Raw genomic sequence first — 115,343 nt, forward strand, 5'->3', positions numbered from 1 at the left:
GCCAACACTAGCCTTGATTTGAACCAGACTATTGACCAAGCCTTTCCCAACTGGCAAACAGATAAAAATGAAGCCATCGTCCGAGATGCCCTACTTAAGGCGGACTATCCGGAGCAGTATGCGGGGCAAATCAAGAGCACCAGTACCTTGGAGGACGTACAAAAATGCGTTCCCCGTGTCATCATCACCGAACCAATGAAGGATTATGCGCCACTCATTAAAGTGGTCAACCTCGCTCACTCATTATGCCTAGCCAATCAGTCACAGTTGTCTGAAGATAATCTTTACGCCATCGCACAAAGCTTCATGATTAATCATGCTGACATTGACTCCCTTGAATTTCCCAATGATGACTTAACTGATACAGATTTAGAGATGCTTATAGACCTCGCAAAAGAATACACGCCCAATCAACAAAGTAATTATCTTAATCTGCTTGACCTAAGTCGTAACAAAATTAGTAATTTTACTTCCTGGTTAGCTTTCAAAAATTCAGACGACAAGAACGCCATCAGCTCATTCAACGCGCCCATGCAAGATTCTGAAACTACGACTATCCTACCTGCACAGAACTTAACTGGCACCAGCATTAAGATTCCCTTCACAGATCTGCCGGAACTGACGACCAATTTTTCCGACTTTTATTATAAAGATTACACATTGGTTCGGGCATCGCTCACCTCTAATGAAGACTTTTTTGACACGACTGATCATTTCGATAATCAAGATAGAATTCTTACTAAATTGGTACCTGATCAGCTTCCTCGTGGTGATACGAGCCTCCCCATAATCAATGATTCCCTTGACACAGACTACTCAGATATGTACACCATCGGTTTAAGCCCAGATACCTACACACCAACTCTAAGCATGTCAGCTTTCCACGATAAGCTACTTGATTATGGCATGCATGAATACACTTCCCCAACCGATACGACCCACCTCACAATCAATAATATTCCCGCAGGCAGCCATCAACTCACCCTTAAGATTGCAAGACTTGTTCGGCTAGACTCCCCCCAGATGTGGACCACCTACGTCCAGAATTACACCATCCCATTGAAATCACCTACGACAAGTAATACTGCCACCAGTGTCGAGTCCAGTGAATCCACAACTGTCGACACGCCGAACCAAGTGGCTGACCAGGCCAAGCCAGAAAGCAAAATCGTTTACGCCACCAAGAAAATTGGCCTCTACAAGTCTCCCACCTTCACCAATAAGGCTCGCATTCGCTGGTACACCAAGGCTAAACGAACCAACCGGCCGATGTTCAAAGTCACTGGTTACGCTCGCTCCAAGAACGGTGTGCTTCGGTACAAGGTCAAGGACATCGCCCCTAATGCCAAGACGAACGGTCAAACCGGCTATATCACAGCCAAGAACAGTTTTGTCAGCCACGCTTACTACCAAACCCAGGCAAAGAAGATCAAGGTTCTCCGCGGCCTAAACAGCTATAAGACTAAGGCCCTCACCGGCAAGAAAGTCCACTACCGCAAGCACCAAGTCATCCGGGTGAAGAAGCTCGTCACCCATAACCTGACCACGCGGTACCAGTTGCCCAATGGTTGCTACGTTTCAGCTAACAAGCGCCTGGTTATGCAGGTGAAATAGTTTTTACTGAGTCAGCCCACAGACCGTGAGCTGGCTTTTTTGGCGACTAGTTATTCAGATTAATCAATTGATCTTTTAACCATCCACTAGGGTAAAACGAAAATCGGCCTCACTTAAGACCTAGCAGTATCGATAACGCCGGCTGCCATGCTATGATATCTCCTAGATAAAACGTTTACACAATTAATTAGAAAGGCGGCGTTCCGCATGCCAAATTCCTTCCGTTCCCTCCTCTTGATTCTCACCGGCTGTTTGCTCGGCACCGCCACAGTCGCGCTGCCACCCGTCCACGCCCAATCAACCTCCAGTGCGACGCAGACTCGCGAGATTTCCGCGGCTGACACCCTGACCATCCGGGAGGCCTTCAGCCACGACGCCTACCTCCAAGCAGATATCATTCGCACCCTCCAGCGCTACGGCTACGAGGTCACGGCCGACTCACCCGTGAGCGTGACCCAAGCCTTTGGCGGCGCCACCCCCCTGATTCTCAGTGATCCCCGCATCCGTGACTACCAAGACCTCCGCCACCTTGCCGCCTATCCCCGGTCCGTGCGAATTTCTAACCAAAAACACCTATCTGGCGTTGGCTTTCGGCAAGTGATTGCGGCCCTTAACCAGTTGCCAGCTGAGGCCGATGGCTCGTTTTTACTTTATCACGATCAGCTAACCGACGCGGATCTCGCTGTACTCGTTGACTATTTGAAAACACTCCCGGCAGACGGCGATACCCTGCCTGTTCACAGACTTAACCTGAGTGAAAATCAAATCGACGACCTGACCCCCGTAGCCGACCTCGCCGACAGCACGCGCCCCGGTGGTCGGGTCATCCGGACGTTGGTCGCCTGGGGCCAGTCCCGCCACTTGAACCCACTCCCGGCACAACGCGTTGTTCACAACCAAATCACACTAAAAACCGACGACCTGTTACCGCTGCGACTGTACCACCACACCCCGTCGGAGCCTTTCGACGATCCCGCATTCCAAATGGCCGTGTTCCGCGTCCACCCGGAGCTGAACGAAGACGGTCTCCACGCGCTAACGACGGACCCGTTTGTGCCCAATGCGCTGACGGCCCAGGAGATGGGCCAGCCTGTCCTACAGTATAACGACATCTCCATCACCCAACCGGAGCCCAAGCTGACGATTGATGAAGGGGCGAAAACGGTGAGTGGCTTAGCTAATTTTGGCGTGCTCGACTATCAAAACCCGAGCCCCTTAGCTTACCGCCGCTGGCTGTCCCCGGCCGAACAAGCCAGCAGTCTCAGTAGCCTGGTGGCGGATGGCTACTCGACCACCGACAGTTTTCGCGCCGACCCACAGATTACCAACATCCCCTCTGGCACGCCGTCCGTCCAGATCCGCGCGGCCTTTCGTTACATGTACAGCGAAACGTTCCGCGGCTTCACGCAGGATTACACCATCCCCCTGACCTGGCCCGACACCTCGACGTCCAGTAGTTCGAGTGGAAGTTCCAGTGGCAGCGGCAGTACGAGTTCCAGTCGCCCATCCCTCAGTTCGGGCGGCGCTGGCGACGGCGGGGTGCCTGAAGGAACGGTGGTCACGGCCATCCGGAAAATTGGGCTTTACACGGATACAAATTTCAAACGAACCACCCGCCAACACTACTATCGCCGCCAGCCCCGCGTTTACCGGCCGATGTTCAAAGTCACCGGCTACGCGCGCTCGGTCCACGGCACGCCGCGGTACTTGGTCAAGGACGTCAACCACCACTCGAAAACGGCGGGCAAGACCGGTTACATCACGGCCAATCGCAAATTTGTGACGCCGACCTACTACCGACAGGCGGCTAAGCGGGTGACGGTGATCAATCCTAAAGGCGTGAATGCTTACCGGAATAAGTCGTTGACGGGTAAGGCGACCCACTACCGCCAGGGTCAGACACTGCGGGTGAAGAAGCTGGTCAAACACAACCTGACCACCCGATACGTGCTCACGAATGGCCGCTATATCACGGCGAACAAGAAACTGGTTCAAAATGGCCGAGTTGCCATGCCGAAGAAACTCAAAGCTAATACCGCTATCAACCGGTATCGTGATGTGAACTTTCAGCACCGGCAGAAGCATTATCGCAAGGGCACCACGCTCACCGTTAAGGGCTGGGACTTCAGTACTCACGGGACGAAACGTTACCGCGTGGCGCATGGGTATGTGACTGCTAATTCAAATTATGTGACCCTGCTCAAATAGCCGCGAACCCCGTTTAGCTGAACTCCTAGCTAAGTGGGGCTTTACTGTCTGATCCGTGTATGCTTCCATTTTTTAAGCAGCAAATGAATTAGATTGTAAACAATATGCATGATAAAATAGGGGTACAACTGGTTTAATCCCTTAAGGAGGTGGCCCCATGCTCATTCAACACCGTTTATTATTCACTGCTCTAGTACTTAGTTTGTGTGGCACAGTTGGCTTTTTTAGTGCGCCGACCCCGGCCAACGCCGCGACTAACAACACGTCCGCTGCGGCCCAGGTAGCTGAGGTGACCGACCCCGGCGAGTTGACGGCTGCAGAAGCTTTCGGTAATGACCAAGCTCTGTTGCAAGATGTGCTGAAGCCGGTTGGTAATCCTGACGGCCAGCCCTACCCTGCCAACACTCTCATGAAAACCATTCTAGCTAACAACCGAAATTCCCTCGATATTTCTAATCCTGATATTCAAGACTTCCAAGACCTGATTAAACTCAAAGGTATGCTAAATGTTCTAGTTATTAGAAATCAAACCAATTTGAAACAGAACAACGGCCTCAGTAAGGTTTTACAGATTATCGATTCCGAAAATCCGCTTAAATTGGGGTTAATTAACGACGAACTGACCACGCAAGACTTCAATCAAATTTGCCAGACGATTATCACGACTCCCGGTGCAATCGACACCTTAAATGTTTCTCAAAACAAGATTACTGACTTCTCACAGCTCTCAAAAATTTATAACTTCAAAAATCCTGAAACCAATCTATTAAACTACTTTATTGCTTGGGGTCAAAAAGTAACGACTCCCTTGCCAGCTGCAACCGTCAAGAACAATACCATCACGTTAACGCCCGCTACGCTATTTGCCTACCAGCTCAATTCACTGAACCAGGGGGCCACACACGGCGGCACTACTCAGCCAGATGCCTTCTTCTATCGCGCTCGTAATCACAATGAACCCGATGGGACTGATGACTTAACGGATACCACTCCCACGTCACTCGTTAATGGCACAAACCACTATAACGAAGGTTTATTATCTCCCCCGGAACAAAACAATCTCTTTCCTGACGAAAATAATCAAACACACTATATTGGTGGAGACTATTTTAATTCTTTAAATTATGATCAATCCCCCTACCAAATAGTCGCAACCCAGCAGTACGCAAGCTCAGTGGCCGCCGAATACTCCAACTACAGTTTTACCCTCGATACACCACTTTCAACCGACACCAAAATGTATAATATTCCTTCAACCACAAAATCAGTTCAACTCCGAGTTATGTATTCTGAGGCGGTTGGTGCCAGTATCACCACCACTCCTGGTTTTACCCAAGACTACGAAATCCCTCTGAATTGGTCCAGTACCGGTAATACCGCAACGTCTTCTAGTGCCAATACCACTACTACCACCAGCAACAGCTCACCCAACACGGCCGACACCGTCAGTCCCAAGGGCACCGTCGTCTACGCCACCAAGAAAATCGGCCTCTACAATGGCACCAACTTCACCAAGAAGGGCCGCCAACACTGGTACCGCAAGCAACCACGTATCAACCGGCCTATGTTTAAGGTCACCGGCTATGCTAACTCGACCGCTGGCCGGCCACGGTACTTGGTCAAAGACGTTAACCATCGGTCCAAGACTGCTGGAGATGAAGGCTATATCACGACTCAGGCAGCTTACGTGACGCCTGTTTATTACCGCAAAGCGGCGAAGAAGATTACCGTCATCAATCCTAATGGTGTGAATGCTTACCGGAATAAGTCGTTGACCGGTAAGGCGACTCACTACCGTCAGGGTCAAACACTGCGGGTGAAGAAACTGGTTAAGCACAACCTGACCACCCGGTACGTGCTCACGAACGGTCGCTATATCACCGCCAACAAGAAACTGGTGCAAAATGGACGAGTTGCCATGCCGAAGAGACTCAAAGCTAAGACCGCTATCAACCGGTATCGTGATGTGAATTTTAAACATCGGCAGAAGTATTACCGTAAAGGCACCACGCTCACCGTGAAGGGCTGGGACTTCAGCGCCAATGGGACTAAGCGTTATCGCGTGGCACATGGGTATGTGACCGCTAATCGTCACTTCATCAAAACCATTCATTAACTAAAAACGAGATGACCGGTCGCTTCAGACCAATCATCTCGTTTTTGAATACACTTATTTTTTAACGACTAACGTTTTATTTGCCGTCACATAACGTCCGTCGGTTAAGACCAACCGCGTCGTCAAATGATAATGCCGAATGGCTTTTACCCTCAGTACCATTCCCCGTTTGAAATGTTGAAGGCGCCGACCTCTCAAATTGGCTTGGCGATACGCGTTGACTCCCAACGGATTCAGCACCCGAACGTGTCGCGGATTAATGCGGAAATAGGTATTCGTTACATCATTATCGCTTGCCGTCACGTAACCTGTCAGACCGTCCGTCTTGGACTGGTGATTCACATCGCGGACCCGATACCGCAAGACACCAGCAGCATTCCGCCGGTACCCCGTTACCACAAACTGTGGCCACTGATTCCGTGGGCGTTTGGCATACCAGTGCAGGCGGGTTTGCCGATTAAAGTTGACCGTGCGATAAAGGCCAATCCTCTTAAGCGCCGATACCGCCTGACCCTTAGGCACGACTTTGACCGGATCAGTCGGCTCCGGGGTCGTTGGCGTTGGTATGACTGTCGTTGGTGGCGTGGTGACCGCCGTTCCACCAACGTTTTCCGCTGGCGCCTTCTTCTGATAGATGTAGGTGAACTCGCCAGGCTTGGTGGCATCCGTTCGGGCTAAGTCGTAATCAGTAATGGGCAAGACTGCCTTTTTCAGCTCAGAAGTAAAGTCGAAGGCCACCATCACGTTCTCTGGTGCCCGTAAGACATTCCCAGTGGTATCCACAAAATTAATGGTCAACTTCTGCGTAACTCGTGTAGAGTCCGTGGGAAAATGAAATTTCACATCACTATTCTTAACCCAACTATGCGCACTAACTCGCCAGCTTTGGGAACCATCCATGAGATTCAGTTTTTCTGAATTCACGAACCAATCCGTTCCCTGCGCCAAAGCTCGTCCCGCAATCAATTCATCTTCATCATTATAAAGATGAGTCACGCATGCCGTATTTCCCATCTCAATTACTGGCGTCGTGACGTATCCGCCAGTCGCATCCTCAATGACCACCTGACTGCCGGATGTCGTTTCTTGGGGCTGATCCGATGGGTCCTCCCCAGTGACGGCTTCGCCCAGTGCGACAACTGGTTTCCCCACTACCATCAACAAAGCGACTCCCACTAAAACACTAACCAGAATTCCCTTAATTCCAGTCTTCACGACTCCCACTTCCTATGCCAAATTGATTGGGCCAAGTCATAACGTCTTATAAAAATAATTATCACTAATGACTGTATACCCTTAGAATAATTATCCCCAGTATAACGCAAAAAGGACCACCCCAGCCAAATATTTCAGCCAACATGGTCCCAATCACATTCACTCTGCCAACAAGGTCACGCGCTTCCCAACAATCTCCAACAGGCCGTCCGCCACCAACTGGCCCAGCTGGCGACTCAACGTTTCTGGCGTGATACCCAGGAAACTGGCGAATTCTTTTTTCTTCACGGGTAAATCGAACTCGGTGGCCTGTTGTGCCTGGCCAATCTGCTGGAGGTAGGCCAGCACCCGGTTCTTCGCCGTCAGATTGCCCGTTAGCGCGCTCACCGACTCCAGTTCGGTCAAGCGGTCACCCAGAATATTTAGAAAATTAAACGCCACATCTGGCTCCCGGCGCAGGAGGTCCTGGAAGTCCGCACGGCCAATCGAACAAATTCGCGTATCCTCCACGGCCTCGGCGTAGTTGAAGTGCTGGCGCTTGGCAAACAGCGCGGCCTCACTGTCGATGGTCCCGGCCCGCAGCATGTACAGCACCTTCTCCTTGCCGTTTTCGTTGAGCTGATACACCTTGACCCGCCCGGAATCGACAATCATCATCCGGTCCAGCTGACTGGTCGGGTCGTAGAGCACCGTGCCCTTCTTGAATAGCTGCTGGTGCACGGAAATCTTGGCAAGCTCCGCAATGGCGGCGTCATCCAACCCTTTGAAAATGGGGGCACTCCGCACACATTTAACTGGCGAATGGGTCATCTTTTCTCGCTCCTTTTGACGTTTTCTTGACATTTATCAATTTATATTTGGTAAAGCCATTATATACTAAATCCATCACTTCGAGGAGGTCATTTCACATGAAAATCTATCAAGCAACCATCGTGCCACTCAACGAACAGGTCATCGGGACCGCGGCCCACGGGGCGGCGCTGTTCACCATCAACGGGGACACACTGACCATTAACATTGAAATGTTTGACACCCCGGCCAACCTGCAGCACTGGGAACATTTCCACGGCTTCCCGGATGGCAAGGCCGCTGACATCGCCACGAGCGCGCAGGACGTGAACCACGATGGCTTCGTGGACCTCCCCGAGACGGGCGCGGTTTCCGGGACCACCATGGTGCCGTTCAACGACGCGCCCCACGAGATGGACATCCCCAACGACGCCTACCCTGTGGCGGACGCGAACGGCTACTTCGCCTACACCAAGGTCGTGCCGCTGGCCAAGCTGGATGAAAAATTCAAGGCCACGTTTAACGATAACGAGTTGGCGCTCGACAAACGGGTCATCTACATCCACGGTGTGACGGACGATGTCGTCCTGCCAGACACGGTTGCCGGTGCGGTCGGGCATTACTCCACGCACGTTACCCTGCCGATTGCGGTTGGGAAGATTGTGGCGCTGTGATGGCTGGTAAGAAAACTGGTGCCATCGTGGCGACCGGCTACTACGCGGTAATCCTGTTGCTGGTAGCGTTTCACTTGGACATGTTGGCAATGTGGGGCATGGCTGTGGGGATGCTGGTTGGTGCGGGACTGCGGTTGGTGCGGCGGTAAAAAGTGACAATGATTACTCTGGTCCAATTGATGAATAGCCTAAAACACAAAACGTACACCGGCAAGACCATTCTATGGTCCTACTGATGTACGTTTTTAAATTCCAAACTTTTTATGACAATTATAGTACTAGCTTACTGAATTGGTGAGAGTCCATGAAAGTATGCCGACATAGCTAGAACCGGTAGTCGCAGATGTCGCATAAATATTAGGCTGTGCATCCAAGTAGATTCCTGGTGTCACACTAGTATCAGCAGCGCCACCAGCAAATTTACTGGCATCAACTGTTTGCCCTGATTTAGCCCAACCTGAAGCTACTTCAACACTATTCTGCCCACTTTGACGGGTGCCAGAACCGACTTGAACAGGAGATGTTCCCGTTAAATCATTCAAGTTACCGCTGGCATCAACGTAAACAAGCTTTCCGTTCAAATAAGTGTTATCCGCCTTATCGTGCATTCTTGTCGAACTGGCTGTAACACGCCACCCCTTACCAACAGTTTGTGTATCCTGAATGGGTACAGATGGTTCATTCGTTGGTGCAAATAGGGTCTCGCGCGAAGGCACTGGTAAAGTCCCAAAGTAATAATCGGACAATAAACCAAATTTAAAAATACCATTGGTTGGATAAACATTAATTGCTGTCGTGCTACTCGTCTTGTCTCCGCTTGCATCACTAGCACCCACACTAATAGTAGCTGGATTTGATTCTGTAGCTGATGAGATTTCACTTAATAGTCCTGTCTCGGTTGTATTGTAAGTCAGACTAGAGGGATCAATAACTGACGTCGGGTCTGACTCTTTAGTTACAACTAATCCAGCCGCTTCAGAACCTGCTAACCACTTCAAAATCTCATCATCGGATTTACCTGCCAAACTGGCTAACTGATCTGGAGAAACACCAACGCTCGGTGTTGTTGCCGTAATTGAGAGTGGATACGTATCTTTAACATCCGCTTCTGCTGACTTAGAATCCCCATATATGTTACTTTCTGTAACCTTTATTGATGATGGGCTCCCCGAATTTTTCAACGTATCATCAAGATCAAACTCGTAGGTGCCGTCATTCCCAATTGTACTTGTGTAATCTTTAGAAGCCCCCGACAAAGTCACTGTCATTCCAGGCTCACCAGTACCTTTAACTATCTTATCAGATGAAGATAAATCTTTTCCATCATTAATGGTAACATCCTTCAGTTTTGAAATAGCTGTTGAATCGCCATTAATCGTTATTTCGTAATAATAGTTTGTAATTGGCGTTCCGGAACCTGCCGCCGCACTATATACAAACCCAATGTAAATTGGGAACGGAGGGTTTGCTCCTAGGTGTGAAAAGTCAACTGGAATTGTAAGCACACCGTAGGGTGGAGTAGCACTTTTATTACTATTCGATAACTTCCATAGTTGGGGAGCTTTGGAACTAAGGGAAGTAGGTTTAATACTTCCTTTCGGATAGGTCATAACATCAGCATAAAACTGTGTATAAGCACCATACTTAATTGTTGGAAGTACCGTAGTATCATACGAGATGTAAATATTCCTAGTTCCTGTTGTTACCCGACCATTCTGGACACCATCTGCAGAAATTTCAGTTACTGCAGGATAACTTGTAGTAAACCCCTTACTATCTCCGTCTACAAAACTTGGCGACCGACCGATAATTCCCGCTTTAAGTGCTGCGTCAGATTGAAGATCCGTCCCTGCTTGAGCGTAAGCCGATTTATATCCAATCATCCCCACACCAACAAAAGCCAGCAGCAAGCCAAGCTGTAGCAAAATTTTCTTCAACTTCATCTTAGCTCACTCCCTCTCCTTTAATAGGCGTGCTTGACGGTAAATCAATGCTAACAAAGCCATGACGATCAGTAGCAGTAAACCCAATAACGTCACCAATAATGCTTGTGCTTCATTCGTCTGTGGTAAGCGGCCAGCAATTACGTCCGCAGCGGCCATTTTGACCAAGACACCCGGACTAGCCTTGGCAGGCGTCCGCGTCACGGTTGCTTTATCTGCAGTTGGAATCTGTTGATCGGCAATCGCTGCAGCTCTTCCAGTTTCAGCACCATTGTCTCCCCCTGTGCCTGCTTTCTTCTTGGCATTGGGGTTCGCGACAAATGTAATTCCAGCATTCGTTTGGCCAATGTTAAAAACATGTTCAGCGAACGCCGGTGTGCTCGCACTAAATCCTAGCACTAACGTAAGCACTAAAACTATTCTTATGAGTGTTCTTTTCACAACCAACGCCCTCCTTCGTTGTCCTTATTCAGCTTCGTCCTCGTCATCATCACGACGTCGTCTCCGAATCAAGTAGATAATCAAGAGAATCAACAAGATTAAAATCAGCATCGCCAGTGCACCCAGCCCAATTAATAACCAGATATTTAATCCTTGATTATCAACCGTGTCATGGTTGTACTTATTTGCTTGTGCCGCAGTAATCGTAAAGTCCCGATCAAAGACCCAAGTCCGCTCAGTGTTCTTAACCACCATGTGTAAGTGATATTTACCCGCTTTCAGGGGACTATCATTTAACACTAAGGGATATTTGAAATCAGAGTTTGGTGCCATCTGCACTTTACTCTTCTTCATATTCTTGACAGTTGTATTGCTATCTCGATTGGTAATCGTGCTGTGCATCTTTAAATTGGGGATAATCACTGCCGACGTGTTACGTAAATTAGCAATGACAGCACGGTGACCATTACTCAAGCCAGCACCGACCTTGCCCAAACTCATAACAGCTACAGGAGCCTTCCCCAATGAATACTTCATACCAATAACGTACGAGTATTCACTGTGGACATTAGTTGCACCCTTAACATTGCCAGTGACTTTGTCGTCTACCTTCTTAAAATACCAACCGCCTAAAATAACCCCATTGCGGGACGTTTTAGGAACTTTGACAATAGCTGAGACTACTCTGGCTTTTCCAGCCGGAATCGTTAACGTCTTTTTACCTTGAATCTGACTAATATCGCTCATCTTATACTTCAATGACGGATCAAACGACTTAGCGGGATTAACATAGTCAATATTACCCGTTGAATTCGTCCAAGCTGTCCGAATGGCCGTCTTAACCGTCACATCCTGATTAGAAATATTGTTGATCCGGACCTTTAAGGTTTCCGTTTGACCAGACTTCATATTCAAATCAAAGAATGAATTTTGCTTATTGATTTGATTCTTAGGAATCACCGCGGATACATTATAACCAATGTTATTTTGCGTCCCAGCCGCATGTGCATTTTCTAGCCCAAATCCACCGATTACGAAGCCAACCAGTAACAACAAGCCTAACTGAATCTTCTTTAAACCTTGCATCGTTACACCTCTGCATACCCATCATTTTGTCGTACTATATAGGTTCATAGTACCACTTTATGTATTGAAAAAAGGTGCTCATATATTAATCAATGGACACCTTTCCTCGAAAATGAAAATTATGATTCAGGAAGCGCAGCTAATGTCCAGTTCAAAGTACCAGAGTAAGTTGTTGAGTCCCCGGTAACAGTCACGTTTGCAGGAATGGCGCTTAATGAAATATTGTTAGGATCAAGCTGGAAGGCAGTTGACCCAGCACCACTACCCTTAGCGGCAGTGTAAACAGGTTGTGCTTCGGCACTACCAAGCTTGGCACTAGCCTTCTGTTGTGAAATACCAGTAGCACTAGAATCAGAAGAGTTGGTAATAGCCTTCCCTTGGTCAGCATTAAAGTCTAGGCTAGCTCCAGTCAAATTGTGAGTACCATCGGTGAAGTCACTAGCGGTCAAAGATACTTGCCAACCAGCGTTAGACCCACGGGTATCGCCAACTTCAGTAACGAAGTTAGGGTTTGCTGTGTCTCCAGAGAAAGTAGTTTCACTGATTTTCCCAGCCTTGCTGTCAGTTGCTTCGTTCGTACCAGCGGTAAAGGTTTGCTTGGCACCAGTAGAAGTAGCATGTGTCCCAAAGTCAAGCGTCTTAGTCACGTACAAGAAAGTTAAATCGCCGGATGGCTTGGCACCACCATTATCACCAGGTGTTACTGAAGTTGTACCTGGATCGTTAGGATCAACTGGCGTTGTTACAGCAGCTGGCTTGGTAAATGTTACAGAACCGGCAGTGGTTGCTGGAGCTGGATCAGTAGTTGTGTCCGCATTGGCAGCAACTGGCGCAACAGTACCTAACAACAATGCACTTGCTAATACGATTGTACTTAATGTCTTCTTCATAAATAAAGCACCCCTTAGATTTATCTTTTATGGATTCCCAAAACACTGTGACGGACAACACATCTTATGGGCCGTCATGATTTCGGTAAAAATGATGAGCTCCTCAATCATTAAGACCAGTTGTGGAAAAGCAACTCCCCCTAGAAGGATGTTACGCTTCACTAACTATGTAACAAAGCTATTATAAGGCCAAAAGATTTGCTTGTAAACCATTTTTGGGGATATATTTGCAATTAATTTAATCAAGTGATAAAAAAGCTATATTTACCGCCATTTAGGCGTTTATAGTCATTCGTAAAATGACAGTTTTAGCTATCTACGGTTTATATCGGCTAGACACTTTAGCCCTTTTGGACAGCGCTTTCGGAACCGTAACATGACCTCAATCGTACATCGGAGTAAGTTTCTTCTGACTTTTTGTCAGTAAATAAGGTTACCTGCCATACTAGCTAAATGCGGGATTAATATCATGGGTTGTCGACTATGTCCAGCTTTTTTCAAAGCTAATTCTGTTTGGCAACTTTCCTAATTAACCTCAGCTGAGTTCTCTATTTCTTGATCCAAGCAAAAAAGCCAGTTCAACGGCATCTCCCGTCAACACTGGCTTTCAAGCTAGTCATCTAGTAATTTCCGAACCAACGATTGTGTAACACTTTCGCGTTTTTCGCGCGCATCGTCCCGCCGCAGGGCAACCTGCTGGAGCGCCGACAACGTGGCCGCTTCCGCCCCGGCTGGCAAGGCATACAGGCGATGATAGGCCCGTTTGATCTGGTCAAAGTCGGCATTCTCGTGAACGAGTCCCCGCAGTTGGGTGGTTGTCACGTGGTTTTTCTTGGCTGGCACCCAGTCATTTGCCGGTTGAACCGCCAGCCGCTGCGTGAACGCCTGCCGCAATTCCGCCGGCCAAGTAGCTGGCAACGCCTCCCCCGCCGTTAAGTGGTTCCGCAAGGTTTCACAGTCCCGGTAAACGCTCACCGGCACCTGTTGACCCTCCCAGGGTTGTTGGAGCTTGACCAAGCTAGCCGTCCGTTCCGCCGGCGTCAGGTCAAAGCCAATCGCCGCATTAAACAGATCATCCCACCAATCACGTTGACGCTGGTTAGCGCGCTGGCGACTGGCCCGGTTCAAGTCCGCTACCAGGTACCGTGGCACGATTTGGAGCCGCGCTGCCTGAATCTGACCGGTCCGAGCAAATTCCGTAGCCATCACCCCTAGTTGATAGGAGTTGACCAGCTTCTTCAAACTTGCTGGCATGGTCAGTGCCGCGACGTTTTCCTTAAACGAACCCAGCGGCAAGTGACGCGTAATCAAGTCAGCCACCCGCTGTAAGTAGCTTCGATATGGTGCCGACGCCCGCAACTCCTGGACCGCCGTGCTTTCTTGGTGCTCGGCGTGTTGCCAAGCCGCCTGGGCCTCTTCCTCGGCTAGCCGTTTCTCCCGTTCAGCCCGCCGCTGAGCCGCCTGTTGCGCAGCCGTGGCTGCTTTCTGGTCAATCCCCGTCAGGACATCATACTCCGTCAGGTACGGTTTTAACTGCGTTTCCGGCAAGGTCGTTTGCGGGCGTTTCAAATACCCCGTCACCGTATCCTTGGTCCCGTGCCGCACCCAATGCTGGCGCCGTTGATGGGTTTGGGGCAAGTTAGGCAAAGCTTCCGGGTCCCACAAAATTTCTGGCACCTGGGGGTAGTGGGCGGTCAAATCGTCGTATTGGGCGACCGCGTGGATGTTGTCCTCGGTGGTGATGGTCATCAGGTATTGCATTTCATCACTCATGAACTTCTTCACGCACTCGGAACCGACAATGATCTTGTGGCCGTCCTTGCGCAACACCACGTGGTATTCGTAGCGCACCGGCTTGTGGCAGAGCGCACAGTGCCGCCAATCCAGCCGATTATTGCTGGGATTGATCACGTACGGCGAGTCCGCCAATAATTTCCACGCCTCGCTGCTCTGAACTAGCCAGTCGACCCGCTGCTCCAACAAGGCTTCTCGCGCCGAGCGGGGGAGGAAATCACTGCTGTCCTTAATCGTGGGGTGGTCGCGCAGCAGTGGCATCAGTCGGGTCAATCCCGGCAACGCCAGTGCGCGCTGACTCAGTTGTAGGAACCGGTTCTCGGCCGGCGTCAAAATGGTGGTTGCCATACGTAACGTCCTTTCGTCTCAAATTCGCGTTCTTTCAGTCTACCATAACTCGCCGCAAAATAGGGAACATATGTTTAAATTCTGATGTTTCTACCGCCTCCAGGATGGTGAAAACTGAGCCGGAACGCGGTGGTGCTGGCCGTTCCCGCCGGCGGGCTCAAAGCGCCCTGCTGTGGGGCCGGTTCCAGCCTAAGGAACAGGCTTCCACCTCAACTTTGTGCCTGAGAGGCGGTCACAAAGGTTGTCCCATGCCCATGGGCTAAGCTGAGAAAATCACTCAGCTAAGGCCATCGACACAGCTGGTCACTTTGGCCCGCCTCTGGTCACTCACATCGACCCGGTTAGCTCATTTTCACCATCCCTGCGGCTGACACAGGTTTAACCCGCAGTCATCTTTCTCATTTGCGTACGGCTTATTGCCTGCTAGGAGTCTGATTAGTCCTATTTGAAGCGACTACCATTACGAATATATCCCTCAACAACCACTCTAATTATGTAGAATAGACCGTTCATTTCACAACTACCTAATGAGATGAACGGTCTACCTAACACACGTATTCACTTATAAAGTCGGTCGCAAAACAATTTCATTAATATCCACGTTCGCCGGCTGCTCGATGGCAAAGACCACCGAGGCTGCGATATCCTCAGGCCGCAACTTCGGGACCGATTCCAAGTTAGCATTGCGCTGGTCCGCAAAGAACCCCGTCTTCACAAATGCTGGGGAAACCATCATGGACCTGATGTGTGCCCCAGCTTCCTCCGCACGGACGCCATCCATGATGGCCCGGACGCTAAATTTGGTGCTGGCGTAAACCGTATTATTTTGCCCGACCTGATGCCCAGCCGTTGAATCGGTCGCAACGATCTGACCGCCCCGCTGTTTTTCCATGACCGGAATCGCCGCAGCCAGGCCGTACAAGACACCCTTCACGTTGATGTCGATCATTCTTTCCCATTCAGCGACCCGCCCCTCATTCATTGGCGCAAAGCTCATCACGCCAGCGTTCAGGTCTAAAACATCGATCCGGCCATATTCAGCTAAGGCAAAATCAATCAATGCCTGAACCTCGGTCCGGTTACTGACATCGGCCACCTTGAAAATCGCCTGACCACCCGCCTGGTGAATGGCCTCCGCCGTCGCCTGCAGGTCCGCTTCCTTACGCGCGGCCAACACGACGCGATGCCCATGACTCGCGGCTAATAACGCCGTTGCTTTGCCGATGCCACTAGTTGCGCCCGTAATAATAATCGTCTTTGCTGGTGCCAAACCCATTCGCCTCATTCATTAAATTAAGTACATTTCGATTGATTGTCTATTTACTGGCCACCCTGAATCTTACCACGGGTGGTTTCGATAACTGGTTTGCACGACTCACGCCGTCTCATCCAACACGACACGCAAACAACAGAACTTAGTTTACTGCGAAACACTGTCCAATAACTTGATAATTGTCAATTTCAGGCTATTTCTGCCACTTTAAAAAAATCCGCCGTCCCAACACTCCCGGACAGCGGATTCCCACAAATTTTAATTTTCGGCGATCCAGCGTTTCAACGCCACCCCAGTGCGCGAATCGGCCACATTGATGGACTCGCGCGGCGTGCCGCTGTACTGGATGTGACCGCCGTAACGCCCGGCATCCGGGCCGACGTCGATCAACCAGTCGGCCTGGCCAATCACGGCGAGGTTGTGCTCGATGATGATCAGCGAGTTGCCGGCTGCAACCAGCTCATTGAACAGCTTCAACAGGCGCGCGGTGTCCTGCAAATGCAGACCGGCCGTGGGTTCGTCCAGCAGGTAAATCGTTCCCCGCTTACCCAACTCGACCGCTAATTTCAACCGCTGAAGTTCCCCACCGGACAAGGTCGTCAGGGGTTGTGCCAACGTCAGGTAGCCCAGACCCACGCGGTCCAGGTTGGCCAGTTGGCTGGCGAGCTTCGGCGTGTCCTGGAAGAAGGTTGTCGCCGCCTTGACCGACAGCTGCAGCACCGCCGCGATGTTCTTGCCCTGATAGGTATACTGCAGGGCTTCCTCGCTGTAGCGTTGGCCATGACACAGCTCACAGGTCTGCACGACCGGGTCCATGAACGCCATGTTGGTAATCGTGACGCCCTTCCCCTTACACCGCGGGCAGGCGCCCTTACCGTTATAACTGAACAGGCTGGTGCCGACCCGATTGTTGGCATCGCTAAAGAGTTTGCGAATCTCATCCAAAATACCCAGATAGGTGGCCGGCGTCGAGCGGATATTGATGCCCACGGGCGCTTGGGCCAGGTCGATATAGTCCTCCGTGAGCTGCGACTTCAACGCCGTCACTAGTGAAGACTTCCCGGACCCGGCGACTCCCGAGATGACAGTCATCACGCCCAGTGGGACATCCACGTCCACATTTTGTAAGTTATTCTGTGTGACATGTCGTAAGGCTAAATGCCCGGTCTGTTGCCGTTCCGTGCCCCAGTGATGGGCCTGGCGCAACCAGTTGCCGGTCAGCGAGTCCGAGGCCAGCAGCTCCGGATAGGTCCCGGTAAACGTGACGGTCCCGCCGCCCTTGCCGGCTAACGGCCCCATCTCAACCACATAATCCGCGAAGTCGATCATTGCTGGGTTATGTTCGACGACTAAAATGGTGTTGCCTTTATCCTTCAACCGGGTCAACGCCTGCTTGACCAACTGAATGTCGTGCGGATGTAACCCGACGCTGGGTTCATCCAAAATGTAGACCATGTCGACCAGGGCACTGGTCAGGTATTTGGCAATCTTGATCCGTTGGGCTTCCCCACCGGACAGCGAACTGGTGCCGCGGTCCAGCGTCAGGTAGCCCAGGCCGATGTCGACCAACGACTGAATCTTGGTGCTAAGCTCCCGGACCACGTCGGCGGCCAGCGGTTCGGTGATGCCCTGCAAAAACGCCAGCACGTGGCGCAGGTCCATGGCCGTGACCTCGGCAATGTTGTGGCCGTTGAGATGGTTGGTCAGAACTTCCGGCTTCAGCCGCGTGCCCTGGCAAACGGGACACGGCTTGCGCGTCACAATTTCCGCAATGGCCTCACGGTGGTGTTCGGCTTCCTTCTTGCCAATCACGGAACGGCGAATCCGCGGTACAACACCCTCATACAGCGCCGTGCGGGGAAAGCCCTCGCCAGGATGGTCCAGCTTCTGTTGCGGCGCGTGCATCAACAGCTCGTATTCTGCGGCCGTGTAATCCTTGATGGGCTTGTCGTCGTCAAACAGCCCACTGGTCGCGTATCGCCGCCAACGCCAGGTGTCCGGCCCGAAGCTGACAAACGTGATGGCACCCTGATTCAACGATTTTTCGGGGTCAATCAGCTTGCTTTCATCAATGTCGTCCACGTAACCCAGGCCCTGGCAGGCCGGACACATCCCCTGTGGCAGGTTGAACGAGAAGCTGTCGGAATAGCCGATGAAGGGCTTGCCGATTCGCGAAAATAACAGCCGCATCAGTGAATAGATCCCGGTGTACGTCGCCAGCGTCGACCGGGCATTCTTCCCCAGCCGCTGTTGGGCAATGACGATGGCGACCGGTAGATGCTCAATGTCACCGACGTGCGGTTGGCCATATTTGGGCAAATACTGTTGCGTGAAACTGGGGAACGTCTCGTTCAGTTCCCGTCGCGAGGCCGCCGCAATCGTATCAAACACCAGCGAGGACTTGCCGGACCCCGATAGCCCGACAAACACCGTCGTCTGGTACTTGGGCACCCGCAGGTTTACGTGCTGCAGGTTGTTTTGCGTGGCATCCTTGATGTCAATGAAGCCTTGCTTGAAAGTTGGTTGCATCTTCTCTTCCCCTCTCATGGTTTTGGGCTAACGCTGTGTCATGGCCACTAAATGGTGAAAGCTGCCGTCGATACGTGGTCGAGTCCGTTCCCGGCGGCGGGCTCAAAGTGCCCTGCTGTGGGGCCGGTTCCAGCCTGAGGTACGGGCTTCCACCTCGACTTTGAGCCAAAGGTCGGTCTCAAAGGTCGTCCCGTGGGCTAAACTGAGAAAATCACTCAGTTAAGACCACCGACACAGCTGGTCACTTTGGCCCGCCTCTGGTCACTTACATCGACCGCGTTGGCTTATTTTCAGCATTTCCGCGGCTGGCGTGGCGTTAGCCTGTACTTAATTCATGGATAACCCTTTAACTGATTTGATGACAGATTGTCTTGTATTGTTAGTCAGATAATCACTTTCCCTGACATCAGTTCGCTACCGTTTCACCTTACCATATTCTAAAATTTTGTGCGGGAATGGCGACGTTAGATTTTCTTTCACCGCTCCGCTTCAAAATCCACAAACAAATCAGCCACAATCCTATCCCCGAAAGGCTATAATTTAGGTCGTAGCAACTATTCCGAAGGAGGAATCTTCCATGTCTCTTTTTAAACGTCATCCATTGAATCTCCGCGCAGCCGTCATCGCTGGTGGTGCGGCCGGGATTGTTTCCGGCTTAGTTAAGCTCGGCTGGGAAAACGTCCTGCCACCCCGTACCGAGGAGCGCAACGCCACCAACCCACCCCAGCGTTTGCTGGAACAATTTGGTATCCCCGCTAAGGTGACGCACGCCACCTACACCTACTCCGGCCAACAATTGCCGTGGGTCAGCTACGTGATTCACTTCGGCTTCTCGACCACGTTTGCCGTGCTTTACCAAATCATCGGTGAGAAGATTCCGGCCGTGAAAAAGGACGCTGGCACCTGGTTTGGCCTCGCCATCTGGGTTGCTTTCCACCTCGGTATCATGCCAGCCATGGGCACCGTGCCCGCCGCTGAGGACCAACCAACGGAAGAGCACGTGTCCGAATCGTTGGGCCACATCGTGTGGATGGTCACGAATGATCTGGTGGGGGCGGAGGTCTACCGCCGTCTAACCCGTGAGAGCCAACGCCATAAATAAACGTCAGCTATGCCGGGGATTCCGGCTGCGGCTGTCAGGTACTTCCCAACGGTGGGGCAGACCTGAAGCCTGAGGGGCGGTCTTCAGGGCAACTTCCAGCCGGTAAATCACGTCTGGAAGATTGGCCCGTGTTCTAAGGTTGCGCCCAACCCGCGCAATCTAAGAACACCGACACCGTTACTCGTACCTGACCTCCTCCGCCTCCATCCCCTACACTGGCGTTTATTTACACTGTGATTTCTGTTATGTTATGTATTAAAACTGTCATACTGGTTCAGTTAGCACTTACCTTGCCTTTGATCCCAATGATCAATTCCGCTGACTGAACCTTTTTCGTCACAAACATTTATAAAGAACTCTAATTTCGACAACAAAAAACGGTGTGCCCAAGAATTTCTCAAGGTCACACCGTTTTTAATTTTACGTAATCGAAAGGACGTGGAACGCCCACGCCATTTCGAGAGTTTACTTATTTACTAGTGGTTCGTGTGGCTCCGGTTGGAGTTCCGGCGCTTGTCGTGCAGGCTGTCGAAACCGACGAAGCCGGCAGCGACGGCCCGTTCGTTGGCTTGGTGAAGCACGCGAATGAAGCGTTCGGCTTCGTCCTTGCCACCGAAAAATTCTAACCAACGGTGGAACCGTTCGTCAGTGGCTTGGGAGAGGTTCCGTTGAACCCGGCTCCCGGCAGCCGTCAAGGTAATGTACTTCACCCGACGGTCGTTAGGATCAACCTTTTGCATCACGTAGTTTTCTTTCAACAAAACGTTGACCTGGCGAGCAATGGCACTCTTGGAGACGCCTTCTAATTTAGCGAGTTCAACCAAAGTCTGGCCGTTCTTGCTTCGGGCGACATTGTCCATGACCATAAACGCTTCGAAGGTGAGGTTATACTTCTGCGTAGGGATGGAGACAAAGTCACCAATATATTTGAAAATGTGCATGTAAAGATCGTCAAATTCTTTTTTCAGTTCAGCTTCGGTTACAGCCTCATTAGTCGATTCTGTCATTATCAGTCCATTACTCCTTCTAGTCCAGCGCCAGGCGCTGTCATTTATGTCCTTTGATTGCGCACAGCTACGGGTCTTAATTCTAGCTGATGAAATTCCGCCCGTCACCGGTCAGCTTTTCCCAAATGGACAACCCTCCGTACATTTTACCATGAAATTAAGTTATCCAGTAATATTTAAAAATCGGGTTTCAAAAAGCGAACGGATGTTTTATAATGAAATTAATCTTATTTCATCAAGGACGTGATGATTATCATGCAACGTGTTAGCCAGCCAATTAAGCACCTACTCCAACTAGCCTATCAAAACAATCAAGTGACCACGCTAATATTCAATAACGTTACGTATACGGGAACCGTCGACTACGTTTCAGCTTCCACCGTTTACCTCGGTTTAGCTGCGGGCCATTCGCGGGAAATCCCCCTGACCGGAATCAGCCAAGTGCGATTACACCAATTACAATCTTGGTGGCATCTCTACGAGGGCTCTCGTCAGTAACTTCTTCTAGTATCGCCTCTCCCCAGCAAAAAATAAACCCCTTTTTGCTAAATTGTTGGCTTTTTCTTTACAATTTAAAGAAAACGCTGTCTTCATTTAATCCGTCTGGCTTTTTCGGCAATCCGCAAATTCCGAAAAAACCCCTTTTAAGTTAGTCCTAGTCTACCTAGATTATAAACCCTCACGGCCTAAAAGAATGACCACAGTTTAGGTGAACTGGTAACAATTAGAAAGTTACATAGATTGATTAATTGAGTGGCCTAAACCAATTGCCCTAAAAAATCCGTGCACAGTCAATTAGATTGACTATCCACGGATTTTTTTAAGGCATTCTAACTTAAGCGAATACTACCAGAGCTGGCCTGAATGGTCACGCTGTGTTCGGCGTTCTCCCCCACAGTCCCAATCTTGTGGTGGTCGTCATTGAGGCTTAATTGGGCTTCCATTGGTACCTTCACACTGGCGTTCAAATTTTTCGCGTCAAATTGATAGTCCGTCAGTAACGGCATCTGCACGGTGGCACTGCCGCTGCCACTCTCAACGGACACATCGCTGGTCAGGCCCGTCAGCTGCAAATTCACGCTACCGTTGCCGGTACTGAAAATGCCCCCACCGTTTACGTTCCGACCGCGAATGGCGCCGTTGGCCGTAGCCGCGTGCACTTGCCCGGTGACGCCATCCAGCTTGATGGCCCCGTTGTGGTTACGCAGGTCGGCATTCCCAACATGATCGGAGAGCCGGACCGCGCCGTTGCTGGATTCAATCCGCACGTCCCCGGCACCCTCACGCACCGTGACGCTCCCGTTCTTGCTAAATAAATCGGTGGCGGCCGTCACCTGATCGAGCCGCACGGAACCGTTGGTCGAATGCATTTTCAACTGCTTCAGGTGGTCATCGAAGGCCCGCACACTGCCGTTCGTGGCGTGCGCATCGACGGCTAAGTCGGCCCGCAAGTCGCTGATTTCCAAGCTACCGTTCCCGGCGTGAACCGTGACCTTGCCCGCTAAACTAGCCGGCAGGAAGATCTCAGTACGGGCGTGCAGCGGCCACAACCGCGGCCGGTCACCCTGCTTGATGGCCAACAGCTTACCGTGCCGGGCTGCCCGTAGGTAGTAGCGGCTGTTGTCGCGGCTCATGTACTCGTTGACCACAATTTTGTCAGCGCTGGCCGGTCCCAACTTAATGGCGGCATCGCGGTAGTTAATGTCAAGTTCATTGATGTCCTCAATGGCAAATGACTGTGTGTTGACCAGCCGCAGGGATTCGACATAGGTTCGCCGGGGCCGCTCGCCGTTGATCTTGACGTCGTCACCGTTCACGTCGACCAAGCCATCGGCCACCGTGACGTGGTCGCCATCGACCTGCACCAATTTGCCGAAATCAACCTTGTCGTTGTCCCCGTCGACCAGCACGTGGTCGCCCCAGGTCACCTTGTCGCCGTGAATCTGGAGCTTACCAATTTGGACGCGGGATTCATCACCGGTGTTGTCGATGTGAATGGTTTCATCGTCACTGTCTTGGTCAGAACCGGATGCGGTCGTGTCGTCACGTTCCGTTGTGTCGGCATTTTCAGTGGCGCCTTCATCGCCAGCCACTTCCTTGAGCAGCGTGTCGATGTCGCCCAGTTGATCCATGGCCTCGTCGATGGCGCTGGTGGTGTCCTGGCCCTGATTGACTTTGTCCGTGACAGCCTCGGTCAGGTCGCCGACCAATTCTTCTTTCAACTCGGTCAGTGCGCGTGATGGTTGGTATTGGCTGAATAGTTGGTCCAGCCGGGTGCGAATTTCCATTGTGATATCGTCCATGCTTAGTCTTCCTCCTCAGTAATCTTGCCCGTGATCAGATCATCAATAATTGGCTTGGCCACGCGCCAGGCCGCCGTGTTCGCCTGCAACAATTCCGTGCCGACCGCCGTGATGTGGTAGTACTTGCGCCGCGACCCCTGTGACTCATCGCCCCAGTAATCCGTCAGCGCCCCGTTCTTTTTTAACCGCCGAAAGACCGTGTACAGCGTGGCTTCGTTCAACTCGTAATGGCCATCGCTAAGCGCCTTCACCTGCTTAGCCACCTGATAGCCGTAACTATCCCCCTGTTGCAGGATGTTTAAAATAATCGTATCCGTATGGCCCCGGATTAAATCTTTGGAAATAACCTCAGCCATGCTGCCACTTCCTTTTCTGTTTTGATGAGACTACTGTATCACGTACTACTGTGTGTGTCAAAGTAATTTATCTGAAATAGTAAAATTGGTTTCGGATTGTGTGGGAGTGGCCGCCTGCGGCTTCCAGGACTACGCCTGCTGTGGGGCCCGGTTCCGGCCTGAGGAGCGGGCCTCCACCTCGCTTTGAAACCTCGCTGAAGTTCGCGAGTTTCCAAAGTCGTCCCAGGCTGTAAGCCGGCTGAGAAACGCCGACTAACATCCTCGACACAGCTGGCTCCGTCCTGGCTTCCTCCGGCTCAGGTTGTGCGTTGAATTTTACGATTTCAGCTAATTCGCTTTGGGTTTGATTTTCTGAGGTTAATTTCGCCTCCGGGATGGTGAAAATGAACCGGAACGCGGTGGGCGCCCGTCTGGAGCCAAAGAGCGGTCTCCAGACTTACTTTGAGCCTCACAACCCGAGTCTCAAAGATAGCAGTTGCCTAAGTGGCCAAGCCCGCCGCTAAGGCAACTCCCACGGCTAAGCTCATTTTCACCATCCCTGCGGCTAACACTGGTTTAACCCGCACCAAATCCATAACCGTCTCCCCACTCCACGACAAAAAACGCCCAGTAAGTTTCTACTGAGCGTCACATTCTAAGTATTCAAAAATTTAACTAACCTAACAATCCGTGGCCAGCCACTAACACTCCAGTAACCAAGCTCCTTGAACTAAGCGTAAATGCCCACATCCGTGTTAGCGACCAGGGGCGGGTACGGTAATCGCCCGGCTGTGTCGATGGTCTAAGCTGAGGTTTCTCACTCAGCTTAGAGCATGGGACAACCTTTGAGACCGCCTTTCGGCTCAAAGTTGAGGTGGAAGCCCGCTTCACAGGCTGGAACCGACCCCATAGCAGGGCACCTTGAGCCCGCCGTCGGGAGCGATTTGCTTAGACATTATCATCGACTAGAGCCGCAAGCAACCGCGATTGAACATCAACCGTAAATGGGCGATGCCAGTATCAGCCGCAGGGAGAGGGAAAATAGGTCCAGCCGTGGGAATGTCCTTAGTAGCGCACTTGGCTACTTAGGACATTGCTATCTTTGAGACGTGTTTTTCGGCTCAAAGTAAGCGCGGAGACCGCCCTTTGGCTCCGGGCGTGCGCCCACAGCGTTCCGGTCCTATTTTCACTCTCCCGGAGGCACTGGTCAACGACCAGTTTAGGGTTAGTTCAAGTCGACGAAGGCGCCGGGGAGGATGCCCTCAACCGTGGTCTCCGTGAAAGCACCCTTCTGGTTGGTCAGGTAGATTGGCGCATCGGCATCAAAGAATTCAGAAATGACCTGGCGGCAAATTCCACAAGGGGCAATTGGACCATCCGTGTTCCCAGTCACCAGCAAAGCCGTGAAGTGTTTTTCGCCCGCAGCGATACCGGAGAAGATTGCCGTCCGTTCGGCACAGTTGGTGGCACCGTACGAAGCGTTTTCGATGTTACAGCCACCGTAGATCTTGCCGCTGGCACCGACCGCTGCTGCCCCGACGTGGAAATGAGAGTATGGGGTGTACGCCTTGTCGAGCATATCAGTTGCGACTTTTAACAATTCTTGTTTATCAGCCATGATGAATCCTCCTTCGTTAATAAAACGGTTTACGTCCTTATTGTTACATATTTTCACTGGAAACGCTACCATTTGAACGAAGTTTCTTGGGGTTTACTTAATTTTTTCCTAAACGGCCGCCTAAACGGGCTAACGCGGGGGTCCACTATGCTAGAATTGACCACAGATATCCGTAACTTGAATTTAGCGGTCGCCGTGGGTGGTGGTCATCCTGCCTGCCCCAAAATCACCGGTAACTGGCGATTGGCCCCTAATCCTAATTAACCAAGGAGAAATAACTTCATGAAAGTGTTACGCAGTGTTTTTAGTTGGATCATCCCCATTTTAGTGGCGCTCGTCTTAGTGGTGCTGGTACGGACCTTCCTGTTTGAGGTCGTCAAAGTTTCGGGGGACTCCATGGAGCCCAACCTCGTCGACCAAGAGCGGATGGTCGTGGTCAAGCCGCTTAAGCTAAAACGCCTCAGCGTGATTGTCTTCGACGCTTACGGCGAGGACCCCGCTGCGGCCAAGAATACCAACTACGTCAAACGCGTGATTGGCCTGCCCGGCGACAAGGTCGTCAGCCAAAACGGCTACATTTACGTCAATAATAAAAAAATCAATCAGTCCTTCATCAACCAGAATGAACGGACCACGGGCACCGGCGATTGGACGCTGAGTTCCCTGGCACAAAAGGGCAACTGGGCCTACAAGGGGAACCGGGTACCTAAGGGCCACTACTTCGTCTTGGGTGACCACCGCAGCGTCTCCGAAGACGGTCGGGCCTGGGGCTACGTCAGCGCCAACAAGGTCATGGGCGTGGTCAAAGTGCCGTTCTGGCAAGGAACCGAGAGCCATCGAACCAATGTGAATAGCTTGGCGAGTTAACCCTGCTGACAAAAAATGACAGCCACAATCAGAGATGATTGGGCTGTCATTTTTATTTGGCCTGCTACTCTTCAAGGTGATTCAAATAAGCAAAAAATTCATCGGCACTACTAAATGTCGTGACGCGTCCTGCCTTCACATCAGCGAGTGCTTCTTCTAACTCTGTCATTTTCTCGTGTTCCTGATCAGTCGTCTCTGGTTGGTGATGATCATTTTGTGCGTCTAACTCTGTCACGATGGGCCTCCTCGATTACTGTATTGGGGATAGTCTAACAGCCTTCCCATGACAATACTAGTCAGGCCCCTCCAAACTTCCAACAAAAAGGAGCCAACCCAAGCAGGTCGGTTCCTTCATTTTCAGGGTAAGGGCGTCGTGCCCACAGCATAAGTGACGGCCGTCGCAAGGAGGACTGCCCCACTTAACCGGCCCTTACCCGTGAGTGTTTTAGCTAAACATTCTTCTCGTCGCCTTCAGCAACGTCTTCGGATCCTTGTCATACCGTGGCGTGTCGACTAAGTTATCCATCGAGATGCCCGTGAAGTGGTATGCGGCAATTTCACCCGAACGGACGGCGCTTTGTTCCGTGAAGATCATTTGGTAAGGCTGTTCCGCAAATTCACCCGTGAAGGCCAAGTTCGTGGAGTGTGCCGGAATGACTTCTGGCCGGTCAGTCTTCGCCCGGTTGTTGAATAGGGCTGAGGCGTATGGCATGTAGACTGGAATGTTGTTGATGATGCTGTCCATGATTTCTGGTTCCTTACTCTTGATGTTAACGGGACCAGGGTCGACCTTGGACAATTGCCCAATCAATTCTTGCGCCATTTCCTTACCCGTCATCTTGATGTACTGCTTGTGGACGAATTCACCCGTCCGACGTGGGTACAGGAAGTAGCCCCAGATAACGGATTCGTTTGGCTTCTGGGTCGTAAAGTGCGGCTGGTGGTGAACCACGATGGACATGTTAATATCCTTTTGGCCCAGTGGCGTGATTGGCGTCGTGGACAGGAAGGAGTTCAGCGCGTTCCCAGGCACTTGCGTGGTGATCCGAGTAATTTCATTCAACAGCAGGTGGTTCTTCGTGGTCAACGTGAAGCTGACCCATTCAGAATTCTTCCGGTCGTTAAAGAACTTGTCTGGCGTCCCCAAGTTGTAGAAGCGTTCCGTGGCTTTCTTCCAGAGAGCGGCACTGATGCCGTATTCCATGTTTTCCCGGGCTGGCGTGTCGTAGTCCCCCATGGTAGCGGAGTCAGTGATGGAGCCGTTGGTAAAGATCACGGCGGTGTCATCATCGATGTCGACTAAGTCTTCGCTGTCCGTTTCCAAATTCTTGATGTGTAACCCGGTAACCGTGATTTCGTCTTGTAAGGCACTGTCCGCAAACTCCCAGTCCGTGACGATGCGGTTATCAATAAAGGTTACGCCTTGATCTTTCAAGTAGTTGATCAATGGTAGCATAATACTTTCAAATTGGTTGTAACGGGTCCGGTTGACCCCAACCAAGTGTTCAATTTGTGTGAATTCATAAATCATTTGGTGCATGTAACGCCGTAATTCCTGAACGGAACTTTCAATTCTAAAGGCGAAAGTCGTTTCCCACATGTACCAGAAATTGGTTTGGAACATATGTGGATCATCCTTAAAGTATTCGGCAATCGTAATATTGTCTAATTTAGTTTCTTCTTCATCTGGCATTAAGACTAACTTGGAGAGCAAGACGCGGTCCTTGTTGTTCAGACCCAGCTTGCCACCGTCGATGATGCCCTTGCCACCCTGCAACAGACGGGCCTTGTCGTAGGTCTGGTGATGGGAATCAAAGTCGTGGGTATCTTCAGCGGCCGTCATCCCATCCTCAGTAGCAGAAGGAATCCGGTCCAGTAAGTCCATCAAATCAACGTAAGTCCGGTAATTCAGCATCCGGCCACCACGGGCAACGTACCCCGTTTGGTTGTCTAGAGGATGGTTTTTGTTCCAGTATTCATCATTGAATTCACCGGTCGTGCCGCCATCGTTGGCCCCATGCATATCGACCCCGTAGAACGTAATTTGCTTACCGCTCCAATGGGCCTCTTGAATCAGGTAAACCGCTGCGGCCATGTTCCCTAAACCTGCACCGATCATTACTGCTTTTGTCTTTACCATCAAAAACACCTCCGTAGATTCATGTGCCTTTTACGACTCCATTATGCTTGCTTTGTCATGCATTGTAAAGCGTTTACTTTGAAAATTAGCCATTTCTAAGAAACGCTAGGAAAGCTTAATCTAACGGCAATTGCAACAGGTCGTGTTACAATTTTTTGATGAAATTGGACGGTCCAATCTTGATTGCCGGCTTATCTAAATAATTAGCTGTGGGTTAAAAGTTCCGCCTCCGGGGCGGTGAAAATGAGCCTGGCCAGATTCTGTTCCCGGCGGTGGCCTCAAGGTGCCCTGCTGTGGGGCCCGGTTCCAGCCTGTGGAGCGGTCTTCCACCTCGCCTTGAAGCCTCGCCAAAACCGCGAGTTTCCAAGGTCGTCCCGTGCTCTAAACTGAGAAAAGGCACTCAGTTAAGACCACCGACACAGCTGGCCACCTTGGTCCACCTCTGGTCACGCACACTTGCGGTCACCTTTTCACCGTTCCTGCGCCTCACACTGGTTTAAACCACAACTACCCCGCAGCAGTCAAATTGGGCGCCGTTTGCTCAACAGTTTTTTGTCTGATTTCAGGCAGACTAACCGTGATGATTAGCTGGATGTAATCGCTCTGGCTACCTTTAATCTAACAGTAACCGTTAATTTTCTACGGAATTTTCCGCAAAAAAAATAACCTTCCCAAACATTTAGCCATGCGGCGGAAGGTTATCTTTATCATTTGTCGCTAGCCACTGTTTTGCAACCGAAGCCAGGGAGGGTGGTCGTGCTGATACGCGGCGGCCCTTTTTGATTGGCTTAAGTCTACCATGATACTGGCCAAATAGCACGGCGGACCCTTTACAAATTTTGTTATACTGGCTGGCCACACAAAAATGGCGTGGGACCGCATTCCCGCGCCATTTTAAAACCTACTGAGGTCTTTCCTTAGTCAGCCGCCATGAACTTGCCAGCAGTCAACGCAGAAGCCTTAACCCAGCCTTCCTTGGTGATGTACAGGTAGGCCACGTTCTTCTTGTTTTGCTTGATGGTGATCTTCTTCGTTGCGTAGAAGGTCTTGCTGTTTGGTAAAACGCCCTTCTTAGCTAAAGTCACTTTAGGCTTGTCAGCAGCGAATTTGCCGCTAAAGACAACCGGGTCACCTGACTTGAAGTGATAAGCGGCCTTCTTCAGGTTCGTCGCCTTCACCAGCGTGTAGGTCTTGCCTGCAATCTTGTCAGCAGCCTTGGCCACCTTCTTACCATCTGCGGCCATAAACTTGCCCGCGGTCAGTTTAGAAAGGGCCACCCAACCTTTGACCTTACCATTAGCGCTCTTGATGTAAGCGTAAGTGACATTCTTGGCCTTGGCTGTCTTAGTTGCCTTGGTTTTTACCACGATCTTCTTGGTTGCGTAGTAAGTGGTGCTGCCAGCTAAGGTCCCCTTCTTAGCCATGGTGACCTTGGCTTTGTCGGCCGCAAACGCCGCGCTATACAGTGCTGGCTTGCCACTCTTCACGTGGAAGGCCGCCTTCTTGATGGCCTTGCTACTTACTAACGTCAACGTCGTCTTCTTCGCAGCTGCCTTAGTAGCCGCAAAGGCCGTCGTTTCAGCTTGGGCGGGTGCGATGGCGCCTAACCCTAAAGGTAATACCATCGCAGCTGCCGCAGCAATCATTGCAACTTTCTTCATCATAACAATTCCCCCCGTAGATTATATGGTGAATCCATCCCTGAATTCACTTGGTATCATATCACGCACGGCAAAATGTGACCGGGATAATCTCCCAAAAACGACTGAAAAACTGTAAAAATCTGACCCCAACGGTAAATTAAACCAACTAACGTTAAGGGGCTAAAAAGTGGCGGAAATTAAATGCACCAAATCCTTGTTAGATCGGCATTCAGCAATCAGTGAAGGCCCCTCATCGCCCAGTGACTTCACTGTTTTTTAGCCGTACAGTTTTCCTGAAAACGAATCCATTTTGCCTCACACACTGCACAAAATTTCACTAAAAGCTGACCAAAGCAAAACAGGACGTTCACCCGAAAAGATGGGTAAAACGTCCTGTTGTAAAGATCATTTATATTTCTAAATCAGGACCAATGTCCAGTTCAAGCCCACTAAACCCAAACCAGTCTCAGCCGCGAGGGCGGTAAAAATGAGCCCAGCCGTGGGATTTACGATGCGCTAGCAGCGTAAATGGTGTCTTTGAGACTCGCTTCTTGAGGCTCAAAGCAAGCTCAGAGACCGCCCTTTGGCTCTGGGCGTCCTGCCCACCGCGTTCCGGTCTCATTTTTACCGCCCGGTAAGGCGCCGCCAGAGACTATTTGGCGTTAGTGACCTTGGTGATGGTCTTGGCGATGAGGGAGGTGTAGTAGCGATTCCCATGGTCGTTCGGGTGTACGTGGTCGCTAACGAACCAACTACTGTGGTTCTGCGCCGTCGTGTACCAGTCGATCACGTGAACGTTCTTGTACTTGTCCGCCGTCTTGTTGATTCGGTTGTTCACGGAATTTTGCCATTCACGCGTTGGCACGTGGGCCGTGACCCAGAAAATCTGCCGGCTGGGTCCGATGGCGTGCACGATTTGGTCAGCCTGAGCTGGCGTCACGTACCCGTTCGTCCCGATGTTGACCAGCACGTTCTTGGCGAGCTGGCCCCGTTGCGATAAGCTGCTAAGAATACCTGGCATGGCATCGGCTTGACGACCCACGGCCCCGTCAACGATGGCGCCTGGGAAGACCTTTTGCAGGTCACCGGAGTCATCCAGTAACACGGAGTCCCCGACCGCCGTCAATGGCGTTTGCTTACTGGTCATCAACTCATCGGCCGTTAAGAAGTAGTACTTCGCCGTCTTCTGGTTGGCCTTGGACATCTTGGAGAATGCCACGGCCTTTTCGTGCTTACGTTTGGAAGCAGCCTTGGCTAAGGCCTTCTGCTTCTTGGCGGCCGCTTCGTTCTTCTTCTTAGCGGCGGCAGACCGTTGCGTAATCGTCTGTTGCAGGGCCGTTGGCTTGGCTGCGGCGGGCTGTTGGACAAAGCCGACCGCCGTTAACCCAAATAACAAGGCCGCGACAACGCCCAAACTGTTGACCAGCCGGTGCGCGCGGGGTTGTTGCAGGTAAGTCGCCACGTCATTGGTGATTTGCCCGTAGTGGTAGTGCCGCATAGGATTTTCGATCCAGCGGTAACTGAGCTCGGTGACCAGCATGATCAGGGCCACTTCGATCAGTGAGTTTAACAACGGATGATTGCCAATGTTGATGCGTGATTCGTAGAAAATCATCACGGGGAATTGGTACAGGTAAATGCCGTAGCTTCGTTGGCCAATGTAGCTAAAGGCGCGGTTGGTCAGTACCCGGTTTAAATCACTCCCGGGATGGGCGACCGTGCCGACCAGAATGCCGGACAGCACCGTGAACCAGAACATGCCGCCCCGGTACGTGCTGGCTGCTTGACCATTCATGGTAAAGAACATGTAAATTAAAGTCAGTAAGGACAGGCCCCCGGCCACATCTAAAATGACCCGATGGGCGGTCGTCACATTTTCATTGAGCTTGTGCGCTGGCCATAGGAAGGCCATGGCGGTCCCGACCAGAATCGCAAACATCCGCGTGTCCGTCCCGTAGTATACCCGGTTGGTGTTGGCGGGATCGTACAGCACAGCCATCGCGATTGCCGAACAGATGGCGATGCCAAACAGAATGGCGGCTGCCCGTGCCCGTTTACGCAAGAACCAAAGGAGTCCCAGCACAACGAACGGCCAGATTAAATAGAACTGCCCTTCAATGGACAGCGACCACAGATGGGTGAACGGCGACTCGCCACTAAACCGGTCAAAGTAGGACTGACCGTGTTTAATTTCAAACCAGTTATACCCGTAGATCATGTTGGTCAGCACGGTTCCCCGAATGTTGGCCAACAGGCTCCGCTGGAACAACGTGATATACGCCGTGGTTCCCAGTAACATCGTGACCAACGCGGGATACAGCCGTTTTAGCCGGCGCCCGTAAAAGCCTAAAATATCGATGCTGTGGGTTGAATCCCATTCTTGAATCAGTAAATAAGTAATTAAATAGCCAGAAACTACGAAGAAGATAGGAACCCCTAAGTAGCCCCCTTGTAGCGTCGATGGCGCCAGGTGATAGATGATGACCCCCAAAACGGCTAGTGTCCGAATCCCATCAAATCCGGTTATGTAACGCCGCTTGCCCGCGCGCCGGTTGCGGATAAGCTCCCGCGTAAGCCGCGTGTAAGATTGATCCATTTTAATTGCTCCTTCTCTTTTGAAACCAGTAACTGCCAAGACTGGTCATACTCCCCCGAATGGTGGTACGCCAAGTTGTTTAAGTTGCTAATGTTATTTATGATATTGATTTGTTTTGCGGTGATTCACTTGCCAACCAAACTAATAGCTGTCCATGACGGCCTAATCAGCGGCCAAAATCGCGCCAAATTAGCCTTTTTAATTAAACTAATCATATAATGTTTGCCCCGCGGAAACAATGGTTTTGCGCCATTTAAAAAAAATGTAAAATTTGACATCTTAATCGACATTTTCACGGGTAAAGTTGCTTGCATAAATCCTGTCAACTAACCTGCAAGAATCGCAAACCAAGAGTTCTTAAAACAGTTGGGTAAGCCTAAATATTAGCACGAAACCCGACAAATAGCACCCCTTAATCGTTCAACGGGGAAATCAGCTCAGCCCCCAAGCCAACGGTCACGGGAACCCTAGCCACCGCCCACTCGCAAAAAACATTTTGGCTGATGCAAGCCTTAATTAGGTCAGCGAAGCAACTGCCTCGGGGCGCACACAAGCTACCGCCAAATACTGACGATTTTCTGAGACAAAAACCCATTCTCCACTGCGAACCAGTCAAAACCAGTCCAATTCACACTGATAGTTAAACGCTTACATGGTATACTGGAAGGAAGCTATTGGCTGAAATTTTATTTGATAATGACTAAAACCATCAGCCACACACCATCGGGGCTAAACCAGTGTTAGCCGTGAGGGCGAAAAAAATGAGTCCAGCCGTGGGATTTACGGTGCGCTAGCAGCGTAAATGGCGACTTTGAAACGCGGTCTTGGCGTTTCAAAGCGAGTCCAGAGACCGCCCTTTGGCTCTGGGCGTCCTGCCCACAGCGTTCCGATCTCATTTTTTCCGCCCGGTAAGGCGCAACCCAACGCCAAAGTTTAGCCCAGAATGGCGTAGCACGCTACATATTGAAGGAGGAGTTCAGCAATGTCCCACGTCAAACCTTTTACTAAAGAAAATGTCCAACAGTACCCCAAGGTTGAATTGCACTGCCACCTCGATGGCTCACTCTCTCTGGCCGCCCTGCGGAAGATGGCCGCCGTCACCGGGGCCGAACTGCCCGCTGACGATGCCGCGCTTTACGATTTAACCACGGCACCCTTAGAAACGGACAGCCTCATCCAATACCTGAAACGATTCCAAATCGTGACCGACCTGATGCAGACGCCGGAACAACTGAAAATTGCCGGCTATGACATGGTCGAAACGGCGGCTAAAGATGGTCTCATCTACTTAGAAGCCCGGTTCGCCCCACAAATCTGTACGGCCAAGGGCCTCTCCGTTGAGGAAGTCATCGCGGCCTTGCTGGACGGCTTACATGCCGGCACCACTCATTTTGGCATCCCCGTCAACGCCATCGTCTGCGCCATGCGTGATCGCCCACTGGACGAATGCATCGACGTGTTCCAGACGGCGGCAAAATTCAAGGACCAGGGGGTGGTTGGCCTAGACTTTGCTGGCGATGAATTCAATCACCCAGCTTTGGAAATTGCGCCCGCAGTCGAGGCCGGTCTCAAAACAGGTTTGCCATTCACGCTCCACGCTGGTGAAGCCGGTCCTGTCGACAACGTGGCGGTCTCCCTGACGTTAGGTGCCAAGCGTATCGGCCACGGCGTGCACATGAGCGGCTTCCCTGCCACCATCGAACAGGCCAAGCGCGCGGGCGCCACGATTGAAATGTGCCCATCCAGCAACGTACAGACCAAGGCCATCGACGGCTACGAAAACTTTCCACTGGCAGAGTTCCTCAGTGCCGGTCTGAAGGTCACGCTAAACACCGACGACCGCACTGTTTCTGACGTCACACTGACTAGCGAAATCATGAAGATGCACGACCAATTCGGCCTGAACTGGTCCCTACTGGAACGGCTCACGCTAAACGCCATCGACGGCGCCTTCATCCCCGAAGACCAAAAGGAACAGCTCCGCGCCAAGGTCCGGGCGGCAGAAACTGTTACGGCCTAGAGATTATAATTGCATAAAATGATTAGGGCACGCTGATTAATTCTAGCGTGCCCTTTCTATTGGCCCAAAAGCGCCCAATTACAGGTATTCCGCCGCTAAATGGTATACTCAAGTTAACGTAATTATTTTTTAGCGAACTTACAGTAATTTCTTAGCTAGAGTAAGGATTTTAACCACTCCACCGCCAACACGCTTGCCACCCACGACCACATCTTCAAAAATTAACACAACGTGAGTGACCAGAGGCGGATCAAGTTGCCCAGCTGTGTCGGTGGTCTTGGCTGGCGTTCTGTGCCAGCCTAGCCCACGGGGCAACCTTTGAGACCGCTCCTCAGGCTCAAAGTTGAGGCGGAAGCCCGCCCTTCGGCTGGAGCCGACCCCATAGCAGGGCAACTTGAATCCGCCGCCGGGAACGCAGTGAAACTGGTAAAGTCAATTTTTAAAGAAAGTGAGGCGGTTGGATGCCGCAAGAATACCCCTACCAAGATGCCTTCAACCGGTTACTAACCGACCGGGCCATGGCCGAAGCCACGCGCGACGAATACACGACCACGTTGAAGGACTTCTTCCATTACTTAGAGAATTTCAACCCAACTTATCAGAAGACCCACCGCGTGAGTGATCTCCAAACGCAGGACGTCGAGCAGTACCTCAGCATGTTACTCACCGCGCGCCAGATTCAGAACCAGACCTACAACAAGGTGTTGTCGCACCTGAACATCTATTTCAAATTTTTGTTCTCACACCGCTGGACCCCCTATCTGCCGACGCTCGACCTTAAAAGCAAGCCCAAGCAGGCGCCGCAGCCGGTCAATTACCGCTGGGTCGACGACCTGACCGACTACCTCGCCGATGAGCGGCTCCACATTTATACGCGCCTGACCCTCCTGCTGGTGTCGCAGGGCTATCCCGTGCAAAGTTTTCTCAAGCCCGGTGTGACGGAAAAAATCGATACCCACGACTGGCCAGCTACCGTCCAGCCCTTTCTCAAAACCTTCCGGGACTTCATCGACCCGCTCCAGCAGCGGTTTCTTTGTGACGACTGGTTTCTCAAACAACGGGCCGCGGCCGACCCCCATTTGACGTTGCCCGGCCTCCACAAGTATTTAAAACCGGACGAAGCGGTCATTGGCTTTGCCCTCAGCCCCACCGTCCTCTATCAAGGTTACTTAGTTAACTATCTCCGGCGCCACCCGCAAAAGACCGACAGAGAAGTCACCGCGGCGTTGAACCTGCCACCGGATTCCATCGATTATTACCGGCGATTGAGCCAACGGGCCGATTAGCCCAAGATTTTTTCATTAAACTATTTATAATAGAGGTAAGACTAGATTTTTGGGGGAATCACAAATGAAAAAGAAATGGTGGCTATTGGCGAGCTGTCTGGCGTTAGTGGCCGTAATTTTGGGGACGGTCACGCTCACCCAGTTTCGCAAGACAAACATTCAAACGGCACCGGCGACGCACAACCGAGTGCCCCAGGAAGATGTTACCGCAACCGAGGTCACGGTAAAAAAGCCCGAGCCATGGATCAAACTCAAGCATCCTTTAAAATTGCCAATCCTGATGTACCATAGCGTGGCGACCGGCAATCAATTGCGGGTGCCCAAGAAACAGGTCGTGGCGGAGCTGACCTATTTGGAAAAGCACCACTATGAAACGCTGACCACGGCCCAGGCCATTCGCGCGTTGACCACGAATACCGTGCCACAGAAAAAAGTCGTCTGGATCACGCTGGACGACGCCTACAAAGACAATCAGAAAATTTTACCGACGCTGAAAAAGTATCACCAGCACGTGACCATCAACGCCATCACGGGCTTCACCCACAAGGCCAACCACCTGTCCCTGGCGCAAATGAAGGCGCTCAAGGCAACCGGTCGCGTGGACTTTGCTAGTCACACGGTCCAACACCTGAACCTGAATAGTTTATCAGCCGCGCAACAACGTCAAGAACTGGTAAATTCCAAACGCTGGCTCGACCACGAGCTCAATCAGGATACGCAAATGCTGTGCTACCCGGCTGGTCGCGCCAACAAGACGACACATCGCTTGGCTAAACAGGCCGGCTATAAGCTCGCGCTGACCACTCAGGAGGGATTCGCCCAGCTGTCCGAGGGCCGTTACAACCTGTCGCGGCTGCGGATTGCGCCGGGCATGACGACGGCCACGTTTGCCGACCTGATTCAGGTCACGAACTCTTAAGGCAAACGGATGACTCATTTCGTTCCCGGCGGTGGGCTCAAAGTTCGTCCCATGGGCTAAGCTGAGAAAAACACTCAGCTAAGACCATCGACACAGCTGGTCACTTACAGGGATCACCCATTTTCCTAAGCGTTACGTTTCTTCCGAACGGATTTCGACTGTCCGCTCGAATGTTTGATAAAATGTAAGCGTACCCATTGTTAGTTCTCCTGCTTCGGCGTACAATGAAGTTAGTTAAAACGTGCACAAGGAGGTCAACATTATGGGGAGCTTAGCCACATTATTAACCTGGTCCGCAATGATTGTTTTGATTGGTGCCGAAATTGTTCGGGGAATTTTCATGTTTAAAGGATAAATTAAACTACTGTTAAGTCAAAAGGAAGAAGCCAAGTCGGCCTCTTCCTTTTTTGTGATCAACGCTAACTAACGTCAATCCTTATGGCTTGCACTTTCGGCAGCAACTCTCCAGTTTTAACTATCTGTAGAATACCGAACCAGCGTGGCAAAGTAAAACACCCCGACTCCTTACTACACTTGTCCCATCAGCCATTCAACTCAAAAATAGTTGGCAACCTTTTTAATTTGTCGCGTTGACAGGTCTGTTATCTCCTAATAGAATGATAATGTATTCTACAAGGAGGAATTCCATTTGAAACGTGCAAAAATCATCATCACGACCCTCTTGGCCATCGTTAGTCTGCTGGGTGGTGTTGGAGCCAACGCGGTTACCGCCACGGCTAGCACCACTCCCAGCTGGAAACAGCCATCCGAGAGCAAGGCGTACCCGAATTTGAAGAAATATAAGCACGCCTATCTCAAGGTCTCCATCGCCAAGCAACGCGTCTACGTGAAGACCAGCAAGCACCGGGTGCTCTACACCATGGTCTGCTCGACCGGGAAGAAATCCTCCCCGACCCCGACTGGCACCTTTCACATCCAGAACCGCGGCAAACACTTCTACAACGCCAGCTCTAAGGAAGGCGCCAACTACTGGACGTCCTTCAAGGACTGGGGGACCTACCTGTTCCACTCCGTTCCCGTCAACGTGCACGGCAAGTACGTCGTCAGTGAGGCCCACAAGCTGGGCAAACGTGCCAGTCACGGCTGCGTACGCCTGAGCGTTGCTGACGCCCACTGGATCTATAGCCATGTGCCTGCTGGGATGAAGGTTGTCATTCGCTAATAACCAAATCAAAAGAGTTTAACCCACTTCACACTGGCTAAACTCTTTTATTTTCGAATCCTGTTTTGAAACGACGGACGCACCTTTAACTGCATTATAATATGGTATACTGAACTTATTCCAGTCTAAAATGTACTGATAGGACACGCTTGCGTCCCGTGATTTTGCCACCATAAATAGGAGTGTCCTAACAGGCATGTTGAACTACTGTGTCGCCAGACACGTGAGCGACAAGCCTCTGAATTTATTCAGGGGAAATTGATTTACCCTGATTTGTCCAATACCGCCCAGTATCTGAAGGATTCTCGTTTACATGACAGTTTAAATTAAGAATTTCAGCAATCTGAGAATCGTAATTTTCAGATAATAGACATTATCGCTAAATACATCTATTAAATTAGCTAATCTTCCTTAATTTTTGCTCTCAGAAGACGAATATCTTGATCCTGTGCTTAACTAAAATCAATCTGTTTTTTACAATCGTCCAATGTGAGCAATTGACCTTAATGATCTCCCGATTACCACGGTCAATCCAATCTACACCCACCGAAAGAACCTAGTCCAAATCAAGTTTGACCCAACGACACAAACGGTGAACGAGTTAGTCACCACCCTCTTTGGGCATGACCCAAATCATAATCGTAAGCGTCTTCTGTTGAACCTCTTGGGACATGACAATGACTTCAACTTAACGGTCGAAGACCTAACAGATTCATTTGCGACAAACGAGCGAGAAGAGTTAACTGACGATAACGACCCACAATCCGATGTCGAACTAAAGAATGACGAGTTAGCAATCGACGAAACCGACAGTTTGCAAGTGAAAGATGTCGTCATCTAACGTCCCTGACAAACCACAGGGGTATTACACCCGACACCTTCGTGTCATTTCTTCAATCATCACCCTATGCACTGCGTCACCCACTCCAAATTAGTCACATGTAAGATTCTCACGAACAACATCACGTTCATGACTATCTTTACTACATAAATAATCAACAATGGGTTTGCAACAGAACCAACACGCGGTATGATAACTTTGTTGCTAAATAAGAACCACATCAAACGGAGCAACGAACCAATGAATCAACAAAACTGAATCAAAAATATCAAATCAAACACCAAAACAAAATTTGATAATAATGAAACAAAAATCGAAAGGATGATTTAAAATGTTTAAGAGTAAATCAATGAAGCACAAGTTAATTATGTCAGTTATGGTAGCGTCAGCAACGTTAGGCTTAGCACTAGTTACCACGTCAGCAAATAACGGAGTAACAGCGTCAGCATCAGCAAAAAACGGTTTTGTTGAAATTTCACAAAAAGAATCGGATGCGTTAGATAAAAAAACTTGGAACTCGATGTCAGCGGAACAGAAAAAATTAGCTGTTGAAGATGCTAAAACAGATGACCCCGTTCAATTAAAAGATAAAAACTCGAATCTTTATAAGTATAACCAAGTATTGAAGAAGCAAGCTGCTGCAAAAAAGTCTTCTGCTAAGAAAGCTGCAGCTAAGAAGGCCGCTGCCAAGAAAGCAGCTGCTAAGAATAAAGCAAAATCATATGCATATAAAGTTTCTAAGTTGACCTCAAAGAAAACTAAGTCTAACAAGTACGTCAAGGTCAACGGTAAGATTAAGGTCAATAATAAAGTAAATGCTAAGAAGCACCATGCTAAGTGGGCTCGCATCACTACCTACAAGGGCTACAAGTTCGTACGCTTGAGTAAGAATGGTAACTTCAAGGCTACTATCAAGGCACCAAAGGCCAAGAATACTTGGGCTAAAGCAGGGTATTACACCAAGAACATGAAGCACGGTAAGGTCGTTAAGAAGCATGGTAAGATTGTCTACACGTTCCACTTACTCTCAGCTTCCAAGAAGGTAAGCGTTAAAGCTTACAAGTAATCAACGATTTTAATTGATTAAACAATATTTTAAATAGCAAACACTAAAAGGACTCTTTACGAGTCCTTTTTATTTTGCTCTCATGAATAGATTATTCATTGTAACTGTGGAGCCTACTTCAACATTACAGTATGTTCCTGTAAATAAATTTCAGAGGGGGTATTAAATATTGCTACATAGCAATGATAAAACAAACATGACCGGTTGTTTTATCAATAAACGAACGTTAATTTCTACAATAATTAAGAATGAGGTGAGTAAATATGAAGCCAACGAAACATAACAAATTAATTCGCAAGATTGGCTTAACCACTGCACTAACAGCACTAACAACTGTTGGTATTGTTGGAGTATCTTCAACACAAGCTTCAGCTAAGATTAAACAAAATAGTAATTGGTTGACTTATTATTCTGAATTAGCTAAAGGTGGTTACGCGGATAAAAGTGGTAAGGATTTAAACTTTAACCGTAAACTTGAACCCTATTTTGTTCCGCAGTTTACTAAGAACACTAAATTCAGTGTTAAGAATGGCCACAAAGTGCCAAGAAGTGACTATGATACAAATTCTTATAATAACTTTGATGGTAACAAGTTCAAATGGTACTACGCCAAATATAATCCTATTGCTAAATATACTAATGTTGGTAAATTTGAAGGTAAACAGGTTGATATGACAATTAAAATTGGTGCAGCTGGTGAAAAAGTTAAATCGGATGATATGACTGGTTCACAATACTCAAACGCTAAGAAGAAAATAGCATACTCTTCTAACATGCTTGGTGTTATGCCAATGAAAGGACCTAAGACCGTAGAGTACTCAAAGGCCGATTATAATAATAAAGTGTATAAGGTTAACTGGGTATCACGAAACGCATCCGGTACTAAACTTACCATATCCTTCTATTATCATAAGAGTGGTAAAAAAGTAGTATTCGATGATGAGCATACAGTTGGGTTAGGTTACATGGAAATGGAACCAGCATGGTTCTATTCAGGTAGTAAGAGGTTTAGTAACCTACGCTTTAGTTTCGCTCAACGTGTCGTAACCTACACTTCTCCGGTTGCAGTTGGTAACTATAATGGTAAATCTGGTAAGAGTAGTTCATTAGCAATTAATGATGCCAAGATGGGGGTATTACGTGTACGTCAAGGTACAGTATTCCCTTCTAAGAATGTTAACCAAACAAACAACTTGAACGGGGCACTTCCAACATCATCAGCAATGGCTGAATACAAGAAGAATGATATTTATATCAGTTGGCGCGGACATGGTCCTTATGATGATTTGCTAGATTTCAACTCAAAACCATATAAAGGTACTAAGCCAAAACCTCAACCCGCTCCCAAGAAGTACGTCGGTCCTCAATCTTCAAAACCATCAACTTACAAAGCAACCTCGTCAGCTCTAGCTGATTATACGAAGACTTTCTCATGGAAGATTGTACAGAAGACTAAAAAGGCTAAATTCTCTGGTAAAGGGTATACCATCACCGATACTTTACCAAGTGGAACTTCAATTTCATCAGTAACCTCACCTTCTGGTTGGTCCAAATCAGTTTCAGGTAATAAAGTAACATTTAAGGCAACCAAGAATGTTTATAAGACAACACATACGTATAACTTCTACGTTGCGTCATCAACCACAAAGTCCCAAGCTATGCGTCACACTAGTTTCAACAACCATGTCACATCACGACGTAAAATCACAAAAACTAAGTGGCAGACAAAAAACTCAAACACAGCAAAATGGAAACTGAAGAATGAAGAAATCAAGGGGTATTTCATTGATTTTGACCATCACGACCATGCTGTTGCTAAGGGTTATGACATCTTCACACCTAAACAAATTTATAACTCAGGTGTAACGTCAGGTCAAAAGACGATTACGCCAGCAGCAGAAGTAGTAGCACCAGATAATGGTAAGTTATACAAGCTTGTTCATGGTCCTAAGGATGGTACATATGCAACGCCATCCGAAATGAAGTGGACTTCAGCTAGAATCAAGATTGTTAATCATTATAAAACTGCTACTAGAACTGTCGGGTATACCAAAAAAGGTAAACCAATTACAGAGTCTTATCAATATTTAGCATATCAGACGTTCCCTAATGGTGACGACAAGCAAATCCACTACTGGTACTACAGAACTAAGTGGTACCACCAAGTTGGTCACGCTAAGCAAGGGACTGACCCTAACCCTTACACCGATTCAACCGACCCCGATGGTGATTTAATCAAGGCCGATGGTAATAAGGGTGAGTTCTACCAAATCAACAATTCTTCAGGATCAACACGGAAATTATGTTTGACTTGAGTTTGGGGTATTCACAGCGCCTTGCTCCGCTTCAATGATCCCTCCATCCCCACAATCCAACCCGTTCCCCTATCCCCCACCCCCTAACTACGGTAAACTAGAGGTAATTGCCCCACCTCACAGTCACTCACAAAGGAGTTTATCTATGCTTTTAGTTGCATTATTTGGCACCCTGACCGCACTGGGCATGACCATTCTGGCCTGCATTCAGCGGCCCAGTCGCTGGCAGTTACTGGTCAGCACCTACGTGATCTTTTACCTGGTCGCGCTAGGCATCGTCTTCAGCTTGCTGCCCAGCAAGACGCCCGCCAGCCTGATTGGCATGAACCTGATCTACGGCATCCTCTACCTGCCCCTGCTGCTCATCAGCAGTCCCCAGGCCAAGGTGGAAGTCGAGCGGAAGGCCAAACGTCCCCGCAATCTTTTTGAACAGAACTTCAATTTCCGCCTACCCCGCATTAATTTCGGCACCAAACTGGCCGCTGGTGTGCTGGCCATCTTAGTGGTTCTCGGCCTGTTCGGATCCCTACAAACCCGCTTCGGCGTCAAGGCCGTCTACAATTCGCTGCGCATCAAGACGGTCAAAACGGCGCCCCTACTGGACAAAAATGCCACACCAATCGCCATTTCGCCCAAGACTGTCCGCAACAAGATGAACAAGGCGATGAGCACCGTGCCCAACACCTCCTACTACAAGCTGGGCGACCTGCAGACGCAAGTTGTCAAGGGCAAGACCGTCTACATCGCGCCGGTCGAGTTCGATGGCTTCTGGCGCTGGCAACGGGCCCGCAATACGCCGGGGTACTTCATCATCGACGCCACCAACGTCAACGCCGAGCCCCACTTCGTTAAGCAATCCATGAAATACACCCCGAGCGCCTACCTCTTCGACGACGCGCAACGGGTCATTTACAACCGCTTCCCCAGCTGGGTCCAGGAAGGCCAGCCCCAACTCGAGGTCAATGACCAGGGCGAACCCTTCTTCATCCAAACCGTCTACAAGGCTCGTGGCGTTTCCCGCCGGATCAACTACCGCAGCCTCCACGTGGTCGTGCTAAATGCCAAGACCGGTGCCACTCACCTCTACACGGCTGCCGGTGCGCCCGCATTTATCAACGAATCGATTGCCTCCTCGACCGCAGCGGAAATGAACCAGATTTTCGGTCGTTACGGCAACGGGTTCTTCAACGCCTACTTCAATAAGACCGGCGTTAAGCTCCCCAACAGCAACGGGACCGAGGATGGCGTCACCCCCGTTGCCGATAAGCACGGCAATATTTCCTACTTCAACGACTTCACCTCGCCCAAGACCAGCGCCGATTCAACCATGGGTTACTCCATGATCAATGCGCGGACCGGGACACTGACCTACTACACCGGGAAAAATATCGGGGTCATGGACAGTGACGGGGCCAAAAAGATTGCCGAAAAGGAATATGTCGCTCAGAAATGGTCGGCCACGATGCCAATTATGTACAACATCGACGGCACCCCGACCTGGGTCGTTTCCCTGCTAGACTCCACCGGAGCCTTCCGGAGCTACGCCTACATCAAGGCGGCCGACCAAAGCGTCAAGGCTTACGCCACCACGGCGGCCCAGGCGCTGGACCAGTACCGCGTGCAATTAGCTGCGGCTGGATCAACGGCCAGTTCCACTGCCACCAAGCTGACCAAGGTCAACGGCATCGTCACCCGAGTCGCCATCGTGCCCAACGGCAGTACCCAAAGCGTGCTGTTCGCCATCAAGGGCAACGATTACCTCTGGTCGGTCGGCACCGGCGACTACCCCAAGGCGGCGCTCCTCAAGGCCGGCGACCAGGTCAAACTGACCGCCAACGTCAACAAGCAGGCCAAGACCGGGACCGTGCAGTCGTTTAAGAATGAGACGTTTAAATAAACAATCAGTATCTTGGCAAATTCTATAATTAATCCGAACAGAAATTAAAAAGCCCAAAGCAATCACTTACAATGGTAGTAGCTAATTCCAACCAATATAGGGAGTGATTACTTTGGGTACATCTACTTTATCACGTTTTCAACGTGGCGCACTAGCACAACTGGTCAATGAGGGGAATAAATCTTACCAAGTAATGGCTGACGCCTTAGGCGTCGCCAAAGCTACGATTAGCTATGAGTTGGACCGGGTTAAACCTTATGATCCAGAATTAGCTCAGCAAGATGCAGATCGCAAAAGGCGGAATTGCGGTCGTCGTTCGATGCTGACGGCAGCATTAGCGACTTTAATTACCAATCACTTACGATTAACCTGGTCACCAGAAACCATTGCGGCCGCTTATAACTTGAGCACTGCGTCAATTTATAATTGGCTTAATCGTGGCTGGCTCCCCTTCAAATTGACTGATCTACCCAATCGGAATGTCCGCCAGCACCGAGTGAGCGAAAATCGTGGGAAATTTACAAGTGGGACTTCCATCGAACAACGGCCAACAACTGTTAATCAACGGTTAGCTTTTGGTCATTGGGAAGTAGATACGGTGCTTTCTAGTCGAAGTGAGTCACGATCATGTCTGGTTACATTCGTAGAACGTAAGACCCGACTTCTATGGGCCATCAAAGCCCCTAATAGAACGGCTAAGGCTCTAAACACCGCCTTTGGCAAGTTTATGGGGGCCTTCGGTCCTCAAGTAAAATCCATTACTGTTGATCATGGTAAAGAGTTTGCCAATTATCAGGCCTTAGAACAGGATTATCAGATCAAAGTTTATTTTTGCCATCCATATTCACCATGGGAGCGAGGTTCCAATGAATATTTTAATAGACGGTTACGCTGGTTCTTCCCGAAAAAGACCAATTTTAGCCAAGTAACGACTGATGAGATCCTAGCAGCACTTGAACTAATTAATCAACGACCATTAAAAATACATCATCAACAGACTGCCATTGAAAGATTCCGGGCTTGTTCGGATTAAACTTGTAATTTGCCTCTTAATTAAACCTAACGCCAAAATGGTGTCACCCACAAAAATCGGGTGACACCATTTTTACGTTAATATTCACATCAATTAAATCATTCACGCAATCAAGTCACGGCGAGCTAAACCAGCGTCAGCCGCAGGGCTGGGAAAACTGGACTGACTAGGACAGTGTCAGTGACCAGAGGCGGATCAAAGTGCCTGGCTGTGTCGGTGGGCTAGGCTGAGGAACTTTCTCAGCCTAGCCCACGGGACAACCTTTGAGACCGCTCCTCAGGCTCAAAGTTGAGGTGGAAGCCCGCCCTTCGGCTGGAACCGGCCCCATAGCCAGGTACTTTGAATCCGCCGCCGGGAACGACCAGTACAGCGGCCAATCCCTATTTTCACCAGCCCAAAGGAAAGTACGCGGTTTAATCCGCCGTAAATGCCAGACCACCGTGATTGACCAACGTGTCGCCCGTCAAAACGGTCGCATCCGCCGTCTGGATCAGCGGTTGGGCTGCCGCTTGATACTGTTTAAATCCAGCCGTTTGGCAATGTGCCTTGAACGCCGCCAAGTCTTCGTAAACCGTGAAAATCACCCACTGATCTGGCGCATCCACGACCTGTCCCACGGCACTGACCTGCAAGCCCGGTTCGGCCGCCATGGCCGCCTGTAAATACGGCACGACCACCGATTGATAGGCCGCCGTCTGTCCTGGCTGCACGGTCAATTCAATCAGCTGGATAAAGGCCTCATTCGCCGGACTACGGTATAGCGGCTGCGGTTGTTCCAGCAACAGTTTGGGCATCAAGTTCACGACCGTTTGCTGGGTCACAGCCCGTTTGGCCACCGTCCGAAACGCGGCGAACTGCGGTGAATGCGCATGAATGTCGTAGCTGGCGTCATCGCGATACACCTCAATCACCCGGTTATGTACTCCGGCCGGGTCCACGTGACTCGTGTACATTGCCAACGTCCCGGGTTCATTTTGAATCGACGTTGTTAAATTTTGGGTCCCCACTGCGGCAAAGTTTTCCCGTTCCGACGCGGTAATTTCCAACTTGAATAAGCGAAACAGGGGGGTGCCTGGTTGTTTGGTCATCTGCTCGCTCCCTTTCTACAGCGACTTGAGTGCGGGCAACGGCTTGATGACGCGCGCGGGCACGCCAGCAACCACCGAGTTGGCCGGCACATCTTTGGTCACGACCGCCCCGGCGCCAACCACGACGTTGTCACCGATGTGCACGCCACCAATCACGGTCACGTTGCCACCGATCCACACGTCGCTGCCAATCGTAATCGGCTTGGTCGTCGTAATCAGGTAGCGACTGCCATCCGGCCGCACGCCGAACCGCTGCGTCGCGTCCAACGAGTGAGCGCCGCAGTACAGCTTCACGTCCGGCGCAATAACGACCCGGTCACCCAGCGTGATGCGATTGGAATCCTGAAACGTGCAATTACCATTGATAAACACGTCATCGCCAACCGAAATGTGGACGCCATAGACCGCGCTAAACGTCCCATTGATCACGAAGCGTTGTCCGGTTTTACCAAAGAACTGTTGCATGGCATCGGCCCGCTTGGCGGCGTCCTGACTGGTATTGATCACTGAAAGTAACGTTTTCCCCTTAGCAATCAGGCCCTGCAGTTCGGGGTCCCGGTAATCGTAATCCTCACCGGCTAAGAGTTTTTCATGTTCCGTTTTCAAAATAGTCAGACTCCTTTTCGGGTTAAAGATACTTTGGCTAATGCTTCCGGAGTAGTAAACATGCAAGGACAATTCCGTTCCCGGCGGTGGGCTCAAGATGCCCTGCTATGGGGTCGGTTTCAGCCTGAGAAACGGGCTTTCACCTCGACTTTGAGCCAAAAATCGGTCTCAAAGGTCGTCCCGCGGACTAGGCTGAGAAAGTACCCCAGCCAAGACCGCCGACACAGCTGGGCACCTTGGCCCACCTCTGGTCACTCACATCGACCATGGCATTATCACACCCCTAAATCACTGATGAGTATGTGTTTAACCCATAAATGTATTCCTTGTTAATAGCTAGTTGGCACTGATTACCAGCTCTTCGATTCTATTTAGCCCTAGTCAATTTTTATCTATATAAATCTACTCTTCTAACAAAATTCATCTCTAACATAAACGATCAACCAATAAATGCCGACCAGATAAAGCCAGCCGGCATCAATAAACAAATTTATAAGCATCCCAGCACACTCACAACAAACCGGCCAGCCCATGGGCTAAACCAATGTCAGCCGCAGGGCTGGGAAAACTGGACTGACTAGGACAGTGTCAGTGACCAGAGGCGGACCAAGGTTGCCGGCTGTGTCGATGGCCTTAGCTGAGGTTCCTCACTCAGCTTAGCCCATGGGACAACCTTTGAGACCGCCCTTCAGGCTCAAAGTTGAGGTGGAAGACCGCCCCTCAGTCTGGAACCGGCCCCACAGCAGGGAACCTTGAGTCCGCCGCCGGGAACGACCAGCACCGCGGCCAGGTCCAGTTTTCACCAGCCCGGAGGCGTATGTTTAGCCCATGAGCGCTTGCCAGTTGGTGGTGAAGATGGCTTGCTGCTGCGTCGCCGTCAGGTCCATATCCCGCACCGCCTGCTCGATCACCGCCGTCGGTCCGACCGGTGGAATCCCAAACGGTGAGTCCGTGCCAAACAGCACGTGGTCCAACCCAAAGAAGTCGACCGCGAGTTCCAGCGCCTTGGGATTGCCCAGGATGGCCGTGTCCACGTAGAACTTTTTAAAGTCCGCGTAGTTTTCGGCCGACTGGATGTACTTGATGCGTTGGCTGAAGTACGGCACCATGGCCCCGGCGTGATGCACGATAACCTTTAAGCCGGGATATTTGCGGAAGTATTTGGCCGCTACAATACCATTCATGGCCTGCGTCAGCTCGTACTCCCAGCTAAAAGTCAGCTCGTTGTCAGTCTTGTGCGTATCGAAAACGGGATGGAGCCAGATGGGCGCGCCGACCGCCGCTAATTTGGCAAAAATCGGTTCGTAGGCCGCGTCCGTGATGGGCTTCCCCAATGCTTGGGTAAATAGTTGCACCCCAACCAAGGCATCGCTACCGGCCACCTGCTCATCAATCAGCTGTAAGGCGGCGGGCACGTTGTTCAGTGGCAGCATGGCCACCCCGGCCGGAAAAAGCTCACGGTTGGCGCGGACCAAGTCAGCAATCTCCGCGTTGGCCTGGCGGCAGAGTTCGGCCGCCTGATTCGGACCCACAAAGTCTTCCGGGTTCAAATTGACCGCGGAAATAATCTGTTGATGATCCGCTGGCAGACTGGCCCGGTGTTGCGCCACATCCGTCAACAAATCATTTTTCATGTACGGAAAGTTGTCTAAGATATTCGGGTGAATCGCATTCATTTTGGCTAAAAAGTTTGCGGGTAAGACGTGCGCAAAGACATCAATGACCGTCATCGAGAAGCCCCCTTAGTACCAGCTAGGCTTGTCGCCATCAGTACCGGGCTTGTCCAGACCCACGCTAGCGTTTTGATACGTGCTGGGGTCGGCGATGACTTTCAAGGCAAAGTCCGCGACACTCTGCCGGGAAACCTCGGTCCCCTTGAACCCATCGGCCAAGGTCGTGACTTCATAGGCCACTTCATCGTTGTCGGTCAACCAGGCTGGCCGAATTTCCGTGTAGGTCACCCCGGACTTTTCAACCAGCTCACTGGTCCGACGGAAGGCTGGCAGGTAGGCGCCAATCATCTGTTCGTTCCACTCGCCAAATTTACCGGGAACTTCACGGTGTGCACCCAATGAACTGATGTAAATCAGACGTTGCTTACCGGTTTCTTTCATCGCGTCAACCACGCTTTGGGTTTGGACATCAAGGTCCGCGCCGCCCAGGTTGGAATAGATGATGTCGGCGTCGGCCATGGCCTTGGCCACGACCGCCGTGTCATGCACGTCGCCATCGACCAGGGTTACCCGGGGATTGGCGGCCAGTTTATTCAGTCGGTCTGCGTTACGCAAGAACAGTGTCAGCGTGACATCAGTTTCGTCTAACAAGCGTTGGGTCAACAGTTGTGCCATAGCGCCATGGGCACCGATAATCATGATTTTTGTCATGTAAAATTCCTCCAACTATTTTTGATTTAATGGGTCTTTCAGTGTGTGACTGATTTATTCAGTCCCGCAATAGCTTCATTGTACCCCATTTAGGCCATGGGAGTTTCCCAGGAGCCCTTGGTATCAACGTTGGCGGCTTGGGCCAGGGTTTCTAATTGGGTAATTTCAGCGTCCGTCAACGTCAGGGACATCGCCTTGGCCTCGCTCGGGATGTACTTGTCCTTGGTGACCCCGATGATTGGCGTGGTGCCCTTGGCAATCGCGTAGGCCGTAGCCACTTCGGCGGCCGAAGCATCTTGTTTCGCGCCAATTGCCTGCAGGCCGGCCGTTAAGGCGCTCACCTGTGGCAAAACCTGGTTGTAAATGCTCCCGCGCATACTGTCGGCTGGCAACGGATTATCCACGTTGTAGCGACCACTCAACAGGCCTTGTTCGAGCACCATGTAAGCAAAGAACGTGATGTCATGTTCGCGACAGTAGTCAATGATGCCCGCCTCTTCTGAGGAACGGTACAACAGGCTGAAATGGTTTTGCACGGCGGACACCTGAATGCCGGCTTCGCCCAAGATCTCATTGGCCCGCTTGATTTGGGCTAAATTGTGGTTGGAGACCCCGACGCGCTTGATTTTGCCGCTCTTCACCAGCGGAATCAGTTGGGGCGTCCATTTTTCAACGTCGGCCGGGTTGTGAATCCAGTAGATGTCGATGTAATCCGTGTGCAGGCGCTTGAGGCTGCCCGCCAGCATGTCAGCGACCTCGTGATCACTGTCGCCCGCGGCCATCTGGGGCGTAAACTTGGTGGACAGTTGGTAGCTCTCGCGCGGATAGTCCTGGAGCAGCTCGCCCAATTTATCCTCGGAGGCCCCGGAACCGTAAGCGTAGGCCGTGTCCCACAGGGTTAAGCCCGCGTCCATCGCCGCCGTGACGACCGGCTTCAGGTCCGTAGCCGTCAAATGATTCCCAAAGACTTGGCCATCCGGCGTGTCGCCCCAAGCCCAGGTTCCTAAAGCAATTTTTGGTTGATTTTTAGTTAACATATTTTAAGCGCTCCTTTTTGAGTAAACTTCGTGTTCATTTTACAATCATTAATGGTTGCCCGCCACCATCGCGACCGGCAATGTGGCGAGCTTATCTTCCAGCCGCCCCAACGTTTCCTGTAGCTGGTCGATTTGGTCGTGGAGGACGTCGGCCTGCGTCGTCAGGATTTCCCGTTGCGCTGTCACGTTGTCTTCGCTATCCCGTAGCGCAATCAACCGTTTGATTTCGGCTAACGTGACGCCACAGTCTCGCAAGTCTAAAATGTCGCGCAACTGTTTCAAATCAGCCACGTCGTAGTCGCGCATCCCACTGACTCGGGCCACCGGCGCAACCACGCCAATCTGTTCGTAGTACCGCAGCGTCCACGCACTCGTGTGCAACGCCTTTGCCGCTTCGTTGATTTTCACGTGAAGTCCTCCTTCTCATCCTAAGTTGACGCTAGTTCGTGGGTAAAATTTCGACTGTCGCTGACCGCGGTCGGGCCTGTAACATCGGCAACAGGTAGGCGCTCGCCGCATATTTTTCGCGGTAAGCCGCATCGATTTGGGCCAGTAGCTTGGCGTCGCCCGTAACTGCGGCGAAGGTCACTTTGAAATTATGGCCGCTTAAATGAATCCGTCCGCCGCGTTGCTGAACGGCCGCTTGGTACCAGGACGACTGCTGGCCGTGCCAGGCCCGGGCATATAACCGCCCCGCGACCACCACGGACCAGATCCAGGTCGGCGTGCCGTACGTCCGGCCGTCGCTGTAAAAGGGGGACACCCGCAAATCATCGGCGACCGCAAATTCCTGGGCCCGCCGTTGCGTCCAGTGGCAAGCTGGTGAATCCTGTTTATTCTGTTGTTGCATGTCGCTGACCACCTTTCGCTGTTCTTTACAGGGACTATCATAAGACTTGTTCTGCGCTATGACTAATGCTTAATTTAAATCAAATTCCATGCTTTTGAGGTATACTAATCACCATAGAAAACTTCCCTCGTCACCCCACCAAACTAAGGAGTTGTGTCTCATGGAATTACGTGTTCTCCGCTACTTTTTAATGGTCGTTCAGGAAAAAAACATTTCCAAAGCCTCGGAACGGCTACACGTCTCGCAACCGACCGTGTCACGCCAGCTTAAGGAACTCGAAGATGAACTGGGCACGACCCTCTTTGAACGGGGCAGTCGGACCATTCAGCTCACCCCCGACGGCGAATACTTTGCTAACCAGGCCCGCCAGATTCTCTCATTGACGGACAAAACGGTGGCCAATATTCATCAGGAAAACGATATCCGCGGCGCCGTCTTCATCGGCAGCGCTGAGGCCCGCAGTATGTTGACGGTTGCCCAGGCCATTCGCCGGCTGAACCGCCAGTATCCCCACATTCAAATCAACGTCGTCAGCACCGATGCCGCCGAGATTCACCAGCACCTGACCTCCGGCGTCTTTGACTTTGGCGTGGTGATGGAACCCCTCGACAAGTCCGATTACGATTTTCTCCGGCTGCCCGGTGAGAGTCGTTGGGGACTGCTAGTTCAAAATAGCTCACCCCTAGCCCAACAGGCCACCGTCAGCCTCGACGATGTCGCCCATACCAAACTGATTTTGCCGCAACAGGGGGGAAGTCGCCGCATTCACGCGGTCTTCGGTCTCGACCAAGACGACCTCGATGTCGCCGCCACTTACAATCTGTTGTACAACGCCTCCCTGCTGGTTTCCGCCGGCGTTGGGAACGCGCTGGGACTCGACGGCATCGTCAATACCAACCAATCTGATCTGACGTTCGTGCCGTTGGCGCCACGGACGTCTTCTGGGGCTAGCTTGGTTTGGCTGAAGGGGGCGCGGCTGTCGTTGGCGGCACAGGCGCTGCTGACGCAGATTCGCGCCGAACTAACGCCCACTGAAAATTAATTAATCTTGGCGTTGTCTTTCGCCTCCGGGGTGGTGAAAATGGGCCGTGACGCTGTGGGCGCACGTCTGAAGCCTGGGAAGCGGTCTTCAGACTTACTTTGAGCCGCTGAGAAACGCGTCTCAAAGATAGCAGTTGCCTAAGCGGGAAAACCGCTAAGGCAACTCCCACGGCTTAGCCCATTTACACCACCCCTGCGGCTGACACTGGTTTAATTTTCTGTGCAATTTCTACCATCCTTTTGGCTTCCATGACTCAATCCTTATTGATACCTACCATCCAATTACCATGCCAGCCTGAAGAGCGGGCTTCCACCTCGACTTTGAGCCAAAGTGCGGTCTCAAAGGTCGTCCCATGGTCTAAGCTGAGAAAAATCACTCAGCTAAGACCATCGACACAGCTGGGCACTTTGGCCCGCCTCTGGTCACTGACACTTGCCACGCGTGGTCCATTTAAACCACTCCTACGGCTGACACTGGTTTAACTTTCAGTCTAATCTGTTCAGGCTGTCTGTAGTGATTGGTTTCAATCCACTATCAGTTACAGGCACATTCATTTTTATTCAATGACTTCCATTCTTCTATTCTGCTGGCAAAGATAATTCCAGCCCTATTCCTGTGTTGCTCCCTTCACCCGGCGCAATACCCTGGCCGGGGAACCGACGACCACCATGTTTGCTGGGACATCCTTGGTGACGACGGACCCCGCGCCCACGATGGCGTTTTCGCCGACCGTGACGCCCGGGAGAATCATGGCGCCCGCACCAATCCAGGCGTTGCGGTTGATGTGGACAGCCTTGGCCTGGACGTTGCGGCGCTTCGCCGGGTCCTCCAGGTGGTTGACCGTGATCAGCATGGCACCGGGCCCTATCAGAGCACCCTCATCCAGGTAAATGCCGCCGAGGTCCACGAACATCACGCCCTGATTGACATAAACGTTATCCTTAATGAAGATGTGCGGACCGAAGTCACTGTGGACTGGCGCGTTGATTTCCGCTGATTCTGGCACAGAGTAGCCCACGACCTGACTTAGCGTTGCGCGGCGTTGTTCCGGCGTTTGGTCAATGTGGTTGAACTTTTTTAACAGTTCCTGCGTCCGCTGCACAGTCTGGTTGATGTTTTGAAAGTCCTCACCGTTAAAGTCTAACGGCTCGCCGGCTAGCGCCTGTTGAAAAATTTGGGGTTCTGGCATGTCACGATTCCTCCATTTGTTTTGACTGTCTCTCAGTATAGAAGCCCACACCAGCTATATCCAATACTTAAATTAAATCTTCTTCTATGCCTAATTTGTATAGATTATCGACTACACCGGGAACGGTTAAACCTGGCCAATCTTCTCGTATGGCCTCCCGGGCGGGAACGTGTATAATATCTAGTATATCCTAAAAACTTTTGGGGGCCTTCATTTGACAGCCAATCATCGATCCTGGTGGGGTGCACCACGGACCATCACCAATACCATTGAAAATCGAAAAATCTCCTGGCTCGAACTCTTTTCGGACCTGGTCTACGTCGTCATCATTCACAGTTTCGTGGAGAACCTCTCCGCCCATTTCAACCTCTACGGCTTCGTGACGTTCTGGGTGCTGTTCCTGTTCTTCTTCAACACCTGGACCAACATGGTGCTGTACTTCGACCTACACGGGGAAAATAACCTACGAAACGTCTGCTTCGCCCTGCTGCAAATCGTGGCCGTGGCCGTCACCGCCACCTTCACGCCGGACGTCTTCGCGGGGCATTACACCGGGTTTATCCTGGCGTACTCGTTTAACCAGCTCATCTATATGTATCTGTACTTAAAAACCATGATTGCCGACCCGCTCCACGCCACGACGACGCGACCCTTCCTGATTGCCTACGTGGTCGGCGAAGCGCTATTCATCGGTAGTATCTGGGCACCCAGTCTGGCCGTCCAACAGGGAGTGGTCATCCTGAGTCTGCTTATCTTCATCAGCACGGTCATGGCCGAGAGCGGTAATTTTGACCGTGAATTTAAACTGCGAGACATTCCGTTTGAACTCAACTCGGCCGTGCTGGAACGCTACGGGTTGTTCACCATGATTGTGCTGGGCGAATCGCTTGCCGGCATCATCGAGCACATGTCCGAGGAGCACACCCACCTGACCGACTACACCCATTTTGTCATCGCCATGGTCTGTATCATCGGCACCTGGCTGCTCTACTACACGCTGATGGACGAACGGGAAATCACCGCCCACCGCTACTGGCCGATTTCCCTGTTCCGCGGCGTGCACCGCTTCCTGATTGCTTGCCTGACGCTGCAGTCCTTCTTCATTGCCCAAACGGTGGAGTCCAACGATCCAGTTTACTACCGCGGACTACTCATCGTGACCGCTCTGATTCTCTGCGCGTTGTTGGCACTGACCGCACCCAAGCTGTACAACGTCACGCCCATCGCGCCTAGACAGGTCACGTGGCTCTGTGTGGGCATCGCCGGGACCCTACTTATGATGTGGGTTCCAGCAGCGATTGGTTCCGTCGTCATCGATTTGATTCTGTTGACGCTGGGCGGCTGGACCTGGATTCGCGCCGAATTGATTAAATAAAAATCACGTCGTTTGGTATCAATAGTCGCAATCGAAAATCCCTTCCCTGGCTTTGTCCAGAGGAGGGATTTTTTAATTTCACACAAAAACCGTTCCAACACGGGGGAGTGTCGGGACGGCTGCTGTGGTTGTTATGTTAGTCGTTATTACTGGTTTCTTGATGGGAAACCTGTTGCGTTCGTTCTTAAAAAATTAACGTTGATAATTAATATCATCGGAAGCTAAGGGCCCGACTAATTCGTGGGGCACATAGGGTTCCTCCAGGTACTGGACGTCCTCGGGACTGAGCGTTAAGTCCAGTGCCTTGACCGCGCCCGTTAAATGGCTGCTCTTCGTGGCCCCGATGATGGGTGCCGTGACGGTTGGCTTCTGTAACAGCCAGGCCAAAGCGACCTGGACCCGTTCGACACCGTACTTGTCGGCAATTTCACCGACGCGCTTGATGATTGGCAGATCTAATTGCTTGCTGTCGTCATACTTCGACCGGGCAACCTTGTCCGTCTTGTAGCGCTTGGAGTCGCCGGCCCAGTCACGGGTCAACCGGCCGGAAGCCAATGGACTGTAAGGGGTCACCGCGATACCTTGGTCGGCACACAGTGGCAGCATTTCCCGTTCTTCTTCGCGGTATAACAAATTCAAATGGTTCTGCATCGACACGAACTTGGTCCAGCCGTGAGCTTCGGCAATGGCTTGGGCCTTTTCAAACTGCCAAGCAAACATCGCGGAGGCGCCAATGTAGCGGGCCTTACCGGATTTGACCACGTCGTTCAGGGCTTCCATCGTCTCTTCGATGGGCGTGTTGTAATCCCACCGGTGAATGATGTAGAGGTCCACGTAGTCCGTTTGCAGGCGTTCGAGGCTCTGGTCGATCTGTGACAGAATGGCCTTGCGGGAAAGTCCAGCCAGGTTTGGACCGGCTTCGGGCGTGAAAAAGACCTTCGTGGCCAACACGATTTTGTCGCGGTCGGCCAGCTTGTTTAAGGCATGGCCCACGAACCGTTCGCTATCCCCGTGGGAATAGATATTGGCCGTGTCAAAAAAGTTAATGCCTAGGTCAAGGGCTTGGCGAATGACCGCCTCACTCTGGTCTTCGTCAACGGCCCAGGGAAACATCCCCGTGGACGCGTTGCCGAAACCCATAGTGCCTAGACAGAGTCTGGAAACGTCCAGACCCGTGTGTCCTAGTTTGGTGTATTGCATGATGTTGATAGCTTCCTTTTGTTTGTGGCTTTGGTGATTTTTTTGGGGGGGCTGGCGGGATGGGATTAGCTGTGCGTTTAGGAGATTGTTTCACTTAATAATGTTAAGTGATTTGAACTCTTTTTTCGCTTAACAACGCTAAGCAACTAACGCCAGGGATTTTCGTTCAATTTAGCTCTACCTAGTTCGTTTTACTAGTTCTTCGTGGAACTATTCCTGTCCTGGCAGCCTCCGAAACGTGCTCCGCGAGCCAGACTCCTGCGCTTAACCCGGCTAAGAAAATATCCCAAGTTCGGGGATATTCCCTTAGCCACGTTAATGCTCAGAGTCTAAGCGGCTCGCTCCGCACTCTTTTCTCTAATCTCCAACCGGATGCCAGCTGTTCTCGTCCGTCAAGCGGTTCAAGAATGCCATGTCCTTGTCGTTGATTTCGAAGTCGAGTTGGGCGTTGGCTTCGACGTGGGCCATTGCCCGGGCCTTTGGAAGGGGTGCGACACCATTTTGGATAACGAAACGTAAGGCCAGTTGTGGGATTGAGACGCCGTAGTTACCAGCGACCCGTTCCAGTTCTGGGCTGTCGACCAAGCCACCGGTAGCCAATGGTGAGTAGGCTTGAACCACGATGTTATTGGCTTCAGCGGTCTTAACGATACTGTCCTGCGTGTGGCCGACGAAGTATTGAATCTGATCAACGGCTGGCTTGACTGTCAGACCATCCCAAGTCAACAGGTTTTCCAGGTCATGTGAATTAAAGTTGGATACCCCAACCGACTTGGCCCGGCCACTGTTGTAAATGTCTTGCATGGCCCGCCAAACATCGCGGTTCTCAGCATCATGGTTGGAACCCATTTGGGCCCATGGCCATGGCGCATGGATAATGTAAGAATCCACGTAGTCCAGGTTCAGTGCGGCCAAACTACTGTCAAAATCGGCCATAGCTTCATCGTAAGTCTTGGATTCAGCGGGCAACTTGGTTTGAACGAAAATAGCCTCACGCGCCACGTCGCTAGCGGCAATGGCCTCGCCGACACTCTGTTCATTTTGGTAAGCCTTAGCGGTATCAATAAACCGGTAGCCAGCCTGCAACGCATTGCTGACGGCATCGACTGTTTCCTTGCCAGGCTTGGTTTGCCAGGTCCCGAATCCAACCTTAGGCATCTTTAAGCCATTGTTTAAGTCAAACGTATCTGTAATTGTTGGCATATTTAGTTCCTCCTTCAACGCTAATAGGCTTGGTTTTTGTGAAAATGAGTGACGGTATATTGCCGTTCCCGGCGGCGGGCTCAAGACGGCCTCTGGTCACTCACATTGAGCAATCATTTTCACGAACCGTAGCAACATGCTAATTCGTTCGACAGTCCAGCAACTCGTATTTTTTGAATCACTGACACTATTCACTAGCCAAACAGCTACAATCTAAATTTAATTGGTTACCAAGCCTATCGCTTATATTTCTGAGTATAGTACCTTCGTGTTGGTCTAAGGCAAGAGAAATCGGCAACTTTTTTTCTTGATTTATCACGCAATCAGTTAATTTATTTAAATAATTTTTCTATCTGTTCACTAATCACATGCTAAATCGCTAAAACACCTTTAATAGCGGGATTCTTACGCACACTTCACCGTTGAATCACCCTCAATATTCCATTCGTGTTTGTCATTTTAATCGTTATGGATATTTGCAATTATATTTAAATGGCATATACTCACTAATTGTAAGTGAAAAGTTAAAAGTTCTCCGTGTTCTCGCAGACGCGGATAATCAACCGCTGACTCGAACTCGTTTTTAAATGGAGGAATTTAATTATGGATACAACTACTACGCAATGGACGACTGAACAATTAGATATCTTTTTAAACAACAAAACATTAATCATGAAGCCTTTTAACCCCGATATGGCCACCTTCGAAGAAGAATCTCCCGTCTGGGAAGTCGTTGTTGATGGCAACGTCTACTCCCGCGGCTGGAACGGCGACCAGACCAAGTGGTTCATGGCCGCCACTGCCCAAAACGCAGGCGAAATCTGTGTCGGCGACCACGACTTTGCGGCCCAATTTGAAATGGCTGACCACTCCGCTGAGCTGGACGCTAAGATTACCGCAGCCTACAAGGCCAAGTATGATGGTCAGAACTCGCTGCCTAAGATGATTTCGGCAGGCCCCACCTACGCCACCCTCCACGTTCTTCCTCGTTAGGACAAGTGACGTTCAGCGCCTCCGGGCGGGTGAAAATGAGAGCGGAACGCTGTGGGCGGACGCCCGAAGCCAAAGAGCGGTCTTCGGACTTACTTTGAGTCACTGAGAGTCGTGTCTCAAAGATACCAATTGCCTAAGCGGCCAAGACCGCCACTAAGGCAATTCCCACGGCTGGCCACATTTTCACCCGCCCTCCGGCTAACGGCCACTTAGCCCAACGAGGTGCGTAATCAATTTTGATATGTGTGACACGCTAAATGGATTCACGCAAAACAAGCAATCCCTTACAAACGAGGATTGCTTGTTTTTGTCATATTTATGTAACCGGTTCCCGTTGTGTTAGAGCAGCTTTCAGCCTACAATTAACTTATTACGAAGTCTAATTTAACACCCATAAATCCAGTCCAACACAGCCAATCAACGATTCAAATTCGGGCTAAACCAGTGTTCGTCGCAGGGCTGGTGAAAACGAGCCAACCCGATCAGTGTTAGTGACCAGAGGCGGATCAAAGTGACCAGCTGTGTCGATGGCCTTAGCTGAGGTTTCTCACTCAGCTTAGACCATGGGACGACCTTTGAGACCGCACTTTGGCTCAAAGTCGAGGTGGAAGCCCGTTTCTCAGGCTGGAACCGACCCCACAGCAGGGCGCTTTGAATCCGCCGTCGGGAACGAATGCCACAAGCCACAGCATCACGGCTCATTTTCACCAACCCGGAGGCACTGCAACCAACCGAGTTTATCCCAAAATCAATTTAGAAAGAGAGACCTGATTATGGCCTACATAGAAGTTAAACACGAAACCAGACAATTCACCCAAGGCGACCAACTCACCACCGCCAACCACGACATCTCCTTTAGCGTGGAGCGTGGTCAGGTCGTCACGATTCTCGGCCCCAGTGGCGCCGGCAAGTCCACCCTGCTCAACATTCTCGGGGGCATGGATAGCCCCACGGACGGGCAAGTCCTGATTGATGGCACCGACATCGCCCAATTTACTGCCAAACAGCTGACCACCTACCGCCGCCAGGACGTGGGATTTGTTTTTCAATTTTATAACCTGGTCCCCAACCTGACCGCCAAGGAAAACGTCGAGCTGGCTTCACAGATTACCAGCGATGCCCGCGACGTGGATGAGACGCTGGGACTGGTCGGCCTGACCGACCGCGCCAAGAACTTCCCGGCACAACTGTCCGGCGGTGAACAGCAACGGGTCGCCATTGCCCGGGCCATCGCCAAGAACCCCAAGCTCCTCCTGTGTGACGAACCCACCGGCGCCCTAGACTACCAAACGGGCAAACAGGTGCTGCAGGTCATTCAAGATGGCGCCCGTCAGACCAACATGACCGTCATCATCGTGACCCACAACGGGGCGATTGCTAAGATGGGCGACCAGATCATCCACATCAATGACGCCCAGGTCCAGTCGATCCAGCAGAATCCCCAGCCGACACCGATTGCCGACATTGAATGGTAGGTGAAAGACCATGACAAAGAGTTATTGGCGCGTTTTATGGCGTGAAATTGGTCACTCAAAGGCCCGTTTCATCTCGATCATGCTGATTATTTTTCTCGGCGTGGCCTTCTACACTGGGATTCGGGCGACCGGTCCGGACATGCTCCAGGCCGCAACGGATTACTATGCCAATCAGAATTTGGCAACCAACAGCGTACAGTCCACGGCGGGTCTGACGAAAAAGGACTTGGCCGTCTTGCACCAACACCGAAATCAATTAAGCTATCAAGCCGTAAAATACTTAGATATCAATCAACTAAACAATAATCAGGTTGTGCGGGTCGCGGAAATGCCCAGCGGGTCCCTCAATCGGGTGACCGTTGTGAGTGGCCATCTGCCGCGTCAGACCAATGAAATCGTCTTGGACCAGCAGGCACGGACGCTTCAGCCGAAGCTCAAGCTGGGGTCGACCTACCGCATTGCCACGACCAGTGCGCTGAACCGGCAGTTCAACCGGCGAACGTTTAAAATCGTGGGCTTTGTCAACTCACCGCGCTACATCGAGAAGACCACCCGCGGCGTGACAACCGTGGGCAAGGGCACGCTAGATTACTTTGCGCTGGTCAAGCCGGAAACGCTGACGCAGACCGTCGCCAGCCGCATCGACGTGGGGTTTAAAAACCTGCGGGGTGTGACGCCTTACACGGCCAAATATAAGCGGTTGAATCGCGCCAACACAGCCAAACTCAAGCACTGGCTAAAACCACAGGCGGCTAAACGCCAGGCCCAATTGCAGCGGCAGGCCCGCGCGCAACTGGCGCCCCAGGTCGCCAAGGTCCAGGCGTTGGCCCAACAACTACCGGCCAACTCGCCAATTTTGACGAAGGCCCAAGCGCAGATTAAGCAGGCCCAGGCCAAAATCGCCGCGATTGGTCGACCAACCTACTTAGTCACTGGTCGCGCCGCCAATCCCGGGTACAGCGAATACCATGAGAACACGCAGCGGGTCGTCGCCTTGTCGACGGTCTTTCCGCTATTTTTCATTGCGATTGCGGCGCTGATCTGTCTGACGACCATGACGCGGATGGTGGCCGAGCTCCGGGTCCAAATGGGCACACTCAAGGCCCTGGGCTATAGCAATGCCGCTATCGGTAGTGAATTTCTACTGTACGGTGGGCTTGCTAGCCTACTGGGAACGGTGCTGGGCGTGGGCTTTGGCGTCAACTTCTTCCCTCGCTTCATTGCCCAAGCGTACGGCAGCATGTACAATCTGCCGGCCATCAACGTACAGGTCATCTGGGCCGACATTCTGATTGCGCTCGTGATTGCGTTGGCCTGCACGATTGGCAGTGCCCTGCTCGTCTTGCGGGTCGACCTCACCAGTCTGCCGGCGACGTTAATGCAACCGAAAGCGCCCAAGGCTGGGAAAACGCTGTGGCTGGAACACTGGCACGGCCTCTGGAACCGCCTGAATTTCAATCACAAGGTCACGTTGCGTAACCTCTTTCGCTACAAGCAGCGCCTCCTTATGACGGTGCTGGGTATCGCCGGTTGTATGGCCATGATGATCACAGGCTTTGGCCTGAAGGATTCCATCGGCGATATCAGCGTGAAACAATTCGACCAACTCTGGCACTACGACGCTATCGTCGTACGAAACGGCTCACAGACCGCACAACAACGCCGAGCGCTTCACAACCAATCCCTAGTGAAGAAGGACCTGGTTGTGAAACAGGCGCAGGTTACCGTGGAACGGTCGGACGTCGCCAACCAAACGGCCACATTGAGCGTGCCGCAGCATCCCCAGAACCTCACGCAATTCGTCGTCCTGCGCAATCGGCAGACTCACGCGGCCTACCACCTGAACAATCGCGGCGCCATCATCGATGAAAAACTGGCCAAGCTTTATGACGTTCAGGTCGGTGACACCCTCCCCGTGAAGCTCGGCAACCGCCAAGTGAAGCGGGTGCGGGTGGCCGCCATTGCGGAAAACTACGTCAATCACTTCATTTATGTCTCACCCAGCTATTACCACCAGCTATTTGCGGCAACGCCCGTTTATAACGGCAACCTGGTTCAATTCACGCACCACAGTCAGAAACGGCAGAACGCCTTTGCCAATGACCTCTTGAAGACGCCGGGCATGCTGAACGTGACCCTGCTGAGCACCGAGAAGAAAAACAACTTCCAGATGCTCGACACCATGGACCTGGTCGTCGTCATCTTCGTGGTCGCGGCCGGCGCACTGGCCCTGGTCGTGCTCTACAACCTGACCAACATCAACGTTTCCGAACGGATTCGTGAGCTGTCGACCATCAAGGTGCTGGGCTTCTACGACGGCGAAGTCACGATGTACATCTTCCGCGAGAATCTAATTCTAACCGGACTAGGCATCTTCTTCGGCTGCTTCCTGGGAAACTGGCTGCACAGCTACATTTTAAATACCGCCGAGACCGACAGCCTCATGTTCTCGCCGGGAATCCACTGGATCAGCTACGTCTACGCGGCCCTATTAACGCTGGCGTTCAGTTTGCTGGTCATGGCCATCATGCACCGCAAGTTGAAGCATATTAATATGTTGGATGCGTTGGCTTCGGTGGATTAGAAAATTGTTTGAAATGGGATCAGGACTGAGACGACATTAGCTTTCTCAAGCTTCCATGAATAATCTCATTAAGCCGACAATCAATGTTACACAAAAACAGGTTTCACCCAAAAAGTCGGGTAAAACCTGTTTTATTTACATCAATCTGCTTGAAATTTAACCTTCAAACGCCGAGCCCATCGGCTTAACCAACGTCTTCAACAGCTGGTCCACCTGAGGCTGGGTCTTGAATACGACCCGCTCCGCAAAGAGCGTCGCCGATTGTTGCGAATGGTACGTGACCTGTTGCTTGGCGCCGGTCTGCGTATCCGTCACCGTCGCTTGGGCAACGGGTTCGCCAGCATTGACGGTCCCGGAACTCATCTGGGCGGGCGTCAGCTTGGTTGAGACCGTGGTCGTCAACCCGGCCGTCTTGTCCTGGTACCACACGCCAGCTTGATTATTGGTCGGTGCCGCCGTGACGGTCGTGGCCAGCCCCGTCGCCAGGGAGATGCGCCGATCCGTCAACGCGGTCGTTTCCAATTGGTACTGTTTTTTCAATTGCTTAATGAGCTTATTCATTGCGGTGAACGTGGTATCCCCACCCAAAATCGTGGCAATCATCCGCTGGCCGTTGACCGTATAAGTCGCGGTAAAACACAGCTTGGCGTTTTCCGTGTACCCGGTCTTCAACCCGTCAATGTTTGCGTTCTTATCGTAATGCGATTGGCCCTTCAAGCAGGAGTTTTCATTATAAATTTTGGTGCCGTTGACGCTGGCTTCCTTTTTTCCAGAAACCTGGACGATGCTGGGATCGGCCTGAATCAGATGTTGGGCTACAATCGTAATGGCCTTAGCCGAAACCAGGTTTTCTTCCTTCTTCCCGGTGCCTGGCAAGACGAGGTTGTAGTCCTTCAGGTCGGTGTTGTCGAGGCCGGATGAACTGATAAAGTGGGCCTCGATGCCCCAGTCAGCGCTCTGTTGATTCATGAGCTGAATAAACTTAGCGTTGTTGCCGGCAACGTACTCGCCCAATGCGGTCGCTGCACTATTGGAGGAAGCAATCATTGCCGCCGCCACTAATTGCCGGACCGTGAACGTCTCGCCCTTTTTCATGCGGAGAGAGGAGTACGCGTAGCTGTGACTGAGTTTCAACAGGTCGTGACTCATGGGTACCTGATCATCCCAATTAATTTTACCTTGATTGATGGCATTGACCGTTAAATAGACGGTCAACAATTTTGATAATGATGCGATGGGGTAGCGCTTGTCTGCGTTTTGCTGGTACAGCACCTGCCCACTCTGCGCATCCATCACGTAAGCGGACCGCGCCGCAACCTTCGTGACGGTTTTAGCGGCCGCGGTCGTTGTGGACCCGCCACCTAAAATGACCGCGATGAGGCCCAGGATCACACCCCGCCGAAGCCAATGTTTAAATAGAACCACGAGCGTCAACGCTCCTTTCAATTTCGTACGTTCTATTATACAAAACCCAGGGGCCGATAGCGCGCTAAAATCCAAACTTGCTAAAATTTTAACTTCTTACAAATCTATTTGTCATATTATTACCATAGTGTTATTTTTCGGGGTGTGTCGACCTGTCCATCCGCAATCTACAAATGCGTAATACCATTGATAAATTGCTGCTGCACAGGCGTCAGCGACTGATTGGGCAATTGAATGACGCCGTATTTGAACTCGGGATTCTGATTACGCCCTAAGCCACCCAATTCATGTTCGACTAAACTGTTCTGTTCAAAATCATATAAACGATTCTGTACCTGCGTGTTTCGAATGATGGAGACGGCCTGAAACTTTTTCATCGTCTCCAGAACCACCCGAAACGAGGTCGATTGCAAAATAACATTTAGCGGCCCGGCCTGTGCCGAGACGTCAGCCACAAATGCTGAAATGTAATCGTCGATGAACAGGGCAAATTCTTGTTCTTTCAATAGCGACAAGGGAATCGGGTCTGGATAATTAGCCAAGTAATGGTTAGCCGTCATATAGAGTTTGAACTGTCCCCGACCAATTTCAGTAAAGGCAATGCCTTTCAATGCACCCAGCTGCGCGGCGTTAACGGCTACAACGCCAACGTCATACGCCCCCGCCTTCACACCAGCGATAATCTGTTCACTGTCGGCTTCCTTCAAATAGGCGCGAAACTGGGGCTGCTCATCCTGAAAGGTTAGTAGCCAATTCAATAAGGAGCTAGGCACCTCATTCATGACCCCTAACCGCAATGGTGGTTCAATCACCTGTTTTTGCTGATTGGCAAATTTATGCATCATCTGCAGTTGCGTTTCAATCTCCTGGGCGTGGCCGATGATTTTCTCCCCCGCCTTCGTTGGTCGCGTCCCATTACGTGTTCGTGTAAACAATTTGACTCCCAACTCGGCTTCCAAACTATCTAAAGACTGACTGAGTCCCGCCTGACTAATATTTAAGTTCCGGGCCGCCTGTGACAACGTTTGTGTGCGCTTGAGTTCAACTAAATAAGCCATTTGCTCGAGATTCATCAGTCCTACCGCCCTTCTATTTTCACTTCATTATACCGCAAAGGACCGGCAGTCATTGACGACTCCCGGTCCCGATTCATTCGCTATTTTTTAAAGGCATCCAAATTGTAAGCGGCACTAGTCCCGTTCTTCAAAACGGATTTATCCAATGAGCCATCCTCATGCAAGGGGTAAATAGATTCCCGTCCTGGCAGATGCGGTTCCATCTTAGGGTCAGAGAACAAGTTGACGAGGCCAGGCGTTAATTTAGACTTCTTCACCTGTTCTGGCGAAATCTCACGGATAATTTCATCTCCACGACCCTCGCAAATCTTCAACCCAAATTGGGGATCGATTAAGGTTGCCCGACCAACTGCGACTAGGTCCGTATCGGCCATAGCAGCTTGAGCATCTGCCTCAGACATCACATTACCGACGATCATTAACTTGGTTTCGGCTGGCAAACAAGGCTGGGTTAATTGCGCGTAGGTCTGGTCAACACCCGCTGGCTTGGCATTGTATTGTGGCAATGATAAATGGATATAATCAAAGTCAAACGTCTCCGTTAACTTCTGAATCAACTGGTTAGATTCCTTGTAATCATACCCAACGCTGTCGCCGTGAATTTCTTCTGGGCTAATGCGATATCCCACAATAAAGTCTTTCGGCGCATAGGCCTTAACCACCCGGAAGACTTCTCGCGTCACTTCTAAAATAAAGTGCATCCGTGAGTCCAGCGTTTGACCGCCCCATTCATCCGTTCGGCGGTTAGACCAAGCAGAGAAGAATTGCTGTAACAGGTAGTGATTGGCGCCATGAATTTCAACACCGTCAAACCCACAGTCAATGGCACGTTTCGTGGCGGCACCAAAGTCCTTAATCACTTGACGGACTTCTTCATCCGTCAAGGCTTCAACGTCGTAGTCTAAGAAGCCAAAGTCAAAGGATGATGGGGCATAAACTTTTTCACCCTGCTTGGCCCGGTAATTGGCCTCCCGACCTGAATGGACTAACTGCAGAATTGCTTTGTTGCCATCCTTCTTTAAGACTTGGGCCAACTTCGTAAATCCTGGTTTCTGATCATCTTTATATAACCCCAACTGAAGGCGGTCATCGGCCCAAGAACGTGAGGGACCACCGGCATGACTGACATACGTGTATTCCACAATAACCATCCCGGCCGATTGTGACCGGGCAGCGTAGTAATCAATTGTGTCCTGAGTCACATAACCATCATCTTTACCGCTATTGGTTAACATTGGGGATTGCACCAACCGATTATTCGTCGTGGCACCGTGACGGAACGTAACCTTATCTGTTAAGTGTTTTGTCATGAGTGATTCCTCCTATTTCTTGATAGATTCATTGTAAAACGTTTCTTGTGATTTTTATAACAAGTAGTTATTTAGTTAGCATAAGTTCAGCTTATACTGGCTGATTGTTAAGTCCCCGCACCCACTCCAACAGAAAAAGTCTCACTGCCTATCGACCACCACCCAGAAGTGCTACCCTAAGAAAGACTACCGGTCCCTCGTCACTCATCTTCGTGTCGACCGGCCCCAATTTTCCGCCCGAGACTTCCTCCTTGACAGGTTACGTTTACAGTTGTAAACTCAAGTCACCAATCAAGGTTAGGTTGGCTCAAACCACCACCTTGATTCTCCCTCAGCCGCTAGCTTTCAATGCGGCTGACCCGCACCATTTTCCCTAACCAATAACCGTTCCACTAAAAAAGGAGTGTTCACCATGGCCACAGCAGAATTAGCCGTCACCATTTCCGACGCAGAATGGCGCGTCATGCGGATTGTCTGGACGTTAAAAGAGACCGACAGCCGCACCATCATTGATTTACTCGAACAACAACACGATTGGAAGCCCGCCACCATCAAAACCTTGATTGGCCGGCTAGTCAAGAAGGGCGCGCTGGCCACGACCAAGCAGGGCCGCCAGTTCATTTACACCCCACTGATTCCGGAACAAGCCGCCATGGATACCGCACTGACCAATGAGATCAGTCAAATGTGTGCGATGCACCGTGGGACCGCGATTGCTCACGTGTTAGAAGACACCGAAATGAGCCGCGCCGACGTCCAAAATTTAATCGACGTGCTCGCTAAGAAATTACCAACCGCCCCCGAGTCTGTCCACTGTGACTGCCTCCCCGACGGCTGCGAAGGGAGTTGTGCAGAATGAAAAATGAACGCGATTTAGGCATGTCTCACATGAACATGCAACAAGATATGAAGGACGGCCATGACATGGGAAATATGAAAATGGATCACATGGACATGGACAATGGCCACGACGAAGGCGAACACCAGGACATGAGCAACATGGACATGGCTCACATGGATATGGACATGGGCGATGGTCACATGATGCACATGGGCAATCTGAAACGCAAGTTCTGGGTCTCCCTCATCCTGACGATTCCCGTCATTCTGATGTCGCCCATGATGGGCATGACGCTACCCTTCCAGCTGATTTTTCCCGGCAGTGACTGGGTCGTCGCCGTCTTAGGCACGATTCTCTTCTTCTACGGCGGCGGTGCCTTCTTCAGTGGCGCCAAGGCCGAGCTACAAATGAAGCGCCCCGCCATGATGACCCTGATTGCCATGGGGATTGGCGTGGCCTACGTTTACAGCATCTACGCCGTTATTGCCAACAACCTCTTCCACGTCACGCCGACCGTGAACAACTTTTTCTGGGAACTCTCGACCCTGATCGTCATCATGTTACTGGGTCACTGGATTGAAATGAACACCGTCATGAACGCCGGGTCTGCCGTGGAAGCACTGGGCAAATTACTCCCGCAAGAAGCGCACGTGCAAGACGCCCAGGGTAACATTACCGACGTTAAGTTAAGTGACCTACAAATCGGTGAAACTGTGGTTATTCGAGCTGGTGAACAAATCCCCGCCGACGCCAAGATTCTCAGTGGGACCTCCGACGTGAACGAATCCTTAGTTACCGGTGAATCCAAGGCCGTTAAGAAGACCACGGACGACACCCTGATTGGGGGAGCCGTCAACGGAACTGGGACCCTGACCGCTACCGTCACGGGAACCGGGGACTCCGGCTACTTGGCCCAAGTTATGAAATTGATCAGTGACGCCAAGAATGCCAAGTCCAAGTCAGAAAACCTCGCCGACCGAGTCGCCGGCTGGCTGTTCTACGCCGCCCTCTTTGCCGGCATCCTGGCCTTCATCGTTTGGTTGACCGTGGCTAATTTAGCCGTCGCTTTGCCCGTGGCCGTGGCCGTCTTCGTCATCGCCTGCCCCCACGCACTGGGCCTGGCCGTTCCGCTGGTTGTTTCCCGGAGTACCGCACTGGCCGCTCAGAACGGTTTATTGATTCGTAACCGGAACGCTATGGAACAGGTTAACCAATTAAAGTTCGCCCTGATGGACAAAACCGGGACGTTAACCATGGGTGAATTCAAGGTCAACCACCTGGTCAGTTTAACCGCTGATTTAGATGAACAAGCCGTCTTACAACACTTAGCCAACCTCGAAAGTGGCTCCAGCCATCCCCTGGCAACCGGGATCTTAACGGCCGCCAAGGCAACCGGCCTGACGGTCACCGCCGCTAGCGATACCCATCAAGAAACCGGTCTCGGCCAATTCGGGACCATCGATGGCACCACGTATGGCGTCGTTTCCGTCAACTATTTGGACCAGAAACACCTGACCTACGACCACGACCAATTCACACAGTTCGCTGCCGAAGGAAACTCCATCAGCTACCTGGTTGCCGGCGACCAAGTCCTTGGCCTCGTCGCACAGGGTGACCAGATCAAGCCAGCTGCCAAGACGCTGGTCACATCATTGAAACGCCAAGGCATCACGCCGGTTATGTTGACCGGTGACAACCAGGAAACGGCCAACAAGGTCGCTGCCAGCGTGGGTATCACCGAAGTCCAGGCGCGCCTCTTGCCGGAAGACAAGGAACGTTTGGTCCAAGAATACCAACAAAAAGGTAAGGTCCTCTTCATTGGGGATGGCGTGAACGATGCGCCAAGCCTGGCTCGGGCGGACATCGGGATGGCCATTGGGTCCGGGACCGATGTGGCGATTGAATCCGCCGACATCATTCTGGTTTCGAGTGACCCCGGCGACGTCATCCAGTTCCTTGATTTAGCAAGAGCCACTCACCGCAAGATGACCGAAAACCTCTGGTGGGGCGCTGGTTACAACCTGATTGCCATTCCACTGGCCGCCGGCGTGTTGGCGCCAATCGGGTTCATGTTGAATCCAATGGTGGGGGCAGTAGTGATGTCATTGAGCACCATCATCGTCGCCATCAACGCCATGACGTTAAAGATCAAAACGGTCCCAACCGCATAGATTGGTTTTACCGCGCCTTACCGGTTGGAAAAAACGGACTGGAACGCGGTGGGCAGGACTCCCGAAGCCAAAGAACGGTCTTCGGCCTCGCTTTGAACCGCCAAGAACGCGTTTCAAAGTCGCCATTTACCTGCCAGCGTTGCACGCTAATAGGTAAATTCCACGGCTGAGTCCATTTTTTCCAACCTCACGGCTCACACAGCGTTAACCCATGGGCCCGTTTGTCCTTTAACGTTGGCGTTAATTAATCTTTTAATCTCACCACACAAATCAAAATAGCGTAAGACCCGTCAATAACACGACAAGTCTTACGCTATTTTTGTAAAGAACCCATTCCCTTACTGCTCAGGTAGTAATAGCATCGTAATAGTTTTCTATCGAATACTCATGATCTTCTTTTTTGAAACAACGTGATTACAATCAGTATGCACGTGACAAGCGGGCCGAACAGTATTAGTAAGAAACTTATCAATAGATGTTCACAAAGCACGTAAATCAGACTAAAAATTTCGCCAACACTTCGAGTGCTCCCTATTGAATATTGCCATGTATACGAGATAATACCTTTTGATGCCAATCTGCTATTTTTACTCTTAATGAACAAATATCCTAATTTATCCCTCAACCAAGGATAACATAATAACCAACTAAGAAATATCCAGGTTGTATATGGGGTTACAGGAACCTTCCAACTGCCTGTAGTATTCCAAGTAAGTAGAATCATCATTAAAACAACCCCATAGAGCAAGGACAACAAATACTTCAGCACTCTTTTCCCCACTTCAATCCCTCCTTCTAAGGATCAGATACTTTCCCTACATATCACGTTCAATTTACCATATCAAAAAAATTTTTTCTTTGGTTTCTATATCAGTATTTAATTCTACGCTTGGTGCTAGTTGATTTGATTTATCGTATCTACCAATAAGCATTGTTCTAGTCTAGTTTGAAATCCTTCTGCTGAGTGTGCACGGTTCTTTTCTGGATTAAAGAGACTGACCCAACGCGAAAATATACTCCCTACCTGGCGCCAATCCCGCTTTAATAAATGGTCATCAATCCCCGTACGATGCATATTACGTCGCTTAGGCGCCCAAAAGTTAATGCCTTCTTTAGCTAACTGCGCTTTTAGTTTTCGGCTCAAATATCCAGCATCTGCCAGGATTTGACGACATGGATATTGGTCTACTAACGTGGCTACCATATTTACGTCGTGAATCGAGGCCCTTGTAATCGTATAAGCGACCGCGATGCCTTGGTTCGTCACCTCAAAACTTCCTTTAAGCCCGTAATACCACTGTATTTTGGTTGAATTAAAGCCAATATTCGCAATTGAACGTAATCGTTTGGCACGGTGGTTGCGGATTGGGTGACACAAGGGCATTGGGAAACTATCAACAATGGTATACCTAGGATTGGGGATAACCGTGTGAACTAAACCAAAACGAACCCACTGAAGAGTTTCCAAAGCGTTAACGCTAACACGGTTGAATCGAGAACGTTCTGGTAGACCTTTGAATCCCAAACTTAGCAGGAACCGATAGAAGCGGCGTTGGTTGGTCATACCTAATTCTACCTGCCAACAAAGCAAAGCCAACAGCGTAATGTCATCTAATTTCGCGTGTTGATAATTCTTTCTAAACTGAATCGATAGTGAAACAAAACGTTGATACAACGGCGATAACAGATTGATCCATTTAGCTAACGGTGATTAAACTTTAACGACTGATTGCTTATACTGTAATTGGTCCAACATGGCATTCACTTCTTAGTTAGTAGAGTAACTATAGTATAGCCTTGTTGGGCTATTTTTGTACAAATCTAATCAACTAGCACCAAGCGTTTAATTCTAAATAATTATACTATTCAATACTTTTCCCAAATACTAGGTACACTATTTTCTCTACTGTTTATTGAATTTACTCCTATTTGCATTAATCTACCCACGATATTATCGAGTCGATTCAGCATATTTTGAAGCGAGAATTTTACGATATTTGTAACAAGAGCCGGTAACAACTCTTGAAAAAGTTTAAAAAACTTTGTGAAATTTAAAAAAAGCCAAATCCAACTATATGCACTTGTATACTTTTCCTACGTAAATCATAATTATGATCTTATCACAATGTGTATTTACTTTTTAAAAATTAAGCGCATAACTAAAACGGTAAACACCATACTAATACTTACAATTGGATTATTAAATAATTAACAAAAATTGAAATAATACATTTAGTTAATAACAGCAACACCGATTTTAGTTATGATTGCAATAGTCAATATCCAGTATATAGTCAAACAACCATTATGTGAAATTAAGAAAAACTTATTGTTTTATTGTGATATTTATGTGAATAATATCTGCAATGGCAATGTAACAATATCCTGAATTTGGAGTGATGCTTTATGACTAAAGAAATACATAGCCAATCTAAAAATAGGTCCAGAAATACTCGCTTACACAAGAAAAGTAATTATCTACTCTATACGGGACTAGTTTTAGCCAGCCTTAATATTGGATTGATTAACGGTCCCTCAAAAAAAGCGTCAGCTGATACAACATCTACTGATGTAGCTACTACATCAGGCTCTTCAGCCAATGAATCATCCACTCAAACGCTCAGGCCATCAACTAGTTCATCGATTGGCCAGGACAATCAAAACAATGGTTCAAATACAACTCGTTCTGTGACTGAAGATACGTATAATACAGACACTTCATCTCCTTCAGAAACTGAGGACCCAACTGCTGACAACACTGCATCGACAGATATGGAAGCCAATGAGACAGCTAATTCTGACAACACAAGCAATAGTTCTTCCAATACGTCTGATACCTCTTCAACTGACACGGATTCAAATGATGACACTGCACAAGATAAGAATGCAGTAAAATCTGATATTTCTGCAACGAATGCAGATAACACTACCGGTACTGCAGATAGTGATTATAGTAGCGGCACTAGCTTATCAGAAAATCCTAAGACTGTTACTCCTAGCACTGGCGACAAACTAGATTCCAAATATGTTTTCATTCCTAAATTTAAAGGATCTGGTACTACTGAGGTCCAAACTATTGGAACCGTAGTAGACAAAAACAAGGCCAATACCGTAGCGGTTGACTTGCCTAATGCGGTCAAGGGACAAGTTGGATTCATCTATACTAACGTTGGTTATGATGCTGACGGCAATAGTATTGATCTGAAGATCATTTATACGGATTGGGGCCGACTATCAGATGTGGACAGTGCCTATCTTGAAACGTATACAAATATGCTTTACACCAATATCGCTGGGGCTGGATGGGTTGATGTCACATACCAATTTGTCCGTCATGATAACGGACAGGCAGCCAATGTCTCAGGTCTAATGACTTTAACTGATATTGATGGTGGCCAAACCGTCTCAATTTCAGATGATCAGCTTGCAAATTTAGATGCTTTCTATCTCCCCACTAGCTTAGATCCAACAACCGGTGCCGTTGATAACTGGCTGCACTACACCACTGAGAACGGTTATACAACTATTTCATCCCCAAGCGAACTCAGCGAGAATGATGATGAGTATGCGATGTTCACCTTCACATACTCAAATCAAAGCTCGTTAAGCTTCCGATACAGTAACGGGAAGGACGCCGCCACGCCAACCAAGATGACTTTATGGAGCGTTAACTACATTCCTCAAAAGCCGCTTGCAACTGAAACTGTGGCCCCTGTTCTGAAGGTAATAGATAATAGTGGCACAGCCACCACGACCAACACCTTGAGCGCTGGTCAGTCAAGCTACCAGTACCAGATTACTCAACTGATCCCAGACGAATGGTCTCAGTACTATTACGGTAACGTTGATATTACAGCTAGTTTGCCTGGAAGCGTGCTTAGCTACACGGTTAAGGACTCTGCCGGTAATGATGTGACGAGTTACTTCGAGAATAAGTCAAATGGCTCTGACCTCGATTTAGCTGCCACTGCCGACGCATTAAAGAGCGCAGACTTCTATGGCCAACGTTACACGATCACCACAACGATTGCCGCACCGGCAGATACTGTTGCTTTCGATCAATACACCGTGCATTCAACAACAACTATTGATGGGGATGCCAAGGACTCTGGTAACGTAACGACAACCTTGTACAATCAGCATCAAATTACCGTGCACTACTACAAGAAGGGCACCACGGAACAGTTGGCCCCCGATGAAGTAATGACGGTCACTGATGGACAGACCTACACAGCTCCCTCAAAATCATTCACTGGCTACACTCTCAGTTCTCAGATCAATACTTCAGGAATCTATAACGGCGAATCTGACGCAATTTTTTACTACGCCGTTCAAAAAGGAACCGTGACTGTTTACTATAAGACGGACACTGGTGGTGTACTCTACAAAGAAACCATCACCGGTAATGTCGGAGAAAAATTCACAGTAGATGCTCTTGACTTCGACGATGGTGACGCTAAAGACTTTATCCTTAAAGGGGCTGACCAAATAACCGGAACATATACTTCAGCTAATCAGACTGTCACTTTCATTTATCAAGTCCCCCGTGTCCATACGTCTACTTCAAAGGGTGTAACTGCATTCACAGTAACTTACGCTGATGGCAGTGTGAAATCCACTGAAATTTTCGATAATGGTTTTGATATAATCCTTACCAAAAATTCTAAAGGTCAATCAATCGTCGCTGTTCAGTCAATATCACCGAAACTCGCAGATAAAGTACTCTACCTTTCCAACATAGGCATGGCTAATTTTGGAAACCGCTTTGGCTACTTCAACACCAAGGAATACAGTTATATCTTCGAAAAAGCCTATAACAGTAACCACGTAAAAGTCATGAAAATTGACAATAAATCTGGAAGTCTAACTGTAAAAACTATCAATCTTTCCTCCAAAAGCTATAGTTCAAATGCGGTAGCTAAAACATTAGGAATTAGTCAGAGTACCCCTTTCAAATCATTTTGGGATAAATACATTAGCGGTAACGATCAAACTAAGTCTTCAATTCAAGAAAAAAATGGAACCAATAACCTGCTGAGTTCGAAAATAACATATCCTGGAAGTAACACGCAAGAGCAGACCACTACTCTTCCCCAAACATCCGAAGCTAAGTCAACCTTCTCTATTTACGGGTATGTACTACTACTGCTTCTTAGCACCGTTGGACTATTTAAGAAATGGAGAAAAAGATCATGAAAAAAATGAAAAAATGGATCATAATTACCTTAATGGCGTTTGTCTTTTCGTTCGGTATTAACAACACTGCTAGTGCGGATAAATATTATAAAAATAAAACTTACAACACCGTTCTCTTACAAACAAAGAGAAAGGCTAAGCACGGTAAGGCAGTTTTAAAAGCGTCCTATGTCGTAAAGGCTGTGACTAAACAAAAAGTTAGACATACAAAACATAAGTACAAGAAGATTAAGATAAGACTAGTCGCCCACGTAAGAATGACTGCATACTTTACTAGAAAATCGAAAAAATCTAACGTTACTGTGAAAAAAGTCGTTGTTTCTACAACTAATAAGTCTGGGATGCCGCTTTACTACGCTCCACTAGGAATCATTAGAAAGAGTGAACCGATAGCTTACAAAAAGCTTTCGCACAGTATGTACCTATTTTATGGCTCAAAAGTAAAGTATCATGCAACTTTTAAGTTTAAGAAGAAAGTTAAAAAAGTAAATAGCGTATACACCGCTCTGCACAACTCACTAGGATCACTGGCCTTCACTCTACCAGGAGTAGCCACCGTTGACGGAAAGGGAAAGAATAAGGCTATCAGCCTCAAAGGGAAAAAGACCAAATTCTCAGGTGTGAAGAATACTACCAGTCCTGAGCGTGAAGAATTCTGGATTTCTTATTATTAAAATATTAGGGAGATGCTAGTATGAGGACTCAACGAAAGCTGAACATTGCGACGATCATTCTGAGCCTCATTGCCGGTGGGCTGTTATATGTCAAGACAACTGATTATTATCAACTATCGAACATATGGGTGGATCATCCTGACACTTACTTAAAAAACTATATTTTGATCTTATGGATTTTAGTAGGTGCCCTGATTTTAAGTGATTTGATCTGGTTTTATCTTCGCTCTAAAGATTTAGACGTTAAAACGTGGCTTAACTTTGGCTTTTTGTTAGTCATTCTAGGCGGGTGTGTTTTTCAATTCACACAAACACCAAACTATAAAAGCTATTATGAAACGCCCTTCTCGGTAAGTGCTACTAGCGTAGAGAAGCAAGTTAATTCTAAATCTTACAATCCGTATAAAGATTTCCCTATCTATTTTTATAGGAAGACGGACTCTTCCTATAAGAGTGTGCACAATCTGATTCGTCAGTTCTCATTGAAAAAGGAATATGACTTTGCAAGCATTGATATGGCAACTTTAGAGAAAAAACTAGGTAAGAATAGGTACAACGTCGTGATTAAAAACGCCAAAATCACTTCTAACAGCGCCATTTTCTTTAAGTACTACAACAACAAGAGTGATGCGCGCAGAATCACATTCAATAATTTGCAGAACACTAAGAACCTGGAAACCGCACTAAACTTCATCGATAATAATTGATAATCCCCTTAGATTTGTAAAGATCCCTCATCCTAAGCCCAGTTGCTGGTTAGAATGAGGGATTTTGTGTGACCTTTGATTTGTAAGCACCAAATAACTGACCGTCTATGCTTGGCGGCGAATCCACGATATGATGAGTCTGGGACAAAACTCTAAAATCTGAAGTAGTAAGTGGTGTTAATTGCCGGTTCGTGGCAATTAACACCACTTTTCTTTGGCATGATATGTTCTTGCTTAACTGTTTTAGAGAGTTTTGATAGGTTTTCAGCCATTAAAGCAATGCCAATCTCATTGGTGGTTGCGGTCAGTCCCCGGACAGAAAAGCGTTTGAACTTCAGGTAAGTCTTTAAATCGGCGAAGACGGGTTCAATTTCAATTTTACGATGGGCGTACAACGCATGACCAATTTTACTAGTCAATTGGTTCTTGGCCTGAGCCTTGAAATATAGCCAATTGTAGTTAAGGCTGATCTGTCGGCGATTGCCTTTTTGGGTCGTGGCTAAGGCTTCACGTTTGGGGTCTTCAAAGTACTCAACAGTACGATAAACCTTAAACTGTTTTTCATAGCCATACCGGTCGTGGCGGGTACTATAATTATGAAAAGCAAAGATGATTCCATCTGGATCAGTGTATTGATCATTTAGCTCATCATACTGCCAGTTAGCGACCTTACGGCGGTCTTTGTGATAGGCACGGGTCTGTTCCTTTTCGTACATACCATAAGGAATCAGGTAGTGAACTTGAAATTCATCAGTGAGTTTTTGATAATTAGATTCACTACCGTAGCCAGCGTCAGCAACCAACCAAGGGACTGCGTGTGGTGTTTGTTTAAAGATATGTGTTACGAAAGGAATCAAAGTTCGAGTATCGGTTGGCCGCTGGAAGAGTTGATAATAAAACGCAAACTGATTTTGACTGGCGACCTGTAAGTTATAGCCCGGCTTCAATTGGCCATTCTTCATGGGATCCTCTTTCATCCGCATAAAAGTAGCATCTACGTCAGTCTTTGAGAAGCTATTTCGCTGACCAAAAGTAGCCTCAGCAAACTCATATTTTTGTTTGCGTGGTAGATAGTCAATCGTTAAGACATGGAGAAAGTGTTTTAGTTTTAGCTTTCGCCGACGACGTTTGGCCGTTGATCCACCACGGTGTGGCTTTTCCAGTTTGATTTTTCTAGTTAAGTCAGTGATAGCAAGGGTCAACGAGGTGCCTAGTTCAACAAGCTCGGAGCTAGTTAATGCTTGTTTTTGTGGCGAAAGATGTGGGACGGAAACCTGATACTCAACCAAGTTTTGGTAAAGTAATGCCGTCTTGTCATCAAGCCTGGGCTCAGCCTTCTCAAGGGATTTACGCCAAACAAACGTGTATTTATTGGCATCGGCCAAAATCTTCGTACCGTCAATGAATAGGGCAGATCTATTGAAAATACCGATCATCGTTAGGTAATCACGGAAGGCTCGGAAGCGCCCGTTGATTAGCCCATGAGTTTTGGGATTACTCCGAAAACGATTGAAAGTTCGATAACTAGGAATAGCAAAGTGATTACCCATGAACCAACGCATGACGAGGTTTTCGTTAGCCATTTGAGCAAGCTTTCGACCCGAAAAGGTTCGACGCAAGTAGCCGAAGGACAAGAGCTTTAGGAGTAACTGTGGCGGGTATGACGGACGGCCATTCGGGGCCGAACTGGCTTGAATAACGTTAGTTGGAATATCATCGACAATGGCGTTAATCGCCCAAGCAACGCTGTTTAGCTGTGGTTTCCAAGTTAAGTTGAGTTTTAAAGTGGTTTGATTACTGGTATAATTCATTTGCATAGAGTTAGTTATCTCTTTTCTTTCTGGTTCAGCACCTAAATAATACCAGGGATTACCATCTCTGTGTATACATAAGATTCAAAAAAGGACTGTTCCGAGGAATCGATGATTTCTCGAAACAGTCCTTTTCAATACATGAGCTGGGAGTTTGTCCCAGATTTAGTCCGGATTGGTGCGGAAGCGGCGGATTAGACGAATCATCTGGCGCCCATTTAACGACAGCACCATCACCGCTAAGATCACCAGCGCGCCGCCAATCAAGTCGAACTTGGTCAATTGAACATTGAGGAACATCACGGAAAATACCGTGGCGGACAAGGGTTCGAAGGCGTCCAGCAAGCTGGCCGTGGTTGGCAAGATGTAGCCCAGCGCGTGGGCAAACATCAGGAATGGAATAACTGTTCCGAAGACAATAATGATGCCAATCATGCTCCAGCCGGCCCAGGACAACGTCACGTGTTCCTGCCAAACGGGACCGAAAACATTTAAACAGATACCAGCCACTAGCAGGCCCCAGCCGGTTACGGAAACGGCGCCAAACTTGGGCAACAGTGGCCGCGGAATCAGCGTGTTCGTCGCAACTCCGATGGCTGACAGTCCACCCCAGAATAGGACGACCGGTGAAATAGCCAGGCTGTTGAGGTGCCCGTGCGTCACGATTAACAGGGTCCCGATGAAGGCAATCGCCATCCCCATGGCTTCGGGTCGGGTCGGCGTCACGTGCTTGAATACTAAGAAATAGATACTAATGATGAACGGTCCGAGGAACTGAATAATTGTGGCGACCGGCGCATTGCCGACCTTAACCGCCTCGAAATAGCACAGCTGAACTGGCACCAATCCCAATAGGCCGTAGCTGACGACACGCAGAGCCGTGCCCCGCTGGCGCCAAATTTCAAACGGCTTGATGCCAATCACTTGGCCAAAGACCAGTAGAATAATCCCGGCACTGATCATGCGGACCTGGGTCAGCCACAGTGCCGTCACTTCGGGGTTCATCGTAAACAGCGTGCTTGCCGCAACCCCTGAGATGCCCCACAAGATGCAGGCCACACTCGCCAGTAACACGCCGCGTAAATGATGTTGTGGAGTCATAGCCGCCCCACCCGTGTCAGTCCAAATTTCATAATCAGTCTCCCTCTCTTTGTGCCGATTTATGCATTATTTTATAAACGACAAGGCTATGCCAACCATCGCCGTTCGTGCATTCTAAAATTAACGAGCACTGACCAGTATAACAAAGATGATTAAAAGTCCCGCCCATTTTAGGAAATTTTCACGAGATTCTTAGTCTTAAGCGTTTTCTTTTTAGACGAATAAAAACGAGGCCACCTTTGACGGTTAGCCTCGTGTAAATATCTTTGAACTAGTATCAGAGTGACGCCTCAAATTATTATTTGAGAGAAGTCCCTTTAGTCTGCAATGAGTTTACATCCAAGTCCAGTTGGATTTTTTCTTTCAGCATGTCTGTCTTAACGTTATCGTCCTGCATATATTCTGCAATCAAGTCATCAACATAGGCTTTTTCCACCAGATTTCCCTCCCATATCAAGCAGATTCTTACCGAGTAATATATCACACGTGGTGGTATCCAATACACTATTAGACTCAACAAAACCAAAGAGTCCGTCCGGTTTTGGGGGCTAAACCAGTCTTAGCCGCAGAGCTGGGGAAAATGAGCCAGTCGTGGAAGTGACCAGAGGCGCGCCAAGGTGACCAGCTGTGTCGATGGTCTTAGCTGAGCGGTTTTTCTCAGCTTAGACCATGGGACAACCTTTGAGACCGCCCCTCAGGCCCAAAGTTTAGGTGGAAGCCCGCTCTTTGGCTGGAACCGGCCCCACAGCAGGGCACCTTGAGCTCACCGCCGGGAACGGACGAGACCAGGCTCATTTTCCCCATCCCGGAGGCGAACCCAACGACTAGTTTAGACCCCAAACCAAAAAGGAACCTCGCATGCGCGAAGCCCCCCCAATCTCAGCTCAGAACCCGCCAGTCACGTTGATGGTAGTCACTAGACACGGTCCACAATTTCTCTGATAAAGCTGAGTAACCAAGTCACGTCATAACTTTAGCCATGACTTTGGATTCATTTTACGATACTCGCCGCCAGCACTCCCGTAGAGTCATTCGGTTAGCTTGGCCAGCAAATTAAGGGGAACGACTGGTTAAGTGTCAAACGATTTTAGTCTCGGACATTTTGCCCCATCGCTACGAAAGATTGCGACCGTTTGCCTGCCAAAATTGCGTGATTTTAATTTCACATCCTCGGACAAAGCCTTTCATACCACGGGATTGGCGCCTAAAAATCACCACAATCAAATTTCGTAGGATTCACTTTGGGACAAGTAAATTGAGTTGTTCCGGTAGAATTGCCATGCTATACTAAGTCCAACTTAAAAAGTTTCTGGGGATACCGTTAAACGGCACGAGAGTAAGTTGTGAACTTTGACCCATTGAACCTGTCAGCTAACACTGGCGCAGGGAGAAACGCGCGGATGCTCTATCCAGGCGGACTTACTCCCCCGGATGGGGCTTTTTTAGTGAAGAAAGGTGGTTTTACATGAAACGCAAGCTATACCCGCTGGGCAGCCTGGTCCTGCTGTTGGCCGCTTGGCAACTCGCGGTCACCCTCCTGCACACACCGGCGTTCATTTTACCCAGTCCGGTGGCCGTGAGTCAGGCGCTGGTGGCGGACGGGCCTGGTCTCCTGCAAAATTCGTGGGTGACTTTATATGAATCCATGATTGGCTTGGGTATCGCCTGCCTGTTAGCCTTCTGTACGGCGTTGGTCATGGACCGCTGGCAACTCCTATACCAGTCATTTTACCCGCTGCTGGTCATCTCACAAACCCTGCCCGTCATGGTGCTGGGTCCCTTGCTGAGCCTGTGGTTTGGCTTTGGCATGGCGCCCAAGATTATTCTGGTCGTTCTCATGAGTTACTTTCCCATCATTGTGGCCTTCTCGGAGGCGCTGGGAAAGGTCTCCGGTGAGCAGATTCGCTTTCTCCAGACCATGGGGGCCAAAAGCTGGCAAGTCTACCGGCTCCTGAAGATTCCACAAGGCATGCAGGGATTCTTCGCTGGCTTGCGAATCGCCGCCACCTACTGCGTCAGCGGCGCCATCATCGGGGAATGGCTGAGCGCCGAGGCGGGGCTGGGCTACTACATGATCCGCGTGAAGAACGGCTACCAAATCGATAAGGTCTTCGCCGCCATTCTCTGCGTGATTGTGCTGAGTTTAGGGTTAAACATCGTGACGCGCATTTTTCAAAAATTATATTATAAAACATTCATCCAAGGGAGATTATCATGAAATTAACGAAGCTTTGGTTCCTGGTGCCACTATTACTTTCACTGACAGCCTGTGGTAATGCTAAAAATCAATCGTCTGATTCTAAATCTGCTAAGAAATTGACCGATGTGTCAATCGTCCTCGACTACGTGCCCAATACCAATCACACGGGGCTGTACGTGGCGAAGGACAAGGGCTACTTTAAGAAGGCCGGCTTAAACGTCAAGATTATTGAGCCCGGCGACAACGCCACCAGTATCGGTATGGTCGGCGCCAACAAGGCCCAATTCGGGGTCAGCTACCAAGAAGACGTGACGTTCGCCCACGCCGACGGCAAGAACATCCCCGTCAAGGCGATTGGAACCGTCATCAAGCACAACACGTCCGGGTTCGTCTCGCTCAAGTCCAGTGGCATCACCTCACCCAAGGATTTTGCGGGCAAGACCTACGCCGGTTGGCAGACACCTAGTGAAGAAGCCGTGTTGAAAGCCGTCATGAGCAAGGCTAAGGTCGATCCCAAATCCCTGAAGGTTGTCGGTGCGACCGGCGATGGCCCCAAGAGTTTGGGCAAGAAGAACGACCTGCAGTGGTGGTTCCAAGGCTGGGACGTGATTCGTGCCAAGGATGATGGCATCAAGGTGAACTACATGCCACTCCGCAAATTGGATAAGCGACTGGACTACTACACACCCGTGATTATCACCAACAATACCCAATTAAAGAAGGACCCCAAGCTGATCAAGGCCTTTATGAGCGCCACCAAGAAGGGCTACCAAGACGCCATGGCCCATCCCAAAGCCGACGCCAAGATTTTACACAAGTACGCCAAGGATTCCGACCTGAGTTTCCTGGAAGAATCGCAAGCCTTCCTCTCAGCTAACTACACGGATGACGCAGCCAAATGGGGCCAGATGGACGCGAAGGTTTGGGACAACTACACCGGCTTCATGAAGGACTATGGCCTGATCAAGAAGACCATCCCGGCCGATACCCTCTACACCAATCAGTACGTCGGAGACTAGCCATGCCGATTACCTTGCAAAATGTCAGCCTCACGCTGGATAAGCTAGACATTTTAAATGACGTGACTGCAACGATTGCGGACGGCAGCTTCGTGTCGTTGATTGCGCCCAGTGGTGCGGGCAAATCCACCATTTTGAAATTGTTGACCGGGCTACTGACGCCTTCCACCGGTAGTCTGGCGGTCGATGACCAGCCGATTACGGGACTCAACACCACGTTCAGTTACCTACCCCAGGAGGACATGTTGTTTCCCTGGTACACCATCGATCAAAATATCACGTTGTATCAACGGATCAACCATCAACCCGTGGACCAGGAACGGGTCACCGAATTGCTCACGCTCTGTGGCCTCCTGCCCTACCGCAAGTTTCTGCCCCACCAGCTGTCCGGGGGGATGCGGCAACGGGTCGCCCTGTTACGAACCATGCTCAACCCGGCCGACTACCGCCTATTAGATGAGCCATTCGGGGCCCTGGACGCGATGACGCGGGGCCTGATGCAGGACTGGTTGCTGGGACTGCCGGCCGAGTTGAAACGGACAACCTTACTGGTCACCCACGATATCGAGGAGGCCATCTATCTGTCCGACCGGATTCTCGTGTTGTCGGCGCGACCGGCCCACGTGGTCCAAGACATCGCCCTGACGCCGGTCACCCGCGACCGCGCCTGGCTGGCGACGCAGGCACCGTTGAAGGCGGAAATTTACGAGCTGTTGCGTGCGGATTGTTTGGCGGCGGGGGAACAACTGTAATTCAGCATTAAGTGTCGCGAAAAAGGTCAGGGTATTTGAGAATTTCATCTCAGATACCCTGACCTTTTTATCGTCTATATCGATACACCATAATTTACCATGATAAATACTATTCTAAACATCTAAACCGTCTTATGTTCATTAATCATCAAGACCATCCCAGCACCTAATAGGGCAACTACTGCAAGCACCGGTAAAATTGGCATATAGTTCTTACCAACCATGTCAAAGAGAATTGCGCCCAATACTGGTGCCAAGATTTGTGCCCCAGTGTTAGCTAAGTTCAGAATTCCCAAGTCTTTAGCTGCCGTTTCAGGATCAGGTAAAACTTCTAGGTTCAATGCTTGGTCGACTGAACTAAAGATTCCAGAGCCGGTACCAGCAATGACCCCATACCAAATCATCGTTGCAGGACTCTTAAAGATAAATGGCAGTACCGTGCCAATTGAAATCAGCAAGGCAGCAAATGCAACAACCCATTTCCGAGTCTTTAATTTATCTGAAACCGGGCCGGCCGTCGATGAAAAGATAATTGCCGTAACCATTGTGGCAGTCCCCATCAAGGAAATATACTTCCCCGCCTCAGAACTTCCAAGATTCATCCCACTAGTCAGGAAGAAGACTTGGTAAGTAGCAAATGCAGTCGTAGTGATCACAATCAACATCTTACCGAATAAAGCCAGATAGAAGTTACGCACCTTATGGATAGGGAAGATAAATGCCTTAACAAAACCACTCAAATCAAGTTTTTCCTTAGGCATCCCCAAGCTGGACTTTTCCTTTAACAGAATCGCCGCTACTGGACCTGACAGTAAAATCAAAGCTGCGAAGATATAATAACCAGTATTAATCAGACCAGTATTTGTATTGCTTAAAAATTGACCGCCGACAACAGGACCACCATACTGACCGATCACAAATCCCACCGCATAGATGGATGAAATCGTTCCCCGATGCATCGGGGCAACTTGATCTGCAATCACTGCCAGTAATGGGGCAACAATCATGTTAATGAAGGTTTGAATCCCACACCATAGCAGAATGAAGATTGGTAATTGTTGTTCCGTCTTGATCATTCCCAGACCGACCATCACTGCAGCCGTTAAAACAGAACCCACAACAATCCATGGTGTCCGCCGTCCCCATCTCGAGTGGGTTCGATCAGATAAAGCCCCAATAATAATCGTTGTTAACGTTGAAACAACGGCACCAATCGTTCCAAGAACCGCTAGGAAACTGTTGACTCTTGAACCGGCACCACCCATAATATTGGCCAACTTGGCTGGATTAAGAATTGAGCTCACACCATTAAATGGTCCTAACCACAGTAATACACCAATAGCTACGGCCACCCCAACCCGAACTGGAACTTTGGGTTGTTGCTTATCAGTATAGCTTGCATGCCATTCCTGGCTCATCTGCTTATTTCCAACTTAAAAATCTCCCTTGTTATCGTTTCACTTCAAAGACTTTAACCGTCCAAGGTGCTAACGTAAACTGACCATCTTTTGTCTGCTTTGATCCATCGTGAATTTCGGTTCCAGCCTGAGACGCAAACGTCACCTGCTGATTGTCATTTGAGTAATTAAAGTAGAAATCAAGAACGTTGCCATTTTCTTCGATTAATTGTTTATTGACAATCGGAAAACGCTGTTCTTGTCGGCTGGTCCACAGCCCACTTTGCTTCAAGATATATTGATATAACACACGCATAGACTCATCATTTAGATAAGTGCCAACGTAGAAAGCACGCCCTTTTCCAAACGTATTCTCAGTAATTGCGGCATATTTCCCCCAATATGGGTGATCGTACATCGCAAGTGGCTTACCGGTAGTTGGCGTTAACAGTTCAGCCCAATACTTGACCGGCTGCTCTTTCAAATCAGATAACCCAGCGACCCCAGAAATTGTCATGTCTCGTTCTGGCTTACCAGTCGAAAAGTTTTGATCAGGTTCAACAAATAATTCATACGTCGTCCCAACCGCCTCAGAAATCTTAGCTGGTTGCGTATCAGTCCGAACCTTGACATCCTGATTCGTAAACCCAGAACGGAATGAGTAAAGTACTGTACCACCTTGTTCTTCAAAGTGTTTGAGCTGTTCTAACTGACTATCAGAAGCTGAATACAGCATCGGAACAACCAGCAAATCATAATTATCATTGGTAATTCTTGCATCACCAACTTCTAAAATATCTGCTTCAACATTCATCTTATACAACGCATCGTAGTACGAACGTAAGACATCATTGTATTGATGCTCGTTGGTACGGTCAAAAGCCGTGTTCTTGTATGGGAACCAGTCAACGGCACTTAACGCTTGATTGCTGACAACGAAGGCAACACGATTATTTTTATGAGAATTGACAAACAATGATCCCTTTTCAGCTAAATCTTTACCAATCGTTTTTGCTTCGTTGTAAACTGGATTGGGTTTGAAGTCCTGGCTCAACAAGCCTTTCCAATAGGTTTCATACCCATTGTGTGTTGAGTGCCAGTGCCAATAACTAATCATGTTTGCACCCGAAGCAATGTGTGAATACGCTTGCAATTTAAGCTGTCCTGGATATGGTACCCAGTGTTTAAAGGCTTGTGCTTCGGTTTCCATGACGATGTAATTGGTATCTTTAGTTGAGCGAGAAAAATCTCCTGCGAAAGCGATTTCAATTCCAGTCAGATTATCTTGTGTTGGATGGTAAATATCGACTGCCGTAACATCCATTGCTTTAGCCTCATCAAAATGATTGGCATCGGGTTGCAGTCCGTAAGAGTACCCCCGCCATTCCAAATCAAAGTTATTGGTCACAAACTGATCATCATGCTTATACTCATTAACTAAGTTGACCTGCCACTGCAGATAATCAGTCGACAAGGTACGCTTAAATTCATCAAATGCTGCTCCCAGGCTCCCATTGATTGTTGAATTAACGGGTGGAAAATCTTCCCAAGCATTGATCCGGTTACTCCAGTAATCTAACCCATAGGCGAGGTTCAACGCGTCCAAATCCCCATTAAATTTCTTTTTTAGCCACTTTTGAAAAGCAATATAAACGTTAGCACTGCTGGTATCAAAGTGTTTCGTCTCATTATCAACCTGGAAGCCAATAACATTTGGCTTATCCGCGGTCCGACTGATAATCTGCCGAATAATTTTCTCAGCATGCATTCTGAAAGTCGGATTTGTAATATCAAAGATTTGACGAGCACCATAAACTTGTTTGCCGGCCTTATTCGTCAGCATGACTTCTGGATACTTTTTAGCTAGCCAAGTTGGAATCGCATAGGTAGGGGTTCCGATGATAACTTGAATGTCAGCCTTGGCCATCGCATCAACGACTTTGTCTAACTTACTAAAGTCAAAAACGCCTTCTTGTGGTTCGTAAGTTCCCCAAGTACTTTCACCAATCCGGACAACATTAATGTTGGCAGCCTTCATCATTTCAATATCTTTATCTAAGCGGTCAAATGGCAGGTACTCGTAATAGTAAGCAGCACCATACAAAATTTTTTTGAATTTCAACTTAAATCGCCCTTTCTCAGCGTTATCCTTTAAGAAAACGCTTTCTTAATCGTTGAACTAAGTATCACAGGTTTAGCCAAAATTGTATATATGGTAATTTGCCTCGAATTTATCCAAATATGATATAATAACTTTGCTAAGTACAGAACGTCTTAAGAAAGAGGACTAGTTATGGACTTCTTGGAAAATGCTAAAAAGCTCCCAGTACTGGACTGGAATTTAACCTTCTTCGGTGCTCATGAGCAAAAAGTACGTGACGACTGGGCTGCTCCGGTTGAGAAACATTATGCTTTCGAATGTATCTACATTCTTGCGGGCACGGAATTTTTAAATGTTTATGGGAAAACATATCCGCTTAGTTCTGGTGATTTTGCTTTGATTCCCCCCGAAGTCTTGCATCGCGTTTGGGCTGGCAAGTCGTTAAAATACTTCTGCTTTCATTTCGACTTAGATGACCCGACCCTCAAGGCCCAACTCATCGAAGGCCTCGACTACCATTATCCAAAAGATAGCCAATTCACTGGTCTCTTAAAACCGCACTTATCCAAGCTGGATGGCCTTATTTCTGACCAGTCTTACGACTTCGACACCAAGATGATCATTCAAATCGAACTCTCTAAAATGCTCCAAATCTTTTTCCAAGATAGCAAGAAGGTCCGCCAGAACAGTGAGACTAGTACAACCGAATACGCGAGAATTATGGCTGATTACTTGAAGGATAAGCTCACAACACAAGTCTTAGACTATCTAAAGAATGGCTATATGGTTGAAGGCAGCCTCGTTGAAGTATCAGCTGCTATTAAAAAGGTCGGCTTCAGTGACGGTTATGGCTTCCGAATCTTCAAGAAAACGTACGGTATCTCGCCAAGAGAATACCTCACCAAATTAAAAATTAACGAGGCTAAAAAAATGTTGGCCAAACCGCAGTATTCTATCAATGAAATTGGCAATGCCTTAGGTTATAAAAACGTTGCCAATTTCAGTCGTCAATTTAAGCGGTGGACGCAAACAACGCCTTCTGAGGTTCGCAAAAATGGTCGCAAATTAACTTGGTGACACATCATTTAAGGATAAATAAAAACAGGATTAGGATACAAAAAGGTCAGGGTATTTGAGAATTTCATCTCAAACACCCTGACCACTTTTTAATTTCAGTTAATTCACCTTTAAGCCATCCACCCGCCGACGCTCAGCACGCTGACCTTACCGGCTGGCGTGACCTTCACGTTGTAGGTGTACCCCTGAATATCAAAGTCCGACTGGGCCTTGAACGTCAGGTTCTTCGTGGTTTGCGTCACGGCCGTGGTCTGCTTGACCTTACCCGTTGACGTCCGCGTCGTGAGTTTAACGGCTTTGCCGGCAGTAAAATCGTAGACCGCCGTTTCACTGTTTTGCTTCAGGAGGGCAACCCGTTGGACTTGACCAACCTTCAGGGCAACGCCAACCTTCACGTGACCCGCCTTGTCAACGGTGGTTAACGCCGTCGAGTCCGCGGATAGGTTCCGGCCCAGCTCACGCTTCAGTAAGTCGGGGTACTGCCCCTTGATCACGGCACTCTTAGGCAACCAGCCAATCGCCTTGCCATCAGCCGTTTCGAAGTACAAATAGGACTTCTTGCTGGTGGTCGTCAACGATTCAACCGCGTACAACGTCCGGTAGCCATACGTGTGACCGTAGTGGTTAGCCGCCGTCTTCCCCAAGGAATGAGCGGGCATGTTCCAGAAGTCATGCTTGGTGGTTGGCGTCCAGTAAGCGGTCTTCTTCACCGACTTCATGCTAGCAATCTGCTGGTGAAATTTCAGCTTATTCAAGGCGACGTAACCCCCGACCAATTTCACATTGGCCTTAGAGGCGTTCGGCACAATCGTCCCGTGAGGCAAGGACTTGGCGCTCACCCGTGCCAGACGCACGTAACGCTGACCCTTGACGGTGATCACCTTGTCGACCGTCCACTGCTTCGTGGTGCTCTGATCCATACCCAAGACGCTACTGTGCTTGTACGCCGCGCGGGGATAACTGTAGACCTTGGTCCCCTTTGCTTTAAACGTAAATACGCGTTGCTTCGGGTACGCGGGTAACGTGACCTTTTTGGCCGCATTTGCAGTCGTCACGCCGCCCCATAAACTTAGCCCCGCCACACTAGCCAGAATTAACTTCGCCCATTTCATGGTTGTCTCCTCCTATATCTATCCTCAACTTTTAAGTCCCTACTCCGTCGAGCGCGGATGATAATTCACCCAACACCCTTTTTACGTCAAATCCATTGCTGGAGCTAACTATTACGCACGAGTAACGCCAAATTTTCCTTAGTCAGAGGATAGACTAGTGAAGCTAAACAGAAATTACAGGTTCTGCCCCTTTTCCCAAGCCGTCTTGGATAATAACAAGCCGTGCTTGACCAGGTCATCGAACAATTGATGCGTCCGTTTAGAAATTTCACCGGCCGTTTCAGCGTTACTCTGTGTCAAGAAGTCCGTCGCGTCGCCGTTGATAGCTGCATCGGTCGCTGCCACCCGGGAACGGGCGTAGGACTGGCAACCTTCACGGAAGGCATTGACGGCTTCCACATATTCGTGGAAATGTGGTTCAATGATAACAGATAACGTCTTATTTAGCCAGTAAACATTCTCAACATCGACGTCAGTAGTGGTGTTTTGGTAGTCCACCGGCGTATCTTTGATGTTGGTAAAGAATGGTACATAGGGTGCATAGGCGAAGAAACCCATGGCAATCCATTGAATTGCCGCGTGATCGGCAGGAACATCATTTCTAATTTGTAAAATGGATGAACATTGGTTCCGATCCATAGCGATTGGCCGGTACTTCTTCTGGTCGTCAGCCGAGCCGGAAGCGTAGGTGCCAAATGGATCGTAAGGCGTGCCGTTGTAGTGGGAACTCAAGAAGAACTGGACGTCTTCAATCGCTAACTTCTTAGCGGGCACCCGAGTAAATGGCATGTCTTGGTCGGTAGGTTGTTGGTCCGTAATTTCTGGATTAAATAACTTTTGGCCGTACCAGGTCCGCGGCGTGTTGTAGTAAGCATCGTCTTCGCCGTGAGTCCCAAAGATTTCGCGGAAATTAAAGCTGCCCGGTGTCGGGTTCAAGTGATTCTTTTCCACGAAGTCGACCAGGTCCGTCGCCACCAAGAAGTTGTCGGTATCATTGAGGTCGACCTCTTGCATCAACGTCTGGTTAGGCGCGATGGCGTAGCTGTCTTCTGGCAACCGCATTGCGGCCCAGTGGTGACCACCAGCCGTTTCGAGATACCAAATTTCATCATTATCGTTAAAGGCGATACTGTTGCTTTCGCCAGTCCCGTACTTTTCGAGCAGGGCACCCAAGCGTTGGGCCCCTTCTTTGGCGCTCTTGATGTACGGCAAAACCAACGTGACCATGGCTTCTTCGTTGATACCATCGTCAACCAGTGGGTCGTAACCCAAGACGCGGGCATTCGTGGCCGTGGTTTCGGTGGCACTCATCCCAACGTTAAACTCGTTGATCCCAGATTCTTCATACTGGCCATCACTCTGGTCGGCTTGTGGCGTGCCTGTGTAGCGGAAAGCGTGATCGGGTAAGGGAACGTTAACGCCAGTAGTAATTGACGTAAACGATGCGCCCGGTTGGTCCGTCGCTGGGTGGACCACAAATTTAATTGGATTAATCGGGCCGTAACCATCCTCGTTACGCGCCACAATGGTAGAACCGTCAATACTGGCGGCCTTACCCACTAAAATTTCGGTACAATCGGAACTCTTCTTCAACATTTTGTTGTTCCGCCCCCTTTCTTACCAGTATAGGATTAAGTTTTGATTAGAGCCAGAGGTTTCCCAAAATATTCCTAGATTGTGTGCTTGGGGCTAAATGCATTGCTCCCGCCTCCGGGATGGTGAAAATAGGCCGGAACGCTGTAGGCGGACGGCGGAAGCCAAAGGGCGGTCTTCCCCCTTACTTTGAGCCGCTAAGAAACGCGTCTCAAAGATACCAATTGCCTAAGCGGCCCAGCCCGCCACTAAGGCAATTCCTACGGCTGAGCCTATTTTCACCATCCCTGCGGCTACATTTGTTTAGCCCCAACCACACATTCAGTTCTCTGTACTCTGCCAATTTCAGCAAATTTTCAACCATGAGTCGGTACATCCGGCCCAATCAACACGATTATCCGCATCATTCCATAGAAAAAGGAGCCCAGTCACAACGACTGAGCTCCTTTCCATATTAACGTTTAAGGATAACCATTCGGTACAGACCGATAACGACAATCAGCAGCCACACGACCGTGAATCCCGTCACTAACCAGTCCGGTAGGCTGTGGCGGCTGAGGTCAACGACCACCGCCGCCAGTACCATGATGCCGATGGGCACCCATCTAATTTTTCGTTTCATGTGATCACCTATTTTTATCGCCACAACGTCTCGTCCAGTAGAAACCGATTAGAAATTCCGTTGTTCGCGAGTGACCGTGTTGGCGTCAAGGCGATGGCGAATGGCCTTGGCAATTTCCGTGACCACCAGGACGACGACCCCGGCCATGATTGGGATACCCCAACCGTAGAAGAAGTTGACGGAAGTGGTGTGGAAGACGCCCTGCATCGCTGGCCAGTAAATAATCATGGCTTGCAGCAACAGCAGGATGCCGACAATCACGAAACTCATCTTATTTCTGAAGAAGTACTTCGACAGAACGGGGTGGTCATTTTGCAGGTTGAACAGGTAGAAAATCTTCCCGAAAATAATCACGTTCAGCGTCATGGTACTTCCGATTACGGCAGAGAGGCCTTGGCCCGTTAAGAGGTCGTAGGCAAACATCCCCAGCCCGGAAATCAGCAACGACACGTAGGTGACCTCGAAGACGTCCAGCTTGGAAAGAATCCCGCGCGTCACATCTCGTGGCCCCCGTTTCATGATGCCGCTCTCGGCCGGTTCGAAGATGAAGGCAAACTGAATCGTCAGGGCAGACACCATGTTGATCCACAACAGTTGCGTTGGGAATAACGGTAATTCCTGATCCATCAGGATACTCAGAACCACGATCAATCCTTCGGCGAAACTGGTTGGGAGCAGGAAGCGAATCGTCTTGCGAATGTTATCGAAGACGTGCCGCCCTTCCCGAACCGCGCCCAGGATCGAGGTGAAGTCATCATCGGCTAACACCATGTCGGCGGAGTCCTTGGCCACATCGGTTCCCCGAATCCCCATGGCGACCCCGATGTCAGCCTGCTTCAAGGCAGGCGCATCGTTGACCCCGTCACCGGTCATGGAGACCACGTGACCACGGGACTGTTGGGCCTTCACGATTCGCAGCTTATCGGCTGGCGTCGTTCGGGCAAACACGGTGTATTTATCAATCTGAGAAGCCAACTCGGCATCACTCATCTGGGCCAGTTCTGGTCCGGTAATGGCGCGCGCCTGTTCGGACAGGTTTAACTGTTCGGCAATGGCAGCGGCCGTTTCTGGGTCATCCCCGGTGATCATCTTAACTTTGATGCCGGCGTAACGTAATTGCCGCACGGCATCGGCTACTCCAGGACGGGGTGGATCAATGATGCCGGCCATCCCGGCCAAATGGAAGTCTTGCCCGACTGGCAGGTCATCGACCTCATCAGCATCGGCGGCAACCGGCTGATACCCTAAGGCCACCACCCGTTTACCCTGTTGTGTCAACTGGGATAAGCGTTCTTGCCAAGCATTTTCGTCGACAGTCCCACCTTGTTCCTGCATTAAGCGGATCAGCGTTTGTGGGGCCCCCTTGACCAACAGGTAGCGTTGACCACGATGGTCGACCAGCCGTGCGGAGTACCGGATGGCTGAGTCGAATGGCAAGGAATCAATTTCAGCTGGGTCTGGATCGGCGCCGACCATCTTGTGGTAGAGCGCGGTTAAGGCCCCGTCGGTCGGTTCCCCGGTCAGAACCCATTGGCCATCTTCCTCATGGAATTCGGCGTCGGAGGTCTGCCCGGCAATTTGAACCAACCACTCTAGGTCAGTGTCGGCTTGCCAGTCAACGTCCTCACCCTCGTCATTTTGAATCTGACCAGCGGCATCGTAGCCCACCCCGGAAACGGTATAGGTATCCTGCGGCGTTAAAATGTCGGTCACGGTCATTTCGTTTTTGGTCAACGTCCCGGTCTTATCGGTGTTAACGATGTCGACGGCCCCCAGCGTTTCAACGGCGGGCAACGTCTTTACGATGACGTTTTGCTTGGTCATGGCCTGGGTCCCCATGGCAAGAACCACCGACGTACTGGCCGGCAAGCCTTCAGGCATGGACCCCACGACCATTGTAATCACGGCAATTAATAACGTTGGCAAACTGTAGACGTGGGTAATCATCCCCAGGACGAACAGCAAGACAGCCGCAATTAAAATGGCGATGGATAAGCCTAAACCTAAACTGTTTAAGTTTTTCATCAATGGCGTAGTCTGTTGCTTAACTTCGGCAACATTTTGTTGGATATGACCAATTTCGGTTTGTGCCCCGGTCACGGTCACGATTCCTCGCCCAGAACCGTTGGTAACAGCGGTTGAGGCAAAGGCTTGGTTGCTTCGTTCGGCTAACGCGAGGTCCGCCACGTCCAAGGGGTCTTCACCCTTTTCCACGGAGTCCGTTTCACCGGTCAAGGCCGACTCTTGGATTTTTAAGTTATCCGCGTCGATCAACCGTAAGTCGGCAGGGACGGTATCCCCGGCTTCCAGTTGAACGATGTCCCCAGTTACCAGCTCGCGTGCCGGCAACGTAATTTTCTGACCGTCACGAATCACGACGGCCTCGGAGACCAGTAGGGCCTTGATGCGGTCCAAAGCATTGTCCGCTGAGCGTTCCTGGAAATAACCAATAAAGGCGTTCGCAACGATCACTAGCCCGATAACAATGGAATCGGAGTAATGGTGCATGAAGAACGTCATCAGGGCAGCCGCCGCTAAAATGTAGATGATGGAGTTGTTAAATTGCTTCAAGAAGCGTAGTAAATTGGATTGCTTCTTAGCAGTTAACTCGTTGGGGCCATTTTGCTTGAGCCGCTTTTCGGCTTCGGCGGTGGTCAGTCCCTCATCTTCATTGGTAGCAAAGTCGACGAGTAAGGACTCAGTCGAGCGTTGCCATAGAGGCGACTGCTGGCTGGGTCCAGGGTCAGTGGTTTCTGCTTCAGTTGGTGTGGTGACTGTTTCTTTAGGGTCTTTCGACATGTAAATGGGTCTTCCTTTCTATTCTTGAAAATTCAGTTTAGCGGTCGGGAATCGGGAATGCAGCGTACGGTTGGTGCAAGGCGTCCACCTCCAAATCTCATTTTTAGTTAATTAATTTTACCAAGTTTTCATGAAAATTGCATCCCATTAGAGTCGATTGCAACATACTTTTAATAATAGGATGAATTGATAACGGTCACAATCAAAAGTAACCTTCCTTCGACACTAAAATTGGCCGCCCTCCTCGGTGTAGTATACTGACTAGGGAGACTGGTTTTGACTAGTCATGATTAACGTCTGAAATGTTTAAAGAAGGATGACCATTATGAAAGCTTGGACCATTACGGGGCCCGCACCCCACACATTAGATGACTTAAAATTCACGGAAGTTCCCGAACCAACGCCGCAAGACGATGAGGTCAAGGTTTACGTGCGCGCCGTGGGCCTCAACCCAGCTGACTATAAAGTTATTGAAAGTAGCGATACCACTGACCCCCGCGTGGTCGGCATGGATTGTGCCGGCGAAATTGTCACGGTCGGTGCCAACGTCACGGACTGGTCCGTGGGTGACCGCGTGATGTACCACGGGGATTTACGACGGGCTGGTAGCCTGGCCGAGTTTACCGTGACGACGCCTTTGAGTCTGGCGCCGATTCCCAGCAACGTCAGCTTTGAACAGGCAGCGGCGAGTCTTTGTGGCACTCTGACCGCCTATCAAGCACTCTATCGTAAGGCCAACCTCTCCGAATTACCAACTGTCTTAGTCCACGCTGGTGGTGGCGCCGTGGGCTTGGCCGCCCTACAGTTTGCCCACGACTTACACTTAAAAACAATCGCCACCACCTCCGCGAGAAAACGGCCACTGGTCGAGCGCGTTGGTGCAGACGTCATCATTGACTACCACCAAACGGACGTGACCACGGCTGTCCTGCAGGCCACGAACGGCCTTGGGGTTGGCCTGAGTCTGAACATCATTGGTGGCGAAGAACTCGCGGCCGATGTCGACCGCATGGCCTACAATGGCCAAATCATTGCCATCGGTGATGGAATGCCAGCCCACTTGAATCTAGATGACAAGGCGTTAGGCCTCACGCGTTCCGCACTTGGCGGGGTCTACCGGTCAAATAATCCTCAGGAGATTGCCGACCTCGGCTTCATGGCAGGCGTCATTGGTCAGAAATTGGCAACCGGCGAATTTGACCCGGTTATTGACCGGGTCTTGGCCTTTGACGATGCGGCTGAGGGCTTGAAATTGCTCCAGCGTGGCGATAACCTGGGTAAATTAGTCGTTCGAATCGCTTAATCCATAACAAAAAAGCTCACATCCGCAGTTTTTCTGCAGGTGTGAGCTTTTTTCATGGCACGTTATTCAGCCGTAAGGTTAACCGTAAAGTTCGTCTGCGGTCGGCCAACCACTACTGGCTGTGCTACAAAATACTGACGAATTAGTTCCGCCATGTCGACATTGACCTCGCGGCAGACCTTATCCGGCGAAAACATCGGGTAATCGCCGCCACCATTGCCGCGGTACTGATTCATTGCAACGGCTAACGTCTGTGTGGCTTCAACTGGTTGACCATGATACACCAACCGCGTTACGCGCTGACCCACCGGTTGGGTCAAATCAAAGTGATACTCAATGCCGCTGTAAATATCATAATTGTAGAGTGCCAGCTTAGGTGTCGTAAATGCTGGTGACACGCCAACCTGACCATCATCGGTGACCGTAAAGAAACTGGCACACCGCTCCAATGCAGCTCGCAACTCAGCCCCTGTCACCCGTTCAACAACCAGTGTATTGGCATACGGGTAGCTATTAAGGAGCTGGCGCAATGAGACCTGTTCCCCCAAACCATGGACGTCATCGTTAAACAACGCGGTTGCCGCAATGTCAGTTTGACCAGCGACCATCTCGACCGTATTGATAAACTGTAGATATGGGTGGCCACACAGCCGTGCCGCCATGGGGTCTGTGACTGCCAGTGATTTGCCTGTGAGTTGACCGACCGGTTGATCTAGCCAAGTTTCAACTTTCTCTTGGATAGGTGCTACTAACGCTGCCAAAGTACTATCTGGTTTGGCCGTAGCCGTGGTCAGCAGGGTTGCCGACTGGTCGACTACCCGTTTTTCATGATCCAGTGTGAGCGTAATCTCGCCTACCGCGACACCCTTTTCACCGGGCTGTGTCGTCGGAATGCCCTGGTAAACGCCTGCCAGTTGGCGGTGCTGGTGACCCGTCACTAACGCATCAATCCCCGGTACGTCTGCTAATAACTGAGACCCTTCGTTCTCCCCCGTCAGTCGTTCCGTTGGTTGACCGGTCTCCAGGTCGGCCTCAAAGCCGCCGTGGTAGGCCACGATGACAACATCGGCCAGTGCCCGCAGTTGCGGAACAAAGCGCTTGGCTGTCGCTAATGCGGAGGTAAAATCCAGTCCGGTCAGGTGGTCTGCCCGCTCCCAAATAGGCACGTACGCGGTGGTCAACCCCAAGATTGCAATTTTAATCCCCCGTTCTTCAACAATCGTGTACGGGGCATCTAAAATTCCTTGCGTAACGCCGCCTTGAATATTGGCGCCCACCAACGGATAGTTTCGTTGACGTTCACAGTTTCGCAGGTAATCTAAGCCATAATTGAATTCGTGATTGCCCAGAACCCCGGCATCATAGTGAATTGACCGCGTCAATTGGGTAAATAACGCTTGCTGGTCAGCCGGCTGTTGGACCAAATAACTGGCAAACGCGGACCCCTGAATCCAATCCCCATTCTCAATGGTAATCACAATCTCATCTGACGTCGCCCGTTGCTGGACCTCTTGAATGACGGTCGCCGCCTTCAACCAACCATAGTCCTGGTGGTCATCCCGCCGGCTATAGTTCGTTGGCAACACATAACCATGAACATCACTCGTTGATAATATTTTGACTTTCATTTAAATCAGCCGCTTTCGTAACTGTTCGGACAGGGAGTCAATCAAGAGCACCATGATGACGATACCTAACAGGATAATACCAACCTTAGGCCAGTTCCGCGTTTGAATGGCAAAAATCATGGGCGTCCCAATTCCCCCAGCCCCCACCATCCCCAGGATAGAGGCAGATCGAACAGCGATTTCAAAACGATATAACGTATAGGAAAAGAATTCTGGCATAATGGTTGGCAACGTCGCTAGACCAAATACCTGTCCGGAACGACCGCCCGCACTCACGATAGCCTCTTCTGGTCCCCGATTCATGTTCTCAATCGCTTCACTAAAGAGCTTGCCCAGCATCCCAATCGAATGGATGCTAACGGCCAAGACCCCCGCGTAAGAGCCCGGCCCCACAGCCTTAATAAACATGATGGCCAACACAATTTCGGGAAAGGTCCGAATCAATGTCAAGACGACTTTCCCACTACCAGAACGCACGAAGAACCGTTCGTGGTCGCCGCGAGCCGCCCAAAAGGCAAAGGGCACACTGATAACTGCCGACACAATCGTCCCCAGAAAGGCGATGGCTAACGTCTGCAGGATCAAAGAAACCAAATCCTCACCGCTCCCATCGTACACGTACGACCACTGCGGATGGACTAAACCGGCCATAATGGACCGTGAGACGACGCCGGCTGATTCCTGGAGACCGGTAAACTTCAATCCACTAATCGTCCAATCATATAGGGCGCCAATCACAACGACCCACAGAAGCCAGCGCCACCGTTGCCAGATGCTCCGTGACGGTTTTTCAATCAACGTAGTTATCATTAGAGCAAGACCCTCCTTAGGTGATTACTGATGCCGTCAATGACTAACACCACTGCCAGAGTAGCCAAAATAATGACAGCCGTTTGGCTATAATTAAACTCGTTGAGTGAACGCTGGAGAAAAACCCCAATCCCACCAGCTCCCAAGTACCCCAAAACGGTCGACGCCCGCACGTTGATTTCTAACGTATAGAGAAAATAGCTCACAAACTGATTGAGGATTTGCGGTAACACCGCATACCAAATGATGGTGACCTTGCTAGCCCCCACGGAGGTCAACGCCTCAAGGGGCCCCATATCAATCGTTTCAATCACTTCATAGAAAAGTTTGGAAACCATCCCAAACGAGAAGATAGCTAAGGTCACGACCCCCGCCGTTGAGCCAATTCCAAAAACCGCCACAAAAATGGCAGCCAATAAAAGATCGGGTAACGTCCGAACCAAATCCAAAAATAACCGGGTCAGTCCTCGTAAGAACCGATTGTGAATCAAGTTACTGGCGCTTAAGATGGCGAATGGCACGGCCAGCGCCGCCCCAATCGTCGTTCCCAGAATCGCCATTTGAATGGTTTCTAACAAGGGACGAACAATTACATTGGTGTACTCCCAAGCCGGATGTGACATCCGCACTAACAGATTCAGAAACTGCCCGAAATTACTGAAGAACATCCCCACGTCGACCCCAGTCATCCGCGAAGACGCCACCAGCAAAACCAACAGCAAGACCGTCACAGCGATGCCCTTAATGTGCCAACGCTGAATCCACGACCGTCGTGGGACTTCTGGAATACTCATGCCTGGACCGCCTCCGTCACATAAATATCATTCAAGTCAGCCTCCGTCACCTCGCTGATTGGCCGGTCATAAACCAGTTGACCCGCTTGTAACCCAATGATGCGATCCGCATATTGCCGCGCTAACGGAACCGAATGCAAATTGACAATGACGGTGATATTGTCCTCCCGGTTCAACCGTTGGAGGGTGTCCATCACGGCCTTGGTCGTTAAGGGATCCAGCGACGCCACTGGCTCATCCGCCAAAATAATTTTCGGCTCCTGCATCAACGTGCGGGCAATGGCGACGCGCTGCTGTTGCCCACCGGACAGTTCATCTGCCCGCGTGTAGAGTTTATCGGCTAAATTTACCCGTTGTAAGGACCGGACAGCCATTTCACGGTCTGCCTGAGTAAACAACCCACAGAGCGTCTTCCAGGTCGGGTAATAGCTCACGCGGCCAGACAAGACATTGCGTTCGACGCTGGAACGATTAACCAGATTAAACCCCTGAAAGATCATCCCAATCTTACGTCGTAACAGGCGCAAGGCCTGACCTTTGTACGTTTGAATGGGTTCCCCGTCAATCTTAATTTCTCCAGTAGTAATCTCATGCATTCGGTTAATCGTTCGTAATAAGGTACTCTTCCCCGCACCAGATAACCCGACGACTACCAAAAACTGGCCTTGTGGAATCTCAAAATTAATATCCTTCAAGCCAACGGTCCCATTGCTATAAATCTTATTCACATGTTTAAAAGAAATAATTGGTGCTTCTCCCATTTATTCGTTCCCCCGTAAAAAAGTAGCAAGGTGCCAGAAACGCGCTACCCCACTACTTTTTACCATCCTTGACGACTAGACGTTTAGATTCAGCTGCTGGCAGCCGCCTACTTATCTAAGCCCTTAGCCTTTTTATCGTATTGCCGAATAATATCAAAGTTACTGTCCTTAGAATCGGCGTAGCCTTGGTGTGAGTACACACTGGAAATAATGTCATGGCCTTGCTTGGTCTTGGCAATTTCCTTAAAGGCGGTCGCAATCTTCTTTTGCCACTTCTCGCTCATGTCACCACGTGCCGTGATCGTATCGTTTGGAATCTTACCTGTGGTGTAGATTGGGACAACCTTACTCATGATGTCCTTCTCATCCTTCATCACAATGTTGCGGGCACCTTGAAAGACAAAGGCGGCATCGGTGTTTTTGTTGTAAACAGACAGTACCCCTTGGTCATGACCCTTAACGGTGACAGTCTGAATGCCATCCTTGTTGATGTTGACCCCATGGTCCAGCATTTCAACGGCAGGATAGATCCAGCCGGCAGTTGACGTCGTATCTTGAACGGCAATCTTCTTGCCCTTCAAATCCTTGATGGACTTGATGCCGCTATCCTTACGAACCAAAATTTGTGACCGGTAGAAGTTCACCAGTTCCTTAGTGGCCTTGTCATTAGGTTCACTGACGCCGTAACGTTGTGCTTGTAACAGAACCTTATCGCCGTATTGTTTGTGCGCTAAGACGTAAGCATCAGGCGGTAAGAAACCAATATCAACCTTCTTAGAACCCATGGCTTCAACAATCGTGTTGTAGTCGGTTGAAACGCTCACCGTTACAGGAATCCCCAGTTGTTTCTTTAATAACCCTTCCAGTGGCTTGGCCTTAGCCTCAATGGTCCCCGCATTAGATGACGGCACAAATTCAACCGTTAACTTCTTTGGCGCGTAAGCTTCTGACTTGGAACCTGCGCTACTGGATGCCTTCCCACAAGCGGCTAATGTCGCTGGCAAAATCAATAGCGTTGCCATAATTAAGAGCAATTTCCCCTTACTCTTCAAATGCATCGCATTCACTCCTCAAATATGTATTGTTTTTCTTTAGCAAGTTCCAGTGTAGCATAAAGCACGAACGAATCAATGATTATGTTATTTATAGTTCGTTATTAGCTATTTTATATTCAGCTAATTCCGATTAATAGTCGGAATATTCTATAACCGATGAACATTAAGCCGCCTTTCCCCGAACTCATTTCGCCATTTCATCAAAAAAGGCCGGATTTAGAAACAATCCACTCGCAAAATAAATTTGAAAACTTTTTGATGGCCGCTTTTTCTGAATATGTATTCATGTATTTTTCCCTCGACCGAGACTAACAGCGTCGATTCAGTCTTTTCGTTCATAATATAACCTATTGTGGAATAGTGCCGCTGAAATTGTAATATTACAAATCGTCAAATTCGCCCGCAAGCCTTGATTTCTCTGTTATAGTAAATATGTCGTAAACAATTGCTTAACAAACTAACGACAAACTAAAGCTTTTTTGGTAACAGCGATTAAGGTACCCGGAAAATGCCTTAACTCTGTCTGTCCCCAATTGAATAATTAACCTTATTGAATCAGACTAAATCCCAGTTCGATTCAATGAGGTTAATTTTTTTGCACTAAAAAGGACGATCCTGACTGGATCGCCCTTTTTCGTTTACTTGCTTACATAACCCACCAGCGGTCCTCCATTGGCCAATGCACAAAGCCTAACTGGTAAACCTTAATGCCCAAACTGTTTTGATCAGACACGGGGTAGCCCATCATCCCCAACAGGCCTGGTTCCGCTACTGCCGGATGTTCGGGTGCATAATCCAGGTAGTGATCAGCACGCAACGAACTGCGGTCAGCACTGTACGTCCCGACGACCGCCGGATACGGCGAGTGGTACCCCGCCACGAATAGCCGCGCACTGGCCTGCGGTGACAAAAGACACAGACATGTTAGGACAAGCACGATACCGCCGACCCATTTTGTCGACCGCCCGAAGGCCAATTTCAGCTTAGCGGTTGCCAACACCCAGCCCGTCAACAGCGTGAGTCCAGGGAGAACGACCGCCGCGTAGCCACTCACCCATTGACTGGAAAGAACCGTCAGGGGTAATAGGGTTGCCGTGATTAGTCCGTACCCGCCTGAGAAAAAGGCGAATGATCCCAGAATTAGAATCCAGGGGGCTAAAAGCAACAAGACCTCGCCAGCCAAAATCACGATTGCCCAGCCTGACTCACTATTGCTGCCGTTAACGGCGACCCAGCCCACGGTTCGCAACCACCACAGACCGTAAAATCCAAGCATGATGGAGCCCCGTTGCCATAACATTTGTTGTTTCATACTCGACTCATCTCATCTACATTTATTCGCGATACTCGCCGGGCCCCGTCAAGGTCGTTGCCAGTTGCTGCAAGACCTGCAGTAGCGCAACCTTGTCGGCGTTTGAATAGTCCTGTAGTTTATCGCGTAAAGCGGCTTCTCTGGCAATTTTGATTTGTAACAGCGCCCGTTGACCTTGGGGGCTCAGCGTGACTTGCCGAATTCGCTGGTCACGCCGCTCGACCTCCACGAGCCATCCCGCTGTGACTAGCTTATCGACCTGGCGACTGATGGACGAGTGATTCCGTCCAATCTGGTTGGCCAGTTCGCCAATGCTGATTCCCGGTTGGCGACCGACCCGCACAATAATCGGCAGGGCGGCCGGTTCCAGCGAGATGTTGGCCTGTTTTAGCAGGCGTCGGTCTTGCTGGGGCTGATTGAAAAACGTCACGATTTCAAAGAGTGCTTCAAAAATTTCATTATCCATGTTGCCATTATACCAGAACCATGCTAAGATGTGTGCATATTGCACCATTAACTTTAAGGAGACCCATTATGACGAAAAAAATTGGCTTAATCATTGGCTCCACCCGTCCCAGTCGGATCAGTCCCAGCATCGCGACTTGGCTCCAACAAAACGTGGCCCACGACGGCTTAACCATTGATCTCATCGATCTGGCAACCATCGACCTGCCTTTCTTAGATGAGACCGCCATGCCTTCCGACAACCAATACGAACTGGCACACACCAAGCAATGGAGTGCCTTGATTCAAGGTTACGACGGCTTTATTCTGCTGTTCCCACAATATAATTGGGGTTACCCGGCACCCCTGAAAAACGCCCTCGATACCCTCTACTGGGAATGGCGTGGCAAGCCGGTCAGCCTGGTTTCTTACGGCGGTCACGGTGGCTTTCAAGCGGCTCTGGGCATGCAACTAGTCGTCCGGGGATTGAAGATGCCCATCATGACCAACAACCTCCGCATCGATTTGAAAAAGGACGCCTTAGACGACAACGGTCAGTTCAAAAATACGGAAGACGCCTTAGCCCCCTACGCCTTCTCTGCCCAACAGTTAGGCGCAGAATTTGCGCACATCCTTGCCGACTAATCTGATAATTATACGAAAGCAGCGAACTCGAAAGTTTCCGGGTCCGCTGCTTTTTAGACTTTTCCAATTCGGCGCAAGCTGTCGACCGCTGCCAGGACGGCCGTTTGATTATCACTCACGGGCATCCACCCCAATAGGTCACGCGCTCGTTGATTGCTGACCCGATGACCCAACTTCAAGGTCAGCGCTGCTTCACGTACAGGCTGACTGAACGGTGCTAGTGCCTTTACTAGGCCGTTAGACAATAAATGTTTGGGCAACTTGGCCGCTAACTCGGGCCGCTCCCGGCGAATCAATGTGACCATCTCCTGCATTGAAATGGCCCCGTCCTCGACTGCCAACACGCGATGATTGGCTGCCGCCGGTGTCGCCAGCGCCCGCACATGAATGTCTGCCACGTCGCGGACGTCCACCACGTTGACTGTTAAATTTGGCGTTGGTTGCCCCGTCAGCAGGCGCTCAACCAAACCAAAACTGCCGGTTACATGCTGGCCCAACGCTGGTCCCAACATGGCGCCGGCATTGACCGTCACTAGTTCGAGCGCCGGATGAGCAGCGACAAAGTCCCAAGCTGTGTGCTCAGCAATCAGTTTCGATTTTTCGTAGGCAGACAGCCCACGCTGGTTCTCAACGGTCCAATCGGTCTCGGTAATCACGTGCTGTGGGTCAAAACTGCTAAAGCCCACGGCCCCCAGGTTCGCCGTCATCACGACTCGTTGAACCCCGGCAACCAATGCCGCCTGTAAGATGCGCTGCGTCCCCACCGTAGCGGCCGTCGTCACATCTTCAGAGACATGCTTGTCGTTCACAAAAACGGGTGCGGCGACACTCATCACGGCATCGATGCCTTGCATGGCCTCGTTCCAGCCTGCATCCTGCGTCAAATCAGCCACGACAAACTCCAAGCGTTCCACGTGTTCGGTGCCGGCCGCAAGCAACGTCTGCCGGACACCGGCGGCCTTCGTCAACGATCGGAGTGTGGCGCGCACCTGATAACCGGCCACCAATAATTTTTGAATAATGTGTAAGGCCAGGAAGCCGTTGCCCCCGGTCACTAAAATTTGTTTGCGCATACTTTTCTCCTCGCTTGTCAGTTCTACATGATTGGATTTACAATGAGTCTAAACCCTAGACCATACTCTAGGGCAACTGATTGGAGGAAAAAAGTTGACCTACACCATCAAAGAAGTGGCCGAAAAAACTGGGCTCTCCATTTACACCCTCAGATTCTACGACAAACAGGGGCTCCTCCCCTTCGTGAGCCGCAATTCGTCTGGCTACCGGGCATTCACCACGGGCGACCTTCAGTTACTCAAAACCATTTGTTGTTTGAAAAATACGGATATGAAAATTAGTGATATTCGTCAATACATCACCTACGTCATGCAGGGACCCAGCTCCATTCCTGAACGCCGGACACTTTTGCAGGCACACCAACAAGCAATTCTAGCCAAGCAAGCCGCCATTCAAAAGAACCTCCAGGAGATTGAATTCAAGCTCAATATCTACACCTCCCCAGAAGCAGAAACGCTGGTCAATCAAGAACTAGCCGTCGCCCAAGCAGAAAAAGTCGCCAATGATCTCCCCAATCCATTCCAAGCAAAAAACGCGTAGGAACGTCCTGCGCGTTTTCGTTTGGAATGAATTTTAGTTGCTTACCTCACACTTGGTCGTCAAACCACAACCACCCCCACCACCACCAGCACCGGCGCACTAACGTTACGTCAGCGGAACCGGAGGAGGACAGACACGGCCCCACTGTGTCGGTGATGTTAGACCGAGTGTTCTTCTCGGCCTTACATCACGGGACGAGCTTGGAGACTCGTGTACTTCGAGGCTTCAAGGCGCCTCTGAAGACCGCTTCTCAGGCTTCAGAGGTTACCCCACAGTGGGGCCGTGTCTGTCAGCCGCAGGTGAAGCGAAGGAAACGTTAGTCCACCGTAAGCTCGTCGCGAAGGGCGGTCATGGTGACGAAGTCGTCGGTGAAGATGCCCGCCACGCCCTTCCGAAACAGTGCCGCCGCTTCCTTTGGATCATCCACGGTCCAAATCCGCTCATCCCCGGGCACGTCGTCTTGGTAATGGCTCAAGTGCAGTCCGGCCAAATGTTCGTTGGCCACGAAGGCCCCGGCATTCACGACCGGCTTGCCCGTCAACCAGCAGTAGGCCTCGTTAGGCGCTAGTTTTTGACAAATCTTCAACGTGGGTAAATGAAACGAGGAGTAAATCACGGGATGCTTTAACGGCGTCGCATGGACCATCCCCATCACGATTTTTTCAATGTTGGGGTACTGAATCTTGTCGGTCTTAAACTCCAGGTTCAACTGAACATCGTGGGTCCCGACCAGCGTTAAAAATTCCGCCAACGTGGGAATCGGTTCATTTTCAGCTAAATGAAACTGGCGGAGCTCCGCTAACGTGTAGTCGTGGATGTACCCGGTCCCATCGCTGGTCCGGTCGAGGCGCTCGTCGTGCATGATCACGGGCACTTGATCCTTGGTCAGATGCACATCGAATTCCAATCCCTCAATACCATGGTCCAGTCCGTAGGCGAATCCCGCCAAACTGTTTTCTGGAAACTTGGCCGGGTAACCCCGGTGCCCAAATACTAACGTTTTAACTGTCATTTTACCGCTCCCTATTGCCGTTTTATTTTCGCTTATCTCAGTAGCCGTTCGCGCGGTTATTACCCTGAATGTACGCGTTCATCGACTTCTGAGCTGTGGCCAGTGATTTCTGAATATCACTCCCATTATAAATCTGTTCCATCGCCGTTTGGGTTAAGTTTCGCTCTTGAATCAGCCCCTGCAAGAAAATCCCAGAATTGGTGGCATTAGGCGTGGCGGCCCGTAATTGCTCGCCAGGAACCTTCGTCGCTGGCAACTTCTTGTACAGGTTCTGCAGAACGGCTTCCTTCTGTGAGTCTTTGTTCAAAGCCAGGTAACCGGTCGCAACCTGCCACTGGGCTTGGCTCTTCGCCGTCATCAGGTACTTGATGAACTCCCAGGCACCCCGTTGCACGTCGTTAGGTTTGTCGTTTGAAATCCAGAGTGACGCGCCCCCAATGGCGACCCCGTTACTCTTCTGACCGTCCGGATGTGGGTAGTAGGTAATGCCCAGCTGATCCTGGTTGCCGGTGGTCAATTGCCCGATTGAGGCGGAACTTTGCATGAACATGCCCAAACGACCGGACAGGAAGCTGGCCGTTTCGTTGTTCTGCGCGTTGGCACCCGCGCCGTAGTTCACAAAGTCACCGGCCTTCAGGTTATCCTGGATCCACTTCATGGTCTTGACGGTGGCAGCGTTCGTGAAGTTAACAGCGGTTGGTGTCCCCGCGTGACCATCCTCCTGGTTGGCCAAAGAGACGCCGGCGTTAGCCATGAACTGTTCAAATAGCCAGCCGTAAATTTCAACCGTCATGCCTTGAACTTTCTTGTGAGACCGGTCCGTCAATTGCTTAGCCACCCGCGTAATGTCGCTGTATGACGGATTAACTGGCGGTGGCGTGATCTTATATTTCTTAAGCAGCGTGGCATTATAGTACAGCACGGGTTGTGAGGTGTTGAACGGCATGGAGAGTTGGGTCCCCTTGTTGGCGTAAAACGCCCGCGCCCCGGCGGCAATCTGGTTCACGTCGTAATGGTCTTCGTCAATGAACTTCTGGACGGGCGTGGTGTAGCCCGTGTGGTGAATCTGACTGGTCGAGATGTCCATCGACTGAAAGACTGCTGGAGAGGCATCGGTGCCATGCGTGTTGATAATCTTCTGCACGGCCTCGTTGTAGTTCCCTTCAAACTCCGACACCACCTCGTACTTGCTCTGCGACTGGTTGAAATCCTTCACAAAGGTGTTCAGCTGTTGCTGAGCGGGCCCGGTCATTTCGTTCCAGAAGACCAATTTGGTGCGTTTAGCGCCCTGTGCCTGCGCGGCAGGTTTACTCATGACCGACCACCCAGCAAAGGCGGCAATCACGGCGACCAAGATAGCTCCCAGAATCAATAAACGTTGATGTGATCCATTTTTGGTTGTCATTTCGTGGCCCCCTCATTGAGCCCATTCTTGAAGTAGTGTTGGCCCACGAACAGCACAATCAGTGTGGGCACAACAACGATCACGGCACTGGCTTGAATCATGCCCCAGTTGTTAAACGTTTCCTGCGACTGCAGTTGCCGCAAGCCGTCTTGTACGGGTCGGAATTTATCGCTAAATGTGGTCAACATTGGCCAAAGGTATTGGTTCCAGCTCTCCAAGAAGCTGTAAGCGGCCAGTGTAAACAGGCTGATGCGGGCGTAAGGTAGGGTGACCCGCCAGTAAAATTGCCAGTGGTTCAGGCCCTCGACGTCCGCGGCTTCCTTCAATTCCGGTGGAATCTGTCGGAAGGCTTGCCGCAACATGAAGATGCCAAACGCTGAGGTCAGAAATGGAATGACCATGACGGCGTAATGGTTCAGCAAGTTTAGCTGCCGGACCGTGGCGAAGTTGGGAATGACTTCCGCTTCAAATGGCAACATCATCGTCGCTAAAATCAGGTAGAACAACAGGTCGCGGCCCTTAAATTTCAGGAAAACAAAGGCGTAGGCGCCCAGCGAACAGAACAAGAGTTGCGCCGCCATGGTCAACGTGGAAATGACAAAACTGTTGAGTAAATAGCGTAAGATGGCCGTTTGCTTAACCGCCTCGGCGTAGTTGGCAAAGGAAATATGGGTACTCCACAACGCCCCTTTGGCAATATCCGCCGTTGGTAATAAGCTGGTCCAGAAGCCGAGGATAAAGGGCCCCAGAATGATGACGGCCAAGAGAATCAACACCAAATAACGTAATGGTTTACGGGTTTTCGTCTGAATCATTAGTAGGTCACCCGTTTCTCTAAGAATTTGAATTGCAGTAAGGTAAACAGTGCAATGATGACGGCTAAGATAACCGATTCAGCACTGGCGAGACCGTAGTTGCCATTTAAAAAGGCATCGCGGTAGACTTGATAGACCATCAGGTTGGTTGCGTTGTTGGGGCCCCCAGCCGTCATCAGGTCGATCAACCCGAAGCTCTTGAACGCCCCAATCAATGTGACCGTGGACGTGAAGAACAGTGTGGGTGAAATCATGGGCAAGGTCACGTGGAAGAACTGATAGCTTGGCGACGCGCCTTCGATGGCCGCCGCCTCGTACAGCGGTTGTGGCACCATTTGTAGGGCGCCGAAGAGAATCAGAAAGGTGAAGCCCAGGTTCATCCAGACGGTCGAAATGATAACAGCAATCATGGCCGGACCGGGCGTCGTTAACCATTGCACCAGTGGCAAATGTAACAGGGTCCCAATCTGGTCAAATAGGCCAATCGACGGGCTGAAAATGAACAACCAGAAGATAGCGGCGACGGAGACGGAAACCCCCATAGTGGCGGAGAAGATTGTCCGGAACCATTGAATGCCGGCTAATTTGCGGACGGCCATTTGGGCCAGCAATAACCCGAAAATCAGGGTGAAGGCCACGACGCCGATCACATAGACAGCGGTGGCTTGTAGGCTGGCCTGGTAGGCGCTTGAGGTCAATAAGTTTACGTAATTTTTCAGACCGATAAACACGGTCGGCCGCCCAACGTTATTTGTCAGGAAGAGGCTAAGATAAAGCGTTCGTAACATCGGGTAAAAGACGAAGACACCCAGGATCAAGACGGACGGTCCTAGAAAGGCTAGCGCGTACCATTTATCGTTGACGTGAAGGTTAAAGCCCTTCGCATTCGCTTGATTCAGCGTTTTCGGCTTTAAGTTAGGCTTGGACGCTGGCGTGATTTCCTGTTGCATGACGCGTTCCCCCTTCCACCATGAATTGGGCCTGACCGTCATGGTCGAACACGTAGGCCTGCCCAGCAATCGTCACGCTTAGCCAATCGCCAACGTTGTACTGGTCCTTGGCCGCAGCGACCAGTTCCAGTGGCGTCCCATCTGCGAGTTCGGCCTCCAAAATAATTTCGGAGCCCAGATACTCCACGGTCTTCACCTGCGCGTTGGGCTCACCGGTACCTTGTGGTAAGAGGCGCAAGGCGTTGGGCCGGATACCGACCACGTAATCCGCCACGGGTAAGGGTTCGGGGACACTTAATTTCAACGTATTCGCTAACAAAAGTTCCTTGTCGGCTTCGACGCGGGCAGGTAATAAGTTCATCCGTGGCGTGCCAAAGAAACTGGCCACGAAGGTGTTGGCGGGCCGATTGTAAATGTCGAGGGGCGTGCCAATCTGTTGAATCTCATGGTTGTGCAACACCATGATGTGGTCGGCCATGGTCATCGCTTCCACCTGATCATGGGTGACGTAGATCACGGTCAGCCCCAACTCCCGCTGGAGGTTCCGCAGTTCCGTCCGCATCTTAATTCGGAGTTGGGCGTCCAAGTTGGACAAGGGTTCGTCCATTAAACAAATCTTGACGTCACTGGCGATGGCCCGGGCCAAGGCGACTCGTTGGCGTTGCCCACCAGACAAGTCACGCGGCTTGCGGTCCTTAAACTCATTTAAGTTGACCAGATCAATGGCCTTGTCGACCCGTTTCTTGATCTCATCGGCTGGAAACTTCCGCGCCTTCAGCCCAAAAGCCACGTTGTCGGTGACCGATAAAAATGGGAACAACGCATAGCTTTGAAAGACCATGGTGAGCTTGCGGTCCTTGGGCGGCAGGTTCGTTGCGACCTGATCGTCAATTTGTAATTCACCAGCAGAAATCGGAATCAAACCAGCAATCATCCGTAGTAACGTACTTTTGCCACAGCCCGAAGGCCCGACGATGGCAAAGAACTCGCCGCTTTCAATGTGGGCACTCACATCCTCTAGTACCCAATTGCCGGCCGTATACTCTTTCCCTAATGCTTTCAACTCAATTGACATTTTGCCACTCCCCTTTGTGAGTCTGGATTCAGTGTACGCGGCCTATGTAACGGTAAGATGTTGACCCTGTAAATCCTGTGTAAAGTCCCCCAAGGTTTGCCATTAAAATAGTTATACTAGATGTGATTTGCCGCCTGCGGCTTCCAGGACTACGCCTGCTGTGGGGCCCGGTTCCGGCCCGAGGAGCGGTCCTCCACCTCGCTTTGAAACCTCGCTGAAGTTCGCGAGTTTCCAAAGTCGTCCCAGGCTGTAAGCCGGCCAAGAACTGACTAACACCCTCGACACAGCTGGCTCCGTCCTGGCTTCTTCCGGCTCTGATTGGGCGTTATGGCAATCATGCCGTGGGCCGACTTTACTCAGATTTGCTAGTTTTCTATTGACCTCCTTACTTTCCAACCACAACGACTTAACCCTCCCGTTTCCATAATTTTCCGCATAAAAAAGGAGCGAGAAATCAGTAATTTCTTCGCTCACTTAATCAATTAACCTATCGAATTTAGGCTTCCGGCCAGACGTCTTCGGCGATTTCCTTAACCAAGTTTAGCTTGGCCCATTGTTGGTCTTCCGTTAGCGCATTGCCCTCTTCCGTGGAGGCAAACCCACACTGCGTGGAGATGGCCAAATTGTCTAATGGCACCTGTTTGGCAGCGTCTGCGATACGGGCCTTGACCGCCGCTTTATCCTCTAATTCTGGGAACTTGGACGTAATCAGGCCAAGGACCAGGCGCTTGTTGGCGTCGTGATTCCAAATCTTCGCTAACGGTGTGAAGCTTCCTGCCCGTTCGCTATCGTATTCCAGGAACAAACCGTCGTAGTGCAACTGCGCCAGGTAATCGGCCACGTCGTCGTAGCTACCGGAGAAGAGATACGTTGATTTGAAATTCCCCCGGCAAATGTGGGTCGTCACCGTCAGGTCAGCTGGTAAGTCTTCCAACAACGTGTTGATGACGTGAACGGCATCCTGGGCCAGGTTCACGTAGGTCTGGTGCGCCGTCACATCGTCGGTCGTCGCGTTGAGCTTGCTAATTAAAAACGCCCACGTCGTGTCATCGAGTTGAATGTACCGGCAACCGAGTTCATAGAAATGCAAAATCGTTTCATGGTACGCCTTGGCGAGGTCATCCAGGTAGGCATCCCAGGTTTCATAAAATTCATGCCAGTTGTCACTGCGGTTATCCCGGAATAACATGGTTGGGGAGGGGATGGTCTGCTTAACCAGCACATCATCTGGCACTAAGCTTTGCAGGTACTGGAAGCTCTCAAAGAAGGGGTGGTCCGGGTTGAAGGCAATCTTGCCGACCAAATCGGCGTTGTCGGTCCGGGTCTTGCTGCCATGGAATTTATAACTTTGCTTGTAATCGTAGTGACCGACCCCCGTCAGTCCCCAGAGAAAGTCCAGGTGCCACCAACTACGGTTAAATTCGCCATCGGTCACGGCCTTCAACCCCAGATCAATCTGCTTTTGCACGACCCGCTTGGTCTCCGCGTGCCGAATCGTCTGCAATTGTGCTGCATCAATAGCTCTCTGGGCAAATTCAGCCCGTGCTTGTTTCAACTTGGCTGGCCGTAACAGGCTGCCTACAACATCGTAGCGGTATGGAAAGTTCGTTTTAGTCGTTGTCGTCATAACCTTTTTCCTCCTAAATTTAATCACCGACTAACTCGTTCGACTGGCCCCCGTGACTTGACGCCCATTGCCAGTCCAGCAAGTTAGTCCTCACCAATTTTCTAACGTCCATCACGGTAACAAAAAACGCGCTCATCCCCCGAACTAATTGCTTAGTTCAAGGGACGACCGCGTCGTTTTACCACCCTAATTCACAAAGTCCTCACAGACTTTGCCTCACCGGTACCGATTGATACCCGGAAAGTTAACGGTTCCTACCGACCAAGCAGCGTGAACCGCTTGATAGCTATTGGGAGCTCATCTTCATGGTTTGTCGCAGACCCGTTTGCACTGACTCGGGCTCACTGCGCAACGACAACGCCACTACTCTTCTCCTAGCTTTATTTATGACAGACTTATTAGAAATTAATGATAATCTTACGGCTAGCGGTCATTTCTGTCAAGGGAGAATCTGCTTTCAATCCTTCCTACTAGTCCAACAACCCGTGGCTCCGCAAGTAATCACGCGCTACCGTAGCGGCCTTTTCGTGCTTGACCGTCACCTTGTAGTTCATCTGCTGCATGTCTGTCGTGGAAACCTTCCCCGCTAATTTATTCAGCGTGGTCCGCAGCTCGGGATGGGCCGTCAATAACTTTTCCGTCATCAACGGTGCACCTTGGTACGGTGGGAAAAAGTGCTTGTTATCCTTTAACACGACCAGGTGATATTCGCGAATCTCGGGGTCAGTGGTATAGCCGTCGACCAGGTTGACCTTGCCGTTGGCGATGGCCTTGTAGCGAATCGAAGGTTCCATGGTCTTCGCGCTGGCGAAGTTCAACCCATAGGCCTTGCTTAACCCCGGATAGCCATCCTTGAGTTGATAGAAATCGGGGTCAAAGCCCGCGTGGATCTTCCCCTCAACAGCGACCAAATCCGACACCGTCTTCAGGTTGTATTTCTTGGCAAACTGCTTCGTCACGGCCAAGTCGTAGCCATTTTGATAGCTCATCGGCTTGAGATAAGCCATTTGATACTGCGACTTCAAGCCGTTTTTGGCCACCTGATAGGTCTTTGCTGGATTGTGACTCGCCAGCTTGTCGCCCTTGATCAGTGACTCCAACACGGTCCCAGTGAACTCGGGGTAAATGTCGATAGACCCCGACTTCAGCGCCTTAAACAGGAAGGAGGTCCCCCCAAAGTTCGCCTTGGTAGCTACTTGCATGTTGGGATGGTCGTGTTCAATTAAATCCTTATACATATTAATTAAAATTTCTGGCTCACTGCCCATCTTCCCAGCAATCGTGATTTGCGTTTGGGGATTGGCCAGCTTCCGGTAACCCGCAAAGCCGCCAATCAGCACGACCAGTGTCAGCAGGACGATGCCGGCCTTCTTAAAGGATAGCTTGCCCAGCCAGTCGATGCCGGCCCCAATAATCAGTGCCAACGCCGCCGACAGTACGGCCCCAATAATCAGGAGCGCGTTGTTGTTGGTTTCGATTCCCAACAGAATGTAGGTCCCCAACCCACCGGCACCAATCAAAGCAGCCAGCGTGGCGGTCCCAATGATCATGACCGTGGCAATGCGAATCCCGGAAATAATCATCGGCAACGCTAAGGGCAACTCAATCCGAAAGAGTTTCATCCGCCGCGACAAGCCAAACGCCGTCGCCGCCTCTTCCAAGTTGGGGTCGATGGTGGTCAGACCAGAATAGGTGTTTTGGAAGATCGGCATCACCGCGTAAATGACTAAGGCAATGATGGATGGCACCGTCCCAATCCCCACGATAGGAATCAGAATTCCCAACAGCGCCAGGCTGGGAATCGTCTGGAGCACACTGGTAATCTGGAGCATCACCTTGGCCCACCGTTCGTGGTGCATCAAGACGATGGCTAGTGGAATCGCAATCAGGGCCGCAATCAGCAGCGAAATCAGTGACAGACCAATATGTTGGCCAATCGCGTGAAGGATGTCACCACCCTGCGTTTGCAAAATATGCATAATCTGAGCCAACTAGTCCGCCTCCTTTGTGGCTAAATAAGCGATCACATCCGCAGTCGTCAGCTGGCGGGCACCCTGGTCCGTTGCCACAACCACCGTGGCCGCCGCCTGTAGGGCCGCCGCCAACTCACTCACCGTCGCCGTGCTCTTTAGCGTGGCCGGTGCAGTGGTCGCTTGACCATAACCCTTGACCACTAAATCCTGAATCGTAGCTGGACGCGGCGTGTGTTCATTTTCAAAAAAGCCGCGCACAAAATCATTGGCCGGGTGCTGCATGATAGCTTCGCCCGTCCCAATCTGTTGAATGTGGCCCAGTCGCATCACCGCAATGTGTTGGCCCAGTCTGAGGGCCTCGTGCATGTCGTGGGTGACGAAGACGAAGGTCATGTTGAGTTCCTGATGGAGCTGTAAGACCAGGTCCTGCAGCTGTTTGCGGGAAATGGGGTCCAGCGCACTGAACGGTTCGTCCATCAAGACGACCTTGGGTTTGATGGCCAACGCCCGGATGATGCCGACCCGCTGTTGTTCCCCACCGGAAAGCTCGCTGGGCATCCGCGTGGCGTACTTGTCGGGATCCAGGTCGACCTGTTTCAGTAGTGCCCGTGCTCGTTCAATCCGTTCTTTTCGCGGCCAGCCCAAGGATTCCGCCTGAATCGCAATGTTATCTTGAATGTTTAAATTGGGAAAGAGCGCAATATTTTGCAGCACATAGCCCATTTGTTGACGTAATTGTTTGATGTCATAATCAATAATCCGTTTATCATTAAAGTAGATGTCACCACCGGTCGGTTCGATCAACCGGTTCAACATTTTCAGCGTCGTGGTCTTCCCACTCCCACTGGGACCAACGAGCACAAAAAAATCGCCCGTCGGTATCGTCAAGTTCAAGTCGTCCAGGGCTTGGTTCTTGGCGTAACGCTTGGTAACGTTCTTAAATTCAATCAATAGTACCCCTCCAACCTCTTCTACTCTTCTCATGCTGGTGAAACTGATCAATTTGTCGTTCCCGGCGGCGGGCTCAAAGCGCCCTGCTGTGGGGCCGGTTCCAGCCTAAGGAACAGGCTTCCACCTCAACTTTGTGCCTGAGAAGCGGTCACAAAGGTTGTCCCGTGGGCTAGGCTGAGAAGGAACCTCAGCCAAGGCCACCGACACAGCTGGTCGCTTTGGCCCGCCTCTGGTCACTGACATTGATCACTCACGTTCACCAGCGATTGTTTCATTCATTCCTGTTTAAGCGCGTATCCATTAATTTAGCCACCTAATATCACTGCCATTTAGCCTGATTAAGCACGGTTCGCTTTTACAATTTCACCTAACAAACCAGAGTGACACCCGCAGATACATCCCAATTAGTGTCCTCCCGCAGCCCACTAATTAGTCTAATGGGATTTACAGCCTCACCACTAACATCAGCCGTGAGGGCGGGATAAATAGGCTCAGCCGTGGGATTTACGAAGCGCAGCGTAGTAAATGGTGCCTTTGAGACGCGCGCTTCGGCTCAAAGCAAGTCTAGAGACCGCACTGTGGCTCTAGACGTCCTCCCCACCGCGTTCCGGCCTATTTATCCCGCCCGGTAAGGCGAGGGCAACGCCCAAACATGTAAATCCAATTATACTAATGTTTCGGGGATTACCGAAGCAAACGGCTTACAAATTTCCAAATGCGATAACGTCTACTTTACACGTCAAAGCGACGACTGTTAATATTGAAACGAAAGGCTTTTAGCCCGAAAAACTTAGAAAACAAGGTGTTCACCATGCCAGACGAAATTGATATTGCCATTATTAAAGCACTCAACCAGGACAGCCGCGTCAAGGTCAGCCATCTGGCGCAAATCGTCCACCTCACCGCTCCCGCTGTTGCCGCGCGGATTCAACGGTTGGAAGACGCAAAGATCATTTCTAAATATACGATTGAAGTCGATTTGGATAAACTGGGATTGCCGCGGCAGGTCTTCATTCAGGTGGCCGTACAAGCCACGCAACAAGCGGCTTATTTGGCGTTTGTTAAACGGCACCACAACACTTTTCGCCATCACTACCGCACAACGGGCAAGTTTGACTACCTCCTGGAAGGTGCCTTCCCTACCCGCCACGTCCTCACCGATTTTCTCCTCGAGCTTGGAAAATTCGCCACGTACGAGGTCATTGACGTCATCGACGATATTTAATCGCGGACATTCTTGACCCCTCCCGCAAAAAGTGCTGTAATCAAGTTGAGTACAATAGTTCTTTTCCTTAATCAGTCATAGTATCTGGTGCTTGGGATGGCCAATTGGGTTGCACCTGAAAATATAACCACTTCAACCGGGATACTATCTCCAAATTAGCTGCCAACTATTGTTTTCAGGTTGCCCCTAAATTAATCAGGGTCAACCATTTCAACCGGGAAATAAAGACACGCTGGTAAGTTTTTTCACAGAACCATTTTCAGTAAATAAACCGAATAACGACGAGTTAGATTCGTGTCAGTCGCAAGACTGGTAAAAATCGACCGCTAACGTTAGTGACCAGAGGCGGGCACCTTGAGTCCGCCGCCGGGAACGACAATCGGCGCACCATTTTCACCAGCCCGGAGGCCAATGCGCAAATTTAATTCAAAAAACAAAAATCTAAGGTGGAATATATTATGGATGAAGTCGTCCAAGCACTAAGCGACGTTATTAAATTAAACACGGTCAACGGCCACGAAAAGTTGGTTGCCGACTACCTAGCCGACCTGCTGAAGAAGCACGGGATCGACAGTAAATTGATTGCCTACGAACCTGACCGGGTCAGTTTGGTTGCCGAAATCGGTGACGGTAATGGCCCCGTTGTTGGTTTTGATGGTCACGAAGACATCGTTGCCCTCGGTGACGCTGCTAAATGGCAGGTAGAAGCCCTTTCCGCTACCATCAAAGACAATAACATGATTGGCCGAGGAACCTCCGACATGAAGTCCGGCTTGATGGCCGGCGTCTTTGCCATGATCAATTTGAAAGAACAAAATGTCCCACTACACGGTACGCTGCGCT

Annotated in this window: 92 protein-coding genes and 1 riboswitch (2 of these 93 cut by a window edge); of the genes, 36 read left to right on the forward strand and 56 right to left on the reverse strand. The window is 50.1% G+C overall.

Annotated elements, in window-relative coordinates:
- From ACEPST_RS03750 to ACEPST_RS03760, 3 genes are all read left to right on the forward strand, one after another.
- On the forward strand, positions 1-1,614 hold the 3' portion of the coding sequence (locus ACEPST_RS03750) for a DUF5776 domain-containing protein (RefSeq protein WP_204120340.1). 117 nt of this gene lie to the left of the window's left edge; only the last 1,614 of its 1,731 coding nucleotides appear in the window; the start codon falls outside the window, past its left edge; the stop codon is at positions 1,612-1,614.
- 207 nt (positions 1,615-1,821) lie between these two features.
- On the forward strand, positions 1,822-3,822 hold the full coding sequence (locus ACEPST_RS03755; RefSeq protein ID WP_395390514.1) for a DUF5776 domain-containing protein: 2,001 nt from the start codon (positions 1,822-1,824) through the stop codon (positions 3,820-3,822).
- A gap of 157 nt (positions 3,823-3,979) precedes the next feature.
- Positions 3,980-5,938 carry a DUF5776 domain-containing protein gene (locus tag ACEPST_RS03760; protein ID WP_204120342.1) on the forward strand — a complete coding sequence of 653 codons (1,959 nt, stop codon included), beginning with the start codon at positions 3,980-3,982 and terminating at the stop codon, positions 5,936-5,938.
- Positions 5,939-5,992: 54 nt separating this feature from the next.
- Here the strand turns inward: ACEPST_RS03760 and ACEPST_RS03765 are convergent, their stop codons facing one another.
- Both ACEPST_RS03765 and ACEPST_RS03770 read right to left on the reverse strand, forming a co-directional pair.
- On the reverse strand, positions 5,993-7,153 hold the full coding sequence (locus tag ACEPST_RS03765; protein ID WP_204120343.1) for a DUF5776 domain-containing protein: 1,161 nt from the start codon (positions 7,151-7,153) through the stop codon (positions 5,993-5,995).
- A 159-nt stretch (positions 7,154-7,312) separates the two neighbouring features.
- On the reverse strand, positions 7,313-7,996 hold the full coding sequence (locus ACEPST_RS03770; protein ID WP_395390515.1) for a Crp/Fnr family transcriptional regulator: 684 nt from the start codon (positions 7,994-7,996) through the stop codon (positions 7,313-7,315).
- A 65-nt stretch (positions 7,997-8,061) separates the two neighbouring features.
- Here ACEPST_RS03770 and ACEPST_RS03775 point away from each other — a divergent pair, with 65 nt between their 5' ends.
- Complete coding sequence (locus tag ACEPST_RS03775) at positions 8,062-8,616, forward strand: hypothetical protein (RefSeq protein ID WP_204120345.1); 555 nt, start codon at positions 8,062-8,064, stop codon at positions 8,614-8,616.
- Positions 8,616-8,765: a hypothetical protein gene (locus ACEPST_RS03780; RefSeq protein WP_204120346.1), complete on the forward strand. Its 150-nt coding sequence runs from the start codon at positions 8,616-8,618 to the stop codon at positions 8,763-8,765. Before ACEPST_RS03775 ends, ACEPST_RS03780 begins: the two co-directional genes overlap by 1 nt.
- A 129-nt stretch (positions 8,766-8,894) precedes the next feature.
- Here the strand turns inward: ACEPST_RS03780 and ACEPST_RS03785 are convergent, their stop codons facing one another.
- The 7 genes from ACEPST_RS03785 to ACEPST_RS03815 all read right to left on the reverse strand — a co-directional run bounded on the left by ACEPST_RS03785 (position 8,895) and on the right by ACEPST_RS03815 (position 18,920).
- Positions 8,895-10,559, reverse strand: coding sequence for a WxL domain-containing protein (locus tag ACEPST_RS03785; protein WP_204120347.1), 1,665 nt, complete (start codon positions 10,557-10,559; stop codon positions 8,895-8,897).
- 6 nt (positions 10,560-10,565) lie between these two features.
- Positions 10,566-11,000, reverse strand: coding sequence for an LPXTG cell wall anchor domain-containing protein (locus ACEPST_RS03790; protein WP_204120348.1), 435 nt, complete (start codon positions 10,998-11,000; stop codon positions 10,566-10,568).
- Between the two features lie 24 nt (positions 11,001-11,024).
- Positions 11,025-12,086, reverse strand: a complete 1,062-nt coding sequence (locus tag ACEPST_RS03795; protein WP_204120349.1) for a DUF916 and DUF3324 domain-containing protein — start codon at positions 12,084-12,086, stop codon at positions 11,025-11,027.
- 119 nt (positions 12,087-12,205) lie between these two features.
- Positions 12,206-12,976, reverse strand: coding sequence for a WxL domain-containing protein (locus tag ACEPST_RS03800; protein WP_204120350.1), 771 nt, complete (start codon positions 12,974-12,976; stop codon positions 12,206-12,208).
- 612 nt (positions 12,977-13,588) lie between these two features.
- Positions 13,589-15,118 carry a hypothetical protein gene (locus ACEPST_RS03805; RefSeq protein ID WP_395390516.1) on the reverse strand — a complete coding sequence of 510 codons (1,530 nt, stop codon included), beginning with the start codon at positions 15,116-15,118 and terminating at the stop codon, positions 13,589-13,591.
- Positions 15,119-15,680: 562 nt separating this feature from the next.
- Positions 15,681-16,388 carry an SDR family oxidoreductase gene (locus ACEPST_RS03810; protein ID WP_374706456.1) on the reverse strand — a complete coding sequence of 236 codons (708 nt, stop codon included), beginning with the start codon at positions 16,386-16,388 and terminating at the stop codon, positions 15,681-15,683.
- A 261-nt stretch (positions 16,389-16,649) separates the two neighbouring features.
- Entirely contained in the window at positions 16,650-18,920 is a 2,271-nt protein-coding gene (locus ACEPST_RS03815) for an ATP-binding cassette domain-containing protein (protein WP_395391029.1), read from the reverse strand.
- A gap of 577 nt (positions 18,921-19,497) precedes the next feature.
- Between ACEPST_RS03815 and ACEPST_RS03820 the strand changes: the two genes are divergently transcribed.
- Complete coding sequence (locus tag ACEPST_RS03820) at positions 19,498-20,022, forward strand: DUF1440 domain-containing protein (protein ID WP_204120354.1); 525 nt, start codon at positions 19,498-19,500, stop codon at positions 20,020-20,022.
- Between the two features lie 476 nt (positions 20,023-20,498).
- Here the strand turns inward: ACEPST_RS03820 and ACEPST_RS03825 are convergent, their stop codons facing one another.
- Positions 20,499-21,029: a MarR family winged helix-turn-helix transcriptional regulator gene (locus tag ACEPST_RS03825; RefSeq protein WP_203637614.1), complete on the reverse strand. Its 531-nt coding sequence runs from the start codon at positions 21,027-21,029 to the stop codon at positions 20,499-20,501.
- 255 nt (positions 21,030-21,284) lie between these two features.
- On the opposite strand from ACEPST_RS03825, the gene ACEPST_RS03830 reads away from it, so the two are divergent.
- The gene (locus ACEPST_RS03830) at positions 21,285-21,527 is read left to right on the forward strand and encodes a hypothetical protein (protein ID WP_236000673.1); all 243 of its coding nucleotides are present in this window, start codon (positions 21,285-21,287) and stop codon (positions 21,525-21,527) included.
- 332 nt (positions 21,528-21,859) lie between these two features.
- Here ACEPST_RS03830 and ACEPST_RS03835 read toward each other — a convergent pair whose 3' ends face one another.
- The 3 genes from ACEPST_RS03835 to ACEPST_RS03845 form a co-directional block, all read right to left on the reverse strand.
- Positions 21,860-23,332: a DUF4097 family beta strand repeat-containing protein gene (locus tag ACEPST_RS03835; protein ID WP_204120355.1), complete on the reverse strand. Its 1,473-nt coding sequence runs from the start codon at positions 23,330-23,332 to the stop codon at positions 21,860-21,862.
- Between the two features lie 2 nt (positions 23,333-23,334).
- Positions 23,335-23,688, reverse strand: coding sequence for a PadR family transcriptional regulator (locus tag ACEPST_RS03840; protein WP_203642449.1), 354 nt, complete (start codon positions 23,686-23,688; stop codon positions 23,335-23,337).
- 1,204 nt (positions 23,689-24,892) lie between these two features.
- Complete coding sequence (locus ACEPST_RS03845; RefSeq protein WP_125764372.1) at positions 24,893-25,285, reverse strand: cytidine deaminase; 393 nt, start codon at positions 25,283-25,285, stop codon at positions 24,893-24,895.
- A gap of 282 nt (positions 25,286-25,567) precedes the next feature.
- On the opposite strand from ACEPST_RS03845, the gene lepB reads away from it, so the two are divergent.
- Positions 25,568-26,152 carry a signal peptidase I gene (gene lepB, locus ACEPST_RS03850; RefSeq protein WP_204120357.1) on the forward strand — a complete coding sequence of 195 codons (585 nt, stop codon included), beginning with the start codon at positions 25,568-25,570 and terminating at the stop codon, positions 26,150-26,152.
- Between the two features lie 64 nt (positions 26,153-26,216).
- Here lepB and ACEPST_RS03855 read toward each other — a convergent pair whose 3' ends face one another.
- The 4 genes from ACEPST_RS03855 to ACEPST_RS03870 form a co-directional block, all read right to left on the reverse strand.
- Positions 26,217-26,387 (reverse strand): hypothetical protein, encoded by a 171-nt coding sequence (locus ACEPST_RS03855; RefSeq protein WP_204120358.1) that lies wholly within the window; start codon positions 26,385-26,387, stop codon positions 26,217-26,219.
- Between the two features lie 210 nt (positions 26,388-26,597).
- Positions 26,598-28,292 carry an oleate hydratase gene (locus ACEPST_RS03860; RefSeq protein WP_204120359.1) on the reverse strand — a complete coding sequence of 565 codons (1,695 nt, stop codon included), beginning with the start codon at positions 28,290-28,292 and terminating at the stop codon, positions 26,598-26,600.
- A gap of 917 nt (positions 28,293-29,209) precedes the next feature.
- On the reverse strand, positions 29,210-29,956 hold the full coding sequence (locus ACEPST_RS03865; RefSeq protein ID WP_204120360.1) for a hypothetical protein: 747 nt from the start codon (positions 29,954-29,956) through the stop codon (positions 29,210-29,212).
- Positions 29,957-30,587: 631 nt separating this feature from the next.
- Entirely contained in the window at positions 30,588-32,531 is a 1,944-nt protein-coding gene (locus ACEPST_RS03870; protein WP_204120361.1) for an acyltransferase family protein, read from the reverse strand.
- Positions 32,532-33,513: 982 nt separating this feature from the next.
- On the opposite strand from ACEPST_RS03870, the gene add reads away from it, so the two are divergent.
- The 9 genes from add (at position 33,514) to ACEPST_RS03915 (ending at position 45,091) form a co-directional block, all read left to right on the forward strand.
- Positions 33,514-34,551, forward strand: coding sequence for an adenosine deaminase (gene add, locus ACEPST_RS03875; protein WP_204120362.1), 1,038 nt, complete (start codon positions 33,514-33,516; stop codon positions 34,549-34,551).
- 461 nt (positions 34,552-35,012) lie between these two features.
- A complete protein-coding gene (locus ACEPST_RS03880) occupies positions 35,013-35,837 on the forward strand; it encodes a phage integrase N-terminal SAM-like domain-containing protein (RefSeq protein ID WP_204120363.1) in 825 nt (274 codons plus the stop codon).
- Between the two features lie 64 nt (positions 35,838-35,901).
- On the forward strand, positions 35,902-36,756 hold the full coding sequence (locus ACEPST_RS03885) for a polysaccharide deacetylase family protein (protein WP_204120364.1): 855 nt from the start codon (positions 35,902-35,904) through the stop codon (positions 36,754-36,756).
- Between the two features lie 649 nt (positions 36,757-37,405).
- Complete coding sequence (locus ACEPST_RS03890; protein WP_204120365.1) at positions 37,406-37,939, forward strand: L,D-transpeptidase; 534 nt, start codon at positions 37,406-37,408, stop codon at positions 37,937-37,939.
- A gap of 592 nt (positions 37,940-38,531) precedes the next feature.
- Entirely contained in the window at positions 38,532-38,780 is a 249-nt protein-coding gene (locus ACEPST_RS03895; RefSeq protein ID WP_203642464.1) for a hypothetical protein, read from the forward strand.
- Between the two features lie 520 nt (positions 38,781-39,300).
- Positions 39,301-39,846 (forward strand): hypothetical protein, encoded by a 546-nt coding sequence (locus ACEPST_RS03900; RefSeq protein ID WP_395409163.1) that lies wholly within the window; start codon positions 39,301-39,303, stop codon positions 39,844-39,846.
- A gap of 263 nt (positions 39,847-40,109) precedes the next feature.
- Entirely contained in the window at positions 40,110-42,161 is a 2,052-nt protein-coding gene (locus tag ACEPST_RS03905) for a hypothetical protein (RefSeq protein ID WP_204120367.1), read from the forward strand.
- A gap of 145 nt (positions 42,162-42,306) precedes the next feature.
- Positions 42,307-44,058, forward strand: coding sequence for a hypothetical protein (locus ACEPST_RS03910; RefSeq protein ID WP_204120368.1), 1,752 nt, complete (start codon positions 42,307-42,309; stop codon positions 44,056-44,058).
- 112 nt (positions 44,059-44,170) lie between these two features.
- Complete coding sequence (locus ACEPST_RS03915) at positions 44,171-45,091, forward strand: IS30-like element ISLsa1 family transposase (protein WP_011373852.1); 921 nt, start codon at positions 44,171-44,173, stop codon at positions 45,089-45,091.
- A 413-nt stretch (positions 45,092-45,504) separates the two neighbouring features.
- On the opposite strand, the gene ACEPST_RS03920 is transcribed toward ACEPST_RS03915, so the two are convergent.
- The 7 genes from ACEPST_RS03920 to ACEPST_RS03950 form a co-directional block, all read right to left on the reverse strand.
- Entirely contained in the window at positions 45,505-46,179 is a 675-nt protein-coding gene (locus ACEPST_RS03920) for a putative quinol monooxygenase (protein WP_204120369.1), read from the reverse strand.
- 15 nt (positions 46,180-46,194) lie between these two features.
- Positions 46,195-46,785: a sugar O-acetyltransferase gene (locus tag ACEPST_RS03925; protein WP_204120370.1), complete on the reverse strand. Its 591-nt coding sequence runs from the start codon at positions 46,783-46,785 to the stop codon at positions 46,195-46,197.
- 821 nt (positions 46,786-47,606) lie between these two features.
- The gene (locus ACEPST_RS03930) at positions 47,607-48,515 is read right to left on the reverse strand and encodes an amidohydrolase family protein (protein WP_204120371.1); all 909 of its coding nucleotides are present in this window, start codon (positions 48,513-48,515) and stop codon (positions 47,607-47,609) included.
- 12 nt (positions 48,516-48,527) lie between these two features.
- Complete coding sequence (locus ACEPST_RS03935; protein ID WP_204120372.1) at positions 48,528-49,169, reverse strand: NAD(P)H-binding protein; 642 nt, start codon at positions 49,167-49,169, stop codon at positions 48,528-48,530.
- Between the two features lie 89 nt (positions 49,170-49,258).
- On the reverse strand, positions 49,259-50,206 hold the full coding sequence (locus tag ACEPST_RS03940) for an aldo/keto reductase (protein WP_204120373.1): 948 nt from the start codon (positions 50,204-50,206) through the stop codon (positions 49,259-49,261).
- A gap of 48 nt (positions 50,207-50,254) precedes the next feature.
- The gene (locus tag ACEPST_RS03945; RefSeq protein WP_204120374.1) at positions 50,255-50,614 is read right to left on the reverse strand and encodes a MerR family transcriptional regulator; all 360 of its coding nucleotides are present in this window, start codon (positions 50,612-50,614) and stop codon (positions 50,255-50,257) included.
- Between the two features lie 31 nt (positions 50,615-50,645).
- Positions 50,646-51,056: a DUF2255 family protein gene (locus tag ACEPST_RS03950; RefSeq protein WP_204120375.1), complete on the reverse strand. Its 411-nt coding sequence runs from the start codon at positions 51,054-51,056 to the stop codon at positions 50,646-50,648.
- 160 nt (positions 51,057-51,216) lie between these two features.
- Here ACEPST_RS03950 and ACEPST_RS03955 point away from each other — a divergent pair, with 160 nt between their 5' ends.
- Positions 51,217-52,098: a LysR family transcriptional regulator gene (locus ACEPST_RS03955; protein WP_204120376.1), complete on the forward strand. Its 882-nt coding sequence runs from the start codon at positions 51,217-51,219 to the stop codon at positions 52,096-52,098.
- 607 nt (positions 52,099-52,705) lie between these two features.
- On the opposite strand, the gene ACEPST_RS03960 is transcribed toward ACEPST_RS03955, so the two are convergent.
- Positions 52,706-53,287, reverse strand: coding sequence for a sugar O-acetyltransferase (locus tag ACEPST_RS03960; RefSeq protein WP_204120377.1), 582 nt, complete (start codon positions 53,285-53,287; stop codon positions 52,706-52,708).
- 214 nt (positions 53,288-53,501) lie between these two features.
- Here ACEPST_RS03960 and ACEPST_RS03965 point away from each other — a divergent pair, with 214 nt between their 5' ends.
- Positions 53,502-54,662 (forward strand): low temperature requirement protein A, encoded by a 1,161-nt coding sequence (locus ACEPST_RS03965; protein ID WP_204120378.1) that lies wholly within the window; start codon positions 53,502-53,504, stop codon positions 54,660-54,662.
- Positions 54,663-54,854: 192 nt separating this feature from the next.
- On the opposite strand, the gene ACEPST_RS03970 is transcribed toward ACEPST_RS03965, so the two are convergent.
- Both ACEPST_RS03970 and ACEPST_RS03975 read right to left on the reverse strand, forming a co-directional pair.
- Complete coding sequence (locus ACEPST_RS03970) at positions 54,855-55,862, reverse strand: aldo/keto reductase (protein ID WP_203642491.1); 1,008 nt, start codon at positions 55,860-55,862, stop codon at positions 54,855-54,857.
- 357 nt (positions 55,863-56,219) lie between these two features.
- Positions 56,220-57,065 (reverse strand): aldo/keto reductase, encoded by an 846-nt coding sequence (locus tag ACEPST_RS03975; protein ID WP_203642492.1) that lies wholly within the window; start codon positions 57,063-57,065, stop codon positions 56,220-56,222.
- A 603-nt stretch (positions 57,066-57,668) separates the two neighbouring features.
- Here ACEPST_RS03975 and ACEPST_RS03980 point away from each other — a divergent pair.
- The 3 genes from ACEPST_RS03980 to ACEPST_RS03990 all read left to right on the forward strand — a co-directional run bounded on the left by ACEPST_RS03980 (position 57,669) and on the right by ACEPST_RS03990 (position 62,117).
- Positions 57,669-58,058: a DUF2255 family protein gene (locus ACEPST_RS03980; protein WP_204120379.1), complete on the forward strand. Its 390-nt coding sequence runs from the start codon at positions 57,669-57,671 to the stop codon at positions 58,056-58,058.
- Between the two features lie 773 nt (positions 58,059-58,831).
- Entirely contained in the window at positions 58,832-59,533 is a 702-nt protein-coding gene (locus ACEPST_RS03985) for an ABC transporter ATP-binding protein (RefSeq protein ID WP_203637644.1), read from the forward strand.
- Between the two features lie 10 nt (positions 59,534-59,543).
- The gene (locus tag ACEPST_RS03990) at positions 59,544-62,117 is read left to right on the forward strand and encodes an ABC transporter permease (RefSeq protein ID WP_204120380.1); all 2,574 of its coding nucleotides are present in this window, start codon (positions 59,544-59,546) and stop codon (positions 62,115-62,117) included.
- Between the two features lie 156 nt (positions 62,118-62,273).
- On the opposite strand, the gene ACEPST_RS03995 is transcribed toward ACEPST_RS03990, so the two are convergent.
- The 3 genes from ACEPST_RS03995 to ACEPST_RS04005 all read right to left on the reverse strand — a co-directional run bounded on the left by ACEPST_RS03995 (position 62,274) and on the right by ACEPST_RS04005 (position 65,928).
- Positions 62,274-63,542 (reverse strand): D-alanyl-D-alanine carboxypeptidase family protein, encoded by a 1,269-nt coding sequence (locus ACEPST_RS03995; RefSeq protein ID WP_204120381.1) that lies wholly within the window; start codon positions 63,540-63,542, stop codon positions 62,274-62,276.
- 167 nt (positions 63,543-63,709) lie between these two features.
- The gene (locus ACEPST_RS04000; RefSeq protein ID WP_204120382.1) at positions 63,710-64,615 is read right to left on the reverse strand and encodes a LysR family transcriptional regulator; all 906 of its coding nucleotides are present in this window, start codon (positions 64,613-64,615) and stop codon (positions 63,710-63,712) included.
- A gap of 83 nt (positions 64,616-64,698) precedes the next feature.
- Complete coding sequence (locus tag ACEPST_RS04005; RefSeq protein ID WP_395390519.1) at positions 64,699-65,928, reverse strand: NADH-dependent oxidoreductase; 1,230 nt, start codon at positions 65,926-65,928, stop codon at positions 64,699-64,701.
- A 412-nt stretch (positions 65,929-66,340) separates the two neighbouring features.
- Between ACEPST_RS04005 and ACEPST_RS04010 the strand changes: the two genes are divergently transcribed.
- Together ACEPST_RS04010 and ACEPST_RS04015 are read left to right on the forward strand one after the other, a co-directional pair.
- Complete coding sequence (locus ACEPST_RS04010) at positions 66,341-66,787, forward strand: CopY/TcrY family copper transport repressor (protein WP_125764310.1); 447 nt, start codon at positions 66,341-66,343, stop codon at positions 66,785-66,787.
- A 131-nt stretch (positions 66,788-66,918) separates the two neighbouring features.
- The gene (locus ACEPST_RS04015) at positions 66,919-68,940 is read left to right on the forward strand and encodes a heavy metal translocating P-type ATPase (RefSeq protein WP_239064478.1); all 2,022 of its coding nucleotides are present in this window, start codon (positions 66,919-66,921) and stop codon (positions 68,938-68,940) included.
- Between the two features lie 895 nt (positions 68,941-69,835).
- On the opposite strand, the gene ACEPST_RS04020 is transcribed toward ACEPST_RS04015, so the two are convergent.
- A complete protein-coding gene (locus ACEPST_RS04020) occupies positions 69,836-70,633 on the reverse strand; it encodes an IS982 family transposase (RefSeq protein WP_420492566.1) in 798 nt (265 codons plus the stop codon).
- A gap of 713 nt (positions 70,634-71,346) precedes the next feature.
- Here ACEPST_RS04020 and ACEPST_RS04025 point away from each other — a divergent pair.
- The 3 genes from ACEPST_RS04025 to ACEPST_RS04035 are packed head-to-tail and all read left to right on the forward strand — an operon-like array spanning position 71,347 to position 75,517.
- Positions 71,347-74,136 carry a MucBP domain-containing protein gene (locus ACEPST_RS04025; RefSeq protein ID WP_395390520.1) on the forward strand — a complete coding sequence of 930 codons (2,790 nt, stop codon included), beginning with the start codon at positions 71,347-71,349 and terminating at the stop codon, positions 74,134-74,136.
- Positions 74,133-74,810, forward strand: a complete 678-nt coding sequence (locus ACEPST_RS04030; RefSeq protein ID WP_395390521.1) for a hypothetical protein — start codon at positions 74,133-74,135, stop codon at positions 74,808-74,810. The genes ACEPST_RS04025 and ACEPST_RS04030 overlap by 4 nt, the downstream gene beginning before the upstream one ends.
- A gap of 20 nt (positions 74,811-74,830) precedes the next feature.
- Positions 74,831-75,517, forward strand: a complete 687-nt coding sequence (locus ACEPST_RS04035) for a hypothetical protein (protein WP_204120387.1) — start codon at positions 74,831-74,833, stop codon at positions 75,515-75,517.
- 152 nt (positions 75,518-75,669) lie between these two features.
- Here the strand turns inward: ACEPST_RS04035 and ACEPST_RS04040 are convergent, their stop codons facing one another.
- The 3 genes from ACEPST_RS04040 to ACEPST_RS04050 all read right to left on the reverse strand — a co-directional run bounded on the left by ACEPST_RS04040 (position 75,670) and on the right by ACEPST_RS04050 (position 78,865).
- Complete coding sequence (locus ACEPST_RS04040; protein ID WP_204120388.1) at positions 75,670-77,334, reverse strand: IS1182 family transposase; 1,665 nt, start codon at positions 77,332-77,334, stop codon at positions 75,670-75,672.
- Between the two features lie 159 nt (positions 77,335-77,493).
- Positions 77,494-78,429 carry a DMT family transporter gene (locus ACEPST_RS04045; RefSeq protein ID WP_204120389.1) on the reverse strand — a complete coding sequence of 312 codons (936 nt, stop codon included), beginning with the start codon at positions 78,427-78,429 and terminating at the stop codon, positions 77,494-77,496.
- 298 nt (positions 78,430-78,727) lie between these two features.
- Positions 78,728-78,865: a hypothetical protein gene (locus ACEPST_RS04050; protein WP_204120390.1), complete on the reverse strand. Its 138-nt coding sequence runs from the start codon at positions 78,863-78,865 to the stop codon at positions 78,728-78,730.
- 864 nt (positions 78,866-79,729) lie between these two features.
- A riboswitch (TPP riboswitch) is annotated at positions 79,730-79,835 on the forward strand.
- Positions 79,836-79,894: 59 nt separating this feature from the next.
- On the opposite strand from ACEPST_RS04050, the gene ACEPST_RS04055 reads away from it, so the two are divergent.
- From ACEPST_RS04055 to ACEPST_RS04065, 3 genes are read left to right on the forward strand one after another with little or no spacing between them, the layout of a single operon-like run.
- Positions 79,895-80,647: an ABC transporter permease gene (locus tag ACEPST_RS04055; RefSeq protein WP_204120391.1), complete on the forward strand. Its 753-nt coding sequence runs from the start codon at positions 79,895-79,897 to the stop codon at positions 80,645-80,647.
- On the forward strand, positions 80,644-81,648 hold the full coding sequence (locus tag ACEPST_RS04060) for an ABC transporter substrate-binding protein (protein ID WP_204120392.1): 1,005 nt from the start codon (positions 80,644-80,646) through the stop codon (positions 81,646-81,648). The genes ACEPST_RS04055 and ACEPST_RS04060 overlap by 4 nt, the downstream gene beginning before the upstream one ends.
- 2 nt (positions 81,649-81,650) lie before the next feature.
- Positions 81,651-82,400, forward strand: a complete 750-nt coding sequence (locus ACEPST_RS04065; protein ID WP_204120393.1) for an ABC transporter ATP-binding protein — start codon at positions 81,651-81,653, stop codon at positions 82,398-82,400.
- Positions 82,401-82,522: 122 nt separating this feature from the next.
- On the opposite strand, the gene ACEPST_RS04070 is transcribed toward ACEPST_RS04065, so the two are convergent.
- Both ACEPST_RS04070 and ACEPST_RS04075 read right to left on the reverse strand, forming a co-directional pair.
- Positions 82,523-83,818 (reverse strand): MFS transporter, encoded by a 1,296-nt coding sequence (locus tag ACEPST_RS04070; RefSeq protein ID WP_203637743.1) that lies wholly within the window; start codon positions 83,816-83,818, stop codon positions 82,523-82,525.
- 31 nt (positions 83,819-83,849) lie between these two features.
- The gene (locus tag ACEPST_RS04075) at positions 83,850-85,919 is read right to left on the reverse strand and encodes a beta-galactosidase (RefSeq protein WP_204120394.1); all 2,070 of its coding nucleotides are present in this window, start codon (positions 85,917-85,919) and stop codon (positions 83,850-83,852) included.
- Positions 85,920-86,090: 171 nt separating this feature from the next.
- Between ACEPST_RS04075 and ACEPST_RS04080 the strand changes: the two genes are divergently transcribed.
- Entirely contained in the window at positions 86,091-86,975 is an 885-nt protein-coding gene (locus ACEPST_RS04080) for an AraC family transcriptional regulator (RefSeq protein WP_204120395.1), read from the forward strand.
- Between the two features lie 110 nt (positions 86,976-87,085).
- On the opposite strand, the gene ACEPST_RS04085 is transcribed toward ACEPST_RS04080, so the two are convergent.
- From ACEPST_RS04085 to ACEPST_RS04100, 4 genes are all read right to left on the reverse strand, one after another.
- Positions 87,086-88,087, reverse strand: coding sequence for a GW dipeptide domain-containing protein (locus ACEPST_RS04085; protein ID WP_204120396.1), 1,002 nt, complete (start codon positions 88,085-88,087; stop codon positions 87,086-87,088).
- Between the two features lie 174 nt (positions 88,088-88,261).
- Positions 88,262-89,683 (reverse strand): C69 family dipeptidase, encoded by a 1,422-nt coding sequence (locus ACEPST_RS04090; protein WP_204120397.1) that lies wholly within the window; start codon positions 89,681-89,683, stop codon positions 88,262-88,264.
- Positions 89,684-90,134: 451 nt separating this feature from the next.
- Complete coding sequence (locus ACEPST_RS04095) at positions 90,135-90,302, reverse strand: hypothetical protein (RefSeq protein ID WP_204120398.1); 168 nt, start codon at positions 90,300-90,302, stop codon at positions 90,135-90,137.
- A 48-nt stretch (positions 90,303-90,350) separates the two neighbouring features.
- Positions 90,351-93,101, reverse strand: coding sequence for an HAD-IC family P-type ATPase (locus ACEPST_RS04100; protein WP_204120399.1), 2,751 nt, complete (start codon positions 93,099-93,101; stop codon positions 90,351-90,353).
- A gap of 325 nt (positions 93,102-93,426) precedes the next feature.
- On the opposite strand from ACEPST_RS04100, the gene ACEPST_RS04105 reads away from it, so the two are divergent.
- A complete protein-coding gene (locus ACEPST_RS04105) occupies positions 93,427-94,404 on the forward strand; it encodes a zinc-binding dehydrogenase (protein ID WP_204120400.1) in 978 nt (325 codons plus the stop codon).
- A gap of 62 nt (positions 94,405-94,466) precedes the next feature.
- On the opposite strand, the gene ACEPST_RS04110 is transcribed toward ACEPST_RS04105, so the two are convergent.
- The 7 genes from ACEPST_RS04110 to ACEPST_RS04140 form a co-directional block, all read right to left on the reverse strand.
- Positions 94,467-96,032, reverse strand: coding sequence for a bifunctional metallophosphatase/5'-nucleotidase (locus ACEPST_RS04110; RefSeq protein WP_204120401.1), 1,566 nt, complete (start codon positions 96,030-96,032; stop codon positions 94,467-94,469).
- Entirely contained in the window at positions 96,033-96,842 is an 810-nt protein-coding gene (gene phnE / locus ACEPST_RS04115) for a phosphonate ABC transporter, permease protein PhnE (protein WP_203642520.1), read from the reverse strand. It abuts the gene before it with no gap.
- On the reverse strand, positions 96,842-97,636 hold the full coding sequence (gene phnE / locus ACEPST_RS04120) for a phosphonate ABC transporter, permease protein PhnE (protein ID WP_204120402.1): 795 nt from the start codon (positions 97,634-97,636) through the stop codon (positions 96,842-96,844). Before phnE (ACEPST_RS04120) ends, phnE (ACEPST_RS04115) begins: the two co-directional genes overlap by 1 nt.
- Entirely contained in the window at positions 97,633-98,397 is a 765-nt protein-coding gene (phnC, locus tag ACEPST_RS04125; RefSeq protein WP_204120403.1) for a phosphonate ABC transporter ATP-binding protein, read from the reverse strand. The genes phnE (ACEPST_RS04120) and phnC overlap by 4 nt, the downstream gene beginning before the upstream one ends.
- Before the next feature lie 107 nt (positions 98,398-98,504).
- A complete protein-coding gene (locus ACEPST_RS04130) occupies positions 98,505-99,455 on the reverse strand; it encodes a phosphate/phosphite/phosphonate ABC transporter substrate-binding protein (RefSeq protein ID WP_204120404.1) in 951 nt (316 codons plus the stop codon).
- 643 nt (positions 99,456-100,098) lie between these two features.
- Complete coding sequence (locus ACEPST_RS04135) at positions 100,099-100,764, reverse strand: hypothetical protein (RefSeq protein ID WP_204120405.1); 666 nt, start codon at positions 100,762-100,764, stop codon at positions 100,099-100,101.
- Between the two features lie 22 nt (positions 100,765-100,786).
- Complete coding sequence (locus ACEPST_RS04140; protein ID WP_236000674.1) at positions 100,787-101,278, reverse strand: MarR family winged helix-turn-helix transcriptional regulator; 492 nt, start codon at positions 101,276-101,278, stop codon at positions 100,787-100,789.
- A gap of 20 nt (positions 101,279-101,298) precedes the next feature.
- Here ACEPST_RS04140 and ACEPST_RS04145 point away from each other — a divergent pair, with 20 nt between their 5' ends.
- The gene (locus tag ACEPST_RS04145) at positions 101,299-101,853 is read left to right on the forward strand and encodes an NADPH-dependent FMN reductase (RefSeq protein WP_204120406.1); all 555 of its coding nucleotides are present in this window, start codon (positions 101,299-101,301) and stop codon (positions 101,851-101,853) included.
- Between the two features lie 53 nt (positions 101,854-101,906).
- Here the strand turns inward: ACEPST_RS04145 and ACEPST_RS04150 are convergent, their stop codons facing one another.
- Complete coding sequence (locus ACEPST_RS04150) at positions 101,907-102,926, reverse strand: NAD-dependent epimerase/dehydratase family protein (protein WP_204120407.1); 1,020 nt, start codon at positions 102,924-102,926, stop codon at positions 101,907-101,909.
- A 94-nt stretch (positions 102,927-103,020) separates the two neighbouring features.
- Here ACEPST_RS04150 and ACEPST_RS04155 point away from each other — a divergent pair, with 94 nt between their 5' ends.
- Positions 103,021-103,467, forward strand: a complete 447-nt coding sequence (locus ACEPST_RS04155; protein WP_204120408.1) for a MerR family transcriptional regulator — start codon at positions 103,021-103,023, stop codon at positions 103,465-103,467.
- Between the two features lie 316 nt (positions 103,468-103,783).
- Here ACEPST_RS04155 and ACEPST_RS04160 read toward each other — a convergent pair whose 3' ends face one another.
- From ACEPST_RS04160 to ACEPST_RS04195, 8 genes are all read right to left on the reverse strand, one after another.
- Complete coding sequence (locus ACEPST_RS04160) at positions 103,784-104,479, reverse strand: glycerophosphodiester phosphodiesterase family protein (protein ID WP_204120409.1); 696 nt, start codon at positions 104,477-104,479, stop codon at positions 103,784-103,786.
- Positions 104,480-104,516: 37 nt separating this feature from the next.
- Positions 104,517-105,794 (reverse strand): ABC transporter substrate-binding protein, encoded by a 1,278-nt coding sequence (locus tag ACEPST_RS04165; protein WP_374706457.1) that lies wholly within the window; start codon positions 105,792-105,794, stop codon positions 104,517-104,519.
- Between the two features lie 86 nt (positions 105,795-105,880).
- A complete protein-coding gene (locus tag ACEPST_RS04170; protein WP_203637670.1) occupies positions 105,881-106,699 on the reverse strand; it encodes a carbohydrate ABC transporter permease in 819 nt (272 codons plus the stop codon).
- Positions 106,699-107,649 (reverse strand): carbohydrate ABC transporter permease, encoded by a 951-nt coding sequence (locus ACEPST_RS04175; RefSeq protein ID WP_204120411.1) that lies wholly within the window; start codon positions 107,647-107,649, stop codon positions 106,699-106,701. Before ACEPST_RS04175 ends, ACEPST_RS04170 begins: the two co-directional genes overlap by 1 nt.
- The gene (locus ACEPST_RS04180; protein WP_204120412.1) at positions 107,615-108,724 is read right to left on the reverse strand and encodes an ABC transporter ATP-binding protein; all 1,110 of its coding nucleotides are present in this window, start codon (positions 108,722-108,724) and stop codon (positions 107,615-107,617) included. The genes ACEPST_RS04175 and ACEPST_RS04180 overlap by 35 nt, the downstream gene beginning before the upstream one ends.
- A gap of 496 nt (positions 108,725-109,220) precedes the next feature.
- Positions 109,221-110,351 (reverse strand): vitamin B12 independent methionine synthase, encoded by a 1,131-nt coding sequence (locus ACEPST_RS04185; RefSeq protein ID WP_204120413.1) that lies wholly within the window; start codon positions 110,349-110,351, stop codon positions 109,221-109,223.
- Positions 110,352-110,821: 470 nt separating this feature from the next.
- Positions 110,822-112,342 (reverse strand): ABC transporter permease/substrate-binding protein, encoded by a 1,521-nt coding sequence (locus ACEPST_RS04190; protein WP_275404320.1) that lies wholly within the window; start codon positions 112,340-112,342, stop codon positions 110,822-110,824.
- The gene (locus ACEPST_RS04195) at positions 112,343-113,275 is read right to left on the reverse strand and encodes an ABC transporter ATP-binding protein (RefSeq protein ID WP_204120414.1); all 933 of its coding nucleotides are present in this window, start codon (positions 113,273-113,275) and stop codon (positions 112,343-112,345) included.
- Between the two features lie 811 nt (positions 113,276-114,086).
- Here ACEPST_RS04195 and ACEPST_RS04200 point away from each other — a divergent pair.
- Both ACEPST_RS04200 and ACEPST_RS04205 read left to right on the forward strand, forming a co-directional pair.
- On the forward strand, positions 114,087-114,500 hold the full coding sequence (locus ACEPST_RS04200; RefSeq protein WP_204120415.1) for an Lrp/AsnC family transcriptional regulator: 414 nt from the start codon (positions 114,087-114,089) through the stop codon (positions 114,498-114,500).
- A 458-nt stretch (positions 114,501-114,958) separates the two neighbouring features.
- On the forward strand, positions 114,959-115,343 hold the 5' end (the start) of the coding sequence (locus ACEPST_RS04205; RefSeq protein ID WP_203642540.1) for an ArgE/DapE family deacylase. 851 nt of this gene lie beyond the right edge of the window; 385 of the gene's 1,236 nt are visible here — the first part of the coding sequence; it begins with the start codon at positions 114,959-114,961; its stop codon lies off the right edge, out of view.

The sequence above is a fragment of the Levilactobacillus sp. FUA 3915 genome, assembly GCF_044053135.1.
Classification (GTDB): Bacteria; Bacillota; Bacilli; order Lactobacillales; family Lactobacillaceae; genus Levilactobacillus; species Levilactobacillus lanxiensis.

Bases quoted from the DNA above. Each gene is read 5' to 3' on its own strand.
- ACEPST_RS04035 (WP_204120387.1), top strand. From the start codon at position 74,831: ATGAGGACTCAACGAAAGCTGAACATTGCGACGATCATTCTGAGCCTC.
- ACEPST_RS04030 (WP_395390521.1), top strand. From the start codon at position 74,133: ATGAAAAAAATGAAAAAATGGATCATAATTACCTTAATGGCGTTTGTC.
- ACEPST_RS03970 (WP_203642491.1), bottom strand. From the start codon at position 55,862: ATGCAATACACCAAACTAGGACACACGGGTCTGGACGTTTCCAGACTC.
- ACEPST_RS03830 (WP_236000673.1), top strand. From the start codon at position 21,285: ATGCAACGTGTTAGCCAGCCAATTAAGCACCTACTCCAACTAGCCTAT.
- ACEPST_RS03795 (WP_204120349.1), bottom strand. From the start codon at position 12,086: ATGCAAGGTTTAAAGAAGATTCAGTTAGGCTTGTTGTTACTGGTTGGC.
- ACEPST_RS03955 (WP_204120376.1), top strand. From the start codon at position 51,217: ATGGAATTACGTGTTCTCCGCTACTTTTTAATGGTCGTTCAGGAAAAA.
- ACEPST_RS03980 (WP_204120379.1), top strand. From the start codon at position 57,669: ATGGATACAACTACTACGCAATGGACGACTGAACAATTAGATATCTTT.
- ACEPST_RS04130 (WP_204120404.1), bottom strand. From the start codon at position 99,455: ATGCATTTGAAGAGTAAGGGGAAATTGCTCTTAATTATGGCAACGCTA.
- ACEPST_RS03985 (WP_203637644.1), top strand. From the start codon at position 58,832: ATGGCCTACATAGAAGTTAAACACGAAACCAGACAATTCACCCAAGGC.
- ACEPST_RS04055 (WP_204120391.1), top strand. From the start codon at position 79,895: ATGAAACGCAAGCTATACCCGCTGGGCAGCCTGGTCCTGCTGTTGGCC.
- ACEPST_RS03840 (WP_203642449.1), bottom strand. From the start codon at position 23,688: ATGGCTGAGGTTATTTCCAAAGATTTAATCCGGGGCCATACGGATACG.
- ACEPST_RS03885 (WP_204120364.1), top strand. From the start codon at position 35,902: ATGAAAAAGAAATGGTGGCTATTGGCGAGCTGTCTGGCGTTAGTGGCC.
- ACEPST_RS04015 (WP_239064478.1), top strand. From the start codon at position 66,919: ATGAGCAACATGGACATGGCTCACATGGATATGGACATGGGCGATGGT.
- ACEPST_RS03800 (WP_204120350.1), bottom strand. From the start codon at position 12,976: ATGAAGAAGACATTAAGTACAATCGTATTAGCAAGTGCATTGTTGTTA.
- ACEPST_RS04200 (WP_204120415.1), top strand. From the start codon at position 114,087: ATGCCAGACGAAATTGATATTGCCATTATTAAAGCACTCAACCAGGAC.
- ACEPST_RS03950 (WP_204120375.1), bottom strand. From the start codon at position 51,056: ATGCAACAACAGAATAAACAGGATTCACCAGCTTGCCACTGGACGCAA.
- ACEPST_RS04060 (WP_204120392.1), top strand. From the start codon at position 80,644: ATGAAATTAACGAAGCTTTGGTTCCTGGTGCCACTATTACTTTCACTG.
- ACEPST_RS03935 (WP_204120372.1), bottom strand. From the start codon at position 49,169: ATGACAAAAATCATGATTATCGGTGCCCATGGCGCTATGGCACAACTG.
- ACEPST_RS03865 (WP_204120360.1), bottom strand. From the start codon at position 29,956: ATGATGAAGAAAGTTGCAATGATTGCTGCGGCAGCTGCGATGGTATTA.
- ACEPST_RS04025 (WP_395390520.1), top strand. From the start codon at position 71,347: ATGACTAAAGAAATACATAGCCAATCTAAAAATAGGTCCAGAAATACT.
- ACEPST_RS03880 (WP_204120363.1), top strand. From the start codon at position 35,013: ATGCCGCAAGAATACCCCTACCAAGATGCCTTCAACCGGTTACTAACC.
- ACEPST_RS04090 (WP_204120397.1), bottom strand. From the start codon at position 89,683: ATGTTGAAGAAGAGTTCCGATTGTACCGAAATTTTAGTGGGTAAGGCC.
- ACEPST_RS03755 (WP_395390514.1), top strand. From the start codon at position 1,822: ATGCCAAATTCCTTCCGTTCCCTCCTCTTGATTCTCACCGGCTGTTTG.
- phnE (WP_203642520.1), bottom strand. From the start codon at position 96,842: ATGATAACTACGTTGATTGAAAAACCGTCACGGAGCATCTGGCAACGG.
- ACEPST_RS04180 (WP_204120412.1), bottom strand. From the start codon at position 108,724: ATGTCAATTGAGTTGAAAGCATTAGGGAAAGAGTATACGGCCGGCAAT.
- ACEPST_RS03835 (WP_204120355.1), bottom strand. From the start codon at position 23,332: ATGGACGATATCACAATGGAAATTCGCACCCGGCTGGACCAACTATTC.
- ACEPST_RS03870 (WP_204120361.1), bottom strand. From the start codon at position 32,531: ATGGATCAATCTTACACGCGGCTTACGCGGGAGCTTATCCGCAACCGG.
- ACEPST_RS03845 (WP_125764372.1), bottom strand. From the start codon at position 25,285: ATGGCTGATAAACAAGAATTGTTAAAAGTCGCAACTGATATGCTCGAC.
- ACEPST_RS03815 (WP_395391029.1), bottom strand. From the start codon at position 18,920: ATGCAACCAACTTTCAAGCAAGGCTTCATTGACATCAAGGATGCCACG.
- ACEPST_RS03860 (WP_204120359.1), bottom strand. From the start codon at position 28,292: ATGGTAAAGACAAAAGCAGTAATGATCGGTGCAGGTTTAGGGAACATG.
- ACEPST_RS04065 (WP_204120393.1), top strand. From the start codon at position 81,651: ATGCCGATTACCTTGCAAAATGTCAGCCTCACGCTGGATAAGCTAGAC.
- ACEPST_RS04150 (WP_204120407.1), bottom strand. From the start codon at position 102,926: ATGCGCAAACAAATTTTAGTGACCGGGGGCAACGGCTTCCTGGCCTTA.
- ACEPST_RS04000 (WP_204120382.1), bottom strand. From the start codon at position 64,615: ATGAATCTCGAGCAAATGGCTTATTTAGTTGAACTCAAGCGCACACAA.
- ACEPST_RS04165 (WP_374706457.1), bottom strand. From the start codon at position 105,794: ATGAGTAAACCTGCCGCGCAGGCACAGGGCGCTAAACGCACCAAATTG.
- ACEPST_RS04040 (WP_204120388.1), bottom strand. From the start codon at position 77,334: ATGCAAATGAATTATACCAGTAATCAAACCACTTTAAAACTCAACTTA.
- ACEPST_RS04105 (WP_204120400.1), top strand. From the start codon at position 93,427: ATGAAAGCTTGGACCATTACGGGGCCCGCACCCCACACATTAGATGAC.
- phnE (WP_204120402.1), bottom strand. From the start codon at position 97,636: ATGAGTATTCCAGAAGTCCCACGACGGTCGTGGATTCAGCGTTGGCAC.
- ACEPST_RS04160 (WP_204120409.1), bottom strand. From the start codon at position 104,479: ATGACAGTTAAAACGTTAGTATTTGGGCACCGGGGTTACCCGGCCAAG.
- ACEPST_RS04080 (WP_204120395.1), top strand. From the start codon at position 86,091: ATGGACTTCTTGGAAAATGCTAAAAAGCTCCCAGTACTGGACTGGAAT.
- ACEPST_RS03940 (WP_204120373.1), bottom strand. From the start codon at position 50,206: ATGTTAACTAAAAATCAACCAAAAATTGCTTTAGGAACCTGGGCTTGG.
- phnC (WP_204120403.1), bottom strand. From the start codon at position 98,397: ATGGGAGAAGCACCAATTATTTCTTTTAAACATGTGAATAAGATTTAT.
- ACEPST_RS03775 (WP_204120345.1), top strand. From the start codon at position 8,062: ATGAAAATCTATCAAGCAACCATCGTGCCACTCAACGAACAGGTCATC.
- ACEPST_RS04005 (WP_395390519.1), bottom strand. From the start codon at position 65,928: ATGACAAAACACTTAACAGATAAGGTTACGTTCCGTCACGGTGCCACG.
- ACEPST_RS03900 (WP_395409163.1), top strand. From the start codon at position 39,301: ATGTCAGCGGAACAGAAAAAATTAGCTGTTGAAGATGCTAAAACAGAT.
- ACEPST_RS04135 (WP_204120405.1), bottom strand. From the start codon at position 100,764: ATGAAACAACAAATGTTATGGCAACGGGGCTCCATCATGCTTGGATTT.
- ACEPST_RS03780 (WP_204120346.1), top strand. From the start codon at position 8,616: ATGGCTGGTAAGAAAACTGGTGCCATCGTGGCGACCGGCTACTACGCG.
- add (WP_204120362.1), top strand. From the start codon at position 33,514: ATGTCCCACGTCAAACCTTTTACTAAAGAAAATGTCCAACAGTACCCC.
- ACEPST_RS03905 (WP_204120367.1), top strand. From the start codon at position 40,110: ATGAAGCCAACGAAACATAACAAATTAATTCGCAAGATTGGCTTAACC.
- ACEPST_RS03785 (WP_204120347.1), bottom strand. From the start codon at position 10,559: ATGAAGTTGAAGAAAATTTTGCTACAGCTTGGCTTGCTGCTGGCTTTT.
- ACEPST_RS04145 (WP_204120406.1), top strand. From the start codon at position 101,299: ATGACGAAAAAAATTGGCTTAATCATTGGCTCCACCCGTCCCAGTCGG.
- ACEPST_RS04185 (WP_204120413.1), bottom strand. From the start codon at position 110,351: ATGACGACAACGACTAAAACGAACTTTCCATACCGCTACGATGTTGTA.
- ACEPST_RS03770 (WP_395390515.1), bottom strand. From the start codon at position 7,996: ATGTCAAGAAAACGTCAAAAGGAGCGAGAAAAGATGACCCATTCGCCA.
- ACEPST_RS03930 (WP_204120371.1), bottom strand. From the start codon at position 48,515: ATGACGGTCATTGATGTCTTTGCGCACGTCTTACCCGCAAACTTTTTA.
- ACEPST_RS04175 (WP_204120411.1), bottom strand. From the start codon at position 107,649: ATGCAACAGGAAATCACGCCAGCGTCCAAGCCTAACTTAAAGCCGAAA.
- ACEPST_RS04085 (WP_204120396.1), bottom strand. From the start codon at position 88,087: ATGAAATGGGCGAAGTTAATTCTGGCTAGTGTGGCGGGGCTAAGTTTA.
- ACEPST_RS03960 (WP_204120377.1), bottom strand. From the start codon at position 53,287: ATGCCAGAACCCCAAATTTTTCAACAGGCGCTAGCCGGCGAGCCGTTA.
- ACEPST_RS04095 (WP_204120398.1), bottom strand. From the start codon at position 90,302: ATGAAACGAAAAATTAGATGGGTGCCCATCGGCATCATGGTACTGGCG.
- ACEPST_RS03910 (WP_204120368.1), top strand. From the start codon at position 42,307: ATGCTTTTAGTTGCATTATTTGGCACCCTGACCGCACTGGGCATGACC.
- ACEPST_RS04140 (WP_236000674.1), bottom strand. From the start codon at position 101,278: ATGGTGCAATATGCACACATCTTAGCATGGTTCTGGTATAATGGCAAC.
- ACEPST_RS04045 (WP_204120389.1), bottom strand. From the start codon at position 78,429: ATGACTCCACAACATCATTTACGCGGCGTGTTACTGGCGAGTGTGGCC.
- ACEPST_RS03820 (WP_204120354.1), top strand. From the start codon at position 19,498: ATGTCTCTTTTTAAACGTCATCCATTGAATCTCCGCGCAGCCGTCATC.
- ACEPST_RS03920 (WP_204120369.1), bottom strand. From the start codon at position 46,179: ATGACCAAACAACCAGGCACCCCCCTGTTTCGCTTATTCAAGTTGGAA.
- ACEPST_RS04110 (WP_204120401.1), bottom strand. From the start codon at position 96,032: ATGAAAGTCAAAATATTATCAACGAGTGATGTTCATGGTTATGTGTTG.
- lepB (WP_204120357.1), top strand. From the start codon at position 25,568: ATGAAAGTGTTACGCAGTGTTTTTAGTTGGATCATCCCCATTTTAGTG.
- ACEPST_RS04010 (WP_125764310.1), top strand. From the start codon at position 66,341: ATGGCCACAGCAGAATTAGCCGTCACCATTTCCGACGCAGAATGGCGC.
- ACEPST_RS03990 (WP_204120380.1), top strand. From the start codon at position 59,544: ATGACAAAGAGTTATTGGCGCGTTTTATGGCGTGAAATTGGTCACTCA.
- ACEPST_RS03760 (WP_204120342.1), top strand. From the start codon at position 3,980: ATGCTCATTCAACACCGTTTATTATTCACTGCTCTAGTACTTAGTTTG.
- ACEPST_RS04070 (WP_203637743.1), bottom strand. From the start codon at position 83,818: ATGAGCCAGGAATGGCATGCAAGCTATACTGATAAGCAACAACCCAAA.
- ACEPST_RS04170 (WP_203637670.1), bottom strand. From the start codon at position 106,699: ATGATTCAGACGAAAACCCGTAAACCATTACGTTATTTGGTGTTGATT.
- ACEPST_RS04100 (WP_204120399.1), bottom strand. From the start codon at position 93,101: ATGTCGAAAGACCCTAAAGAAACAGTCACCACACCAACTGAAGCAGAA.
- ACEPST_RS03825 (WP_203637614.1), bottom strand. From the start codon at position 21,029: ATGACAGAATCGACTAATGAGGCTGTAACCGAAGCTGAACTGAAAAAA.
- ACEPST_RS03805 (WP_395390516.1), bottom strand. From the start codon at position 15,118: ATGGCAACCACCATTTTGACGCCGGCCGAGAACCGGTTCCTACAACTG.
- ACEPST_RS03975 (WP_203642492.1), bottom strand. From the start codon at position 57,065: ATGCCAACAATTACAGATACGTTTGACTTAAACAATGGCTTAAAGATG.